General features: G+C 61.5%; 99 protein-coding genes and 1 pseudogene (1 of these 100 running past the window's edge). 38 read left to right on the forward strand and 62 right to left on the reverse strand.

From position 1 onward, the window contains the following. The coding region (locus BLU15_RS23820) for an integrase core domain-containing protein (protein ID WP_143034220.1) at nucleotides 1-333 on the forward strand (333 nt) is incomplete at its 5' end. A 453-nt stretch (nucleotides 334-786) separates the two neighbouring features. On the opposite strand, the gene BLU15_RS23825 is transcribed toward BLU15_RS23820, so the two are convergent. After that, nucleotides 787-2,130, reverse strand: a complete 1,344-nt coding sequence (locus BLU15_RS23825) for an enoyl ACP reductase FabMG family protein (protein WP_090298560.1) — start codon at nucleotides 2,128-2,130, stop codon at nucleotides 787-789. A 298-nt stretch (nucleotides 2,131-2,428) separates the two neighbouring features. Further along, entirely contained in the window at nucleotides 2,429-4,207 is a 1,779-nt protein-coding gene (locus BLU15_RS23830) for a hypothetical protein (RefSeq protein WP_090298563.1), read from the reverse strand. Between the two features lie 415 nt (nucleotides 4,208-4,622). On the opposite strand from BLU15_RS23830, the gene BLU15_RS23835 reads away from it, so the two are divergent. The 3 genes and pseudogenes from BLU15_RS23835 to BLU15_RS40070 form a co-directional block, all read left to right on the forward strand. Beyond that, nucleotides 4,623-6,521: a potassium transporter Kup gene (locus BLU15_RS23835; protein ID WP_034796384.1), complete on the forward strand. Its 1,899-nt coding sequence runs from the start codon at nucleotides 4,623-4,625 to the stop codon at nucleotides 6,519-6,521. Between the two features lie 51 nt (nucleotides 6,522-6,572). Continuing rightward, on the forward strand, nucleotides 6,573-7,538 hold the full coding sequence (locus BLU15_RS23840; protein ID WP_060580704.1) for a magnesium and cobalt transport protein CorA: 966 nt from the start codon (nucleotides 6,573-6,575) through the stop codon (nucleotides 7,536-7,538). A gap of 246 nt (nucleotides 7,539-7,784) precedes the next feature. Next, nucleotides 7,785-7,865 (forward strand): annotated as a pseudogene (locus tag BLU15_RS40070) (transcriptional regulator); the annotation flags it as partial. A gap of 28 nt (nucleotides 7,866-7,893) precedes the next feature. Here BLU15_RS40070 and BLU15_RS23850 read toward each other — a convergent pair. From BLU15_RS23850 to BLU15_RS23885, 8 genes are all read right to left on the reverse strand, one after another. Next, the gene (locus tag BLU15_RS23850) at nucleotides 7,894-8,514 is read right to left on the reverse strand and encodes a pentapeptide repeat-containing protein (RefSeq protein ID WP_034796525.1); all 621 of its coding nucleotides are present in this window, start codon (nucleotides 8,512-8,514) and stop codon (nucleotides 7,894-7,896) included. 151 nt (nucleotides 8,515-8,665) lie between these two features. Then, nucleotides 8,666-9,943, reverse strand: coding sequence for a pilus assembly protein TadG-related protein (locus BLU15_RS23855; RefSeq protein WP_090298567.1), 1,278 nt, complete (start codon nucleotides 9,941-9,943; stop codon nucleotides 8,666-8,668). Nucleotides 9,944-10,799: 856 nt separating this feature from the next. Next, on the reverse strand, nucleotides 10,800-11,432 hold the full coding sequence (locus BLU15_RS23860) for a dual specificity protein phosphatase family protein (protein WP_060580825.1): 633 nt from the start codon (nucleotides 11,430-11,432) through the stop codon (nucleotides 10,800-10,802). A gap of 17 nt (nucleotides 11,433-11,449) precedes the next feature. After that, nucleotides 11,450-12,292 (reverse strand): inositol monophosphatase family protein, encoded by an 843-nt coding sequence (locus BLU15_RS23865; RefSeq protein WP_371590025.1) that lies wholly within the window; start codon nucleotides 12,290-12,292, stop codon nucleotides 11,450-11,452. Between the two features lie 119 nt (nucleotides 12,293-12,411). Next, nucleotides 12,412-13,515 (reverse strand): ABC transporter substrate-binding protein, encoded by a 1,104-nt coding sequence (locus BLU15_RS23870; protein ID WP_090298570.1) that lies wholly within the window; start codon nucleotides 13,513-13,515, stop codon nucleotides 12,412-12,414. Between the two features lie 65 nt (nucleotides 13,516-13,580). Further along, nucleotides 13,581-14,717 carry an ABC transporter substrate-binding protein gene (locus tag BLU15_RS23875; RefSeq protein WP_034796395.1) on the reverse strand — a complete coding sequence of 379 codons (1,137 nt, stop codon included), beginning with the start codon at nucleotides 14,715-14,717 and terminating at the stop codon, nucleotides 13,581-13,583. Nucleotides 14,718-14,771: 54 nt separating this feature from the next. Further along, nucleotides 14,772-15,905 (reverse strand): ABC transporter ATP-binding protein, encoded by a 1,134-nt coding sequence (locus BLU15_RS23880; protein WP_090298573.1) that lies wholly within the window; start codon nucleotides 15,903-15,905, stop codon nucleotides 14,772-14,774. Further along, on the reverse strand, nucleotides 15,905-17,755 hold the full coding sequence (locus tag BLU15_RS23885; protein WP_029742781.1) for an ABC transporter permease: 1,851 nt from the start codon (nucleotides 17,753-17,755) through the stop codon (nucleotides 15,905-15,907). Before BLU15_RS23885 ends, BLU15_RS23880 begins: the two co-directional genes overlap by 1 nt. 585 nt (nucleotides 17,756-18,340) lie before the next feature. Between BLU15_RS23885 and BLU15_RS23890 the strand changes: the two genes are divergently transcribed. Next, a complete protein-coding gene (locus tag BLU15_RS23890; protein WP_089045101.1) occupies nucleotides 18,341-19,330 on the forward strand; it encodes a LacI family DNA-binding transcriptional regulator in 990 nt (329 codons plus the stop codon). Between the two features lie 10 nt (nucleotides 19,331-19,340). On the opposite strand, the gene BLU15_RS23895 is transcribed toward BLU15_RS23890, so the two are convergent. The 5 genes from BLU15_RS23895 to BLU15_RS23915 are packed head-to-tail and all read right to left on the reverse strand — an operon-like array spanning nucleotide 19,341 to nucleotide 24,510. Beyond that, the gene (locus BLU15_RS23895; protein ID WP_090298577.1) at nucleotides 19,341-20,987 is read right to left on the reverse strand and encodes a Na/Pi cotransporter family protein; all 1,647 of its coding nucleotides are present in this window, start codon (nucleotides 20,985-20,987) and stop codon (nucleotides 19,341-19,343) included. A 20-nt stretch (nucleotides 20,988-21,007) separates the two neighbouring features. Beyond that, nucleotides 21,008-21,298 carry a MurR/RpiR family transcriptional regulator gene (locus tag BLU15_RS23900; RefSeq protein ID WP_049810991.1) on the reverse strand — a complete coding sequence of 97 codons (291 nt, stop codon included), beginning with the start codon at nucleotides 21,296-21,298 and terminating at the stop codon, nucleotides 21,008-21,010. 2 nt (nucleotides 21,299-21,300) lie between these two features. Beyond that, a complete protein-coding gene (locus tag BLU15_RS23905; protein WP_090298579.1) occupies nucleotides 21,301-23,001 on the reverse strand; it encodes a metallophosphoesterase family protein in 1,701 nt (566 codons plus the stop codon). After that, entirely contained in the window at nucleotides 22,994-23,614 is a 621-nt protein-coding gene (locus BLU15_RS23910; protein ID WP_090298581.1) for a dual specificity protein phosphatase family protein, read from the reverse strand. Before BLU15_RS23910 ends, BLU15_RS23905 begins: the two co-directional genes overlap by 8 nt. A gap of 56 nt (nucleotides 23,615-23,670) precedes the next feature. Further along, a complete protein-coding gene (locus BLU15_RS23915) occupies nucleotides 23,671-24,510 on the reverse strand; it encodes an inositol monophosphatase family protein (RefSeq protein ID WP_090298586.1) in 840 nt (279 codons plus the stop codon). A gap of 202 nt (nucleotides 24,511-24,712) precedes the next feature. On the opposite strand from BLU15_RS23915, the gene BLU15_RS23920 reads away from it, so the two are divergent. From BLU15_RS23920 to BLU15_RS23930, 3 genes are all read left to right on the forward strand, one after another. Then, complete coding sequence (locus tag BLU15_RS23920; RefSeq protein ID WP_060603774.1) at nucleotides 24,713-26,026, forward strand: MFS transporter; 1,314 nt, start codon at nucleotides 24,713-24,715, stop codon at nucleotides 26,024-26,026. Between the two features lie 640 nt (nucleotides 26,027-26,666). Continuing rightward, nucleotides 26,667-28,250: a Na+/H+ antiporter gene (locus tag BLU15_RS23925; RefSeq protein WP_034796410.1), complete on the forward strand. Its 1,584-nt coding sequence runs from the start codon at nucleotides 26,667-26,669 to the stop codon at nucleotides 28,248-28,250. Nucleotides 28,251-28,310: 60 nt separating this feature from the next. Continuing rightward, on the forward strand, nucleotides 28,311-28,850 hold the full coding sequence (locus tag BLU15_RS23930) for an NUDIX hydrolase (protein ID WP_370689566.1): 540 nt from the start codon (nucleotides 28,311-28,313) through the stop codon (nucleotides 28,848-28,850). Nucleotides 28,851-28,869: 19 nt separating this feature from the next. Here BLU15_RS23930 and BLU15_RS23935 read toward each other — a convergent pair whose 3' ends face one another. From BLU15_RS23935 to BLU15_RS24005, 15 genes are all read right to left on the reverse strand, one after another. Beyond that, a complete protein-coding gene (locus tag BLU15_RS23935; RefSeq protein WP_060580826.1) occupies nucleotides 28,870-29,118 on the reverse strand; it encodes a WGR domain-containing protein in 249 nt (82 codons plus the stop codon). Nucleotides 29,119-29,283: 165 nt separating this feature from the next. After that, on the reverse strand, nucleotides 29,284-30,597 hold the full coding sequence (locus tag BLU15_RS23940) for a TRAP transporter large permease (RefSeq protein ID WP_060517912.1): 1,314 nt from the start codon (nucleotides 30,595-30,597) through the stop codon (nucleotides 29,284-29,286). Then, complete coding sequence (locus tag BLU15_RS23945; RefSeq protein WP_090298737.1) at nucleotides 30,594-31,106, reverse strand: TRAP transporter small permease; 513 nt, start codon at nucleotides 31,104-31,106, stop codon at nucleotides 30,594-30,596. The genes BLU15_RS23940 and BLU15_RS23945 overlap by 4 nt, the downstream gene beginning before the upstream one ends. Nucleotides 31,107-31,243: 137 nt before the next feature. After that, entirely contained in the window at nucleotides 31,244-32,221 is a 978-nt protein-coding gene (locus BLU15_RS23950; RefSeq protein ID WP_060517914.1) for a C4-dicarboxylate TRAP transporter substrate-binding protein, read from the reverse strand. A 195-nt stretch (nucleotides 32,222-32,416) separates the two neighbouring features. After that, complete coding sequence (locus BLU15_RS23955) at nucleotides 32,417-33,694, reverse strand: L-fuconate dehydratase (RefSeq protein WP_060530122.1); 1,278 nt, start codon at nucleotides 33,692-33,694, stop codon at nucleotides 32,417-32,419. A gap of 19 nt (nucleotides 33,695-33,713) precedes the next feature. Then, nucleotides 33,714-34,559, reverse strand: a complete 846-nt coding sequence (locus BLU15_RS23960) for a fumarylacetoacetate hydrolase family protein (protein WP_034796416.1) — start codon at nucleotides 34,557-34,559, stop codon at nucleotides 33,714-33,716. 25 nt (nucleotides 34,560-34,584) lie between these two features. Further along, entirely contained in the window at nucleotides 34,585-35,319 is a 735-nt protein-coding gene (locus BLU15_RS23965) for an SDR family oxidoreductase (RefSeq protein ID WP_090298592.1), read from the reverse strand. Between the two features lie 10 nt (nucleotides 35,320-35,329). Next, nucleotides 35,330-35,776: a MaoC/PaaZ C-terminal domain-containing protein gene (locus tag BLU15_RS23970; protein WP_034796420.1), complete on the reverse strand. Its 447-nt coding sequence runs from the start codon at nucleotides 35,774-35,776 to the stop codon at nucleotides 35,330-35,332. Between the two features lies 1 nt (nucleotide 35,777). Next, nucleotides 35,778-36,857, reverse strand: coding sequence for a Gfo/Idh/MocA family protein (locus BLU15_RS23975; protein WP_090298594.1), 1,080 nt, complete (start codon nucleotides 36,855-36,857; stop codon nucleotides 35,778-35,780). After that, nucleotides 36,850-37,200 (reverse strand): L-rhamnose mutarotase, encoded by a 351-nt coding sequence (locus BLU15_RS23980; RefSeq protein WP_089045106.1) that lies wholly within the window; start codon nucleotides 37,198-37,200, stop codon nucleotides 36,850-36,852. Before BLU15_RS23980 ends, BLU15_RS23975 begins: the two co-directional genes overlap by 8 nt. Before the next feature lie 15 nt (nucleotides 37,201-37,215). Further along, nucleotides 37,216-38,328, reverse strand: a complete 1,113-nt coding sequence (locus tag BLU15_RS23985; RefSeq protein ID WP_060530125.1) for a mandelate racemase/muconate lactonizing enzyme family protein — start codon at nucleotides 38,326-38,328, stop codon at nucleotides 37,216-37,218. A gap of 1 nt (nucleotide 38,329) precedes the next feature. Continuing rightward, nucleotides 38,330-39,427 (reverse strand): ABC transporter ATP-binding protein, encoded by a 1,098-nt coding sequence (locus BLU15_RS23990; protein WP_090298597.1) that lies wholly within the window; start codon nucleotides 39,425-39,427, stop codon nucleotides 38,330-38,332. A gap of 6 nt (nucleotides 39,428-39,433) precedes the next feature. Beyond that, complete coding sequence (locus tag BLU15_RS23995; protein WP_034796430.1) at nucleotides 39,434-40,300, reverse strand: carbohydrate ABC transporter permease; 867 nt, start codon at nucleotides 40,298-40,300, stop codon at nucleotides 39,434-39,436. Beyond that, a complete protein-coding gene (locus BLU15_RS24000; RefSeq protein WP_034796432.1) occupies nucleotides 40,300-41,196 on the reverse strand; it encodes a carbohydrate ABC transporter permease in 897 nt (298 codons plus the stop codon). Before BLU15_RS24000 ends, BLU15_RS23995 begins: the two co-directional genes overlap by 1 nt. Before the next feature lie 81 nt (nucleotides 41,197-41,277). Beyond that, on the reverse strand, nucleotides 41,278-42,597 hold the full coding sequence (locus BLU15_RS24005) for a type 2 periplasmic-binding domain-containing protein (protein WP_034796434.1): 1,320 nt from the start codon (nucleotides 42,595-42,597) through the stop codon (nucleotides 41,278-41,280). A gap of 164 nt (nucleotides 42,598-42,761) precedes the next feature. Between BLU15_RS24005 and BLU15_RS24010 the strand changes: the two genes are divergently transcribed. After that, a complete protein-coding gene (locus tag BLU15_RS24010) occupies nucleotides 42,762-43,550 on the forward strand; it encodes an IclR family transcriptional regulator (RefSeq protein ID WP_034796531.1) in 789 nt (262 codons plus the stop codon). A gap of 76 nt (nucleotides 43,551-43,626) precedes the next feature. Further along, complete coding sequence (locus BLU15_RS24015; RefSeq protein WP_060643830.1) at nucleotides 43,627-44,463, forward strand: amidohydrolase family protein; 837 nt, start codon at nucleotides 43,627-43,629, stop codon at nucleotides 44,461-44,463. 54 nt (nucleotides 44,464-44,517) lie between these two features. Here BLU15_RS24015 and BLU15_RS24020 read toward each other — a convergent pair whose 3' ends face one another. From BLU15_RS24020 to BLU15_RS24030, 3 genes are read right to left on the reverse strand one after another with little or no spacing between them, the layout of a single operon-like run. Further along, the gene (locus BLU15_RS24020) at nucleotides 44,518-45,654 is read right to left on the reverse strand and encodes an ABC transporter substrate-binding protein (protein ID WP_090298599.1); all 1,137 of its coding nucleotides are present in this window, start codon (nucleotides 45,652-45,654) and stop codon (nucleotides 44,518-44,520) included. After that, nucleotides 45,651-46,811: a CaiB/BaiF CoA transferase family protein gene (locus BLU15_RS24025; RefSeq protein WP_060517933.1), complete on the reverse strand. Its 1,161-nt coding sequence runs from the start codon at nucleotides 46,809-46,811 to the stop codon at nucleotides 45,651-45,653. The genes BLU15_RS24020 and BLU15_RS24025 overlap by 4 nt, the downstream gene beginning before the upstream one ends. A gap of 7 nt (nucleotides 46,812-46,818) precedes the next feature. After that, on the reverse strand, nucleotides 46,819-47,370 hold the full coding sequence (locus BLU15_RS24030; RefSeq protein WP_060517935.1) for a MaoC family dehydratase: 552 nt from the start codon (nucleotides 47,368-47,370) through the stop codon (nucleotides 46,819-46,821). Between the two features lie 298 nt (nucleotides 47,371-47,668). Between BLU15_RS24030 and BLU15_RS24035 the strand changes: the two genes are divergently transcribed. From BLU15_RS24035 to BLU15_RS24045, 3 genes are all read left to right on the forward strand, one after another. Continuing rightward, nucleotides 47,669-48,649, forward strand: a complete 981-nt coding sequence (locus BLU15_RS24035) for a sugar-binding transcriptional regulator (protein ID WP_034796445.1) — start codon at nucleotides 47,669-47,671, stop codon at nucleotides 48,647-48,649. Nucleotides 48,650-48,706: 57 nt separating this feature from the next. After that, nucleotides 48,707-50,761 carry a bifunctional aldolase/short-chain dehydrogenase gene (locus BLU15_RS24040; protein ID WP_060643833.1) on the forward strand — a complete coding sequence of 685 codons (2,055 nt, stop codon included), beginning with the start codon at nucleotides 48,707-48,709 and terminating at the stop codon, nucleotides 50,759-50,761. Between the two features lie 70 nt (nucleotides 50,762-50,831). Continuing rightward, nucleotides 50,832-51,056: a hypothetical protein gene (locus BLU15_RS24045; protein WP_034796449.1), complete on the forward strand. Its 225-nt coding sequence runs from the start codon at nucleotides 50,832-50,834 to the stop codon at nucleotides 51,054-51,056. 57 nt (nucleotides 51,057-51,113) lie between these two features. Here the strand turns inward: BLU15_RS24045 and BLU15_RS24050 are convergent, their stop codons facing one another. From BLU15_RS24050 to BLU15_RS24060, 3 genes are read right to left on the reverse strand one after another with little or no spacing between them, the layout of a single operon-like run. Next, on the reverse strand, nucleotides 51,114-52,157 hold the full coding sequence (locus BLU15_RS24050; protein ID WP_060517939.1) for a substrate-binding domain-containing protein: 1,044 nt from the start codon (nucleotides 52,155-52,157) through the stop codon (nucleotides 51,114-51,116). 51 nt (nucleotides 52,158-52,208) lie between these two features. Next, on the reverse strand, nucleotides 52,209-53,258 hold the full coding sequence (locus BLU15_RS24055) for an ABC transporter permease (protein ID WP_051659349.1): 1,050 nt from the start codon (nucleotides 53,256-53,258) through the stop codon (nucleotides 52,209-52,211). After that, nucleotides 53,255-54,772: a sugar ABC transporter ATP-binding protein gene (locus BLU15_RS24060; protein WP_060517943.1), complete on the reverse strand. Its 1,518-nt coding sequence runs from the start codon at nucleotides 54,770-54,772 to the stop codon at nucleotides 53,255-53,257. Before BLU15_RS24060 ends, BLU15_RS24055 begins: the two co-directional genes overlap by 4 nt. A gap of 147 nt (nucleotides 54,773-54,919) precedes the next feature. Between BLU15_RS24060 and mtnK the strand changes: the two genes are divergently transcribed. From mtnK to BLU15_RS24085, 5 genes are read left to right on the forward strand one after another with little or no spacing between them, the layout of a single operon-like run. Further along, entirely contained in the window at nucleotides 54,920-56,191 is a 1,272-nt protein-coding gene (gene mtnK, locus BLU15_RS24065; protein WP_090298601.1) for an S-methyl-5-thioribose kinase, read from the forward strand. Continuing rightward, nucleotides 56,188-57,282, forward strand: a complete 1,095-nt coding sequence (gene mtnA / locus BLU15_RS24070; RefSeq protein WP_090298603.1) for an S-methyl-5-thioribose-1-phosphate isomerase — start codon at nucleotides 56,188-56,190, stop codon at nucleotides 57,280-57,282. Before mtnK ends, mtnA begins: the two co-directional genes overlap by 4 nt. A gap of 4 nt (nucleotides 57,283-57,286) precedes the next feature. Next, complete coding sequence (locus tag BLU15_RS24075; protein WP_090298604.1) at nucleotides 57,287-58,222, forward strand: transketolase; 936 nt, start codon at nucleotides 57,287-57,289, stop codon at nucleotides 58,220-58,222. Between the two features lie 2 nt (nucleotides 58,223-58,224). Next, nucleotides 58,225-59,226, forward strand: a complete 1,002-nt coding sequence (locus BLU15_RS24080) for a transketolase family protein (RefSeq protein ID WP_090298606.1) — start codon at nucleotides 58,225-58,227, stop codon at nucleotides 59,224-59,226. Further along, complete coding sequence (locus tag BLU15_RS24085; protein ID WP_090298608.1) at nucleotides 59,226-60,344, forward strand: RuBisCO large subunit C-terminal-like domain-containing protein; 1,119 nt, start codon at nucleotides 59,226-59,228, stop codon at nucleotides 60,342-60,344. The genes BLU15_RS24080 and BLU15_RS24085 overlap by 1 nt, the downstream gene beginning before the upstream one ends. 353 nt (nucleotides 60,345-60,697) lie before the next feature. On the opposite strand, the gene BLU15_RS24090 is transcribed toward BLU15_RS24085, so the two are convergent. The 6 genes from BLU15_RS24090 to BLU15_RS24110 all read right to left on the reverse strand — a co-directional run bounded on the left by BLU15_RS24090 (nucleotide 60,698) and on the right by BLU15_RS24110 (nucleotide 66,726). After that, entirely contained in the window at nucleotides 60,698-61,000 is a 303-nt protein-coding gene (locus tag BLU15_RS24090; RefSeq protein ID WP_090298610.1) for an alkylphosphonate utilization protein, read from the reverse strand. A gap of 398 nt (nucleotides 61,001-61,398) precedes the next feature. Beyond that, nucleotides 61,399-63,306: a sensor domain-containing diguanylate cyclase gene (locus BLU15_RS24095; protein WP_371590010.1), complete on the reverse strand. Its 1,908-nt coding sequence runs from the start codon at nucleotides 63,304-63,306 to the stop codon at nucleotides 61,399-61,401. Nucleotides 63,307-63,408: 102 nt separating this feature from the next. Beyond that, a complete protein-coding gene (locus BLU15_RS39580; protein WP_176960333.1) occupies nucleotides 63,409-63,585 on the reverse strand; it encodes a hypothetical protein in 177 nt (58 codons plus the stop codon). Nucleotides 63,586-64,369: 784 nt separating this feature from the next. Next, on the reverse strand, nucleotides 64,370-65,176 hold the full coding sequence (locus BLU15_RS24100) for an aspartate dehydrogenase (RefSeq protein WP_090298612.1): 807 nt from the start codon (nucleotides 65,174-65,176) through the stop codon (nucleotides 64,370-64,372). Between the two features lie 29 nt (nucleotides 65,177-65,205). Next, a complete protein-coding gene (locus BLU15_RS24105; protein WP_060530138.1) occupies nucleotides 65,206-65,748 on the reverse strand; it encodes a 3-hydroxyanthranilate 3,4-dioxygenase in 543 nt (180 codons plus the stop codon). 21 nt (nucleotides 65,749-65,769) lie between these two features. Beyond that, nucleotides 65,770-66,726, reverse strand: coding sequence for a dihydrodipicolinate synthase family protein (locus BLU15_RS24110; protein WP_090298614.1), 957 nt, complete (start codon nucleotides 66,724-66,726; stop codon nucleotides 65,770-65,772). 141 nt (nucleotides 66,727-66,867) lie between these two features. Between BLU15_RS24110 and BLU15_RS24115 the strand changes: the two genes are divergently transcribed. Further along, the gene (locus BLU15_RS24115; RefSeq protein ID WP_090298744.1) at nucleotides 66,868-67,773 is read left to right on the forward strand and encodes a LysR family transcriptional regulator; all 906 of its coding nucleotides are present in this window, start codon (nucleotides 66,868-66,870) and stop codon (nucleotides 67,771-67,773) included. A 76-nt stretch (nucleotides 67,774-67,849) separates the two neighbouring features. On the opposite strand, the gene BLU15_RS24120 is transcribed toward BLU15_RS24115, so the two are convergent. The 5 genes from BLU15_RS24120 to BLU15_RS24140 form a co-directional block, all read right to left on the reverse strand. After that, on the reverse strand, nucleotides 67,850-69,280 hold the full coding sequence (locus tag BLU15_RS24120) for an NAD-dependent succinate-semialdehyde dehydrogenase (protein ID WP_090298616.1): 1,431 nt from the start codon (nucleotides 69,278-69,280) through the stop codon (nucleotides 67,850-67,852). A gap of 199 nt (nucleotides 69,281-69,479) precedes the next feature. Continuing rightward, a complete protein-coding gene (gene kynU, locus BLU15_RS24125) occupies nucleotides 69,480-70,721 on the reverse strand; it encodes a kynureninase (protein ID WP_089045116.1) in 1,242 nt (413 codons plus the stop codon). A 12-nt stretch (nucleotides 70,722-70,733) separates the two neighbouring features. Further along, nucleotides 70,734-71,657, reverse strand: a complete 924-nt coding sequence (locus tag BLU15_RS24130; RefSeq protein WP_090298617.1) for an ABC transporter permease — start codon at nucleotides 71,655-71,657, stop codon at nucleotides 70,734-70,736. A 7-nt stretch (nucleotides 71,658-71,664) separates the two neighbouring features. Then, entirely contained in the window at nucleotides 71,665-72,444 is a 780-nt protein-coding gene (locus tag BLU15_RS24135; protein ID WP_060580731.1) for an ABC transporter ATP-binding protein, read from the reverse strand. Between the two features lie 139 nt (nucleotides 72,445-72,583). Next, the gene (locus tag BLU15_RS24140; protein WP_090298620.1) at nucleotides 72,584-73,570 is read right to left on the reverse strand and encodes an ABC transporter substrate-binding protein; all 987 of its coding nucleotides are present in this window, start codon (nucleotides 73,568-73,570) and stop codon (nucleotides 72,584-72,586) included. Nucleotides 73,571-73,735: 165 nt separating this feature from the next. Between BLU15_RS24140 and BLU15_RS24145 the strand changes: the two genes are divergently transcribed. The 3 genes from BLU15_RS24145 to BLU15_RS24155 all read left to right on the forward strand — a co-directional run bounded on the left by BLU15_RS24145 (nucleotide 73,736) and on the right by BLU15_RS24155 (nucleotide 77,715). Further along, nucleotides 73,736-74,521, forward strand: coding sequence for a GntR family transcriptional regulator (locus BLU15_RS24145; RefSeq protein ID WP_090298621.1), 786 nt, complete (start codon nucleotides 73,736-73,738; stop codon nucleotides 74,519-74,521). Nucleotides 74,522-74,755: 234 nt separating this feature from the next. Then, entirely contained in the window at nucleotides 74,756-76,492 is a 1,737-nt protein-coding gene (locus tag BLU15_RS24150) for an LVIVD repeat-containing protein (RefSeq protein ID WP_090298624.1), read from the forward strand. A gap of 149 nt (nucleotides 76,493-76,641) precedes the next feature. Beyond that, the gene (locus BLU15_RS24155) at nucleotides 76,642-77,715 is read left to right on the forward strand and encodes a porin (RefSeq protein ID WP_090298627.1); all 1,074 of its coding nucleotides are present in this window, start codon (nucleotides 76,642-76,644) and stop codon (nucleotides 77,713-77,715) included. A 219-nt stretch (nucleotides 77,716-77,934) separates the two neighbouring features. Here the strand turns inward: BLU15_RS24155 and BLU15_RS24160 are convergent, their stop codons facing one another. The 5 genes from BLU15_RS24160 to BLU15_RS24180 form a co-directional block, all read right to left on the reverse strand. After that, a complete protein-coding gene (locus tag BLU15_RS24160) occupies nucleotides 77,935-79,824 on the reverse strand; it encodes a bifunctional sugar phosphate isomerase/epimerase/4-hydroxyphenylpyruvate dioxygenase family protein (protein WP_090298630.1) in 1,890 nt (629 codons plus the stop codon). Between the two features lie 29 nt (nucleotides 79,825-79,853). Further along, nucleotides 79,854-80,714 (reverse strand): shikimate dehydrogenase, encoded by an 861-nt coding sequence (locus BLU15_RS24165; RefSeq protein WP_176960334.1) that lies wholly within the window; start codon nucleotides 80,712-80,714, stop codon nucleotides 79,854-79,856. A 91-nt stretch (nucleotides 80,715-80,805) separates the two neighbouring features. Beyond that, on the reverse strand, nucleotides 80,806-81,822 hold the full coding sequence (locus BLU15_RS24170; protein WP_090298636.1) for a TRAP transporter substrate-binding protein: 1,017 nt from the start codon (nucleotides 81,820-81,822) through the stop codon (nucleotides 80,806-80,808). Between the two features lie 63 nt (nucleotides 81,823-81,885). Further along, entirely contained in the window at nucleotides 81,886-83,166 is a 1,281-nt protein-coding gene (locus BLU15_RS24175; RefSeq protein ID WP_090298638.1) for a TRAP transporter large permease subunit, read from the reverse strand. 10 nt (nucleotides 83,167-83,176) lie between these two features. Then, nucleotides 83,177-83,740 (reverse strand): TRAP transporter small permease, encoded by a 564-nt coding sequence (locus BLU15_RS24180; RefSeq protein ID WP_034796497.1) that lies wholly within the window; start codon nucleotides 83,738-83,740, stop codon nucleotides 83,177-83,179. Nucleotides 83,741-84,018: 278 nt separating this feature from the next. On the opposite strand from BLU15_RS24180, the gene BLU15_RS24185 reads away from it, so the two are divergent. The 7 genes from BLU15_RS24185 (at nucleotide 84,019) to BLU15_RS24215 (ending at nucleotide 92,331) form a co-directional block, all read left to right on the forward strand. Next, on the forward strand, nucleotides 84,019-84,684 hold the full coding sequence (locus BLU15_RS24185; protein WP_090298641.1) for a TetR/AcrR family transcriptional regulator: 666 nt from the start codon (nucleotides 84,019-84,021) through the stop codon (nucleotides 84,682-84,684). A gap of 193 nt (nucleotides 84,685-84,877) precedes the next feature. Then, a complete protein-coding gene (locus tag BLU15_RS24190; protein WP_060530147.1) occupies nucleotides 84,878-86,749 on the forward strand; it encodes a sigma-54-dependent Fis family transcriptional regulator in 1,872 nt (623 codons plus the stop codon). Between the two features lie 163 nt (nucleotides 86,750-86,912). Further along, nucleotides 86,913-87,986, forward strand: a complete 1,074-nt coding sequence (locus BLU15_RS24195; RefSeq protein ID WP_029742884.1) for a 2,3-butanediol dehydrogenase — start codon at nucleotides 86,913-86,915, stop codon at nucleotides 87,984-87,986. A gap of 67 nt (nucleotides 87,987-88,053) precedes the next feature. Beyond that, on the forward strand, nucleotides 88,054-89,853 hold the full coding sequence (locus BLU15_RS24200) for an NAD(P)/FAD-dependent oxidoreductase (protein ID WP_029742885.1): 1,800 nt from the start codon (nucleotides 88,054-88,056) through the stop codon (nucleotides 89,851-89,853). 396 nt (nucleotides 89,854-90,249) lie between these two features. Beyond that, nucleotides 90,250-91,296 (forward strand): glutathione synthetase, encoded by a 1,047-nt coding sequence (locus tag BLU15_RS24205; protein WP_029742886.1) that lies wholly within the window; start codon nucleotides 90,250-90,252, stop codon nucleotides 91,294-91,296. A gap of 129 nt (nucleotides 91,297-91,425) precedes the next feature. After that, on the forward strand, nucleotides 91,426-91,674 hold the full coding sequence (locus BLU15_RS24210; RefSeq protein ID WP_034796515.1) for a hypothetical protein: 249 nt from the start codon (nucleotides 91,426-91,428) through the stop codon (nucleotides 91,672-91,674). 159 nt (nucleotides 91,675-91,833) lie between these two features. Then, entirely contained in the window at nucleotides 91,834-92,331 is a 498-nt protein-coding gene (locus BLU15_RS24215; RefSeq protein ID WP_034796517.1) for a hypothetical protein, read from the forward strand. Between the two features lie 82 nt (nucleotides 92,332-92,413). On the opposite strand, the gene BLU15_RS24220 is transcribed toward BLU15_RS24215, so the two are convergent. Beyond that, nucleotides 92,414-93,706 carry a DUF763 domain-containing protein gene (locus tag BLU15_RS24220; RefSeq protein WP_090298644.1) on the reverse strand — a complete coding sequence of 431 codons (1,293 nt, stop codon included), beginning with the start codon at nucleotides 93,704-93,706 and terminating at the stop codon, nucleotides 92,414-92,416. A gap of 163 nt (nucleotides 93,707-93,869) precedes the next feature. On the opposite strand from BLU15_RS24220, the gene BLU15_RS24225 reads away from it, so the two are divergent. Beyond that, nucleotides 93,870-95,204 carry a PQQ-dependent sugar dehydrogenase gene (locus BLU15_RS24225; protein WP_090298647.1) on the forward strand — a complete coding sequence of 445 codons (1,335 nt, stop codon included), beginning with the start codon at nucleotides 93,870-93,872 and terminating at the stop codon, nucleotides 95,202-95,204. Between the two features lie 13 nt (nucleotides 95,205-95,217). Here BLU15_RS24225 and BLU15_RS24230 read toward each other — a convergent pair whose 3' ends face one another. The 4 genes from BLU15_RS24230 to BLU15_RS24245 form a co-directional block, all read right to left on the reverse strand. Next, nucleotides 95,218-95,940, reverse strand: coding sequence for a hypothetical protein (locus BLU15_RS24230; protein WP_371590014.1), 723 nt, complete (start codon nucleotides 95,938-95,940; stop codon nucleotides 95,218-95,220). A 394-nt stretch (nucleotides 95,941-96,334) separates the two neighbouring features. Beyond that, nucleotides 96,335-97,252, reverse strand: a complete 918-nt coding sequence (locus BLU15_RS24235) for a phosphotransferase family protein (protein ID WP_090298651.1) — start codon at nucleotides 97,250-97,252, stop codon at nucleotides 96,335-96,337. 387 nt (nucleotides 97,253-97,639) lie between these two features. After that, nucleotides 97,640-98,887, reverse strand: coding sequence for an MFS transporter (locus BLU15_RS24240; RefSeq protein WP_090298654.1), 1,248 nt, complete (start codon nucleotides 98,885-98,887; stop codon nucleotides 97,640-97,642). A gap of 15 nt (nucleotides 98,888-98,902) precedes the next feature. Continuing rightward, nucleotides 98,903-100,312 (reverse strand): amidase, encoded by a 1,410-nt coding sequence (locus BLU15_RS24245; RefSeq protein WP_090298657.1) that lies wholly within the window; start codon nucleotides 100,310-100,312, stop codon nucleotides 98,903-98,905. Nucleotides 100,313-100,484: 172 nt separating this feature from the next. On the opposite strand from BLU15_RS24245, the gene gcvA reads away from it, so the two are divergent. After that, nucleotides 100,485-101,414, forward strand: a complete 930-nt coding sequence (gene gcvA / locus BLU15_RS24250) for a transcriptional regulator GcvA (RefSeq protein ID WP_090298659.1) — start codon at nucleotides 100,485-100,487, stop codon at nucleotides 101,412-101,414. Nucleotides 101,415-101,592: 178 nt separating this feature from the next. On the opposite strand, the gene BLU15_RS24255 is transcribed toward gcvA, so the two are convergent. The 3 genes from BLU15_RS24255 to BLU15_RS24265 all read right to left on the reverse strand — a co-directional run bounded on the left by BLU15_RS24255 (nucleotide 101,593) and on the right by BLU15_RS24265 (nucleotide 104,356). Further along, on the reverse strand, nucleotides 101,593-102,798 hold the full coding sequence (locus BLU15_RS24255) for an MFS transporter (protein WP_090298662.1): 1,206 nt from the start codon (nucleotides 102,796-102,798) through the stop codon (nucleotides 101,593-101,595). A 74-nt stretch (nucleotides 102,799-102,872) separates the two neighbouring features. After that, complete coding sequence (locus BLU15_RS24260) at nucleotides 102,873-103,745, reverse strand: pyridoxamine 5'-phosphate oxidase family protein (RefSeq protein WP_090298665.1); 873 nt, start codon at nucleotides 103,743-103,745, stop codon at nucleotides 102,873-102,875. Next, the gene (locus BLU15_RS24265) at nucleotides 103,745-104,356 is read right to left on the reverse strand and encodes a TetR/AcrR family transcriptional regulator (protein ID WP_090298668.1); all 612 of its coding nucleotides are present in this window, start codon (nucleotides 104,354-104,356) and stop codon (nucleotides 103,745-103,747) included. The genes BLU15_RS24260 and BLU15_RS24265 overlap by 1 nt, the downstream gene beginning before the upstream one ends. Nucleotides 104,357-104,425: 69 nt before the next feature. Between BLU15_RS24265 and BLU15_RS24270 the strand changes: the two genes are divergently transcribed. Beyond that, the gene (locus BLU15_RS24270) at nucleotides 104,426-104,926 is read left to right on the forward strand and encodes a sugar ABC transporter substrate-binding protein (RefSeq protein ID WP_371590017.1); all 501 of its coding nucleotides are present in this window, start codon (nucleotides 104,426-104,428) and stop codon (nucleotides 104,924-104,926) included. Between the two features lie 119 nt (nucleotides 104,927-105,045). On the opposite strand, the gene BLU15_RS24275 is transcribed toward BLU15_RS24270, so the two are convergent. After that, nucleotides 105,046-105,942, reverse strand: a complete 897-nt coding sequence (locus tag BLU15_RS24275; RefSeq protein ID WP_034796315.1) for a LysR family transcriptional regulator — start codon at nucleotides 105,940-105,942, stop codon at nucleotides 105,046-105,048. A 161-nt stretch (nucleotides 105,943-106,103) separates the two neighbouring features. Here BLU15_RS24275 and BLU15_RS24280 point away from each other — a divergent pair, with 161 nt between their 5' ends. The 6 genes from BLU15_RS24280 (at nucleotide 106,104) to BLU15_RS24305 (ending at nucleotide 112,399) form a co-directional block, all read left to right on the forward strand. Further along, the gene (locus tag BLU15_RS24280; RefSeq protein WP_090298674.1) at nucleotides 106,104-107,093 is read left to right on the forward strand and encodes an aldo/keto reductase; all 990 of its coding nucleotides are present in this window, start codon (nucleotides 106,104-106,106) and stop codon (nucleotides 107,091-107,093) included. Between the two features lie 163 nt (nucleotides 107,094-107,256). Then, the gene (locus tag BLU15_RS24285) at nucleotides 107,257-108,201 is read left to right on the forward strand and encodes a hypothetical protein (RefSeq protein WP_090298676.1); all 945 of its coding nucleotides are present in this window, start codon (nucleotides 107,257-107,259) and stop codon (nucleotides 108,199-108,201) included. Then, nucleotides 108,198-109,085 carry a ThiF family adenylyltransferase gene (locus BLU15_RS24290; protein ID WP_060580748.1) on the forward strand — a complete coding sequence of 296 codons (888 nt, stop codon included), beginning with the start codon at nucleotides 108,198-108,200 and terminating at the stop codon, nucleotides 109,083-109,085. The genes BLU15_RS24285 and BLU15_RS24290 overlap by 4 nt, the downstream gene beginning before the upstream one ends. Continuing rightward, nucleotides 109,082-110,281 (forward strand): hypothetical protein, encoded by a 1,200-nt coding sequence (locus BLU15_RS24295; protein WP_090298679.1) that lies wholly within the window; start codon nucleotides 109,082-109,084, stop codon nucleotides 110,279-110,281. Before BLU15_RS24290 ends, BLU15_RS24295 begins: the two co-directional genes overlap by 4 nt. After that, nucleotides 110,274-111,380 (forward strand): GNAT family N-acetyltransferase, encoded by a 1,107-nt coding sequence (locus tag BLU15_RS24300; protein ID WP_060580750.1) that lies wholly within the window; start codon nucleotides 110,274-110,276, stop codon nucleotides 111,378-111,380. Before BLU15_RS24295 ends, BLU15_RS24300 begins: the two co-directional genes overlap by 8 nt. Further along, complete coding sequence (locus tag BLU15_RS24305; RefSeq protein ID WP_060580751.1) at nucleotides 111,377-112,399, forward strand: nitroreductase family protein; 1,023 nt, start codon at nucleotides 111,377-111,379, stop codon at nucleotides 112,397-112,399. The genes BLU15_RS24300 and BLU15_RS24305 overlap by 4 nt, the downstream gene beginning before the upstream one ends. Nucleotides 112,400-112,424: 25 nt before the next feature. Here the strand turns inward: BLU15_RS24305 and BLU15_RS24310 are convergent, their stop codons facing one another. Next, nucleotides 112,425-115,343 carry the 3' portion of an acyl-[ACP]--phospholipid O-acyltransferase gene (locus BLU15_RS24310; protein WP_090298682.1) on the reverse strand. It continues 480 nt past the right edge of the window, so 2,919 of the gene's 3,399 nt are visible here — the last part of the coding sequence; its start codon lies off the right edge, out of view — the gene reads right to left on this strand; the stop codon is at nucleotides 112,425-112,427.

Here is a 115,343-nt window from a genome sequence, read left to right on the forward strand (position 1 = left end):
CGCTTCGGCCGCATCAATATGTTGTCCGAACCCATCGAATGGCTCACCGACAACGGCTCCTGCTTCATCGCCAAGGACACCGCATCCTTGCTCCGCGAGATCGGCATGGAACCGTGCACGACACCGGTGCGAAGCCCACAGTCGAACGGCATGGCCGAGGCGTTCGTCAAAACATTCAAGCGCGATTACGTCTCGGTGAACCCCACCCCGGATGCTGAAACAGTCATCGCTCAACTGCCGTTCTGGTTCGAGCATTACAACAATCTTCACCCGCATAGTGCTTTAGGATATCAATCACCGCGCGAGTTCATCAACTCGCAATCTCAAACCTGAGCATGTCCGGTCTTTTGGGGGCAACTCCACATAGTCACAGGCAAACGCCCAGACAACCCGGCGACGACACGACTTTCAACCAAACCCTGTATCCGAACGATCACGATACTGAAACAAAGGCGCACATCCTCTCTCTCGGCGCGCCCTACGCCGGCAAACTTCTTGAGCTACAAGATTTAAGAGAGAAACGATCGCAGCCGACACCACGATCGCCGAAGCGCTCGCGCAAATGGATTGGCTGGCACGCAAGACGCTGTTTGCCGAGGACGCCGAGGGCCACCCCAAAAGGTCGGCCGAGCGGGTGCAATCGTCACGCGTCGTCTGGTTCAACTAACGACCAGTACCGCCAAGACTGCTTGACGTCACGGTCATCGACCTCGCGTGCGCGTCTGATCAGACGCGCAATCGGAGGCGACTCAAGGAGACAGGCAGTAGCCGCCTGCGTCGTCGCGCTTAGGCCGCTTCGAGAGCGTTGCGGGCTGACCCTTTCGTCTCGATCAGCGTGCGCGCGACGATGTCGTGGTTGAGCCACAGGACAGGGCCCGATGGCGCCGAGCTCTCACCAAAGATGAGCTGCCCAACTGCTTCGACCACCAGCCGGCTCAAGAGATCGGAGATCAGCGCCTTGCCGTCCCGGTGCATCGCCGTGATTTCGCTCGACGTACCGATCGTCAGGTCGGACTGTCCCGGATTATTCGGCATTGGCCAGGACGAAAAGTCGTAGAACGGCCGCATCACTTCGCTCGTCTGCATATCGGAAATCTTCCGCAAGACGTCATCGACGGTGAAGCCATTTGCCAACAAATCCTGGCAGGCCTGCCATTGCTGCGCGACCCATTCGCCACCGCCCTCTTTTTTCAGCGCGAGCAGAAGCGGAATGAGGGGCAGCTCGATGCCGGCGAACACGTCGGAAGAATTGGTGCGGATCTCAGGGCAATTGTAGACCGTCGCCTTAATGCCCTTGTTCCAGGCTTCCTCAGCGATGCGCTCCAGGCGCATCTTGGCGTAGCCCTGCGTGTAATTGGTATAGGTCTGCCAGCGGTACTCGTTAGCAACGAGAATGCCCGTACCGTGGTAGCCAAACGCCGAATAACGAACCTGGCCACCGGAAGCTTCGATGCGCGCCCGGATGGCTGTGCTCAGATCGATCAGGTGTCGGAACGTGTTGGCCGAAACCTCGTCGAAATTCTGAAGAATGAGCTTGCCCAAATCGCTGTCGAGCAGCGTTTGCGACGACATGTGGCGCGCGCCACGTCCCTTGTAGACGCGATTGGCGATGACCATGAACACCTTGGCCTTCGGGATGCCACCGGCCATGGTGTGCGCGAAGAAGACATTCCTGCCATCAGCGATCATGCCATCGAGGATCCCCATGACTTCAGAAAGGGCATTCTTGAACCGTTCGACGCCGACGTTTCGGCATTTCTCGATGTGCGACCAGTCGAGCTTCTCGTCTTGCCACGTCTCGAGCGTCATCTTCGCGAGAAGGTCGGTCGGAGTGGGCTCGCCTTCAGGCGCGTCAAGATCGAAACCGGCCATGATCGGCACGTTGATGATCTTGCCTCCGAGCCGGGCTTCAGCCGCCGCAAGTTCCTCGTCGTTCAGTGGCCGCAGAACATTGGCTTCGTCTCGTCTGCCAACCGTGATCCCGACAATTTCCATGCCGGCCTTCTTGGCTTGGTCGACCAGATGGGTGGCATAACCCCGATCGAACAGCTCACCAAACAGAACGAAAACATCGCCTGGACGGAAAATGTTCGTCCGCGGGAAGTGCGTCAGAGGGTTCGGTTTCTTCATACTGCCGGTTCTCTCAAAGCTGGTCGCGGAGCAACCAAACAAACTACGTGATGAACCACTGCACTGATTGGCGGCAAGTGGGAAGTGACAATAAGTATCGTTACAATTCAAACCGTGAGCGGAACGGAACGGCAGTGGCGTCCATTCCAGCCCCGCAGCGATCCGGAATGGTGAACTTTCCGCGTGACCGTTCACCGCTTCGACTCACCGCTTCGACGTGATTTCTGCCGGCCCCGGATCCTGTCGTGGCCCGGCTGAACGTGGCCTGCGAAACCAAACATATACTCCTGGGCGCACGCTACTTTTCAATCCGCAGTACGATGAGGTCAGACTGTTTGACTGATGATACGGGATGAAGGCCCGGCCCAGCACTGCCTGTCATGATGGCATCGAACAACGGCATCTTCTCGCTTCCCACGAGCCCTAACGGCGCCCGACAAACGGCCAGATAGTCGAACCCGGCTAAAAGAGCATTCCGCTCATTGTTGCTACTCGACATAAAGGCCCGAAGAACCCGTCCGATGGCTGGCGCGGCCCGGTGAAAGGGAACGCTCGACACCGTAAGGCTGTCCTGCGACCTACGGGCGATCTCAAGCCCCAGTGCCGGCGGCGTCATCACTTGTCCAGGTGGAAGGGTAGCAAGCAGCGAGAAATCCGCCCCCTTGCAATCATTCCAGAGCAGGTGGTCAAAAGCATCCGTAGTCTTACGCTCAAAAGGCACGACGAAGTAGAATGAGGTGGCCATCACAACAGCCATCCCGCCAAACGCAGCCAACCGCCTAACCGCCACCTGGCTGTCTTCGCGAATTACCGACGCCGCAGCCGGCAGCAACAACGGAACGACGGCAGCAGAGAAGCGCAAATACCGGTTGGAGACCAACGCGGTCAGGAGGAGCGCTACGGCGACAGCATGGATGATAGCGAATTGCGGATTTGCCGTTCGGGGGGCGTTCAACGCGCGCTGCAAGCTAACAGCCAGGACGCAGCTGAAAATACCCAGTAGAGCAAGTGAGCCGTAGTCCCCTGTTCGGAAAAACTCCAGGGCACTCTTTTCCTGGTCGATGCGATCAAACCAATATATCCGGGCCAGATCGTCGATGGCTGCATATGGGCCGGCCAAAAGCTGTGGATAGGCGAACAACAGCACAGCCGATAGCATCGAACCGGCGGTAGCCAAAAGTCCAAACTTGAACGCCGCGCTCGAAGCCTCCGGCACCAGCCATAAGGTCACGGTTGCGATCGCTCCAAAGCCAAGCAGTGCGAATGCAAATGGTGCGGAGAAAGCATCGTTCTCCACACGCCAGAACCCGGAAGGACCGATTACCAAAAAGGTCAGGATGGGTACCGCAACCAGGCATGTGATGGCGGTTGAGGCAAGCATCGTTCGGGTGCCGTCCAAACCCGCGGCCCACGCTAGTGCCAAGGCTCCCAACACCAGCGCGATAACAGGCAACGTCTCCAGGCCTACCAAGAGCGAGATCGTCGCTGAAATCGCGACGACCGCCCCGCCCATGCGATCGAACCTGCCAACCCCGTATATCAACGTAAGCAACAGCACCATCTGCAAGTTATGGTGGTCAATGCGGCCAGGGCTAAATTCCCAGATCGCGAAGGCCATAAGGACGAGGACGGCGCATAGCATTCCGGGCGAAAGCTCACCTTCTCGTGGCGCTATCCGGCTCAAAACCCCAACAACCCCAATGGTGAAAAAGACTGCCATTACGGCTGGCCAAACCTGGAAGGCCACCGCGAGCGCGTCTTCCGCTCCCAAGGCGGACTGAAGAGAGAAAGCTATGAGCATGTAGGGAAGGTCAACTATTCGCGACCAAGGCGAAATATACGGCTCGGGCATCAGGATCCGCGGTATTGCCGGCCTAAGCCACCCGCCATCCTCAAGGAATGCCTTGATTTGCAGACCCCGCAAACTGTCGTCGATGTCAGCGTTGTGAATACGCTCACCGGACAAATCGAACCCGATGAGTAGGCCGACGATAAAGATGCAGATCAGCCAATACCCCGTTGCCGACCAGCGTTCATCAACTCGCGCGACACTTGTCTCGCCGACAACTAAACTCATGGCAGATGAAACTCGTGTGAAGCGCCCAAACTCACCCGAGATTGCCTACACCTACTCTCTTAATAAGTGTGTAATTCTAGGTTGCGTGCGAAACTCTGCCTCAAGGGCAACCTTGCTTAACTCGGTCTGCGATGCGGGCCCAGAGACTTCACAATCGACATTCACTGCGTCGGTCATCGTTCGGTATTCTCGAGAGAAAAGCGCAACTGGTTCGCCTCAGCAATGCGGAACACTGATCTCAGCCGATGCGGGTGGGAACGCAAACCATTCCCTGATGTTTTCGCGAGTTAGGTTTGTCCAACGGCCGATTATTCACACTCGACATTCTCGAGCGGTTCCTGTGAGAATTGCCTGGACTTTCGCAATGCAGCATATATCTGCCATCGCTAATGCCGACGGTGTTTCAGGAGACCTTATGCCCAATGCTCACAGCGAAGCTGTCGGACCTCGATCGGGAACGCAGAGCTTTCTCGTTCTACTGCTTGGATGCATCGGCGTTGTGTATGGCGATATCGGAACAAGTCCGCTCTACGCTTTTCGGGAGGCCCTTCGCCCCTTCTTGAACGACGGGGCGCAGCCTGACGAAGTCATCGGTCTCATTTCCCTGATGGTTTGGACGTTGACGTGTATCGTGACGTTCAAATACGTGCTTTTCCTCCTACGCGCCGACAATGACGGTGAAGGTGGAACATTGTCGCTTCTCGCGCTCTTGATGAAGAAGACCGGCAGTTTCATGCCCGTGTTGTTTTTCGCGGGCCTAATCGGGGCGGCCCTGTTTATCGGGGATGCCATGATCACCCCTGCCCTCTCGGTCATGTCGGCGCTCGAAGGCATGAAACTCGTCACACCAGCCTTTTCGGACTACGTGCTTCCCCTTGCTGCGGTCATTATGGTTGCATTGTTTGCCGTGCAGTCCAAGGGTACGGAAGCGGTCGCAAGGTTTTTCGGGCCAATCACGGTTGTGTGGTTCCTCGCGATGGCGTGGGGCGGTCTCATCCACATCGGCGACGACTGGACCATCCTGCAGGCTCTGAACCCGATCAACGCCCTGTGGTTCATCACGCATGCAGGCTGGGCAGGTCTGATCGTGCTTGGCGCCGTCTTCCTGACGGTCACGGGAGCCGAGGCCCTTTATGCAGATCTCGGCCACTTCGGGAGGAAACCGATCAGCACGGCATGGTTTATCCTTGTATTCCCCGCATTGGCGCTGAACTACCTCGGCCAAGGCGCGCTCGTGCTGAGCCACCCAGACGCGGTCAACAACCCATTCTATCTTCTCTATCCAGACTGGGCGCTGCTGCCGATGGTCATTCTCGCGACCATGGCGACAATCATCGCTAGCCAAGCTGTCATCACGGGAGCGTTTTCTCTCGCTCGCCAGGCGGTCCATTTGGGCTTTCTTCCTCGACTGCTGATCAAATTTACGTCCGAGACCAACACCGGCCAGATCTATGTCCCTGCCGTAAATGCGCTGCTGTTCGTCGGGGTCATCGTGCTGATTTTCTCGTTCGGGGACTCAGAGTCTCTCGCGACCGCGTATGGAATCTCGGTCACAGGCGCGATGGTTGTGACAACAGTGATGGCGTTCCAGTTTCTCCGCTCCGTCTGGGGATACTCAACCGTTCTGGCTGCACTGCTTCTAGCGCCATTGCTCGTCATCGAGAGCGTCTTCTTGCTTGCCAATCTGTTCAAGATTCATGATGGCGGCTGGGTGCCGGTGGCATTGGCACTGACAATCATGGTGGTGATGTGGACTTGGACGCGGGGATCCGCAATGCTGCGCGAAAAGACCGCGCGCAACGATATCCCGCTGGAAACATTCATCCGCTCGATAGAGAAGTCCACCCATGCGCCCCAGACCGTTCGAGGGACGGCAATCTTTCTAACCAGCGTCGGCGATAAGACACCCGCCGTTCTCCTCCACAACATCAAACACAATCATGTCCTGCACGAACGCAATGTTATTTTGACGGTTCGCACATCCGAGCATCCGTATGTCGCGCAGGAAGACCGCGTCTCAATGACTGAACTGTCAGACAGGTTTACAAGGCTCGAGCTTTGCTTCGGCTTCATGGACGAACCGAACGTCTCGAAGGCGCTGTCACTGTGCAAGAAGGCAGGTTTCAAGTTCGAAATCATGCAGACCTCTTTCTACCTCGGGCGCAGGACCCTTATTGGTGACCCGAACTCAGGTCTGCCCGGCTGGCAAGACAAGCTCTACATTGCACTTGCAGGTCTCGGCATCGATCCATCGTCCTATTTCAAGCTGCCAGCCAATCGCGTGGTCGAGATTGGCGAGCAAGTCACGATCTAACCTTAGGTCAGATGCTTCACGCTGCGATATCAACTCCCGGAACTTCAAAAAATGCCAGTCGTCGCCTCCTACATGTATCGTTCGGGCAAGCGCGCCGAAGAAATCCCGCTTGCCGCCAAACCATTCGAAGCATCAGGTGGCGACTTCGCCTGGATCGGTTTGACTGAACCGACAAAGCAGGAAATGGCCGACCTTCAGGCCATGTTCGCTCTTCACCCACTTGCCGTCGAAGACGCCCTCAACGGCAATCAGGTGCCGAAGGTGGACATCTACGGCGACCAGTTGTTCGTGATCGTCAAGACGGCCCACCTTGAGGGTGACAAGATCACCTACGGCGAAACCTGCATTTTCGTGGGGAAGCACCACCTGATTTCTGTTCGCCACGGCTCTGCCCGCTCCCACAAGGAACTGCGCCAACACCTGGAACAGTCGCCCCAGCTTCTTGAGCACGGACCGGACTATGTCCTGCACGGCATCATCGACTTCGTTGTCGACGGCTATTTGCCGGTGGTCGAAACGCTTGAGGACAAAGTTCTGGAGCTCGAGAAACACGTACTTGTGTCCTTCCTGCAACCCGAGCAGATCAGGCGTATCTTCCGGATGCGCCGTCACGTCATTCGCTTCCAGCGGGTGCTCGGACCGATGGGAGAGGTGGCGGGTAAGCTAACTCATCTCGAGCTGCCCTGTATCGACGACAATGCCAAGCCATTCTTCAAAGACGTTCTTGACCATGTCAGACGTGTGGAAGGCCTGGTGGGCGGCCTTCGCGAGATAATGACGTCCGTGTTCGAGGCCTCCAATCTCCTGGAGCAGCAACGACAGGGCACCATCACACGGCAGCTTGCAGCCTGGGCCGCAATTCTTGCCGTACCGACAGCCATTGCCGGAATCTACGGGATGAACTTCGAACACATGCCTGAACTGGCAACCCGTTACGGCTACTTTGCCGTCCTCGGTGTCATTGCGACGCTCTGCTCTATTCTCTACTGGCGGTTCAAAAGGTCCGGATGGCTGTAGCCAGCGGAAATATCTTTCCGCGGGTTTCGTTTGGTGTCGACACCGCGGCATTGCAGCATGCTATCGGGTAAAAGCTCTGTGTGATGGTATCTCTTGGTGCTCTCGGGCAATCCGGCCTTACCTCCGGCCCGCCTCCCCCATCTTCCGGCAAGTGACCTCCCGGCCTTCCGGAAGTTCGCCGAACTCTATCGGCGCAGGCCGAGCTTGACGCGGAAATCGGGACCGGTGCCCTCTAGGAGATTTGCAATGGCGACCAAGCGCAAGTTCAAGAGCGATGCCTTTGAGGCGATCCATAGCGCCGTCGAAGACATGTCCGCGGCAGGCACCCGTTGGGTCCTATACGTCGCCGGCAGCGTCACTTTCGCCTGACGTCGAGACCCAGAGCCTCGGCGATGATGATCGACTGGTCGATCGTGATGATCGCGTCCTTGAGGCGAAGGTTCTCCGGATCGAAGGCGGTGAGGTCGCTGCCCCTGAGGTCGCAGGTGGTAAAATCTGCCCCATGCAGCCAGGCACCTGAAAGATCGACGTCCCTGAGCGAGCCGCCTTTGCAGGAGGCGCCGGTCAGATCCGCTTCCCGCATTCGCGTTTCCTTGAAGGATGCGCGGCCGAGAGCAGCGCCTGGCAATCCGGTGAAGGACCAGTCGCCGCCCGTCACCTGCATCTGGTCGAACTCGCAAGCGTCGAACATGCTTCCGACGAACTTGCACTCCTTGAAGCGGCTATCGAAGAACTTACAGGAGACGAACGTACAGTTGACGAAGGCGCTGGCCTGATGTGACGATGCATTGAACCGGGCTCGCCGGAAGGTGCATTCGTGAAAGACCACGCCGACGGTCTGCGCCTCGGTCAGGTCGAGATCGACGAACAGCGTGTTGTCGTATCGCTCGCGCTCGATCTGGCGACCGTACCAGTCGGCGCTTGCAATCGTGCTGTCGGTCTTGGGCGGCGCTTCGCCGTATCGTCGTTCAGCCATATCCATCCATCTGCGGCCCCGCACCAAGCGCAATGCCTTTTGTTGCTTCGCCGCTGAGCATTTCCATCTTCGCGATGATTGGCAATGCCGAAAAGTCGAGCGCACGAGCGAAGCCACCGGGGCACGCAATTACGACGGGCTGGTTTCGACGCTATTCCACCAGCCGCACGCCGCCTCCCCTGCCGAAGCCGTTGGGCACGAAATCTTTGCCCTCTTCCCCCGGCTTCTTGAAGAAGGCCGTTCCGGACACGTAGAGGTTCAAAACCCTGGTAATCAGTGCGGTAAACTTCGATTCCGAATTGAGGCTTCCGCTGACGTTCCAGTCGACCACCGCATAGGGCAAGTAGATCGCCCCATTGTAGAAGCTTCCAGCAGACGTGTTGATGCGGAACTGGACGCTGCTGTCCTTCGCCTGCCGGCCCTGGAACATCAGGATGCCGGCATGCGCGCCGCTGGTGGGCGCCGATACCTGCAGGATTGCCGCACCGTTCAAAAACAGCGGCGATTGCGCGTCCTCGAAATAGAAAAGCACGTCCTTGCCTATGACCTTGGCCGATGTGTTCAAGGTCAACGCGCCGCGGCGGAACGCGTAGATTCCGGGCTTCAGCGTTAACTCGTCCGTGGCATTCACGGTCAGCCCACCGCAATAGATCCCGGGCTCGAGCGACGACTTGCCCTGGCTGTTGATCGTCTTCAGGCTTTGGGAGGTACAGGCGTCGTTCGGCGACACCGGTTCGGGCATGCCGGCCATGGGGTCGGGCACGACAGGAGATCCGTCGACCGGCGGCGGCGAAATCAGGCGGCCGGAAAGCTTCGACTGGCCGGTGACGGCGATCAGCGGTGCTGCGAACTTCCCCTGGTTTTCAGCGTAGAACGCACGTTGCGAATGGGACGAGTTCACCTGGAAGCCGCATTCGCTGGTGACCGAGTTCGAATTGATGATCTTCAGCGCATCGGCCCTGCCCGGATCAAGGATCAGGATGCAGGCCGAGCTGCCGGACCCTCGGGCGGCTTTCGCGATGACTGAGATCGGAACCGTCCTGAAGCCGAACATATGCATGATGGCGGTTTCGTAGTCCTCATTGACGGCCACCGCTACCGTATCCCGCTCGACCGTGACCTGATGGTTCCAGCTGGGGGGCTCTTTCAGATCTTGCGTGTCGTTGCTGCCAAGATGGGCGCCGAGAAAACCCACGGCGATCTTCTGCGCCGAACCGACACCTGCTGCAGCTCCCGCCAGTGCCGCAGCATCGGCCGCGCTTTGCATAGCGGCCTTTCGGTTGACCGCGGCTGCGAAATCGATCGCAACGCCAAGAGCGGCAATGAGGGGGATCGCGACAAGCGCTGCCAAGAGGCCGAAGTTCCCGGACCGGCATTTCAGCAGGGCCAAGGCGCAATGCCTGATCAGTGGCAGGTTCAGTATATTCATGGCAGTTTCTTTGCAACCAGATGGAGAGTAGTCGCCTCTTCGTGCAGGGAGCCTTGCCAATCCTTTAATTTCGGGCCGAGTTAACGGTATGCACTCTCTCAGACGCTCTTCAGAGCTCTGACACAGGCGCGAAACGAGGTTATTTGAAGATATTTTGCGCTAAACGCGCGTCACTTCGGCACAACCGGCCAGCTGCCACGCTCGCCGGTTGGAAGCGATTTTGGCGTGCCCGAGAGGCGGATTCTGGGTCTTCTTCACTCAGAGGTTGCCGGACTGCTGAGGCAGTGCGGCGACTAACCCCTTTTGCTCATTGCCTAATCCTTGACTGCTCCGTGCGCTGTGCGACGCTTTCGACTTCATGGTTGTACTGCGTAAGGGGCGGACGATGAAATTCACAAAGGCAAAGAGGAAACATCCCGGTAAGGCATTCAAAATAGGCGGGGCCGATAGAAGCGCATATGACGGCTTCGTCGGGACGGCGCGCGCAGCACCCGGCTTTTCCTATCGGGGACGATGGACCAGCGAAGGGTGCCCCGGCACCTTCGAAACATGGCTCGTAAATAAGGGCATATTGCCCAAACAATAGGGCCTTTCATACTACTCAATCACGATCTGCCGGCGTCAAGGGTGGCGCCGGCCGCGCGCGTCAAGGCGCTCCGCCTAATAAAGCGATTTCGATTCCGCTTGGGCGTTCGAACGCGTTGGCATGCGCGAAAGAACCGGCTTGTCGCGACCGGAGGGGCGGCCGAGAATGCGTCGACGGCTGGCTGACGTCGAGACGTCGGCATCCCTGGCGGTACTGAGAGCAGGTTTCCGTGGCCCATACTGCAGACGGTCTCTGAACTGCGTTCTCGGGTCAGGCCTTCCCGCTCTCAATCGCACGTGCCCATCCCGCGGCTCGCTCGGCCGAGGCCGCCAGAACCGGTTTGGGCGCCTTGTACCACTCGTCCTTTGGGATCTCGCGCTTCTCGCGGACGAAGTCGATGGCGCGCTCCAATGTTTCGAATTGATCAGGCAGCGTCAAATGCAGGAACAGCGACACGACGACGACTGAGCGCGATCGGCCACCGCGGCAGTTGACGAGCACACCGCCACGTTCGCGCCTGGGATAGGACGGCTTTTCGGGCAGGACCTGCTCCAGGGCCGCTCGCAGGATGTAGTGGGCGGCCAGCATTTGCGTGTCCGGGTTCCCATCCCCGTCGATAAGCCCGATCTTGTAGTAGCGGATTTCGCCCGGTCCATGGATGCTGTTGCGGTGATCCGAGACGAGCTTCGGCTGGTCGACGAAATTGAAGTCCAGATTGACCGCGCAATTGACGACCGTCGTGATCCCGCACTTGCGCAGGAGTTCGAGGTCGCTCGCACCTTCCTTCCCGGAAATGAAGATGTCGACGCCATAGGTCGGATGCTTCGGATAGACGAGACTGAGCCTTGGCAATTCGCTGCTGGTCGTTTCCGTGGCGGAGGCATCGCTAAGATTGTCGAGCATGGTTTCCTCGTGGGCTTTCATGGCGACGGCGCCTTCGCGCTGCGCCCGGCAGAGATTGCGGCGGCGACACGGTTCAGGGTTGGATAGTCGCCACCGCGGCCATAGGCGAGATACCCCGGGCAAAGGTAGTCGACGGATCCTTCCGGCACTTTGCCAAGCGACAACGGCGCATAACGGCCGCCTGCGTTCTTCAGGATCAGCGTCGCTGCGGCCACATCCCAGGCGTTGACGCCAAAGCCCGCGGCCGCATCGACAAAACCCGCCGCCACATGGGCGATGCTCAAAGCTGCACTTCCAGGGCGACGCACGGTCGAGAAGGTTTCGACCAGATCACCGAGGCGGGCAAGTGCCTCGTTGCGGCCATCCAGGCGAAAGTCGCGCGAGACCGGGTAGCCGGTGATCAGCGTTGCCCGGCTTTCGTCACCGATGGCTTTGGAGGCAATGACCTTTCCATTGAGATAGGCACGCTCGACGTCGCTCGAAAACAGGAGATCGGCCACCGGGTCATAGACGACCCCGGCCACAACCGATCCGCCTTCGACCGCCGCAATCGATATGCACCAGAAGGCAAGTCCTCGTGCGAAGTTCGCGGTCCCGTCGATCGGATCGACATACCATTGGATGTCGCCCTCACCGACCTGCCCGCCCTCTTCGCCAAGCATCGCCGAATTCGGCTCGTGCGCGAAGATGTAGTCGCGGATGGATGCCTCGGCTTGCCTGTCGTAGACCGTCACGACGTCGTGGAGATCGCGCTTGTAGTCGACGGCCATTTCCGAGCGAAAGGCAGCGAGCAAGGGGCCGGCGGCCGAGCGGGCCGCACCTTCGGCGATCGTCATCAGTCGCCGCGAGTAGTCGCGCATGGCGTCTCTATCGGATTGGCTACGGCTCGTGGCGGGATTGACGTCGGTCATGCTCTCTTCCTGTTCATACTGGAACGGCCGGCGCGACCTGTCCTCGTGAGGCCGCGCCGGCCGGGATTTTACTTGCTGTAGTTCACGCGCCAGAAATCCTGCCACTCCTCGCGCCGGTCGAAATCGTCAAGCCCAGTGGCCGCGTCATAGGGAAAGAGGCGGTCCGCTACCTCCATGATCCCCGACGGTTCGTCCTCAGGCATCTTGATGTCGACATTGGTCGGCAGCTTGCCGTCCTTCATCTGGGGCGCGATGCCCTCTTCCGTCAGCACGTAGTGGATGAAGAGCTTCGCGGCATTCGGGCTCGCGGATTTCGAGGCGATCAGGCCGAGCTTGGTGTAGGTCCAGCCGACCCAGGGGGTCAGCTCCGTGCAGAGCCCGAGTTTGTAGCCTTTGCCTTCGTTATCACGGAACTTGGCGGAGCTCAGGAGCCCGAAAAAGGGCTCCTTCTGGCCGGCGGCGCCGACGGCTTCGGCAACCGGATCGTCGCCGTCCGTTACCAGCGGGCCGTTTTGTGCCAGGGCCTTGATCCAGGCGGCCGCTGCACTTTTTTCAGCGGTTTCGAGATCCTTGCCGAAGTGGACCTTGTAGGCCTCCTTCACGGCGTTGTCGGCATGCTTTTCCAACTGGTTGAACCAGTCGGTATAGGTGCTCTTGGTCAGGGGATCGACCAGCGCGATCTTGCCTTTCCATTTTGCCTCGGTCAGCTCCCAGATATTGCCGACCGGGCATTTGTCATAGGCCTCGGTGTTATAGGCCCAGACATTGGCATTGGTCGAAATCGCCAGCGGGTTCTGGAAGGCCGCCGGTATCTTCTCCTTCATGTCGCCGGGCAGATAGCTTTCGACGAAGCCCTGCGGCAGAAGCTGGGCGAGCGCTGCCGGCGCGTCGGTGATCAGGGCGACATCGCCCTGGACGTTGCCGGCCTGGGCTTCGCGGATGATCATCTCCAGCTGGCTGTTGGCCGAGACTTTGACGCCGGTCGCCTTCACCCCGTATTTGGCGGTGAAGGCCTCGGCCATCTCGACGATCTTGCCGGTGCTGTCATAGACATTGATCGGCTTTTCTTTCTTCGCCGCCTCCACCAGCGCATTGAGATCAAACGCCTCCTCGGCGTTTGCCTCGACGGCCAATGCGGCCGCAAGGGCGGCAAATGCCGCCCCCATGATCATAACCCTGTTCTTACCTTTGCTCATGGTTTCCCCTCCCAAGGAGACCGTTTCACATGTTCAGGCGATTACTTCTGGTAGCTGAGCCGCCACAGGTCCTGCCAGGTCTCGCGCGCGTCCCAGTCGTCGAGGCTCGTTGCCATCTGGTAGGGCATGACCTGATCAAGAACGGCGCCGATGCCCGACGGCTCGTCTGCGGGCAGCGAAACGTCCTTGTTGGTCGACATTTTTCCGTCTTCTGCCTGCGGCGCGATGCCTTCGGCGGTCATCACGTAATGGATGAAGAGCTTTGAGGCGTTCGGGCTGTTGGTGCCCTTGGTGATCAGCCCGACGCCCGGATACATCCAGCCGAGCCAGGGTTTCAGGTCCTTGCAAAGGCCGAGCTTCATGCCCTTTTCGGCATTGTCGCGAAACTTCGCCGAGCTCATCAGCCCCATGAAGGGTTGCGACTGACCCGGCGCGCCGACGGCATCAGCAGCGGCCGCATCGGCGTCCGTCAGCAAGGGAGCGTTGGCAGCGAGCGCCTTGACCCAGGCGGCCGTCGCACTGCCGTCGTCGGTTTCGAGATCCTTCCCGTAAAGCTCTTTATAGGCGGCCGCCACTTTGTCGTCGCCGTGCTTGGCCATCTGGTTGAACCAGTCGACATAGGATGGCTTGCCGAGCGGATCCTGCATGGCGACCTTGCCTTTCCACTCAGGTCCCGTCAGCTGCCAGATGTTGCTGACCGGGCACTTGTCGAAGAGCTCGGTGTTGTAGGCCCAGACATTGGCGCTGGTAACGACGGTCAGCGGGTCCTGATACTCAGTGGGGATGTTGGCTGCGAGATCCGGCGGCAGCCAGCTTTCGGCAAAGCCCTGCGGGATGAGTTGCGCCATCGCGGCCGGTGCGTCGCTGATGATCGAGACATCGCCCTGGATGTTGTTGGCACGGGCCTCGCGAATGATCATCTCAAGCTGGGCCGTCGCCTTGACCTTGGAGCCCTCGGCGCCGACGCCATATTTCTCGGCAAAGGCCTTGGCCATTTCGACGATTTTGCCGGTGCTGTCATAAACCGTAATCGGCGGCTCCTTGCGCGCGGCCTCGATCAGCGCGTTCAGGTCGAACGGCTCTTGTGCCAGCGCCGGTCCGGCGAAGGCGACGATGGTCGTTGCCAGCAGCGCGCGCCTGATTGCACGGTGCGTCCTTTCAGTCCTTAGAAATTGCATCGTCTGTTCCTCCCTCAGATTATGTTTCGATTTGTCGTTCGGCACTGAAGCGCCTTAGTTCAGCGTGGACTTGCGCAGCAGCGCGTCCGCTTCGGCGATCCGCTGGCCGTCCTTGTTAAAAACGTGCAGTGCCTCAGGCGGCGCAAAGAACGAAACCCTCGTTCCGGTCTCGACGCGCGGCAGGGCATTGGTCGTCAAGAACAGCGTGTCGCTGCCGTTCCTGAGCTCCAGGATCCAGCTGCCGCCGGTCGGCAGGACGCCTGTCACTGTCATTTCGCCGGAGAAGCTGCCGGCCGGCACATCGTTGGTTTTGACCGAATAGCCGATCGCTTCCGGTCGGATGCCGATCGAGCCAATGCCGCGCAACGACGGGTGGCGCATGCCAAGATAGGCCTCGGCTGCGCGCGACAGCTCAGAGGCGGCGGCCGATCCGAAGTTCAGGATGTTGATCGGCGGGCTACCGACGAATTCCGCGACGAAGCGATTGGCCGGGCGATCATAGATATCGTTGGGCGTGCCCATCTGCTGCAGCGTGCCCTCGTTCATGACGGCGATCGTCGTTGCCAGCGTCATTGCCTCCCACTGGTCGTGGGTGACGAAGACGATGGTCGTCTTGAACTCCTTGTGGATGCGTTTGAGCTCGGCGCGCATCTCGAGCCGGAGCCGGGCGTCGAGGTTCGACAGCGGTTCGTCGAGCAACAGAACGCCTGGATTGACCGCCAGCATGCGGGCGAGCGCCACGCGCTGCTGCTGGCCGCCCGAGAGCTGCGACGGGTAGCGGTCGCGGTACTTGGCGATGTCGAGCGCCTGCATCACTTTCTCGACGCGCATTTCACGCTCTTCCTTCGGCAGTTTGCGCAGCCTCAGACCGAAGTCGGTGTTGCGTTCGATTGTCAGGTGCGGCCAGAGCGCGTAACTCTGGAATACCAACCCCATCTCACGCTTTTCCGGCGGGATGAACACGCCTGCCCTGACCGAGTCGACCACCCGCTCTCCGATGCGGATCTCGCCGTCCGAGAGGTTTTCGAGGCCGGCGATCATGCGCAGCGTCGTGGTCTTGCCGCAGCCAGAGGGTCCAAGAAGGCACATGAACTCGCCGTCGCGGATTTCGAGATCGAGGTTCGAGACGGCATTGGCGGAATTGACGCCGTAGTTCTTCTGGGCGCCGCTGAGATTGATGGTGGGCATCAGCTTCCGAGTCCTTCTGCGAGATTGGTCTTGGTCAGCTTCTGGGCTGCCAGGGTTCCGAGATAGGCGATCGCCGCGATGATCAGCACGACGGCATTGGCGGCTTGCGTGTAGTGGTAGTCGACGAGCCGGAGCGAATAGGTGGTCAGAACATCGGTGCTCGGCACGGCGAGGATGACGAAGAGGCTCAGGCCCTTGATGCCCGAGATGAAGGGCAGCAGCACGCCTGTTACCAGCGAGCCCTTCTGGATCGGAATGACGATCAACATCATCCGCCGGAACCAGCCTGCGCCGGAAATCTGGGCTGCCTCTTCCGGATCCTTGCCAAGCTGGGTCATGGCCGAGATACCGGCGCGCGAGGCGTAAGGCATCTGGTCGGCGATCAGCGCCAGGACCAGGATGGTGACGGTACCATAGAGGGCTGGCATCGGTCCGCGTGGCACGGCGAAGAGCGACAGATAGGCGGCGGCAAAGGCGATACCCGGCACCAGATAGGGCAAGAAGGTGACCTGCCGCAGATAGACCGACAGGACCTTCACCGGCGTGCGGATGACCACATAGCCGACAAGAAGTCCGAGAATGCCCGAGGTCAAGGACGCAAGGCCGACGATGACGAGCGTGTTTTTTGCAGCCGCCCATAGATCGGGGCTTAAGAGGACCCCAGTCTGCAGTGCCACCGTGTGGAGATCACGGCCGATCCAGTAGTCGAGCGTGAAATTGTCGAGCGTGAACTGCGCCGGCAGCTTCATAATGGTGGAGAGGAACAGGGTCAGAAGCGGCAGTCCGACGCTCAAGAGAAAGATAAGTGCGGCAAAACCGGTCGCCGGCAGACGGTACTTGCCGAGCCGGCTCTGGCGGTTCATCGAACCCTTCGAGCCAACAGTAACGAAGCGCCGGGCTTCACGAACAAGACGCGCATCGATCATCAGGGTGACGATGCCGATCAGCATGATCGAGGCCGCGACGACACCGGCAACGCCGGTCTGGCGCGACGCGATGCTGCGAAAGAGCGAGGTGGAAAGCACTTCGAACTTGACCGGCAGGCCGAGCACATAGGGCACGCCAAACTCGCCGAGGCACTTGGCGAAGATCAGCACCATCGAGGACAAAAGTGCGGGACGCATCAGCGGCAGGATGATCTGCATCGCCACCTGGTAGCGCTTGGCTCCAAGGATACGGGCGGAATCTTCGAGCTGGGAATCGAATCGACGAAGGGCAGAGCCAAACAGCAGGATGACAAAAGGCGTATAATGTAGCGCCAGGATCACGATGATCGGGAAGCGCCCATAGGCGACCCAGTCGGGCGGCGTTAGCCCCATGGCCTCGAACCAGCCCGGCTGGCCGCCGACCGTGCGGTTCTTGAAGAGCGTTGTCCAGGCAAGCGCAAAGGTCCAGGCCGGCAGCATGTAGGGCACGATCAGCGCTGTTGCGAACCAGCGCCGTCCGAACATGTCTGTCCGGCTGATCAACCAGGCGAGCACCGTACCGATCAACAAAGACAGGCTGATCGCTCCGAGCGCAACCGATAGCGTGTTGAAGAGCGGCCGCCAGAAAAGATCGACCGAGACCGGCGACAGGAAGGCTCGATCAAGGTAGTAGAGCGTAAGCTCACCAAAGTCCTTGCCGAGCCGCCGCTCGTGGCCGAATTGGACGCGCACGGAATCGAGCACGATCGAGATGATCGGCACGACGATGAGATAGGTAAAGAGAAGTGCCGTCAGGACGCCGATCAGCGTCGTCGGCTCCCGCGACGCGACCTTCATCCGATAGCGCCAGCGCTGCCATGCCGTCGGCGCCATTGCGCTGCCGGGCAATGTAGCCGCTTTGGCTGTCTCACTCAATAAGGCCATGCTCTTCCCCTTGGAACTCAACATGCGCTGCCTGCCCCGGCGATCGATGCCGGGCGGAACTTTCAAAGTGCCAACGGGGAATAGAAATCAGCCGCCAGGGCGTGGCGCTGACCTACGCAAGAAGCCGCTCAATGACGCAAAAGGCGCGGCTGTCGGTTATTCAATCCTCCCCGTTCGCAGGGCAGGCGCAAGCGCTTGCCAGATGTCGGCGCAAGCTCCTCAACCGCGCCGCCGTCACCACGAACATAGACAGAACAAAAATTCCAATCCAGCTCTGTCTATGGAACGTATGATCCAATGGTGAGGCGCCATTGTCAACAAAAAAATGCACACGTGCGCAATGATATAAGCCGTTGTTTTTGATGACTCTTTTGTGACAATGATGTATTGTTTTTGGAACACGTGATCATTGAGGTTGGGCGAATGACTTCAGCGGGGAGAAATAGCCGATATAGACGGAGCGATGGCGACCGTTCACCGGCATCATCTGCTGGTTCACCGAGCGGGTAGGCTCGAACTTTTTCGTTGGAATGGGGCTGCTTTTGTGGCCCTGATGAAAAGCATCTGATTCTGCAGGAGAAAGGCATGGCGAGGGGCTTTGTGACGGCCGAAGAGGTTGCAAAACGCGCGGGCGTCTCACGCTCGGCGGTCTCGCGAACCTTTACGCCCGGAGCCAGCGTATCCCAGGCTGTGCGGCGCAAGGTTCTCAAAGCCGCCCGGGAGCTCGGTTACCGGGTCAACCGGCTGGCGCAAGGACTGAACAACGACCGCTCCAATCTCATCGGGGTCGTCGGTGCCAATCTCAGCGCACCCTTCCATGCAAAACAGCTCGATCTCTTGAGCATCGGCCTGTTGCGTCGCGGTCTGCAATGCCTGTTGCTCAATGCCGCGGATGCGCGAAAGGATATCGCGCCGCTGATCGAGCTACTGTTCGAATTCCGGGCGCAAGCGATCATCGTTCTTTCCGGAGAGCCGCCGGAATCGATCGTCGACCAGTGCATTGCCAACGGCGTGCGCCTGATCCTGATCAACCAGAAAATCGATCGCACCGATACCAGCATGGTGCTGAGCGACGATTCCCGCGGTGCGGACCTTGCAGCACTGCGCCTGATCGAGGCGGGCTGCAAGAAGGTTGCGGTGATCTCGAGTGGCAGCCAAACCCCTGCTCAGGTGCGCCGCACCACTGCGTTCAAAAAGAAAATGGCGACCGCCGGGGTCGAGGTGGTCGCCTGGTCGGGCGGTACCACGAGTTATGAAAGCGGTTACCAGGCTGGCTGCGAGGTGCTCGGCGACGAGGCGATCGACGGCGCGTTTTGCGTTACCGATCTCTTGGCTCTCGGCTTTCTCGACGCTGCCCGCACCGAAATGCACCGCCGCGTGCCGGCCGATCTTTCCGTCGTCGGCTTCGACGATATTCCGCAGGCAGGGTGGAAGAGCTACGAACTCACCACCGTTGCGCAGTCCTTCTCCGCTCTGACGGAGCATGTTCTCGAAGCGCTGGAAGCCGACGAGATGGAAACGCGACTTCAGGTCGTTCCCGTCACGATGGTCGAGCGCAAGACCGCCCGACGCTAGACCGGAATGCTCAAGTGGCCGCCGGCCGGATACGGCTGTCGATCAACAACCCGCTCTGATCAAGGATGGGGTGCGCGACGGTTGCGATGTGTGCATTGATGCGTTTGAGATCGCGCAGCATGTCGAGATGGAGCGAGCTGGTTTCGATGCTTTCGGCGCGACCATCGCGCAGGCGCTGCAGATGCCGCTCAGCCGACTGCCGCTCCAGCCTGCGGACATCTTCCTTGGCTTCTACCAGGCGCCGCGCCATCGCGTTGTCACGCGTGGCAAACACGGCCTGGGCCATGCGCAGATTGTCGATCGTGATGGCGAAGAGACGCGACAGTTCCTCCTGGCCATCGGAGGAGAAAGCCAGGCCGCGGGCGATCTTCTTTGCAAGTTCGGCAAGGAGCCCCTTCTCGATGATGTCGCCGATATGCTCGAGGTTGATGGCATAGTCGACGATATCCATGGCGTGGCGGCGCTGTTCCTCGGCGATTTCGGACTGGCCGACGCGCGAGACGTAAACCTTGATCTCGTGTTGCACGCGATCCACGCGCCCTTCAAGCGTGCTGATCGCAGCAAGCCTGGAAGGGTCCGTCTGCTGCAGGGCGTCGTTTGCTTCGACCAGCATGCGCTCGACCAGGTCGCCGACGCCGAGCACTTCCCGACTTGCGCCGGCAAGCGCTGCGACCGGCGTGCCGAGATCGTTCTGTTCAAGGAAAAGCGGGCCGTCCGTCGCCTTTGGCTCGTCCGGCAACAGGCGCATGGTCAGGCGGGATAGAGGCCGAGCGAGGGGAGCCGCCAGAAGCGCCAGTGCGAGATTGAAGGCGAGATGCACATCAACCGGCAGATTGCCGCGTGAGACAGGCGACCAGTCGATATGCGGGGCGATGTACCCGGCGAGCGCCAGAGCGGCCAGGCAGCCGACGGCACGCACGATCAGGTTGCCAAGGGCAACCCGCCTGGCGCTCGCCGCAGCCTTGAATGTGGCTAGAACCGGGGGCACAGCACCGCCGAGATTGGCTCCCAGAACGAGGGCGATGAGCGGGCCGGTCGAAAGGCTGGCGGATGTTGCAAGAGACAGGATCAGCACCACGACTGTCAGGCTCGATGACGCGAGCGCTGCGAGTCCTGCCGAGATGACGAGCGCCACCGGCCAGGCATTGTCGAGCATCCCGAAGAAAGCCGAAAGGGCGGCAGAGGTCCGCAGCGGTTCGGTCGCACCGCCAATCAGATGCAGCGATAGCAACATCAGCCCGATGCCGACGAGCGCTGCGCCTGATCCCTTGCGCGTGCTCGAGCTGCCGCGCCCGACAACGAAACCGCAAAGCAGCAAGAGCGGTGAGAGCCAGCCGAGCCCCAAAGCCACGATCCAGGCCGTCATCGCCGTGCCGACGTTGGCGCCGAGCAGCACGATCTGCGCCATGCGCGGCACGATGAGATCACGCTCGACGAAGGACGCGACCATGAGAGCGGTGGCGGTGGAGCTCTGGAGGGCGATGGTTGCGACGAGGCCACTGAAAAACGAACGAAGACCGTCACGCGTCCCGGCCGCCAGTCCGGCTTTCAGACGGGCACCAAAAGCGCGTTGCATGCCGTCGCGCACCTGACCAAGGCCGAACAGGAGGAGCGCCACCGCGCCGAAGAGGTTGATGCTGACGATCGCAGTGCTCATGGCCCCCTCCCCAATGCTGCTTATTGCCGGCCGCGCAGCAACTCCGCTCGAAAGAGTTGCTGAAAGGATGCATAGGTCTCAAAGCCGAGGTCGCTGACGAGCCGCATGACTGTCGTCGTCGAGACACCGCTGCGCACGGCCACTTCCCGTGCGCTCGCAAAGGCGACGTCGTACGGATGGGCAAGCACGAACTTGGCCACTTCCAGGCGCCCACCCTTCAGATGACGTCGGCCCAGACGGCAAGATTCCCGCAGCTCGATGAAAGTCGCCGGCGGCGCGGAGGAAGAGGCCGTGGAGAGCAACTGGTCCATGGTCAGGCAGCCTCTTCCGTGTCGGAGGTGCTCTCGATGCGGATGTGCAGGCTTCCCGCTTCGGCACGATCGAGGAAGGCGTCGAAGGCCCCGAAGAAGATCGCCAGGAAGCCTGATGTCGATCCGTCCCAGCCGGTCCCGGGCGGACGGCCGAAGTGTTTGGCGAGCAGGCGATAAAGCGCGCGGCGCCGCTCAGGTATCTTGTCAAGAGCAAGGACGCCGGCCTGGCGCAGGCAATACCAATCGGCGATCACCTCGATCATGTCGAGGCTGGCGGCGTCCTCAGAGATGGCGATCGCTCCTTGCCCGGAAGCGCTCGTCATGGCGCCGGCGTCGGGCATCAACTTGCAGACCGCAGCGATCGAAAGCCCGGATATTTCGTTGACGATATCTCCGGGCCATTCCTTCGGAAAATAGCGATGCTGGACCAGGGCACGCTTGTGTGCCTTCAGGAAGGAACCGTAATCCGCCGCGGCAAAGGCTGGGTCCGGATATTCGCCGGCTCGCACCGCTTCGCGACGATAGGCGCGCAGCACGCGTGGATCGACGGCCATCGCGGACAGTTCGACGGTTTCGATGGACGACGCCGATTGAGACGGTTCGACGATCTTGAAGGCCGGCGGAAAGGCCACGAGCGACGGCACGGCGACATTGATCAGCGAGCGGCAGCCGCGCGCGCGGCGCGTAACGCCTTCGACATGCAGGTGCCCGCTAAAATGCAGCGTCATGCCGGCGGTCATCAGTGCATCTGCGACCGCCTGCTGTGGTGTCCTGCGGGCAATATTGGTCTCGCCGAAGAGAACGCTTTCGGCTCCCGTTGCGCCATCGAAGGGATCGAGCACCGGATAATGCGAGAATGCGAGCAGCGTTTTTCCGAGTTTTGTTGCGCGCGCGGACACGTCGGCAATCCAGTCGACGATGAACGGTTTCAGCCTGATAAGCGCGTTCCAGCCCGCGCCGGTGCTGTCGACGAAAGCGGCTTCATCGCCCTCCTCAAACAGGCCGTCGCGTGGTTCGAAGACGTTGGCGTCGATCATCAGCAGCCAGAGACCCGGCTCGGGCTCGACCAGATAGGAGGCATCCATCAGCCGGTAGCCATTCCGGCCGTCCGGAGACGAGACCGGGTAGAGCCGATCCTCGACGCGGTCAGACGCCCCGAACGGGGTTTCCCAATGAAGATAGTCCGGCCGTCGGAAGTACCCATGGGTAGCCACAGGGGCAAGGCCCGTCGGATATCCCTCGCAATACATGCGCGGCGTTGCGTGGCTGCCGGGGGCTGCCTTTCCTACGTCGCTCGTGACGAGGACCCTCACGTCGTTCCGATCAAGAAATTGTTTGGTGTGGTGTCGCCCCTTGGGCCCGAAGATGTCGTGGTTGCCCGGAAGCGCATAAAAGCGCGTGCCATGAGTGCTCTCGTGCCCATCAAGAATGGTGCGCAGGCGCGCCGTTGTCTGTCTTTGCCCGTCGTCCGTGTAGTCGCCCAAAAGGACGACGTGACGGATGCCGCGGCGCGCGACCTCCGCCAAGGCCTCGTCCAGCGCCTTGGCACTTTCGTTGAAGACGCGGGTAGATTCGCGCGTGTCGGTCCAGCTTCTGACGGCCAGTTTTTCGCCGTCGATCTCTATCCGCGGGAACTCGAAATCGCCTTCAAGATCATGGAAATGGGCGTCGGCGATGATGGCGATCCGAGGCAAATCAGACATCGGCCTTCACCTCCAGACGGGAGGCCTCGACGAGGTCGATCCAGGCCGAAGCGCGGCGCGCTGCCTCATAGAGCATGGGCTTCGGCGTCTCGAACCATTCATCCGGCCGCAGTTCGCGATGTTCGCGGATGCGGGCGACGGCCGCGTCGAGTGTGGGAAACAGATGCGGCTGCTGCTTGTGCAGGAACAGCGCCACCAGCGACACCGAGCGGCTGCGTCCGCCGCGGCAATTGACGAGGATGTTGCCGCCATCGGCGAAGGGGTAGGTTGCGCGCTTCGGCATCGTCTGGCGTAGCGCGCCGTCGAGAATGTAGTAGGCACCGAGCATCATCGTGTCGGGGCTGCCATCACCGTCGATCATGCCGAGCTTGCAATAGCGGACGGCCGCATAGCCGCTTGCACAAAGATCATCATTGATGCTGACTTCTTCTTCGCGCACGAGGTTGATGTCCAGGTTGATCGCGCAATTGACGACAATGGAGATCCCGTGACGCTTGAGCAGGTCCAGGTCACGCGCGCCGTCACTGCCGCCGATATAGAGATCGGCGCTGTGGGGCCCGAGTTCTCTGGCGATCAGACTGATAGCGGGCCGGGTATAGACCGGTGCGTCCATTGGATTTCCCCTTGTTTATGCGAACGGGTGGCATGCGTGTTCAGGCTACCGCGGTTTCAGGCCAGCTGGAGCTTGGCGGCTTGCTCCCTTTTTTGGACCGGGATGCCTGAAGCCACACTTACGCCGCCGGCAATCGCCGGCGTCGATGCGAGCACCGGCCCGCCGTCGAGCAGGCTGCCTATTTCCATGAAGGGACACACGGCGCCGCCCGCCTCGGCAACGAGCAACAGTCCGGCAAGGCAATCCCACGAGTTCATGTGCAGCTCGACATAGGCGTCCGAGCGCCCATCGGCGACATAAGCGAGCGCAAGTGCTCCCGAAGCGCCGCGCCGCACATTGGCGCCCTTCTCCAGCATCTGCCGCATCGTCTCCAGATAGGTCTCGTCCGGCACCCGCCGCGACCAGCCCATTTCGACCGACGCGGCATCGAAGGTCGCCGTCGACGAGACCGTGATGACCTTGCCGTTGAGCGTTGCACCTTCTCCCCGGCGGCAGAAATAAAGTTCGTCGTGGGCCGGATTGTAGATTGCGCCGATCTCTGCGCGTCCGTGTTCGACATAAGTTATGGAGATGCAGAAGTGCGGGATTCCGCGCGCGAAGTTTGCCGTGCCGTCGACGGGATCGACTACCCAGACGCGATCGGCAACGGTCCCGCCGCCCTCCTCGCCCAGGAACGCATCGGCCGGAAAATGGGTGGCAATTGCGTCGCGAATATGGGCCTCGGAGGCCGCATCGGTTTCCGTCAGAAAATCCTGCGGGCCCTTTAGGGAAAAGCCACGCTCGGCACTTGCCTTGAAGCCGTCGAGCACCAGAGCGCCGGCAGAGCGAATGACATCCCGACACAACAGGGCCCGCCCCGAAAGGTCGCTCGAATAGCGCGGCTTGTGATCGTTCATCGGCGAAACTCCATTGCACACGCGTGCATATTTGCACGCGTGTGCATGTCGCGCAAGTCGAAATTGCCGGTCCGTGCAAGGTGCCTGGAAGATTGGTCGATCGTCGCGGCCGCACTCAGCCGGACATCTGCGGCATTTCTGCAATATTCAAGCAGGCGCGGTCGACGTAGTGTCCACATGTCGAATCTCAAGGCAGGGTCGAATGACGACGATCACGATACAGGAAGCGCTCGACCGGGCGGGCACGGGCCCCTATCAGCGGCGCCTGATGGGCATATTCGGCCTGGTTTGGACGGCCGATGCCATGCAGGTGCTCGCCGTCGGGTTCACCGCCGCCTCCATTGCCGCAACATTCGGGCTGACGGTTCCCCAAGCGTTGCAGACGGGCACGCTGTTTTTCCTGGGCATGCTGATCGGCGCCGTCGGCTTCGGCAGGCTTGCCGATCGGATCGGCCGGCGCCGGGTCCTGATCGTAACCGTTGCCTGCGACGCGGTCTTCGGCATTCTGTCGATCTTCGCTCCGAATTTCGTGGTCCTGCTTGTCCTGCGCTTCCTCACCGGCGCTGCGGTCGGCGGCACACTTCCCGTCGATTATGCGATGATGTCGGAATTCCTGCCGGCGCGCAGCCGCGGGCGATGGCTGGTCATGCTCGAAGGCTTCTGGGCCGTGGGCACGCTGATCGTGGCACTGGCGGCATGGCTCATCGCTCTTGCCGGCCTTACGGACGGATGGCGCTACATCTTTGCCGTCACGGCCATTCCGGCAGTCATTGGCGTCGGACTACGCTTTCTCGTGCCGGAATCGCCGCTTTACCTGTTGCGCGCGGGCAAGGCGGAGGCGGCCAAGGCGATCGTCGATCGAATGCTGGCAGCCAACGCTCGACCGCAACTCGAGCCGACCGTATCGATCGCCCTGCCCGTACCGACCGCCGATCTCAGTATCTTTTCGAAGGACTTGCGTCGCCGCAGCCTTCTGATCCTTTCGGTCTGGTTCCTCGTCTCGGTCTCCTACTATGGCGTCTTTACCTGGATGCCGCCGCGGCTTGCGGGAGAAGGCTTCGGCTTCGTGCGTGGCTATGGGTTCCTCGTTCTCATCGCTCTGGCGCAGATCCCGGGCTATGCGCTTGCCGCCTACGGCGTCGAGAAGTGGGGACGGCGCCCGACGCTGGTCGGTTTCTGCCTGCTCTCCGCCCTCAGTTGCCTGTTGTTCGTCGTGGCGGATGCGGCCTTGGTCGTTGCCGCTGCGCTCCTGATCATGAGCTTTGCACTGCTCGGCACATGGGGCGCACTCTATGCCTATACGCCGGAACTCTATCCGACCGCCTCGCGCGCGACCGGCATGGGGGCGGCCGGCGGCATGGCTCGGCTCGGTGGCCTGCTTGCGCCTTCGCTCATCGGATTGCTGGTGGCGAAGGGCTTCGGCCTGGCGATCGGCACCTTTGCAGGCTTGCTGCTTGTGGCGGCGATCGCCGCTGCGTTGATTGATGCGGAAACCCGCAAGGTATCGCTGACCTGATACGGTGCATTCTTTTCAGGGGCAGTAGCTCACAGTTTGGAAAACTGAACTGCGTTTCAACGCGTTAGCGCCTCCTTTCACTGTGAACAACCTGTGGACCGGCTGCGGACAAGGCCGGAAGTCGGGTCGCCGGCTGTTCGATCGTAAAAGCGGTCGTAAAATGGCTGTGCGGTCAAGCTCACGACCGTTAGTGTAGCAACTATCTCATCGGGGCCGGCACGTGTGCCGGTCCCGATTGTCTGCCGGGGCGACTGTCCTTGGCGACGTCCCCCTCCTCCCGACGAACGCTCATTTTGGCACCGTTTGGCAGTTCCGGCCGACGACCGCGGTGCACGTCTTGCGTTTATGCATAGCTGCATTGCACAATAAATGTTTTCCAGCTGATCAAAAATCAGGCATAAAGCACACAGCTGATGCACATGGCGGGTCTCCTCCCAGTCCGCCGCAGCAGCTGTTCCCCTCTGGAGGTTTTTGACCTTCACACCTTTATGGGCCGCGGTCTTCCGCTGGCCCTTTTTTCTTTTCTGCGATCCTTCACTTTCGGCAAGGCTCCACGCCACTGTTGCTGCACGCGCAATTGCGTTTCGAAAAAACGTGTTCTGTAATGGGCCGCGTCATTGAGCGATGGAGGCGGAGACCGGTGGAGCCGATACATCTGTTCGAACTGGTGATCGGCATGTTTGTCGCGATCATCGCGCTGCACTACGTCGCGCATCGGCTCGGCCTGCCGCCGTCGGTGGCGCTTCTTAGCGGTGGCGCGATGCTCGCCTTCATGCCGGGGCTGCCGGCCATCGCGGTCGACCCGGAGCTGGTGCTCGTCATCTTCTTGCCGCCGCTGCTCCTCGACGGCGCCTGGACGATCGCGGTCGGCCGCCTGCGCCGTCACCTGATCGGCATCGCCTCGCTTGCGATCGGCGCAGTGTTTTTTACCGCGGCCGTCGTTGCCGTCGTGACGCACCTCATCTTCCCGTCCCTGCCTTGGGCCGCATGCGCCGCACTCGGGGCGATCGTCTCGCCGCCCGACGCCGTCTCGGCACGGGCCGTGCTGCAGCGCGTGCAGTTGCCGCGACGGCTGCAGATCCTGCTCGAAGGCGAAAGCCTGCTCAACGACGCAAGCGGCCTGGTATTGTTCCGCTTCGCGATCGCCGCCGGCGTCACCGGGGCATTTAGCGCCGGCGAGGCGGTCGGCAACTTCTTCCTGCTGGCGATCGGCGGTGCCCTTGTCGGCCTCGCCATCGGTACGGCGTGGGTGCTGCTTGCCCGCCGCCTCGGAGATGAGTACCTGATCATCGCCGCGACGGCCCTTTTGTCCTGGACGTCCTACCTGCTCGGCGAGTTCCTGCATGTTTCCGGCGTGATCGCGACAGTTACCACCGGCCTCGTCGCCAGTTGGCACCAGCACACCGTGCTCTCGGCCGCCACCCGTATGCGCGGCTCCGCCTTCTGGACCGTCATCGTCTTCCTGATGGAGGCCGCGGTTTTCATCCTGATCGGCCTGTCGCTTCGCGGCGTGGTCGAGCGCGGCGGCGGGTTCGAGACCGTTGCAGCGACCTTGGGGTGGCCGATCCTCATGGTGCTCTTCGCGCTCACTGTCGCCCGCTTCTTCTGGGTGTTCGGTTCCGACTTCGCAATCTGGCTTGGCAACAGGCTGGGGCTCAAGCGCTACACGCCGGTCGGCGCGCGCGGTGCGACCGTGCTTTCCTGGGCCGGCGTTCGCGGCGTGGTAACGCTCGCGCTTGCGCTGAGCGTGCCCGAAGGCTTCCCCGGCCGGGACTTCATCCTGGTGACCTCCTTTGCCGTGATCCTTGGAACGGTGCTGATCCAGGGAACGACTCTCGGGCGGGTGATCGCCTGGGCGAGGCTCGTCGAGCCTTCGTCTGAAAAGGCGCCCCTCACCCTAAGCCAGGCCGAGGCGGCGATGGCCCAGGCGCAGCTCATCACCATTCAAAGCCGCGCCTATGACACGGCGGGCAATCTCATCCATCCGCAATTGCTGGACCGCTATCAGCGCCGAGCGGTTTCGATCGTCGACTATGCCGCGCGTACGGAGCATTACACGCCGATCCTCCACGCCCATTTCGACGTCGTGCTCGAAGCGGTCGCGACCGGGCGGCGCGAACTCATCCGGCTTCATCGCGCCGGCGAAATCGACGATGAAACGCTGCACGAACTGGAGCGCGATCTCGACCTTGAGGAATTGAGCGCAATATCTGCCAAGGCGTGAGCCTCTTGCCCGAACGTTTCTTTCCATTTTCTCCTTTGACATGAGGGGCGGATGTCCTAGATGTCCGCAAATTGGCGCCAAGTATCGAGGAGCTTGAGAGCGATCAGGAAGTCAAAGGCGCCGAAACCACCAAAACCGAAGACGCTGTTGCAGAAGCTGGCTGCCTCGCCCGAGAAACTGTTTTCGGGTTCGTTTCGCCAGCAATGTGCAGCACTTTGCTATCGTTACGTGCCTGACGGCGCGATCGAGATCCTTCTTGTGACGTCGCGCGACAGCGGCCGCTGGCTCATTCCAAAAGGCTGGCCGATGAAACAGAAGGAACCGCACGAGGCCGCGGCGATCGAAGCCTTGCAGGAGGCCGGTGTTCGCGGGAAAGTTCGCAAGAAGCCGATTGGCAGCTACACCTACTTAAAGATGCTCGATGACGGCGACGTGGTGCCCTGTATCGTTGACATCTTCCAGATCGAAGTCACCAAGCTGGCGGAGAAATACAAGGAGAAAGGCGAGCGTTTGGTCGCCTGGGTCAGCCCCGATGAAGCGGCGCGGCGCGTCCGCGAAATCGAGCTCAAATCGCTTCTGGTCGACTTCAAGCCGCGGTGAGGTCGCGCACCTTTCCGGATCACATCCTCGGACGATAGCCGCGCTGACGCTTGCTACGCGTTAGGTCGAGGAAGAGTTTGACCGCCTCCTCCTCCCGCGCGAAGTGGTGCACCATCATCTGGCCGTGACTTCCGATCCGTCCCCAGCGCCGCGTCAGGCACGCCTCGCCCAATAGGGACATGGAGATCTGCATGGAGTAGTAGCGCGCCATGTTTCTGGCCGCGTCCCTTCGCTCGACATAGATCTGGTAGGGTTGAACGATCGTCATGCGCGAAGATTCGGCGATCGGCGCGCATAGGTCCAACGAGAGTTTTGAATCGATCCGGGGTGATCGATTCATTTTCGTGATCTGTCGCAACGGTGGGTCGGAGCGACGTGCCAGGGCTTAGTCTGGCGCCCAAGTCAAAGGCCGCCGGAGCCGCTCTGGATCCCGCTACTGAACCGCCGCGGTTCCGTAGACGAGGTTCGGCAACCACAGCGAGAGCTGCGGAAACATGCTGAGCATCACCAGCAGCACCATCATCATTGCGAGATAAGGCAGGACCTCCCGCGCATAGGCCATCATCGGTACCTTCAACACCATCGACGAGATGTACATCAGGCCGCCGACCGGCGGCGTGATGCCGGCGATCGTCAGGTTGGTGATGAAGACGACGCCGAAATGCACCCGGTCGATACCGACGCCGTCGATGATCGGGATCAGCATCGGGGTGAGGATGATGAGCGCCGCCGAGCCTTCGATCGCCGTGCCGATGACGATGAGGAGAACGTTGATCAGGAGCAGCATGAGGAGCGGGTTGTCTGTCGCGCCACCTAGCCAGCCGGACATGGCCTGCGGCACCTGTTCCCAGGCGAGATAAAAGCCGAAGGAGGCGGCCGCGCAGATCATGATCATCACCACGGCGGAATCGCGCACCGCTTCTGCCAGGACCTCCGGGATTTGCCGGAAGGTGAACTCGCGGTATCCGAAGATGGCGACGAAGAGCACGTAGACGACGACAACCGCCCCGGCCTCGGTGGTGGTGAAGATGCCGTAGCGCGTGCCGGCGAAGATGACGACCGGGATCGACAGCGCCCAAAGGCCGTCGATCAGCGCCCGGCTCGCCTCCGCCCTGCTGGCGCGTTCCTTGCGGAGCGGCTTGTAGCCACGCTTGCGGGCGATGAAATAGGTGGTGACCATCAGACCTGCCGCAAGCACGAGGCCGGGAACGACGCCTGCAGCAAACAGTCGGCCGATCGAGGTTTCGGCGAGGAAGCCGTAGACGATGAGACCGATCGAAGGCGGGATCAGGCTGGTAATGATCGCCGCCGACGAGGTGATGACCGCGGCGAAGGCACGGCTATAGCCCCGTTCCGACATCTCGACGCCGAGCGTCTTTGCGAGCATCGCAGCGTCGGCGTTGGCAGACGCTGTCAGGCCGCCGAGAAGCGTGCCGAGCACCGTACACATCTGCGCCAGTGCGCCGGTCATGTGGCCGACCAGCACGTCGGCGAGCGTCAGCAGGCGCCGGGTGATGCCCGATGCATTCATGATGCAGCCGGCAAGCACGAAGAGCGGCAATGCCAGCAGTGACACGGACTGGCTGCCCTCGGCCATCTCCTGTGCGAAGTTGGCAAGCGGGATCATGTCCATGTTGATGAAGAAGAAGGCAAGCGCCCCGATCGCCATCGCCCAGGTGATCGGCGTCGACAGGAGGAAGAGGACGACGACCAGCAGCGAGGGGCCGGCAAGATGAAAAAGGGTCATATCAGCGATTCCACATTGCGGTGCAGGCGAACGGTCCATGGCCTTTCGACGATCAGGTGCTGGACGAACATGCCGGCCGAAGCCAGCGCCAGCGGCCCGTAGGAAAGGCTGCGAGACAGATCCATCGCGATCGTGTGCACGTTCCGCGAAGTCCAGGCCTGCCAGCCGAAGAGAACGGTCATGACGATGAAGAATAGCGCCAGCAGCAGGTAGTTGAACCAGGCGATCGCCTGCTGCCAGCCGTTGGGTAGCGCCGCGACGAGGACATCGATCGCCGCATGCGTGCCGAGACGAACACCGGCGACGGCGCCGAAGAACACGAGGTAGGCAAAAGCCATGATCGCCAGCTCGTAGGTCCAGGCAGCCGGCTGCGGGAAGATGTAGCGGCTGACGACACCCCAGAGGATCGAAAAGACGATGACGAGAAGGGCGGCAACGCCGACCGCTTCATCGGCGCGCCGCAGGCTGAAGAGAGGAGCGGTCTCTTCCGGCGAAGGTGAGGTTTCCATGATGGCCCCAATCATTTTGAAAGGCGGAACAGGGCCGGCGCTTGGGCCGACCTGATGGTTTTCTGTCGCGGCATCCTGAACACGCCCGACGCCAGCACGACGCGGCGTCTCTATCGCCGCGTCGTGCAATTGCCTGCTTACTGCGCCATCGCCCTTTGCACCTGGTCGTACACGCCAGGCGTGATGTTTGGCACTTTCTCGTAGGCAGCGCGCGAGGCTTCGATAAAGGCCGGGATGTCGATGTCGGTGACGATCTCGACGCCGGAAGCCGCAAGCTGCTTGGCGTAGGCGTCATCCGTTTCGAGCGTCATTTCGGTCAGCTCCTTGGCGATCGTCTGGCCTTCCTCGAGCAGGATTTTCTGCAGGTCTTCCGGCAGGCCGTTGAAGAATTGGCTTGATGCCACCCAGGCGGTGAACATGATCTGGTGGCCGGTTTTGGAGATGACCTTGCGGGTTTCGTTCAGCTTGGCGCCGGCGATCGAACCGAAGGGGCCTTCGGCCGCATCGACGACGCCGGTCTGAAGCGCGTTGTAGACGTCGCCCCAGGGCAGTTCGGTCGGCCGTGCGCCATAATTGCCGAAGGTCGCCATCATGATCGGCGACGAAGGCACGCGGATGGTGACGCCGGCGAGATCGGCCGGCGAGCGAACCGGCTTGTTGGCGATGATGTGGCGATAACCGAAGAGGCCGTTCGGCATGATGATTTTGATGCCCTGCGCCTCAAGCTTGCCCGAGAGCTCCTTGTAGAGGTCCGACGCGAAGAGACGGTCGGTCGCCGCCAGATCGGGGTAGACATAGGGGCCGGCCAGAATGGAGAGATCCGGGACGAACTGGCCGAGCTGGCCATAGTCGGTGGCGCTGAGCAGACTTGCGCCGCTCATGACCATCTCGTTGACCTTCTTCTGCGCGCCGAGCTGGTCGCCGGTCATGACCGTGATGGCGATGCGGCCACCCGAACGTTCGCCGACACGCTCGGCATAGGTCTTCATGGCTTTGACGATTGGCTCGTTCGGATTCACCTGCGAGGTCGAGAACCTCAGGCTGTATTCCTGCGCGTTGGCGACGGCGCAAAAGGACAGCGCAGCCACGGCTGCAGCCAGAACAAAGGTCTTCATCAATTTCCTCCTCTTCCCGGACTCCCCTCCGGAATTCACAATGAATGAATAGATCATTCATAAATGAACGCATGACGTCAAGGGCTGGGCGCCGAAATTGACCGAGGATCGGACGAAACAACAAAGCCGGAGCGGCTTTATATCGCTCCGGCTTTTGAATCTTGAAGACGTTATTCTTATATAAAACCTACTGCGTTAACCGCCGAACCTGTAGTCGGCGATCGACTGCGGCTTCATCTCGATCGAGAACCCGGGCCGCTGTGGCGGCATATAGGCGGCGTTCGCGATCACGCAGGGGTCGAGGAAGTGTTCGTGCAGATGGTCGACATATTCGATGACGCGACCATCCTTCGTTCCGGATACGGCAATATAATCGATCATCGACAGGTGTTGGACATATTCGCAAAGGCCGACGCCGCCGGCATGCGGCCAGACCGGCAGTCCGTATTTGGCGGCAACGAGCAGCACCGCCAGCACCTCGTTGAGGCCGCCCATGCGGCAACTGTCGATCTGGACGATATCGATCGCGCCTTCGGCGATGAACTGCTTGAACATGATGCGGTTCTGGCACATCTCCCCGGTCGCGACCTTCACCGGACCGATCGCCTCGCGGATCTTGCGATGGCCGGCAACATCGTCGGGGCTCGTCGGCTCTTCGATGAAGAACGGCTTGGCAAAGGCAAGCTGCTTGACCCAGTCGATCGCCTCGCCAACCTCCCAGACCTGGTTGGCGTCGATCATCAAGTAGCGGTCCGGGCCGATCACCTCGCGCGCGATTGTCAGTCGCCTGATGTCGTCGGCAAGGTCGCGGCCGACCTTCATCTTGATATGGTTGAAACCTTCGTCGATCGCCTCCTGGGCGAGACGCCGGAGTTTATCGTCGTCATAACCGAGCCAGCCGGCCGATGTCGTGTAGCAGGCATAACCTTCATTCTCGAGCGTCGCGATGCGCTGAGCCTTGCCGGGTTCGGCCTTCTTGAGGATTGCGACCGCCTCGTCACGCGTCAGCACGTCCGTCATGTAGCGGTAGTCGACGATGTCGGCGATCTCTTCCGGCGACATGTCGGCGACCAGCCGCCAGACGGGCTTGCCCGCCTCCTTGGCAAGCAGGTCCCAGACGGCGTTGACGACGGCGCCGGTCGCCAGATGCATCGCACCTTTCTCCGGACCGATCCAGCGCAGCTGGCTGTCGCTGGTCAGGTGCCGCCAGAACCGGCCGGGATGGGCGAGAATGTCTGATGTCTCCTGGCCGACGATCAGATGCCGCATGGCCTTGATCGCCATGCAGCAAATGTCGTTGCCGCGGCCGATGGTGAAGGTGAGACCATGGCCCGCAAGTCCCTCCCGATCGGTGTCGAGGATGACATAGGCCGCGGAATAGTCCGGGTCCGGGTTCATCGCGTCGGAACCGTCGAGGCTCTGCGAGGTCGGAAAGCGCAGGTCGAAGACGCGCAGATCAGTGATGCGGGTCATGGTCACTCCAGTCTTATGATCAATCGTCCGCGCGCACGGACTGCTTCTGGCTGCCGAGGCCCTCGATGCCGAGTTCGACGACGTCGCCGGCCTTAAGGTAACGCGGCGGCTTCATGCCCATGCCGACGCCGGGCGGCGTGCCGGTCGAGATGATGTCGCCCGGCTGCAGCGACATGAACTGCGACAGGTAGGAGACGAGGTAGGCAACGCCATAGACCATGGTCTTCGACGAGCCGTTCTGCATGGTTTCGCCGTTGACCTTCAGCCACATCGGCAGGTTCTGCGGGTCCGCCACTTCGTCCTTGGTCACCAGCCACGGGCCTGTCGGACCAAAGGTGTCGCAGGACTTGCCCTTGGTCCACTGTCCCTGGCGCTCGATCTGGAAGGCGCGTTCGGAGACGTCATGCACGGTGCAGTAGCCGGCGACATAGTCGAGTGCTTCCGCCTCGGTGACGTACTTGGCCTTGCGGCCGATGACGACGCCGAGTTCCACTTCCCAGTCGGTCTTCTCCGAGCCGCGCGGAATGATCAGGTCGTCATTCGGGCCAACGATCGCCGACGTCGCCTTCATGAAGATGATCGGTTCGGAGGGAACCGTGGCGCCCGTCTCGGCGGCATGGTCGGAGTAGTTGAGGCCGATGCAGATGAACTTGCCGGTACCGGCCACGCAAGGGCCGAGCCGCTGGTTGCCGTCGACAGCCGGAAGGCCGGCGAGATCGAGTGCCTCGAGTTCGGCGAGTTTGTCCGGGTCGAGCGCCGCACCTGAGAAATCGGCGACGTGGCCGGAAAGATCACGCAAGGTGCCGTTCGCATCGAGGATGCCCGGCTTTTCCTGGCCCGGGAGGCCGTAACGAAGAAGTTTCATATCTCTGCTTCCTGCTTGTCTGTTGTCAGATGGTCCAGCCGCCATCGATGGCATAGGCCTGGCCGGTCGTATAGGTGGCGCCCGCGAGATGGACGGCAAGGTCGGCGATCTCTTCCGGGGTGCCGAGCCGTCCCATTGGCTGGCGGGCGATAAAGGTGGCACGCGCAGTTTCATAGTCTCCCTGGGCGCGCATGCGGTCCTGCAGCGACGGGCTTTCGACTGTGCCCGGGCAAATGGCGTTGCAGCGAACGCCCTCAGACACGTAATCGGCTGCGACGGCCTTTGTGAGACCGATGACGGCGGCCTTGGTGACGCCGTAGGCAAACCGGTTGGGTACGCCCTTGATGCTGGAAGCGACCGAAGCCATGTTGATGATCGCGCCGTCCTTGCGGACAAGCATGCCCGGAAGGACCGCACGAATGGTGCGGATCATCGCCTTGACGTTGAGGTCGAGCGCGAACTCCAGATCGCTATCCTTCATCTCCAGGATCGAACCGGCATGCACGAAACCGGCGCAGTTGAAGAGGACGTCGACGGCGCCGATCTCTGCCACGAGCGCTTCGACCGCTTGCGTGTCGAGAACGTCGAGCCGGTGCGTTTCGACGTCGGCTTCCTTTGCAAGTGCCGCAAGCGCATCGGTATTGATATCGGTCGCGTGCACCTTTGCGCCGGCCTTCACAAAGGCCAAAGCCGAAGCGCGGCCGATGCCTTGAGCCGCAGCCGTAATCAGGACGACCTTGCCTTTAAGATCCGCTGTCATTCTCGATCCCTCATGCTTTGCGTTCAACGACCAGGATATGGTCGGCGGCGAGAACGACCTCGCCACGCTGGTTGATGACTTCTAACCGTTCGACGATGCGTCCCGCCTTCGGCCGCTTCGGATCGTCCTCTTTGGCGGCGATCGTCACGCGGGTACGGATCGTATCGCCGATATGAACCGGGCGCACGAAGCGCAGACGATCATAGCCGTAGGAAAAGGCAACCGGATTGATCAGCGATGCCGTAAGGCCGACGCCGATCGAGAAGATCATGGTGCCGTGGGCGATGCGCTGGCCGCCCGGCAGGGTCTTGGCGAACTCCGCATCCATGTGGTGCGGAAAGAAATCGCCGGTGTGGCCGGCATGGACGACGAAATCGGTCTCGGTAATCGTCCGGCCCGTCGTCAGGCGCTCATGGCCGAGCTCGTAGTCTTCGAAATGGATGATCTGTTCCGACATCTCAGCGTCCCGGAAGTGGCGCGATCGCCGTTGCCGGCGACGCACTCGATTGATAGGCGGCCTCGACCAGGGCCATTGTCTGCCAGGCGTCTTCCACCGAGCCGATCAGCTCCGGGTCTTCGCCGGAGGCGAAACGCTGCAGATTGGCCATTCGGTTGGCGAAGGCGCCGGGGAACCAGGCGCCTTCAAGCGGAACCGACACCCACTCGACAGCCCCGGTTGGCCGGATCCAGAGCTCGTCGGGCTCGCCCTTGGGATAGTCGAGGTTGACACCGAGTTTCACATAAGCAGCACCCGACGTGCCCGAGATGCGGAACTCGCAGGCCTGGAACTTACGGCCGAAATCATGGTCGTGATTGATCGAGAGCACGCAGCGCACTCGATCACCATAGTCGAGGATCGCAGCCGTCCGCGTCTGGGCAACCTCATGGTTCGGATGGCCGATCGTCTTCGCATGGACGCCCAAGGGGTTGCCGAGCAGGCCGCGCACGAGATCCAGATAATGGATCGAGTGCATGGCGATCTCGATGCGCGGCAAGCCTTTCAAGAACGGCCAAAAGCCCCAGGGGGTAGCAAGTGCAAGCCAGGCGTCGAAATCGACGACCTCGCCGAGGTATCCCTTCGCGATCGCGTCTTTCAGCGCCAGCATGATCGGCGCGAAGCGGAGCTGGAAATTGACCGCCGCCTTCAGTTTGCGCGTCCGGCAGAGCTCGAGAATGGCGGTCGCGGCTTCAAGGTCCGAGCCCATCGGCTTCTGGATGAGGGCAGCGGCGCCGATCGGAAGCTTCGCCAGGATGGCGGCATGGGCCGCCGGCGGGGTCGCCAGATCAAAGATTGCATCAGCGACCGCAAGCGCATCCTCTTCCCGTTCGAAGGCGGGAATGCGCCAGGCGCCGGCAAGCTTCGCGGCCTTCTCCCGGTCTGGATCATAAAGGCCCGCGACTGGGAAGCCGGCCTGGCGATAAGCCGGCAGATGTGCGTCGCCGACGATGCTGCCGGCGCCGAAGATCACGATCGGCCGGGGCTTTGCCGGTTTCGGCCACCACTGCCTGAGCGCGCCCGGATCGAAATTTTCAGCCATTGTGGGAGACCTTGCCGTCGTGATGGAAGACCTCTTCCATCATCGCCCACCACTCGCCTTCCTGGCGCGTCTCAAGCGGCTTCTGGCAGGGCATACAGACCGACCACCATTCCTGGTTCTTCGGATGTGCGGCCATCTTGGCCATGTCCGCCTCAAAATCAGAGCCGACATACTCCCAGTAGCCGAAGAGCAGGTTTTCCGGCTCCTTGAGGAAGATCGAGTAGTTGGTGACGTTGCACTGCGAAATCAGCGCGAGGATCTCCGGCCAGACGGCGGCGTGCAACGCCTTGTATTCGGCGACCTTGGACGCCTCCAGACCGATCACCATTCCCATTCGCTGCATGATGACCTCCCTATCCTAGCCCCGAAACTCGCGGGTAAACTCGTCGATCGAGCGGGCGCGCACGGCATCCCAATCCCAGGAAATCCCGATGCCTGGCTCGGACGGCGCCAATGCGCGACCGTTCCGGATCTCCATGCCCTTGGTCGTGAGATCATCGAGCTGCGGAATGTACTCAACATATTTGCCATTCGGCACGGCGCAGACGAGACTGACATGCAGCTCCATCAGGAAGTGCGGGCAGACCGGAATGTCGAAGGCTTCCGCCGCATGCGCGACTTTCAACCACGGCGTGATGCCGCCGATACGGGCAACGTCGACCTGGACGATCGAGCAGGCGCCCTTCTGCATGTATTCGCGGAAATGACGGATCGAGTACATGGATTCACCAACCGCAATCGGCGTGGGCGTCGAGCGCGTCAACCGGATATGACCGTCGAGATCGTCGGCCGGCAGCGGCTCCTCGATCCAGGCAAGGTCGAGCTCCTTCAGCCTGGACGCGCGGCGGATCGCCTCGTCGACGGTGAAACCCTGGTTGCAGTCGGTCATGATCTCGAAGCCGTCGCCGAGCGCCTTGCGCATTGCCGACAGGCGATCGTAATCCTCCGAGCCGTGCGGCTTGCCGATCTTCACCTTCGAACCTGAAAAGCCCTTGGCCTTGGCGGCAAGCGCGTCCTCGATCAGCGCTTCCTTTTCGATGTGCAGCCAGCCGCCCTCGGTGGTATAGAGGGGGCAGCTTTCCTTGGCGCCGCCGGCAAGCTTCCAGAGCGGCAGCTTCTGCTTTTTGGCGCGCAGGTCCCAAAGTGCTGTGTCAACTGCCGCCAGCGCCAGCGCCGTTATCGGGCCGATCGTCGTCGCGTGGGTCGCAAATTCTAGTCTGTGCCAGATCGCCTCGATGCAATCGGCATCCTCGCCGATCAGGATCGGCACCAGGTGGTCGGAGAGAAGCCGCATCACCGACGAACCGCCGGTACCGATCGTGTAGCTGTAGCCGGTGCCCGTCGCACCATCGCTGTCGGTGATGGTGACGATCGGGGTTTCCTGGCTGACGAAGCTCTGGATCGCATCGGTCCGCTTCACCTTCGGCGGCAGGTCGACCATGCGCAGTTCAATTTTCTCGATTCTTGCCATGTCAACCTTCCAGAGCCTTGCCGGTATCGATGTCGAAGAGATGGGCGCGCGAGAGGTCGAAGCTCATGCGCACCTTCTCGCCCGGGCCAAGCGGGCGCGGATTGAGCATGCGCGAAACCCAGTCTCGACCGTTGAACTGGATGAAGACCAGCGTTTCGTTACCCAGCGGTTCGGTGATCGACACCGGTAGCTCGACCTCGTGCACGGCGGCCGGGTCGCCGGCATGCAGACCATGGCCGCTCGGATAGATGTCGTCAGGCCTCAGACCGAAGGTGACCTTCTGTCCCGGACGGAGCGCGTTCACAAACCGCGGCGGGATAGGCAGCCGCATGCCGCTTACAAAGACGAGCGTACCGTTGTCGACGATCGCCTCGTCCATGTTCATCGGCGGCGAGCCGATGAAGCCGGCCACGAACTTTGTGGCCGGGCGCTGGAACACTTCTTCCGGCGTGCCCACTTGTTCGATATAGCCGTCACGCATGATGACGATGCGGTCTGACAAGGTCATCGCCTCGACCTGGTCGTGGGTGACGTAGATCATCGTCGCCTGCATGCGGGCATGCAGCTTCTTGATCTCGGTTCGCACCTGGGTGCGCAGCTTCGCATCCAGGTTCGACAGAGGTTCGTCGAACAGGAAGACATCCGGCTGGCGCACGATCGCGCGGCCCATGGCGACGCGCTGGCGCTGGCCGCCGGAAAGCTGCGACGGGCGGCGCTCCAGGAGATGGCTAAGATCGAGGATGGCAGCGGCTTCATCGACCCGCGTCTTGATCTCGTCTGCCGAGCGTCCGGCGATCTTTAGCGAAAAACCCATGTTTTCGGCGACCGTCATATGCGGATAGAGCGCATAGGACTGGAAGACCATGGAGATATTGCGCGCCCGAGGCGGCAGGTCGTTGACCTTCTTTCCGCCGATTTCGATCGCGCCATCGCTAACCTCTTCGAGGCCTGCGATCATGCGCAGCGTTGTCGACTTGCCGCAGCCCGACGGGCCGACGAGCGCGATGAACTCGCGGTCCTTCACTTCGAGGTCGATGCCGTGGACGACCTCGAGCGCGCCGTAGCGCTTGACCAGTTTCCTGAGGGTGACAGGAGCCATGAACGATTATCCTTTCACCGCGCCGAAGGTGAGGCCCGAAACGAGGTGCTTCTGAATGATGAAGGTAAGGGTCAGCGCCGGGATGATCATCACGACGGCGAGCGCACACATGCCGCGCCAGTCGATGGTGAATTCGGCGGTGTAGTCGAGAAGCCCGACCGGCAAGGTCTTGGAATTGACCGAGCGGGTGATCTGCGAGGCAAGCGCATACTCGTTCCAGGACGTCAGGAACGCAAAGATGCCGGCGGATGCGATGCCGGGACCGGCAAGCGGAAACTCCACCTGCCAGAAGGCCTGCCACGGCGTGCAGCCGTCTATCTGGGCGGCCTCGGCGAGATCCTTCGGCACCTGGCGGAAGAAGCCGTCGATCAGCCAGATGGTGAAGGGCACGTTGAGCGCGACATAGGTCAGGATCAGCGAAAAATGCGTGTCGATGATACCGGTGCGGGCGTAGAGCATGAAGAGCGGCAGCGAGAGCGCGATGCCAGGCACGGCGCGCGTCAGCATGAAGCCGAGAAAGATCGCCGACTTCGCCTTGAAACGATAGCGGGCAAAGGCGTAGCCGCCGGCCATGCCGATCGCCAGTGCAATCACCGTCGAGGTCACCGAGATGATCAGCGAATTGCGAAAATAGTCCCAGACGGGAACGCCACCCTGCCCGGCGCCCGCAAACATGGCGCGATAGGCATCGAGCGAAATGCTCTCGGGGATCCAAACCGGTGGTTTCGCCATGATTTCGACGGTCGGGCGCAGCGACGACAGCACGATCCAGAGGCCGGGAAGGCAGATCACGGCCATTGCGAGAAACAGGCCGATCAGGTGCACCGTCTTCAACAGGCGGCGGCGCAGGCGGTGCGAAGCGTTGATATCCATTACCACTCGGCTCCGATCTGCTGGCGCGCCGCGGCGAGCTTGCGGAAGAAATAGACGGTGAAGACGATCGACAGGAGGATCGCGACATAGGCCATGGCGTTGGCGAGCCCCATGCGGGCATCGGCATAGGCTGTGCGGCCGACGAGCGTCCAGAGTAGCTCCGTGCGCTTGGCCGGGCCGCCATCGGTCATGATCTTGACGATGTCATAGGCGCGCGCGACGTCGAGAGAGCGGATCGTCATGGCGATGAAGGCGAACGGCATCAGATAGGGCCAGGTGACATAGCGGAAGGTCTGCCAGGGTGTGCAGCCGTCGACATGGGCAGCCTCGACCGGATCCTTCGGCATGGCGAGCAGGCCGGCCAGAATCAGGATCGCAAAGACTGCGGTCGAGGACCAGACTTCGGCGATGATGATCGAGAGCAGTGCGAGATTGCCGTCGATCAACCAGGGAATTGCCTGATCCGTCAGTCCCAGCGACTGCAGCGCATTGTTGACGAAGCCGATATTGTCGTTGAAGAGGAACTTGAACTGGAAGCCGACGAGCACCGGCGAAAACATCATCGGAAACATCATCATGGTGCGCAGCAGGCGCTGGCCGTGGGTCGCCTTGTTGACAAGCAAAGCCAGGCCGAGACCGAGGAGCATCTCGGCGTTCAGAGCCACAGTCAGCAACAGCACGGTGCGGCCAAACGCGACCCAGAATTCGGCGTTGCCAAGTACGGTCGCGTAGTTGCGCAGGCCGACAAAGACCCACAGCGTCTCCGGTTTGGTCAAGCGGAACGGCGTGAAGCTCGAATAGAAGGAAAAAAGGAGCGGCAACACGATCACCGCCGCGAGCACGACAAAGGCCGGAAGCAGAAGCAGGGCCGGTGCTGACAATTTCTTGAGCTTCATCGGGCAGTCCTGAGGATTGCATGAAATGGCTGAGGCGGCGCCGGCGCCTTCAAGGCATCGGCGCCGCCTCATGGGTAACGATCAGAGCTTGCCCGCGTCTTCGAGAATGCCGGTCGCTTTCTGAGCGGCGGCATCAAGCGCTTCCTTCGACGTCTTGTCGCCGAGGATGGCGGCCTGGAGTTCCGGATAGACGGCGTTGGAGATTTCGATCCACTCGGCCGTCTTCGGAACCGGGAAGGCATGCTTTGCGGCTTCCTGGAAAGCCTGCAGCACTTCCGTCTTGTAGGCGTCGCCCTCGGCTTGCTTGATGTTGTATTCCCAGACGGCAGTCCGGGTCGGCAAGGGGCCGGCAGCCGATTCCAGCTTCTGGCTGTCCTCGTTGGTCAGCCACCAGACGAGCGAAGCGGCCGCTTCCTTGTTGGCGCAATCTTCGGTGACCGAGAAGCCATGATGGCCCGACCAGCCGGTGCGCTTGCCGGAAGAACCGGCCGGCTGCACCTTCACGCCGACATTGCCGGCGACCTTGGAGGACTTCGGGTCGTTGAAGAAGCTCGCCCAGCCAGGCCAGTCGAGATTGAGGGCGATCGAACCCGAGGCAAAGCCCTGGCCGAGGTCGTCCCAAAGATAGTTGGTCGTGCCCGGCGGTACGGCCTTGTCCTTGTAGAGCTTGACGAACCAGTCAAGCGCATGGACACCGGCTTCCGAGTTGAAGGCCGGGCGCCCGTCCTTGTCGAGATATTCGCCACCTTCGGCGACCAGCATTTCATAGAAGCGACCGTTGATTGCCTCTTCCTTACCGGCAAACTGCGTGCCGTAGAAATTCGGCGGGGCGGCGAAGAACTCGGCCTGATCGCTGACCTGGGCCCAGGTGTCCGGCGGCGCGAGGTCGTAACCGTATTTCGCCTTGAAGGCGGTCTTCTTGGCTTCGTCCTGGTAGAGGCTCTTCTGGTAGTAGAGCGCCGACACGTCGAACTGGGCGCGCGGCAACATCACCAGCTTGCCGTCGAGCGTCGAAGCGTCGATCAGCGCCGGCACGAATTTGGCGATCTCCTCCGGCGGCAGGAGCGCCAGGAGATCAGTGTAGATGTCGGGGTATTGCGGCGCGAAGGAGGAATGGTTCGAGCCGACGCACCAGCTGACGCCGCCAGTCGCGATGTCCGACTTGATCTCCTTGTCGAGTTCGAAGTGGTTCTTCTTCGACAGGATGTTGACCTTGGCGCCGGTCGCCTTCTCCCATTCGCCGATCCGCTCGTAGAGCTTTTCGTATTGCTGTCCGCCGATCAGCTTGGCGTCGATCGTGACGCCCTCGAACTTGCCGGGCAGTTCTGCGGCATTCGCCGCTCCCCCTGCACAGGCAAGCATAACGACGCCGGCGGAGACGCCGGCAAGCAGCCTTTTCATATCCACTCCTCCCATGTGCACGCCCTCTTCCTGACGCGACGTTCTCATTTGTGAGAAACTAATTCATATACAAACAACATTTTTATGAGGCGTCAAGGGAGAAGTTTCCTTTGTGGGCGCCTTCGTCTGCGTATATGGATATGAATATTCACCAAGGAGGCTTCATGGACACCGAAGAGTCAGATCGCTACCGCGCACCGGCCCTTGATAAGGGGCTCGACATTCTCGAGCTGCTCGCCAGCGTCGACGGCGGACTGACGCAGGCCGAGATTTCCAAGCGCCTGAACCGGAGTCCGAACGAGTTCTACCGCATGCTCGATCGGCTGGTGCGGCGCGGCTATGTCACGCGCATCGACGGAGATCGCTATTCGCTGACATTGAAGCTCTTCGGGTTGTCGCAACTGCATGCGCCGGTCCGCAGGCTTGCCTCCTACGCCACGCCCTTGATGCGGGATCTTGCCCAGCGCTCGAAGCAGGCAAACCACCTCGCCGTCTTCGATCGTGGCTCCGCCGTCGTCATCGCCCAGCAGGAAGCGCCTGATTATTGGGGCATTTCGATCCGGGTCGGGTCGCATATCAGCCTCTTCGACACGGGTTCCGGCCATATCCTGCTTGCCTTCCGCTCGGCCGAAGAGCGCGAAATGATGATCGCGGAACATGCCAGGAGCAAAGACGAGGTCCCGCGCGGGCCTGAGTTCTACGCGCGCCTCGATCAGATCCGCGAGCGCGGCTATGAAATGATGGCGAGCGCGCAGACAGCCGGCGTCTATAACCTCTCGGCGCCGATCCTGGGGCCTGATGGCCGCGGCATCGCGGCGCTGACCGTTCCCTATATCGCGCTCGTTAACGCGCCCTCGGCGCCAGACATCACTGAAAGCATCGCCCTTTTGCTGAAAACCGCCGAGCAACTGTCGACGTTGGCCGGTTCGGACGTGGCCTCCACAACAGATTGACGGCACTTGGGAACGGTCGTACTTCTTATCTGAATAGATCATTCTTATGTGAGAAGCCGTTCGGAGGAGGCGCGCCTTGATCATCGACACCCATCTTCACCTCATCGACAGGTCGAGGCTCGCCTATCCCTGGCTCGCCGGTGTGCCTGCCCTCAACCAGGACTTTCTCTACGCCACCTACGAGCGCGAAGCGCGGCGGCTCGGCATTACGGCCAGCCTGCACATGGAGGTCGATGTCGATCCTTTAGAGATGGAGAAGGAGACATCCGAGGTCGCGCGGCTCGCAGGCCAGGCGGATAGCCTGCTGAAGGGCGCTATTGCCGCCTGCAGACCTGAAGAGGATGGCTTTTCGGCCTATCTGGAACGCCAGGAAGCAAACGGCCTCGTCAAGGGCTTCCGCCGCGTGCTGCATGTGATGCCGGATGATCTCTCCGAAGGAGCGACTTTTCGCGACAATATCCGCCGGCTCGGCGGCCGTCGCTTCACCTTCGACCTCTGCGTCCTGCCGCACCAGATCGAAAAGGCGATTGCGCTTGCCGATCTGGCGCCCGACGTTCCGTTTATCCTCGACCATTGCGGCGTGCCCGACATTCGCGCCGGCGCCGAGCATCCCTGGCGCGAGCACATGAGCGAGATCGCCCAGCGTGCGAACGTCACGGCAAAAATCTCCGGCGTCGTCGCCTATGCGGACGAGGCCTGGCAGGTCGAGACGCTGCGCCCGTATGTCGAGCACACGATCGACGTCTTTGGTTGGGATCGGGTGGTCTGGGGAAGCGATTGGCCGGTCTGCACACTCGGCGGCAATCTTTCGACCTGGGTCGGCGCCACCCACGCGCTTCTGGAAGGCTGCAGCGCGGAGGAAAAGCGCAAGCTGCTTGCCGACAACGCGCGCCGGATCTGGAATCTCGCCTAGCAAGCCCTGCCCTAAGTCCGTTCCGGGACGCCTGGGCATCCCGGAACTCAGAAATCAGGCTGTAGCAAAACTCTCTGCAAACAGCCGATTGAGATCGTCGACGACCTTTCCCGCCGCCTCTTTGCCCGTGAGGCCGTCGTTGATGCGATCGGATGCCGCCTGCTGGAACGCCATGTAGCCGTCGTGCCGTGGGCGAACCCAGGCGCTCTCCAGCGTCTTGCGCGTCGCACGATAGAAATCGGATGTCGCGGCATTGACGGCGTCGTCATCCCAGGCGGCCGCGTGGCCGGGCTGCCCGCCTCCTGAGGCATAAGGACCGCGCTGGACGGCGCCGCTCGCAACGAAATAGGCGAAATCGATCGCCGCTTCCCGCGCCTGTGAGAAAGCCGAGACCGCAATCCCCGTTCCGCCGAGGGCCGAGCCTGCCGGACCATTGGTTCCGGCAACCGGAACATCGCCAAACGTCACGAGCGACGGCCGGAAGCCCGGCATCGCGTAGCTGACATAGCCGTAGATCAGAGGTGCACAGACAACTTTCGACGCCGGATCGCTCATTGCCTCCAGCAAGGCGATCGGGTCCATGGAAAAGCAGGAGGGATCGATCAGGTCTGTCAGTTCACGCAGGCGCTCGAAGGCGTTGATGCCCGCATCCGGATCGATCAGCGGCCCGGTAGCGTCACTGCGGCAGGGGGAACCGAGATTGCCGGCGAGCGTGTAGAAGCTCATCAGGGAATGCGGTGGGCGCATCGGCAGCGCCACCCTTGCCTGTCGCGCGAGCGCCAGCATGTCGGTCCAGCTTTCCATACGGTCCGTCAGGTCCGGGCGCCACGCCTGGACCTGGGTCGCCGCATCGATCGGAAAGGCCCATTGCCGGCCCTGCCAGGTATAGCTCGGATAGGAGCGCCCGACGCTCGCATCCTCAAGCGCCTTCCTCTCGGCTTGGCGGCCTTCCACATCAAGCGGCGCCAGGCACTTCTCCTTGGTGATTTGGCCGACATGCGGATGATCGATGACGATAAGATCATAGGCCCGCGCCAATTCCTCGACCGGATAGGTCTCAAAATCCTGCAGCGAGCGCTTGTCCCATTCTACCGTTATGCCGGTGCGTTCCTGCCAAAACCGCGAACAGGCGATCATCGGATCGTAGCCGCGCGGGTGGCTCCAGGTCATGCCCTTCAATGTGACGCTCACAGGCCGAACTCCTCTCGGATCGAGGTGCTATGCTCGCCGATCCGTGGTGCTGCGCGGTCCACCTGCGCACGCTTACCGTTGACCCTGAGCGGCGAACGCGTCGTCAGGATCGAAACGTCGTCCTCGCGCACCACCGTCTGCAGCATGTCGAGCACGCGGAAGCCTTCGCTTTCGAGCAGTTCGTTCCAGTTTAGAACCCGGGCGCACCAGATGTCCGCAGGCTCAAGCACGCCAAGCCAATGGTCGATGGTGTTTTCGGCGATCCGCTTGGCGATCAGCGCCTTGATTTCGTCCCGTTCGGAGAACCAGGAAGCCGGATCGTCGCGATAGGCGTCGAGTTGTGGCATTTGCAAGAGATCGGCAAGCTTCGGGATGGGCGTCATGGCGATGGCGAGATAGCCGTCCTTGGCCGGATAGACCCCATAGGGCGCCGACAGATAGGCATGGGCGCTGCGAAAACCCGACCGGGTCGGCAGCCGGCGGCCGTCATTCAAGTGCGTCGTCAGGACTTCGAACTGGAAGTCGACGAGGGCCTCGAGCAGGCTCGTCTCGATCAGGCTGCCCTTGCCGGAAATGCCGCGACGGACGAGGGCTGCAAGGATACCTTGCGCTGCTGCGGCGCCCGCAAGCATGTCGCCGATCGCCAGACCAAAGGGCACCGGCCCTTGGCCCTCATCGCCGTTCAGCCACATGACGCCGGAGCGCGATTGCGCGAGCAGATCCTGCCCCGGCCGCTTCACCCAGGGGCCTTCCTCGCCATAGCCGCTGATCGAGGCATAAACGATCTTCGGGTTGATCGCCTTGACCGCCTCGTAGTCGAGCCCGAGCCGCTGGATGACGCCGGGACGGAAATTCTGGATCAGCACGTCGGCCTTGGCGAGCAACGTCTGCAAGGCTTTAAGATCCGCCTCGTTCTTGAGGTCGATCGCGAGGCTTTCCTTGGCGCGGTTGATGGCATGAAAGATCGTCGAATCGCCGCCGATCTCGGTGTCGCTCAGATAAAGCCGGCGCGACAGGTCGCCACCGTCGGGGCGCTCGATCTTGATGACGCGCGCCCCGAGATCCATGAGGCGCAAGGAGCAGTAGGGGCCTGAGAGAAACTGGCTCATGTCGACGACGACAAGGCCAGAGAGCGGCAGTTCGTTGGTTTCGGTCATCGGTATCTTACTTCTCGGTCTTGCCGACGAAGTCGGCGGGGTTTTTGTATTTCACGGTCTGCAGGTGCTCACAGTAGAGCACCAGCTCCCCCTCGCCCTTGAAGACCTGGTAGCTGGCCCGGATAAGCCCGAGCTCCCTGTAGCGGGGCGTTTTGTCCATGTTGGTACGGATCGTGTAGATCGTTTCGCCGATGAAGACCGGCTTGATGAAGCGCAGCTTGTCATAACCGTAGGAAAAGGCGTTGACGCAGTTGGTGGCGACCAGCCCGAGGCCTGCGGAAAAGACGAAGGCGCCGGCAACGAGACGCCTGCCGAAGATGCCCTCGCGCTCGGCAAACATCTGATCCTGCACGTAAGGATGGATGTCGACGACGAGCGTATTGAAGAGGTGGCTGTCGCTCTCGGCGATCGTGCGACGCAATGACCTTATACGCTGGCCGACTGGCCAGTCCTCATAGAACCAGTTTTCCGCGTTCCACACGGGAAGCGCGGCGTGCTCCTCCGGCATGTCCCCGGGATGGGTCGAGGACACCCCGACAGTGGGCATGAAGTCATCCATTGGTCAGTCCCTGATGCAATAGGTCGGCAACTGCGGGTCCGTTCGACGGTTCCCGAGGGCAATGCCGCTCGATCTCCATTCGGATCCTTATATGAATAGTATGTTCACATATGGATTCCGTTTGCAACCGGCTGTGGGCTGCAAGCGCGTTCGCGGCGAGAAGCGACGCCGTAAAGACCATCACTCAAATAGAGGTTCAGCTGCTGCAGTGCGCGCGACGTGGCGACATTCGTCAACGACGTTGACTTTTGTCAGTATAGATGAAATATGTCAGATCCATCTTGCGAAGGTTCCGCCAATGCCCATCCGAGCCACAGACCAAATCATTCACAAGGCCGCCTGGCTCTATTATACGCACGGCCTGCGCCAGGACGAAGTGGCGCAGCGGCTGGAGATATCCCGCGCCTCGATCGCCATGTATCTGCGCAAGGCCCGCGAGATGGGCATCGTCACGATCACCACGTCGACAGAACTGTTTTCGCAGGACGTGCTTGCCCGCGAGCTCGAAGACGCCACCGGGCTTACGACTGCATGGCTCGTGCCGGAAGATCGGCAGGCGATGGACCCGGCCGCCGAAATGCCCGTCGTCGCGGCCTCCGTTTTTCTCGAACTGATCAACAAGGGCGACCGGATCGGTGTTGCCTGGGGCCGCACCGTCTATCATATCGCCGACGTCATGCCCTTTGCGGACCTGCGCGGCGTCACGGTCGTGCAACTTTGCGGCAACCTCGGCGCGCCCTATTCCTACCGCCCGGATCAATGCACGACGGAAATCGCCCGCCGCCTCAATGCCGAAGGGATTAATTTTTATGCGCCGCTCGTGCTTTCCTCCGAGCGGCTCGCCGAAGAACTGCGCGGCGAACCCGTCATCAAGGAGCAGCTCGCGACCATCTCCGACTGCGGTCTGGCGCTCTATTCGGTCGGCGGCATCGAGGATGACAGCCACCTCGTCAAATGCGGCGCGCTCTCGGCTGCAGACATGCATGCGATGGGCGAAAAGGGCGCGGCCGGCGTCATTGCCGGACAGCTCATCGATCGCGACGGCCAATGGATGGATTGCGAGCACAATCGCCGCTGCATTTCGGCCGATCTGGGCTCCATCCGCACGATCAAGAAGCGCATGCTGGTCGTGCAGGAGGACAGCAAGTTCGAACCGCTGATGGCGGCCTTGAAGGGCGGCTTCGCCTCGCATCTCGTCATCACCGAGTCGATGGCACGCAAAGTCCTCGATCGCTGGAACCGCGAAGGGCTTGGCAGAAGCGGCTCAGGCGCCCCCTGAGCCTCGAATTTGGGTCCGCCGATACCGGCCGGGCCGGTTTATCGGGAGGCTGAACTTATGGATAATCTCTGGCGCGACGACGAGGCGGAGAAGGTCGTTGCGGGCTATCAGGCCAAGGGCACCGGCCGCGATCTGGCGCTGCGGACCTATACGACGCGACTGCTTGGCGGCGAGCCGCGGCTCGTGCTGCATGGCGGCGGCAACACCTCGGTGAAAACCGAAATCACAGACCTCGTCGGGGACACGCATGCCGTGCTCTGCGTCAAGGGCAGTGGCTGGGACATGGGCACGATCGAGCCCCCCGGCCTGCCAGCCGTCAAGATCGCCCCCCTGCTCAAGAGCCGCAAGCTCGAAAGGCTTTCGGACGAGGACATGGTGACGCTGTTGCGCGCCAACCTCATCGACCCGGCCTCGCCGAACCCGTCCGTGGAGGCGCTGCTGCACGCCTTCCTGCCACACAAGTTCGTCGACCACACCCATTCGACCGCCATTCTTGCCATCGCCGATCAGGCCAAGAGCCGGGAGATGTGCGCCGAGCTTTTCGGCAGGAAGATGGGCTTCGTGCCCTACATCATGCCGGGCTTCGCGCTGGCGAAGGCTGCGGCGGACGTGTTCGATCAGGATCCGACAGTCGAGGGGCTGATCCTCGACAAGCACGGGATCTTCACCTTCGCCGACACGGCGAAGGAAGCCTATGATCGGATGATCCACTATGTCACGCTTGCCGAAGAGCATGTGAAAGCGAAGGGGCACAATCCGTTTACGCCCGCCGCCCTGCCCGCAGTGCTTGCAAGCCCTGCCGATATCGCGCCAATGCTGCGCGGCGCCGTTGCCGTCGACAAGGGCGAAGGCCGTTTTGACCGCATGGTCAGTGTGTTCCGCACCTCGCCCGATATCCTCGACTTCGTCAATGCGCAGCAGGTTGAGGAGATGGCAGCCAGGGGCGTTTCGACGCCCGATCTTTCCATCCGCATCAAGACCGGCCCGATGGTGCTTCCGGCGCCGGCTAAAGATGATCTCTTGGGCTACCGGGCCGTGATCGACGCGCGGGTCACCGCCTTTGCCGCCGACTACACCGGGTATTTCCACAGCAACGACGCACGAGACGACGTCAAGCGCATCATGCTCGATCCCATGCCGCGCCTGACGCTGGTGCCCGGGCTCGGCATGTTCGGCCATGGCCGCACCTACAAGGACGCGATGATCGCCGTCGACGTCGGCGAGATGTGGATCGAGGCTGCGCGCGACGCAGAATCCGTTGGCCGCTTCGAGCCGGTCAGCCGGCCGGATCTCTTCGATCTCGAATACTGGTCGCTGGAACAGGCGAAACTCGCAGGCGCCAAGCCGAAGCCGTTTACCGGCCAGGTCGCGCTCGTCACCGGCGGCGCCGGCGCCATCGGCGCTGCCATCGTCAAGGCTTTCGTCGCCGAGGGCGCGCATGCCGTCGTGCTCGATCTCGACGGCGACAAGGCTGCGGTCGTGGCAAAGGCGGCCGGCAACAACTCGATTGGCATCGCCTGCGACATCACGGATCCCGCTTCGGTGCGCGCCGCCTTCGACCGGGTGGTCGCGACCTTCGGCGGCGTCGATATCGTCGTCTCCAATGCGGGCGCCGCCTGGGAAAGCCCGATTGCGACGATGGACGACGCCCTGCTGCGCCGTAGCTTCGAGCTGAATTTCTTCGCGCATCAGACGGTCGCGCAGAATGCCGTGCGCATCATGAAGGAACAAAAGACCGGCGGCGTGCTGCTCTTCAACGCCTCCAAGCAGGCAGTCAACCCGGGCGCGAAGTTCGGCGCCTACGGATTGCCGAAAGCGGCGACGCTGTTTCTGTCGCGGCAATATGCGCTTGAGCATGGTGCCGACCATATCCGCGTCAATGCCGTCAACGCCGATCGCATCCGCTCGGGTCTGCTCAATGACGAGATGATCGCCAATCGTGCAGCCGCTCGCGGCCTTTCGGTCAAGGACTACATGGGCGGAAACCTGCTCGGTCTCGAAGTGACGGCCGAGGACGTAGCGCGCGCCTTCGTGCACCACGCGCTCGCAGAACGAACCACCGCGGATGTGACGACTGTGGATGGCGGCAATATCGCAGCGGCGATGCGCTGAGCGCTTCCGTCTAAGCGTAAAAACGTGCCACACTGCAGTCTCCCGCCAGAGTTGTTCGGATGGAGACGAAATGGTCGATCGATGGCCCGCAGATGCCGCGTTTCAAATGGGTGACTATGCCGCCAAGAAAGGCCGCGCCTCATGGCGCGGCAAGATCGTCGGCTGGTATCGCACAGACCTGACCAGCCTCGGCTACGCGATCGAAAGCCATTTCGAGCCGGGCTCCGTGCAGATCTATCCCGAGACGGCGATCGAAGCCTGGGTGCCGCCAAAGGCGGAAAGCGAATTAGAGTAACCAGGACAAAAAAAGGGGCGGTCTGATCGACCGCCCCTTTCGTTTCGCCTTGGGAGATTAAGGCTTCGGCATCCATGCGGGCATGGCAACATCTGCATGGGCGAACTGCGGCAGCTTCACGCCGAGCTCTTCCATGTTCTTGATGTCCTGATCGTTCAGGTCCTTCTGGGTGATCAGCGTCGGCGGTACGACCACCTGGCGGCCCGGGTCTTCGCCGGCAAGCAGCATGGCGAGCGAGCGGACCGAGACCTGGCCGACGACGGCGGGGTTGGTGGCGGCCGTCGCCGTCCAGGCCGAGCCCGTTTCGCGCATGGCGGCGATGTCGGACGTCGAAATGTCGGCCGAGTAGATCTTGACGCTGGAAGACAGGCCCGCTTCGTCGACGGCGATCTTCACGCCCTTGGCGAACTCGTCATAGGGCGCGAACATCACGGTGATGTCGGGCTTGGCCGAAATCACCGCGCGGGCCTGGTTGGCTACCGAGTTGGCGATCGGGTTGTCCATCGTTCCGAATTGTGCGGCTTCCTCGATGCCGGAATACTTCGCCTTGAATTCCTTCCAGGTCTCGTCGCGGCGGTCGAGCGGCGCGATGCCGGCGACATAGACGTAGCCTGCCTTGAAGCTTTCGCCATTGTCCTTGACGGCCTGCTCGAGCGCGAGGCGGGCGAGGTCGCGATCGGACTGCTCGATCTGCGGGATCTTCTCGTTCTCGACGTTTACGTCGAAGGCGACGACCTTGATGCCGGCGTCAACCGCGCGCTGGGCAGCTTCCTTCATCGATTCGGTCAGGCCGTGCTGGATGATGATGCCCTGCACGCCAAGCGCGATCGCCTGGTCGACCATGTCGGCCTGGAGCGCTGCATCCTGGCGGCTGTCGAAGACCTGAAGCTGCACGCCGAGCGCCTTGGACTGCGCCTCGACGCCTGCGAGATAGGACTGGAAGAAGTCGCCGGTCGAAAGGTAGCGCACAAGCGCGATCTTGACATCGCCGGCCTTGTCGAACGGCTTTGGCATGTCGGCTGCAAAGGACGGCACGCCGAAGGCGGCTGCCCCCATCAACCCAAGCGTCAAGCGGCCCAGGCTTCTGCGAGTCATGTTCATGTCAGTCTCCTCCACTGGTGAACTTTTTGTTTTCCGCTGAAGGGCACCCCTTCAGCGTTTGCCTCTTTTCGAGAGCGCAAAGGTGAAGATCAGGGCAGCGACGAGCACGGCGCCCTTGATGAAATCCTGGGTGTAATAGGGCGCGTTCATCATCGTCAGGCCCTGCAGCAGGATGCCGACGAAGAGCGCGCCGATCGCCGTGCCGAAAGCATTCGGCTTGGCGGCGCCGAGCACGGCAAAACCGATGAGCGCTGCGGCAACCGCATCGAGCAGCAGGTTGTTGCCCGACGCGATGTCTCCGCGACCAAGACGGGCGGCAAGCAGGATGCCGCCGATCGAGGCGAAGACGCCGGAAATGATATAGGCCGAAATCTTGTAGGCATTGACCGGCGCACCGGCGAGGCCGGCTGCCCGCTCGTTGGAGCCGACGGCATACATCATGCGGCCGAAGCGGGTGTATTCGAGGAAGAACCAGATGACGATCGCCAGCACGATCAGCACCACGACCGAAACCGGCACGAGGTTGGGCAGGACGAAATCGAAGCGGTGGCGGCCGAGTGCCAGGAAGGCCGGGCTGAAAGTGCCGCCGGCGACCGAGCCGTCGGGAAGCGTCATGCCTGTGGCAATCGACCGACCCTCCGTCGGGATGCGCTGGAGGCCGAGCAAGAGGAACATCATGCCGAGTGTCGCCAGCAGGTCAGGCACGCGCATGTAGACGATAATGACGCCGTTGACGAAACCGACCAGGACACCGATGGCAAGGCACACGAGCGTCGCCGTCAGTGCGTCGCCGCCCATCACCACCATCACATAGGACGAGGCCATCATCGCCGTCGTCGCGACCGAGCCGATCGAAAGATCGAAGCCGCCGACGACAAGCGTGGCCGTCACGCCCAGCGCCAGGATGCCGGTAATCGACACCGACTGCAGGATGAAGACCGCACTCTGCGGTGAGGCGAAGCCGCCGGTCACGAGCGAGAAATAGAGGACCATCCCGGCGAGAAGCACGAGGAAGCCGTATTTGATGGCCGCCTCGCGAATTCCCGATGCGCTCGAAGGGACCGCAACCGGTGCTGCGGAATTGCTCTGTTCACTGCTCATGACGCATGGACCTGTTGATAGAATTGACCGGCGATTTCCGACAGGAGCCGCTCGACATCGATGTCGGCATTGCGGTGCTCGCCGACGATGGTCTGTTCCGACATCACGAGGATGCGGTCGGCGACTTCGAAGGCTTCGTCGAGTTCGGTCACGAAGAGGATCGTGGCGCGGCCCGCGGCCGAGGCGCGCAGCTTCTCGCCGATGTCGCGGCGTGCGGCGATGTCGACGCCCTGGAACGGTTCGTCGAGGATGAGCAGGCGCGACGGCTCGGAAAGCCAGCGCCCGACCATCACCTTCTGCTGGTTCCCGCCCGAAAGCGTCTGCAACTCGTCGCGCTCGCTGCGGCAGACGACACCGAGGGCGGCGATCTGCTGGCGTGCCTTGGTCTTTTCCGCCCGCCGGCTCGATATGCCGAAGCGCGAGAGCCGGCTCAGGAACGGCAGGCTGATATTTTCGTAGATGTTGAAGTCGGGCACGATGCCGCTTTCGGCGCGGTCCTTGGCGACGAGGAAGACGCCGCGGGCGATAGCCCTTCCGGTGCTTGCCGGCGCGTAACGCGCGCCGTCGAGCGTCATCTCACCCGCAAACGGAGCGCGCGCGCCAAACAGGGTTTCGGCAAGCGCGGTCTTGCCGACGCCGACGAGCCCGGTGACGGCGACGATTTCCCCGTCACGGAGCGTGAAATCGAAGGGGCGCGCCTGTTCCGACAACTTCAGGCCGCTGACCGCAAAGACCGGAGCGCCGCCGTCGCGCAGATCAACGGCGCCAGCCAAGACCTTGCGACCGAGCATGGCGTTGACCGCACCCTCATAGTCCAGTTCCGGCCCTTCGAAGCGGCCACTGATGCGGCCATCACGCAGCGCCACGATGCTATCGGCCAGCCGGCGAATATCCGACATGCGATGCGAGATATAGAGAATGGCGACGCCGCGCGCCTTCAGCCGATCGACGAGATCGAAAAGCCGGTCGGCCTCCGCGCTCGACAGCGACGAGGTCGGTTCGTCAAGGATCAGCACCTTCGGCTCATGCGCCATGGCACGGGCGATCGCCACCATCTGCCGGTCGGCAAGCGTCAGGTCGTTGATATTGGCGGCAAGATCGATCGCAAGCCCCATGCGCGAGGCGACCGCGGCGGCCTCTCGGCGCACCCGACGCGGGTTGAAGAACAGCCGCGCACCGCGCCCGTTCAAGCGGTCGAGCGTTAGATTGGTGGCGACGTCGAGATCGGCGACCACCCCGTCATTGATGTTCTGATGCACGGTGACAACGCCGGCGCGGATCGCCTCGGCCGGGGCCGTCGGCTCGAAGGGCATGCCGGCGAGCGTGATCGTGCCGGCGTCGCGCGTGTAAACGCCGCTCAGGATCCGCACGAGCGTGGATTTGCCGGCGCCATTGGCGCCCATCAGAACGGTAACCGCCCCAGCCTTGAGATCGAGATCCACCCCTCGAAGAACCGGTACCGGCCCGAAGGATTTGCGCACGCCCTCAATGCGAAACACTGCCTGTTCGCTCATTCTCTCCTCCCGATGAAGGCAGGTTAGGATAGGCTTCCGTCAAATGTCAAGGCCATTGACATTTGCTAGCATGCCGCCTTAGTTGTGACCACACACGGCATGGCTGCGAGCGGTGGAGGCCCGCGCCATGCGTTGGAGGAGAACGATATGGACAAGCAGGTCTTCGAGGCGTTGAGCGCTGCGACGTTGCCGGAAAAACTCGGCGGCAACACCGTCCTGAGAGAAAAAATCGGGCCGGACTTTTCGCGCTGGAGCGTTAAGGAAGTCGGCGACGGCAACCTCAATCTGGTCTTCATCGTCTCCGGCGACAGGGGCGCTGCTATCGTCAAGCAGGCGCTGCCCTATGTGCGCCTTGTCGGCGAAAGCTGGCCGCTGCCGCTGAAGCGCTCCTATTTCGAATATCATGCCCTGAAGCGCCAGGCAGCGCGTGACCCCGGTCTCGTGCCGGAGATCTATTTCTTCGACGAATCCCAGGCGCTCATCGTCATGGAGTTCCTGACGCCGCACGTCATTTTGAGGCGCGCGCTGATCGACGGGCGGCAACTGCCGAAAATCGGGCGTGACCTCGGCCTCTTCGTCGCCCGCACGCTCTTTCGCGGCTCCGACCTCTCCATGGCCACGCGAGAAAAGAAGACGGACCTTGCGCTTTTCGCCGACAATATCGAGCTTTGCGACATCACCGAAAACCTGGTGTTTTCCGATCCCTACGTCGAGGCCGAGCTCAATCGTCACACCACGCCCCAGCTCGATCCGATCGTGGCCGAGCTTCGCGCCGACCGCGACCTCAAGGTCGAAGCACAGCGGCTGAAACATCTGTTCTCGGCAAAAGCCGAAACGCTCTGCCATGGCGATCTGCATACCGGTTCTGTTATGGTGACCGACGACGAGACCCGCGTCATCGACCCGGAGTTCGCGTTCTACGGACCGATCAGCTTCGACGTCGGCATGCTGCTTGCCAATTTCTGGATGAGCTATTTTTCGCAGAGCGGACACGAAAACGCGCCCAGTGCCCGAGATGGCATGCGCACCTATCTGCTCGATACGGTCGAAGTCATCTGGGAAACCTTCCGCACCGAATTCGCCCATCTCTGGCGCACGGAGCGTAACGGCATTCTCTATCAGGCAAGCCTCTTTGAGGCGCGCAACGATCCGTTCGGTGCCGAACAGGCGCTCGATATCGTCATCGACGAGATCTGGCGCGAGATGTTGGGCTTTGCCGGTGTCGAGATACACCGCCGCATCCTGGGGCTCGCCCACAACGCCGACTTCGAAACCATCATCGACCCCGATCGCCGTGCTGCCTGCGAAACCAGGGCGCTGAAGCTCGGGCGTCACCTCGCCGTCAACCGGCATCATATCCACAGCCTCAAGGACATCCGCGCACTCGCGGAGCGCCTTCAGAAGGAGACATCAGCGTGAAAGTCGGAGAACGCCACTACCATACGATCTGGCTCAACGAGGACGGACGCTCCGTCGATATCATCGACCAACGCTGGTTGCCACACGAGTTCCGCGTCGTGACGCTGAAAACGGTCGCCGATGTCGCCGTCGCCATCCGCGACATGTGGGTGCGCGGCGCACCGCTGATCGGCGTCACGGCCGCCTACGGTGTTGCGATTGCGATGGCCAAGGACCCGTCGAACGCCCATCTCGACGCCGTCTGGGAGGAACTCAACGAAACACGCCCGACCGCCATCAATCTGCGCTGGGCGCTGACCGCCATGCGCGACCATCTGCGCCCCTTGCCGGAAGGCGGGCGTGCCAAGGCGGCCTATGATCGTGCCGCCGAGATCGCGGCCGAAGATGTCGAACTCAATCGCGCCATTGGCGCAAACGGCCTGAAGGTCATCCGCGAGATTGCTGCGAAGAAGGCGCCGGGTGAACCCGTGCGCATCCTCACCCATTGCAACGCCGGCTGGCTTGCGACCGTCGACTATGGCACTGCGACTGCACCCATCTACATGGCTGTCGAGGAAGGCATTCCGGTGCATGTCTATGTCGACGAAACACGCCCGCGCAATCAGGGCGCCTATCTCACCGCCTGGGAAATGAACGGCCACGGTGTGCCGCACACGCTGATCGTCGACAATGCTGGCGGGCACCTGATGCAGCACGGCGATGTCGATATGGTCATTGTCGGCACGGACCGGACGACGGCCAATGGCGATGTCTGCAACAAGATCGGCACCTATCTGAAGGCGCTAGCTGCGCGCGACAATGGCGTCCCCTTCTATGTCGCCCTCCCCTCGCCGACGATCGACTGGACGGTCCGCGACGGGATCAAGGAGATCCCGATCGAGGAGCGAACCGCCGACGAAGTGAGCTTCGTCCAGGGGCGCGCCAGCGACGGCTCGATTGCCAGCGTGCGCATTTCGCCGGAGGGCAGCCCTGCCGCCAATCCGGCCTTCGACGTCACGCCCGCCCGACTCATCACCGGCCTGATCACCGAGCGCGGCATCGCAACACCATCGCCCGAAGGCCTCAAGGCGCTTTTCCCAGAACGGAGCTGAGACGATGACACTCACGAACCGGGTTTCAACGGAAGAGATCGCGCTCGGCATCCGCCGACGGGTGTTCTTCCACACGATGAAGAACAATGGCGGTTACCTCAGCCAGGCCTGCTCGGCTGCCGAAAGCCTTGCGCTGCTCTATAACGAGCTTCTGACGCTCGGCGAGCCGACGTTGCCGAAGGTGCCGCTGCCGTTTCGCGGTGTTCCTTCGGCGCACAATCCGGACGCCTTTACCGGCGCCGGCTATCACGGACCGGTTGGGCCGGCGTTCGACCGTTTCTTCATCTCGCCCGCCCACTATGCGCTCGTCATCTATTCGGCGCTGATCGAGATGGGGCGCATGGACGAGCACGCGCTCGATCACTTCAACAAGGACGGCGGTTCGGTCGAGATGATCGGCGCCGAGCACAGCCCCGGCATGGAAGTGACCACGGGCTCGCTGGCGCAGGGTCTCTCCATGGCCTCGGGCGTCGCCTGGGCGCGGCTGCAGAAGAAGGAGCCGGGCAAGGTCTGGGTCTACATGTCGGACGGCGAGTTCCAGGAAGGCCAGACCTGGGAATGCCTTTCCGCGATGAGCTACCACGGCATCGACAACATCCGCGTCGTCGTCGACGTGAACCGCCAGCAATGCGACGGCGCCATGTCGTCGGTGCTCGACCTTGGCAATCTCGCCGCCCGGGTAAGCGCCTTCGGCGTCACCTGCCGGTCGGTCGACGGCCACGACCTGGAAGCGCTCAGGGCCGCGGCCGGAAGCGCCGAGCCCGGCAAGCCGCTGGTCATCCTCGCCAACACCTCGCCCTACCAGGGCATGGACTTCCTTAAGAAACGTTTCCCGCGGCTTCATTACGTTCGCTTCAAGAGCCAGGAAGAGCGGCTTGAAATGCAGGCGGCACTTGCGGCCGAACTCGGCGTCGACGCCGACGCAATGAAAGGGGCCTGAACATGGTCGAGATCGTCAATCGTCCCTACGCCAAGGCATTCGAAACCTTCGCGACCGCGCGACCCGAAGTCCTCTGCCTTTCCGCCGACCTGACCTCTTCCTGTGAGGTCGACGGCTTCCGCGACCGGCATCCGCAGCAGTTCCTCTCGCTCGGCATGGCCGAGCAGAATATGTTGTCCTTTGCCGGCGGGCTGGCGATGGAAGGCTACCGGCCGTTCATTCACACCTTCTCGGTTTTCCTCTATCGCCGCCCCTATGATCAGCTGATCAACTCCATCGCCTATTCCAATCGCAAGGTGCGACTGATGGGCTTCCTGCCCGGTATCACCACGCCCGGCGGCATCACCCACCAGGCGATCGAGGACATTGCCGTTCTGCGCGCTGTACCGAACATGACGATCCTCGAGACCGGTGACGCGACCGAGGTGGAGACCGTACTCGAAGTGGCCGACAGCATCGATGGCCCCGTCTATGTGCGCGTGCTTCGCGGCGAGGTCCCGCGTCTCTTCTCCACGCCTTTCGCGTTCAACAAGCTGCGGGTTCTGTCCGAGGGCGACGACATTCTCGTCGTTTCCTCAGGCGTCTGCACCGAGGAAGCACTGCGCGCCACCCAACCGCTTCAGGCACGCGGCATCGGCATCACCCATCTGCACGCCTCGACCTTGAAACCCTTCGATCGCGAAGGCCTTTTGAAGGCCGCGCGGGGCAAGAAGGGGATCGTCACGCTGGAAAACCACACCATCGTTGGTGGCCTCGGCTCGCTCGTGGCGGAAATTCTGGCCGAAGAAGGTCTTGGCATCCGCCTGAAGCGGCTGGGCCTCAATGACACCTTCGCCCATGGTGCGTCCAAGCCCTACCTCATGAAAAAGTATGGCCTGGACGCCGGCGCGCTCGTTGGCGCCATCAGCGAGTTGGTCGGCAAGCCGCTGGAGATCGGCGAGGACGAATTGACGGAGGTCCGCATCGACCACGTGCATTCGGCTCAGAAGGCGGAGGCGCTCTAGTGGCTCCGCGTTTCACCGTCACCTACTACGTGCAGGCCGCTGACGCCGACGAGGCTAAGGCGCGCGCACTCGATATCGCTCTGGAGCAGACCGTCGAAATTCCGCGCAGCGCCGTTCCCAAGGGCTACGTCGAGGATGAAATCCTCGGCAAGCTGGAAGACCTGAAGCCGGATCCGGTCGGCCGGCCGGGTTTTCTCGCCTCGATCTCCTATTCCGACGACGATGTCGGCGGCGACTTTCTGCAGCTCTTGAACGTCATCTTCGGCAACAGCTCCATCAAGCCCGGCCTGAAGGTCGAGGATATCGGTCTTTCGCCGGGTATCCTTGGGCTTTGCACAGGACCCCGCCACGGCATTGCCGGGCTTCGCGCCCGCGCCGGCGTGGGCGAAAGCCCTCTTTTGATGTCGGCGATCAAGCCCGTCGGGCTTTCGACATCCGAACTTGCGAGCCGCGCCCATGATTTCGCGCTTGGCGGCATGCACTTCGTCAAGGACGACCATGGTCTCGTCGATCAGGTGACGTCGCCTTTTAATGAACGCCTGAAGGCCTGCATCGAGGCCGTCGGCGAGGCCAATGCCAAAACCGGCGGCAGGACAAGCTTCGTGCCGAATGTCACCGGGCCGGCTTCGGCCGTGCTTGACCGGGCGAAGGAAGCGCAGGCCGCCGGTGCGGGCGCCGTGATGCTGGCCCCGGCATTGACCGGCTATGATGTCGTGCGCACACTTGCGGCCGATCCCGACTTCAGCTTGCCGATCGTTTCGCACCCGGCCTTCTCCGGCGCAAATGTGGTTTCTGCCGATTGCGGCTTCTCGCACCGTTCGTTCTTCGGCACGCTGCATCGCCTGATGGGCGCGGATGCGGTGATCTACCCGAACTTCGGAGGCCGCTTCGGTTTCACGCGAGAGGAATGCCTGTCGATTGCTCGGGCCTGCGCGGCCGACATGAGGGGGCCGAAGGCGATCGTCGCTGCACCCGGTGGCGGCATGACCTTCGAGCGCGTTCCCGAGATGCGTGAGGCCTACGGCAACGACGTCATGTATCTGATCGGCGGCGCCCTGCTTCAGCAACCGAACCTCGTGGAGGCCTGCCGCCGCCTGGTCGCCGCGGTCCATAGCTAGACGCACTCGCCATGGGTCGAGCCGGAAGGGTCGAGCCGGGATGGTGCAGCCCTCGTATTCCCGTAGGCGAAAGGGCGGCCCTCCCGTTGCGCGGCAAGAGAAGCAGCTAGCGGATGGCCGCAGCCTGGGACCAGGCTGCCATCCAGCGCGACTGCGAGCTCATGGGCCGCAATCCGCTTAGTCGCGCTCCGTTGTCGCTATGCGTTGGAAGTGCGGGTCGGCACTACAACGGCCGAGAACGCCGACCAAACCGCTGGGCTAAGCGGCGACAACTCCTCGGCCCTCAAGCTGAGCGCTTCCGAAGACGTCGGCGCCGCTTCAGGACTACCGATCACCTGTTACGCTTCGAACGTCTAGCGTTTGCGAACAAACTCAGTGCGTAGAACAAGACCTTTGATCGCCTCATGGCGGCAATCGATTTCTTGAGGATTATCAGTTAGCCGGATCGACTTGATCACCGTTCCCTGCTTCAGCGTTTGCCCGGCACCCTTTACCTTGAGATCCTTGATCAAAACGACTGAGTCGCCATCTGCAAGGACGGTCCCTGACGCATCGCGAACCTCGGCGGCTCTTGCTTTCTCGGCAGCAAGTTCGGAGGCTGGCCGCCACTCACCCGTTACATCGTCGTACACGTAGTCGTCGTTCTGGTCGCTCATGGTCTGCCTTGCATGGTTTTTCGGATCTTGCAGTGGTCGCGGCCGCGATCGCTGCAATAGGGGTGCACCCCTACCTTCTCTGCGGTGCTGACGCAAATGTCACGGCTCGTCCTTCGGTTTTGCTGCGATCTAAAACGTCGGTCGTCCGCTATAAGGCCGCATTTGCGCCGCGTGGCGGCCGGCATCCGTCGCCGCGCGGAGCGGACCCGCTTGCCTTTCGCAGGGCACTGCCTCGTATGCCTGCAGATCGTCTCCGCCTGTCCGGCCGAGCCCGAACATTGAAGCGGCCGTCTTCCGCCGGTTCGGCACTGGGCCGGAACCACTTCGGCCCGAAAGAAAGAGACATGGCCAAGCCCGCAACCAACCTCCGCCCCCGTTCATTCAGCACTGTGAGTGCTCTAGTTGGCGAAGGCCTGTTCTTTCACAATGATTTCCAGATCCGTCTCTGCCTTGATGGTGCTCCGAGTTCGATTTCGGCCCGCGCTCTTTGCTTCGTAGAGGAGCTTGTCGGCCCGTTCATAGAGTTTCTCAAAACCTTCATCGCCGAAGGTATCCGCCACTCCCATGCTGGCGGTTACAGGTCGCTCGAGACCCGGAACGGTACTGGCGACAATTACCGGAATTGCCTGTCGCCGGCGTTCGGCCAGGGTGGCGGCATCATTGCCGCGCAAGAGAAGTACAAATTCTTCACCGCCAAGACGGTATGCCCGCACGTCCGGCCCTGTCTGGAAAGCATTGGCTACAGCTTTGAGCACGGCATCTCCAACGGCATGTCCGTTTACGTCATTGATTGACTTGAAATGATCAAGGTCAATGACCGCCAGTGTTGCAAAGCCATCAGCTCGAAGCTGCGCGAACTGTCCCTCAATAGCTCGACGATTGAGCAATCCCGTCAATGGGTCCGTTTCGGAAAGCCGTTCAAGCAGATCGGCTTCGATGCGTGCGCGATCTCGCTCCCGCTTCATGGTCACGAAGCGATCAGCTACGCCGAGCGTGGTGAAGAGGGCTTCGAATAGACAGCCAGCATAAAACGCGAGCGTGGCGTCGATGCTGTCGAACCAGGGTACGACGCCCGTCACCAGACGGATCAAGCCGACCGCGATCATTGGCGTGTATCCGACTGCCTGAAATTTTGCCGCGCGGCTCCCGCGGCGCAATGCGTCGACCATCGACAGTATGAAAATGATGAGGATCGGTGCAAACGCACCCGTGTACGCGGTCGATTGTATTGGCCGCGCAACGAACGGGAATGCCGCGTGAAACGCACTCAGGAACAATGCCGATGCCGCACAATAGGGTAGCAGACGCCGTAGTCCAGGATGCATCAGTCCAGGTTCGATGAAGCTGTACGTAAACATCGCTCCTGATGCGACCGTCATCCCGAAGAGCAAGGTGGTCATCCAGCTCAAAGTCATGGCCGGCGGGTCGAAAAATACGACTGACAAACTTGATGAGGTCATAATGGTCATCAGCAACGACAGCGTCAAAGCCGAGTGCCAGAGAACAAAAGGTTCGCGCAGGATCCGATAGAACGCCGCATTGAAGATCAGAAGCATGGCGAGCATGCCAGCTAGGCCTGCGACGAACGTCAGGAGTTGCATATCGTCGATGCTATCGACTGCGACATCCACTGGTGCAAGATATGCTCGCTCCAGTGTCATCCGATGGCTGGGCAAATCGATTGCGACGACGACTTGCCGCGTCGCATCTGTCACTACAGGCAGGGGAGCCTTGAAATACCCACCGGCCATTGAGCTGGGCAACGCTGCTGCAGAAACGGAGGCTTGCCGCACCGCGCCGTCCTGGTCGATTGCAAGGAGATGCACCGCCTCAAGTGCGCTCCGCCTGGAGAGAAAGTATCGAGGAGGGCTATCGCCCGGCCTGAGATCGAAGCGAAGCAGCACTCGTTCGGAATCAATCGAGAATTTCCGGTCATCACAGGACCACCGCTCGGCTGCCAAAGCTATGGTGATCACGTTCTCTGAGATGCGGCCGGATGCCCAGCAGGAATTGCGAATGTTGCTGGAATCACCAGCGTGGGTCGATCCAACGCCCAGGTGCGTCAGCATCAACAAAAGCAGAAATACTGCCAAAGCACGACTTCGAAACCCACCCCCAAGCATAGGGCTTCGATACAGCCAGAAGCTTTCGATACCATTAAGCGCCGCAAAAACGCGCCTGTTATCGGCTCGGCGAAAGGCGCCGACCTTGCTATAGCGCCTGAACGCGAACCGCGGCCCGCTCACACTTCCTGTCTTCAATTCTGGCGCAAGGCGCTGGACGACGACAAGCGGGCAATCATCCATGCGGCCGCTCCAGAAGAGCGCGCGACCGCCTCTCTTCATGAACTGCAACCGGACACGACGGATGTTTGAGATGGCTCTTTGAGGGTTTGCGCCGATCGCGCGCTAGAGCCGGTCGCCGCTTTCGATGGCGGCCGGTGCCTCTACTGAGTTCTCGGATGCCACGTGCTCTTCGGCAACGCTCAAATCCAGTTTCCCCCAGATCGATAGTTTTTCGCCGTTGGGTTTAAGCTTTCGGGACTGCTTGATCTCAACGATAAACGGCTTTGTCTGCTGACGCATCTTTCCTCCAGGCGACGAATCGCAGAGCAACTCTATCGCAACGCATTCGTCTCGCAAGCGGACCTTGCCCGAAGGTCGTGCGAGAAACGGGCGTATTTTCACTGTGGGTGTGGCAGTGTGCTGCAGCGGCGCTGCGTCCCTTCGGGTAGGGGCGCGATTGCGCTGACGCCACTGTCAGATCTCTTCCCTTCGGCCGTTGCTCCAAGTGCGGGCTCGATGAGGCAGGTCTGACCGTAGAACGGCTGCGCTTCGCTCTTGTTCCCGAAACGAGCTTCACAAAGACAGGCATCGAGCCACTCGCAGGCTTACGTCGCTCGCCGGCCATCGTTACTTCGTCTGCGGCATCAACCCGCGTTCTAGACGTTTTGCCGGGGTTCGAACTTCGCGGTGACCATCTCGCTCTCCTTCGAGACGAGCCTGGCGGGCAAGAAGTTGATCCAGCCTTCGTTCGGCAGCAGGCACATTGGCGCGCATCACTGTATCGCGGAGCTTTCGCGCAATGCGATTCTGTCCCGCTTATCCCCCGTTGACAGCAGGAAAAACCACCTCCTACCTCTCCTGGATCGGCCGACGGCTTGCTAGGAAGAGCGTGAAAACCCGCGTCGGAGCGACTGCCCCCGCAACGTCTGGGCGTTCAAGCACCACCGCACGCGTGATGCCTTTCACCGACGATGCCAAAGGTGGTTTCGATAGAGCCAACGGATAAAGCGGCGCATGCGGTTGCCGGCAGCACAAAGATCTGCCCGGAACGGCAATGGCCGAGCAGTCGAGCGGCAGCTACCGACTAAAGGACAAGCGCGCTTGTCCTGTTCTCGATCAGGCGAACGAGGTTCAGTGCCGTCATCTCCGAGGATTTCGGATTGGTTGCGAGCGGGCGGTTCTGAAGGCGGATTTCGAGTGTGCCGAAGGCGCCGCGGGCGATAATGCTGTGCGTGTTTTCCACTGCTTTGGGATCGGCGACGAGCTGCACACGCGTATGTTCCATACCGATGCCGGCAAGGGAGATGGTCGCCGCCACATTGGCATTTTGCGGAAAGGCCGTCGCCGCCTCAGCGGCCGATCCTGCAAAGAAAGCTTCCGCTTCCTGAAGTTCGCCTAGGCGACAGCACTCTTCGGCGGGCGTCCCAAACCAGGCCCTCGCGGGCTTGGTGATGGTGTGCTCCACGCTGTCCAGACCCAACCGTGAGGCCGCCGAGAGCGCATCGATGCCGCCGAGCGCGCCCGGCGGTATGATAAGCTTGCAACCGTTCCGCCGCGCAAGTTCCACGAGTTCGTCGAGCACGGTGGCATCCACCAGGGCCGAGGTCGAGGACACCGCGAAATCCATGCCCGCCGCCAATGCCGCCCGGGCGAAGGGCTGGACGCTTTCGCGGCTCGCCGCCTCGACGACCAACGTCGCGCCGGTCGCCGTCAGCGCTTCTGGACCGGCAACATGAACCGCCCCGTCCGGCATGGTCGCTTCGATTTCCCTGGGATCGCGCACGGCGATCCCGACAATCCGGGCGTTCGCGCCCCGCGCCTTAAGAAGTGCTGCCACCCGCTGTCCGATGGCGCCCCAGCCCACGAGGCAGATGGCTTCGACTTTCGACATGACGATCCTTTGCTGGTCTGCTGCCGGGTTCAGAGCGTCACCCAGCCCTCGGGCGGGGTCTTGCCGGGGTGCACGGTTCCGCATTTCGGGCACGTGCGCAGCTTTTCGTCCGCGTAGAAGGCCTGATAGATCGGCGGCAGATCGTCGACGATGGATTCGAGGTCTACCTCCGCGCGGTGCACAAGTTCCGTGCATTCGAAGCAGTACCATTCGACAGCGTCGAGCAGGCCTTCAGGCCGCGTGGGCTCGATCACAAGGCCGATCGATCCCTCCATCGGCCGCTGCGGCGAGTGGCGCACATGCGGCGGCAGCAGGAAGATGTCGCCCTCGCGGATCGGCACGTCGTAGAATTCCTTGCCGTCATAGAGCTTCAGCACCATGTCGCCCTTTAGCTGGTAGAAGAACTCCTCGACGGGATCGTCGTGATAGTCGGTGCGCTTGTTGGGGCCACCGACTATCGTCACCATGAGGTCGGCGTCTTTCCAGATCTGTTGGTTGCCGACCGGCGGCTTCAGCAGGTGCTTGTGCTCGTCGATCCACTTTTGCAGATTGAACGCCTTGAGCTTCGTCATCGATATTCCTCCCTGTCCCGTTCAGCGCAGTTTCAGGCCGCATTCCTCGAAGGCGGCTCTGGTCAGTCTCTTTTCCGCATCCGTCAGCTCCAGCAGTGGCTGGCGGACGGCTCCCCCCACTTGGCCAAGCAGTTCCTGCCAGTACTTCTGGTGCGCATGGGGCTTTTCCGCGGGCTTGGACTTGCGGAAGGCGTCACGCACCCCTTGCAGGCTCGCGCTGACGGCGCGGCTCTCCTCGGCCTTTCCGGCAAAGGCGAGTGCTGTGTACTCGGCCATGCGCCGGTCGGCCTTGGTCTGGAGCGTGTAGGGTGGCGACGAGCAGAGATAAAGCTGCCAACCGAGTTCCAAGACGTTATCCAGCCATTCCTCTTCCGAAGCGGTCGAGACGAGGATGCGGTCGCCGGCGAGCGCCGTCAGCGCCTTGTACATGGCGCGCGGCACCGAATACTTGATCGCTACCACCGTCTCGATGTCGGCAAGCCGGTTGCACAGTTCCGGGCTCATCAGATAGCCGCTGTCGGGATGCGACCACAGCGCCATGCCGATATCCACCTTTGAGGCGATGGCCTCATAGTAGCGCAGCAGCGTTTCGTCCTGCTGCTTGAAGAAATGCAGGATCGGCGCATGCACGACGATGTAGTCGGCGCCGCAGGCCTGCGCATGACGGGCAAGATCGATCACCACATCCATGTTCTGGTCGGAGCAGGACATGATCGTCTGCGCCCGCCCTCCGGCCGCTTCCACCGATAGATCGAACATCCGCTTGCGCTCGTCGACCGACATGGAGAAGAACTCACCCTGCTTGCCGGCAATGAAGAGGCCGTCGATACCGAGATCGGAAATCCAATGCTCGACATTGCGGCGGTAGCCCTCTTCGTCGATGGCGCCATCGACTGTGAACGGCGTGTTCGCCGCCGCCCAGATGCCGCGCATCGTGGCACGGGAATGGGCCTTTGCATCTTTACGCTGGTATTTCATGACGCTCCCTGTCGCATGTCCGTCCGGTGGCGCGTGAAGCAACCGCTCCGGTCTCTCTCGGCGCATTTAGCGCAGGATTTTTTTATTCATTAAGACACATAGTCTGTATATATTCATGCCGAAATCAGTATGGATCCCGCGATGCTCAATCTCCGTCAGATCAAGTGTTTTCAGGCCGTGGTCGAACTCGGCAACTTCTCCCGCGCCGCCGAACGCTTGCGCACCAGCCAGGCCGGCATCTCGCATGCGATCCGCGACCTCGAGGCGCTGCTCGGCGCGCGGCTCTTCGACCGCACGACCCGACGCGTCGAACTGACCGAGGCCGGTCGGGTCTTTGCGGCGGCCGCGCTGCCCGGCCTTGCGGAAATCGAGCGCGCCGTCGATGCGGTGCACGATCTCGGGCAACTGAGAACGGGCCTGGTGCGCATCGCCGCCCCGCCCTTCCTTGGCGCAACCGTGCTGCCGCGCCTGCTGCAGGAAGCCGCTCAAAGCCATCCGAACCTCAAACTCAGGATCGAGGACGTCGTGACGGACATGATCGCGCCCCGGGTGCGCAGTGGCCTCTGCGACCTCGGCGTCGGCACCTTTGCCAGCGACGAGGACGGCCTTGAGATCCAACGCGTGCTGCGCGACCAGCTGATGGTTTTTGCGCCCGAGGGCCACGCCATCTGCACGAAGGCCGAAGTGGCCTGGTCCGCGCTTTCCGACCAGCCGATCATCACGCTGACGCGCGAAAGCAATATCCGTCTTCTGACCGAGGTCGGCTTCGAAAGCGCCGGCGTGCCACTGCGCCCTTCTCTCGAAGTGCACCAGATCAACACGGCCCTTTCGCTCGTCGAGCGGGAGGCGGGGGTTGCCATCCTCCCGACCTATGCCTTTACCGGCCTCAACGGTCGGAAGATCTCAGCCCGCCCGTTGGTCGAGCCGTCGATTGCCCGCGATGTCTCTGTCATCACGGCGCGCGAACGCACGCCCTCCCCCGCGACGCTCGCGGTGCGCACACTGCTGCGCAAGGTGCTGCGCGACATGGTCCCGGTTGTCGGCTGATGGAACGCAAGAAGGCCGAAACCACCCAGACAGCGGTTTCGGCCTGATCATCCATTCATTGCTGCGCGCGATGCCGTCAGGCGGTGCGCAGCGAGACGTTCTTGACGACGGTGTAGTGATGCAGGCCCTCCGCGCCACCCTCGCGGCCAAGGCCGCTTTCCTTGACGCCACCGAACGGCGTTTCGGCGACGGAGGCCTCGAGCGTGTTGATCGAAAGATTGCCGGCCTCGATGCCCTGCATCAGGCGGTCGATGTTGGCGGCCGAGTTGGTGAAGCCGTAGGCGGCAAGACCAAACGGAAGCGCATTCGCTTTCGTAAGCGCTTCGTCGATCGAGGCAACCGGATTGATCAGCGCGAGCGGGCCGAAGGGCTCTTCGCTGAGCGCGCGGGCATCATCCGGCAGATCGGCAATCGCGGTCGGCGCGAAGAAGTAGCCCTTGCCATCCAGACGTCCGCCGCCGCACAGGATGCGGGCGCCCTTTGCGCGCGCATCGTCGACAAGCTCCTGGAGGGCAGCGATGCGGCGATCGTTGGCCACCGGGCCCATCTGCGTCCCTGCGTCGAGGCCGTCACCGACCTTGATCGAACGCGCCTTCTCCACGAAGGCGTCGGTGAAGCGCCTGTAGAGCGTTTCGTGCACGAAGAAGCGCGTCGGCGACGTGCAGACCTGGCCGGAATTGCGATACTTGCGGGTGGCGCAGGCAATGCCGGCCGCAACCGGATCGGCATCCTCGCAGACGATGACGGGCGCGTGGCCGCCAAGTTCCATCAGTGCAGGTTTCATCACTTGCGAAGCGAGCGTCGTCAGGTGCTTTCCGACGACGGTCGAGCCGGTGAAGGCGACCATGCGGATCCGGTCCTGAGGGATGAGATAGCCTGAGATTTCGGCGGGGTGGCCGAAGACGAGGTTGAGCACACCGGCAGGAAGGCCTGCATCGTGGAACGCCCGCGCTATGTGCACGACGCCGGTTGGCGTCTCCTCGGACGCCTTCATAATGATGGAGCAGCCGGCCGCAAGTGCGCCGCCGATCTTGCGGGCGGGCTGGCTCATCGGGAAGTTCCAGGGCGAAAACGCCGCGACCGGGCCGATCGGTTCCTGCAGCACGATGTAGCGGATGCCCGGCGCGCTCGGGATAACCCGGCCGTAGAGACGCACGCATTCGCCGGCGTCCCATTCGAAGAATTCGCAACCGCGAATGACCTCGGACCGCGCCTCGGAAAGCGGCTTGCCGTTTTCGAGCGTGATCGAACGCGCGATCTCCTCTGAGCGCTCGCGCATAAGCTGGGCCGCCTTCAGGATGATCGCCGCGCGGGCAGCCGGCGATGTCCGGCTCCAGACCTGAAAGCCCTGCCAGGCAGCGTCCGTTGCATCGGCGAGATCCGTCTCGCGGGCGACCGCCACCTTGCCGATGACATCCTCATTGGCGGGGTTGATGACGGCGAGCGCCTCAGAGGTCGCCCTCCATTTGCCGCCGATATAGAGGTGAGCATGCGTATCCTGAGCCATGAGATTGCCTTTTCGCCATTCCTTCAGAGGCTGCGCCTTCCTGTTCTGGTAATGGATGCAATCAGCGGTCTAATATAACAATCCACATAGGTTGAATGAATTGATATCGAGATGTGATAAGTCTCGAGCCAGCACAAACGAAAAAAAGCGCCTTCCCGGACAGGGAAAGCGCTTTTCCATTTTTCACAAGCGATCGCGATCAGGTCACGGCGCTACGGACAGCAAAGCGGGCGTCGCGCCAAGCGCCAGTCTCCATCACGTCATGCAGCACGTCCACGGCGTTCCACACATCCTTAAAACTCGTATAGAGCGGTGTGAAACCAAAACGGATGGTGGCCGGGGCGCGGAAGTCACCGATGACGCCCCGCTCGATCAGAGCCTGCATGATTTCATAGGCCCCCTCGTGCTCGAAGGAGACCTGGCTGCCGCGCACCGTGCCGTCGCTTGGACCGACCAGCTTCAGGCCATGCGCGCCGCAACGCGCTTCGACGAGCTTTATGAAGAGGTCGGTGAGTGCGATGCTCTTCCGGCGGATGGCCGTCATGTCCACTTCATCCCAAAGATCGAGCGCGGCCGAAAGCGTGCGCAGCGACAGGATTGGCTGCGTGCCGGAGAGGAAGCGCAAGATGCCCGCGCCGCCGTCGTAATTGCGCTCGAAAGCGAATGGACGGGCGTGGCCCCACCAGCCACTGAGCGGTTGGCTGGCCTTTTCCTGATGGCGCCTGGCGACATAGATAAAGGCTGGCGCACCGGGGCCACCATTCAGATACTTGTAGGTGCAACCGACGGCGAAATCGACGTTGCAGCGATCGAGTTCCACCGGCAGCGCACCGGCCGAATGGCAGAGATCCCAGACGACGAGCGCACCCACATCGTGCGCGCGCTTGGTCAGCGCCGCCATATCGCGCAGAGCGCCGGTCTTGTAGTTGACGTGATTGACGAGCACCACGGCGACGCTCTCGTCGATCAGGTCTTCGATCCGCGGGCCATCGACGCCCTCAAGCCGCAGGACGGTACCGGGCCGCGTCGCAATCACGCCCTCAGCCATGTAAAGATCGGTCGGGAAGCTCTCGCTTTCCGCGACAATGACCTTGCGCTCCGCATTGAGGCCGAGTGCGGCGTGCAGCGCCTTGTAGACATTGGCCGAGGTGTGGTCGGTCACGGCCGTCTGGCCGGGTGCTGCGCCAATGAGGCGGCCGACGCGGTCGCCGAGCGTTAGCGGCAGGGCGAACCAGCCAGCCGTGTTCCAGCTGCGAATGAGGTCGCGGCCCCATTCGAGTTTCGCGGCCTTCTCGATTTCGGCATAGGAGGCAAAGAGCGCCGCGCCGAGCGAATTGCCGTCGAGATAGGTGACGCCTTCGGGCAAATCAAAGCGCTTCTTGAAGGCCGCGAGCGGGTCGTCGCGGTCGAGCGCCTCGACAGCATGGATATCGATGTTCATGGGGCAGTCCTTCTATTCACGGACGGTTTCGCGGGCCGGCATGGGGCCGCGGGCGCGCTTGAGGGTTGGGAGCGCCAGCATGGCGAGCACGAAGAGGCCGGTGGCAAGTTTCAGGTCGGTCGGCGGCATGCCGGCGGCAAGGCAGAGCGAGACAAGCTGGTAGTAGACGATGGCTCCGACGAAGGGTGCCGCAAGCTGGCGCCGGATCGTCTGCTTGCCGACAATGGCTTCGCCGATCATCAGCGCCGCAAGACCGTTGATCAGCGTACCGATGCCCATGTTGACGTCCGCAAACCCCTGCGACTGCACCATGAGCGCGCCGCTGGTGGCCGAGAAGGCACCGGCTAGACCGACCCCGCCGATGGTGAAGGCCCAGATGCTGATCCCCTGCGCTTCCGCCATATCCGGGTTGGAGCCGACGGCGCGCATGGCCGTTCCGCGTTCGGTCCGGAAATAGAGGTTCAAAAGGCAATAGACGGCAATGCCGAGCAGTCCTGCAACGACGATCTTCGCGACCGGGGAACCCGGCTCGGCAAAGGGTACGCCATCGAAAATGGTTGGCGTGCCGTACACCGAGAGGTTGGACTTGCCCATCAGCCGCAGATTGATCGAGTAGAGCATCGTCATCATCAGAATGCCGGCAAGCAGCGTGTGGATGCGGAAGCGCAGATGCACGAAGGCCGTGCAGCTACCCGCCAGGAAGCCTGCGGCCATCGCAACGAGGATCGCCAGCCAACCGGGTGCGCCACCGGCGAGCGACAGCGCGCAGACGCAGCCGCCGAGCGGGAATGCGCCCTCGCTCGTCAGGTCCGGAAAATTCAGTGTGCGGAACGGCAGCATGATGCCGAGAACGATGAAGGAAAGGATGAGGCTCTGCGCCAGCGTGACCGGGACGAGCGTGATGAAGTTCGAAAATATCGTAGAAACCGTTTCCATGTCCGTCTCAGCTTGCGAGCAGCATCCGGTCGGTCTTCATGCCGAAGTGACCGATGAGTTTCGGGATCGTGACCTCGGCCTTTTCCGCGCCGGTGATCTCGAGCCGGATCTGGCCGGCATCGAGCATCACCACGCTATGGCCGAAATCGACAGCGTGCTGCATGTTGTGCGTCACCATCAGGGTGGTGAGATTGAAGGCTTCGACCGCGCGTACCGTCGCCTGCATGACGATGTCAGCCGTGCGGGGATCGAGGGCTGCGGTGTGCTCGTCGAGGAGCAGCAGATCCGGCTGGTCGCAGGTCGCCATGATCAGCGAAAGCGATTGGCGCTGGCCGCCGGAGAGCAGTTCGACGCGCGTGTCCAGCCGATTTTCCAGCCCAAGGTTCAGCGCCGCGAGGCGTTCGCGGTAGCTCGCGAGCCGCCTGGCATTGAGGCCTCGGCTAAGGCCGAGTTTCTTGCCGCGCAATTCGGCGAGCAGCATGTTTTCCGCAACCGTCATCGAGGCGGCGGTGCCTTTCATCGGATCCTGGAAGACCCGGGCCACCCGTGTCGCACGTTTGTGCACGGGCAGTGCCGTCACATCGTCGCCGTTGATGAGGATCTTGCCTGAATCGAGCATGAGCGCGCCGGAAATGGCATTGAGCATGCTGCTCTTGCCGGCGCCGTTCGATCCGATGACGATGGCGAAGTTGCCGGTCGGAAGCGTCAGGCTGAGATCGTTGAGGGCGATCTTCTCGTCGGGCTGCCCCTTGTAGAAGACCTTTCGTGCAGATCGGATTTCGAGCATCCGTTCCTCCTCTGAGCAATTCCGTAGAGGCCGCCTCCGCAGCCTTGCTTCCGGAATTCATGTAAATACGAATGGACAGGGCGCGCGGGGCGCGCTCATGGACGGCGGCGTCGTGGCCGCCGCCGTTGCTGGCGTCGGATTACTCGACGATGCAGTTGCAGTCGGCGAGCGAAGCCGGGATCTCGACGCCGAAGGCGGCCATCGCCTTCTTCGAGATCAGTGCCTGGTGGTCCTCATAGGCAGGGAAAACAGGAGCAATGGACTTCGGGTCCTTGCCCTTCAAGACTTCAGCCGCAATCTTGCCGGCATTCTTGCCGACCTGCTCGTAGTTGACGGCAAAGCTTGCCGGCACGAAACCCTCCTGTACGGCAGTATCGACGGCATTGACGACCGGGATACCCGCCTGGCGCGCGGCCGACGCGACCGCCGCGATCGCCGGCTGGATCATGTTGGAGGTCGGGCCATAGATGACGTCGACCTTGCCGGAGAGCGAGGTGATGCGCTGCTGGATGTCGTTGAGATTGTCGACGCCGACTTCGACGACTTCAAAGCCCTGCTCAGGCGCAATTTTGCGCACAGCTTCGAGCAGCGCGACGTCGTTGGCCTCGCCCGGATTGTAAGGCAGACCGAGGCGCTTGGCGTTCGGCAGAAGCTTCTTGGTAAACGCGAGCACGGCCGCCATGTCCTGCCTGTCGGTCGCCCCAGTGATGCCGTCGTCGCCGCTTTCCTTGGACGGGACGAGCTTGGCGGCGACCGGATCGGTCACGGCCGTGAAGATCACCGGGATGCCGGAGCCTGCGAGCGCCTTCTTGGCGATCTGCGAAACCGGGGTGGTGACGGTGTAGACGAGCTTTGGCTGTTCGGCCTGCAGCTTGGCTATCATCTGCGGCACCAGCGAGGCGTCGAAATTGGTGTGGCTCTCCGTGTAGACGACGTCCTTGCCCTCGACGAAGCCGTTTTCGGCGAGCGCCGCCTTGAAGCCGGCAATGGCGGCGTTGAGCGGTGGGTGTTCGCCGAAATTGGCGATGCCGATGCGGATCGGATCGGCAGCCGCCGAACCGATGCCGGCAAGCACCAGGCCCGCCGCCATCAGGCCTGTGATGAGTTTCGATTTTGTCGTGGCCATGTGTTCCTCCTCCAGCTGTTGCAGTGACAGCACGAGGGATGAGGAAGCGCAGCCCAACGGCAAAGTCAACGATATAGTATACAATTATAGCAATTGGCGATTATCATATATTATTCTCGCATATATGATCACCGAACATTCGGGCGGTAAATTTTGGAGGTGCCTTTGGCCGACGAGCGGGAAAACAGCACAAAAACAGAGGCCGCCTACAGGATTTTGCGGACCGAGATCCTCATGGCCCGCCTGCAACCGGGGGCGCCGTTGCGGCCCGACCTTCTGAGCAAGACCTATGATGTCGGGCGGACACCTCTTCGAGAGGCGCTGTCGCGGCTGGAGGCCGAGCGGCTGGTGGTGGCTATCTCCAACCGCGGTTTCACCGTCGCACCCGTGTCGCGCAAGGGGCTGGAGGATCTGACAAAAGCCCGCGCGGTTGTCGAAATCCCTCTGTTGCTGGAAGCCATGGAGCGCGGCGGCTCGGAATGGGAATCGGCGATCGTCACGGCGCACTACCGTCTGTCGCGCTGCAAGACGATCGTCGAGGATTCTTCCGACCTTGCTGTGGATACCTGGATGGAACGGCACGAGGCATTTCACGCCGCCCTCTTGAGCGCTGCGCAATCGAGTTGGCTGATGCACTTCCGCTCGACCATCTCCGACCAGCTCCAACGCCACTACCGGTTCCTCGCCTTCGCCCCTGTTCTGCGCGCGGCGCACGGAGAGACGGCCGGCTATGCGGAGGCCATGGCCGCGCTGCATAAGGCGCAATCAATCGGTCCGCACACCGAGCTGATGGAGGCCGTACTCGACCGCAACGCCGAACGCGCTCGGATCCTGATGGACGAGCATTTCGGCTATCCGCTCGAAGTCTACGCCGTCGAGGAAGGGGAAGTTGCGTCATCTGCATCCCGCAAACCATCAACACGCCCGGGAACTCATAAGAAATCCGCATGAATTAATGCTGATTAAGGCGATTGTTATGGGGAAAGCGACCCTGTTTCATGGCGCCTAAGCAAACGGAAGCGGCGTGATTTGCGCGGGCATGAGGAGGCCTGCGCGATCAACTGACACGACGAAAGAAGAATTCGGAACGCGACACAGGGGTGTGTCGCCGCCGAGCTGTCGTTTGCTTGCGCCGCTGCCAGCCTTGGACGCGTCCGTTCACCGATATTCCAGGAGGAGACCAACATGCCGAGAAGGCTGATCATCACGTGCTCAATTTTGTGTCTGGCCGCGGGCACTGCGCTTGCCGCGGGTTGGGAAAAGGAAGTACCGACGGAGATCAACATCCAGGATCCCCACCTCAAGCGCTGGTCGGAACTGACCTACGACAAGCAGCCGCCGGCGCTGACGCCGGGCAAGGACTACGGCATGGATCCGGCGACGGGCAAGTTCAACGCGCCGCGCGCCACAGCACTCGGCGCATCGCCGAACTTCCCCGGCCAGCTCACCCATTGGGACGACAAAACCTACAAGAGCAACGTCGAGGAAATCGCCTTCTACCCGCACATCACGTCGCCCTGGCATGCCTGGCCCGACGTCGCGGATTTTGACGGCAAGCGCTACATGTACCTGCATGACCGCGACTACATGCGCGTGCTCGACATCACCGACCCGGCCAAGGCCAAGGTCGTCTATTCCAAGGGCGGCGTCTGGGGACAGGACGGTTCAAGCGAAGACTGGGACGCCAAGACGGTCCAGGACTATTTCGGCGGTATGACGATTGCCTGGAGTGAAAAGCTCCAGAAAAACGTCGTCGTAGCCTCCTACGAGATCGGCCGCTTCGGCATTCTCGACAACAAGCGCACCCAGCCCGACATCGTCGAGACGCTACGCCACTACAATTCGCTCAAGGGCTTCAAGGTCTACGAGATGAACGGGCCGCTGCCGAGTGACTGGACGCTGATCGCCACCCGCACGACTGACATCAACAACCCGGACGCGCCCATCGGCAAGCAGCAGGGCTCCGGTTCGCTCGACGCGCCCGCCTGGTTTGGCGGCAAGTACATGTACCTCTCGTCGGCGCCCGACGACAGCTACGCATTGACCGAGTATCCGGACTACCTGCATTCGCCGGGCTACCAGGCTTGGGACATGACGGACCCGGCCAATCCTCTTTTCGTCAGCCAGGTCACCGTTCCCGGACAGGTCGTCGGCGACAAGGCAAGCGAGGACGTCTACCTGATGAACCCGCGCGCCGGCAACCGCACGTCATGGATGGGCTCGCGCATGCCGCTGTTCCTGCCGAAGCCGGTGGAAAAAGGTGGCAAGATCGGCTTCGGCGCGATGGGCGGCCTCGGCTTCTACACCTTCGATCTCACCAATCCCGGCACGCCGGAAATGATGGGCCATCTGAGCATCCCGCCAAGCTTTGCCGGTACCGAATTCGACAATGCCGATACCAGCCAGTACGAGCGCACCGGCTATGTCTTTGCCAACGGCTACCCGATGAACTCCAACTGCTACGAGCCCTACAAGGACGTGCTGGTCATCGACGCCAAGGATCCGAAGGACCCGAAGGTCGTCGCCACCTTCCCGCGTCCGACACCCCCGGCAGAGGCCGAATTCACCGACTATTGCCAGCGGCGCGGCAGCTTCGGTCCGAAGCGTTCCGGCACGACCCACCAGCCGGGTCACAGCCGCGACGGCATCCTGCCCTATGCCTTCTACAATGCCGGCCTGCAGATCTTCGACGTCAAGGACCCGAAGGATCCGAAGATCGCCGGCTACTACGTGCCGCGCTTCCCCAAGCCTGAGGAAATGCCCGAATACACCTATGAAAACGCCAGCTTCGCGGTCTTTACCGAATACGACCGCAATATCATCTGGCTGATCAGCATCGACGGCATCCGCGCCCTGAAGACGCCGCTTCTCGGTGAACCGAAAACCGGCCTTGCCGGCGAAGTCTGGCCGCCGCGCGGGTAACCCCCGACTGGCCGGTATCGCAAACGATACCGGCCCTTTTTCCTCTCATTCCATACAGACCGGCTCAGCACCCGCTTGTCCCGCACGCCACGGACGGAGCCGGCGAAGCTTTGCCAATTTTCAAGAACCGACAAGGGAACGAACTCGATATGTACAAACCAACCAGTGCTACGGCACTTCTCCTCCTGAAGGGTGCCGCAGCGGCGCTCTGCCTGATGGCCGCCACCCAAGCGGCAACGGCTGCAGACGCGGAACCGGTCGAATATGTCCGCGTCTGCGATGCCTATGGCAACGGTTTCTTCTATGTTCCGGGCACCGAAACCTGCCTGAAGATCAGCGGCTACCTGCGCCACGAGGTTGCGGCCGGCGACGATGTCTACTGGGGCGGCTCGCTCGATGGCTTGCCCGGCAAGGCGCGGGCGACACTGCGCTTCGACGCTCGCAATGAAACCGAGTTCGGTACGCTGCGCTCCTATCTGGAGACGCGCTTCGAGCACAAGGCATCTGGCGAGCGCATCTACATTTCGGAAGCGCTTATCGAGCTTGCCGGCTTCTCGGTCGGCATCGCCGATTCGCTCTTTGCCAACTGGACCTGGGGTGCCGGCAACGTCATCTACGACGACGTCATTTACTACTCGGGCGACCGCACGATGCAGGCGAGCTATACCCACGACTTCGGCAACGGCTTTTCCGCCATGGTGGGCGCAGAGGAAGGCAATGGCTCCTGGGAACTGGAGGCGGTCGACGCGTCCGGCGTGGCAAGCCGCGAGTGGTTTGACCTACGGGCCGACAGCATTCCCCACCTCCTCGGCGGGGTGAAATACGAAGCGGACCGGATGACGCTTTTCGGCATGGCGGCCTATGACACGCGCTATGATGCCTGGGCCTTCAAGGCGCGCGTCAACCTCGACGTCACCGACGCGTTCTCCCTGTTCGTCATGGCTGCCTACCAATCCGACCCGAGCCGGCCGAATTATTATGGAAGCTGGTACGGCGACTGGGCGATGTGGGGCGGCTTCTCCGCCAAGATCAGCGAGAAGGCGACGATAAACGCGCAGATCGATTTCGAAGAGGACGGTACCTGGAACGCGGCGCTCAACGTTGCATACGAGGTCGTGCCGGGCTTCAAGATCACGCCGGAACTCGACTACACCGCTTTTCGCGGGTTTCGCGGACACGAGGACGCCTTCGGTGGTGTCGTGCGCTTCCAGAGAAACTTTTAAGCTTCGCGTTGAGGAACCGGCGGCGACCTTGCTGCCGGTTTCTATCCGGCTGCAATAACGGTGCGGGCTGCCCTTGCCAGAGAAGCCTTCGCGACTGGGCAACTCCCTGAACGGAATCGAACGCTGCCGCCAGCTCTTTCAAAGCTCCCGAGTACTCACCACTCCCAAATGAGCCTACCAGGCGGCGACGGCTCGCGGCCAGAGCCCGTCGCTAGGCCGTCAGCCTTTTGGCAATCCCTCTGGCCTCAGGTACTTCCGTAGCGCTGCAATGCGGAAAATCGCGTTGGCGGCTCCGTAGCCGCGATAGCCCCGTCTTTCGACGATCTCGAAGAAGAAACCTTCGCCAAAGGTCGGGCTGTAGAGCTGGAAATACTCGCCGTCCTCGTCGCGGTCATAGAGGATGTTTTCGGACCTCAGCCTTTCGATGAGTTGAACGTCGAGACCGAAGCGCGCTTCGACGTCATCGTAGTAGTTCGGCGAAATCGGTAGCGCCTTGAAACCATTGGCGCGCAACGCCTGCGCGGTCGAAAAAATGTCATCGGTGGCAAAGGCCAGATGCTGGACGCCGGAACCGAAGGTTTCGGCGATGAACCGGCCGGCCAGCGTGTTGCGATTTTCCGCGCCGTTCAGTGTCAGGCGCAACGTGCCGGCGTCATTTTCCACGACCTGACTGCGAACGATACCTGCCGGATCGACGATGTCGATCATCGGCGTCTTATGAGCATCGAGCAGCGATGTGTAGAAGAGCAGCCAGGTCAGCATTTCCTCATATTTTACGGTCTGAGCGATGTGATCGATGGAGCATAATCCGGCCGCGATGACCGAGCCGCCGTCGCGCACTGGCTCAAACTCGATCTCCCAGATCTTGGAGAGCTCGGATTTGTCGTCCAGAAAATAGATGAGCCCTCCGCCCACGCCGTGGATCGCCGGAACCGCGAGCTCGCCTGGACCAACCGGCTGCTCGAACGGTTCTGCTCCAAGCACCCGTGCCCTTTCTACAGTCGCCGCAGCATCATCCACCATGAGGCCGAAGGCATAGGCGGACGTGCCGTGGACGAGATAGGAAGCGCTGGCAAAGCCTTCGCGCTCGGTGTTGACCACCAAGTTGATGGCGCCCTGGCGATAAACCCCCACTTGTTTCGTCCGATGTTGTGCTGTTTTCGTGAATCCGATTGAAATGAGCAACGCTTCGAGTTCGCTTGCTTCCTCTTCCGAGGCACTGAACTCCACGAACGCTACACCTCTCACGTCGACGCGGGGGGGCATTATGGGGACCGGCAAACGAGTATCCGGTTCGGCGCGCCTAACCTGATCCCCGAGATAGATCAGCGAGCGATATCCGTCGACAGCGATCGCATTGGCATTGCCGCCACGAAATTGGTCGTTGAAGATTTCGAGCGATAGATAGCCGTCATATCCAGTTGCCGCCACCGCGCGGGTAAAGTCTGTCACCGGGAGATCGCCCTCGCCCGGCATATTGCGGAAGTGCCGGCTCCAATACAGCAGATCCATGTCGATCAGCGGGGCGTCGGCCAACTGGACTATGAAGATCTTCTCCTTCGGGATGGAGCGGATCGAGTTGATCTCGATTTTGCGCGACAGCGTATGAAAGCTGTCGAGAATCAGCCCGATACTCGGGTGATCGGCGCGTCGGACGATTTCCCAGGCGTCTCGATGATCGCTGATATGACGTCCCCAGGCGAGCGCTTCGTAACCGACGCGCAAGCCCCGCTTTGCAGCCCTTTCGCCGAGTTCGCTAAAGTCCGCGGCCGCCCTGTCAATGCCACCAACGGCAGCCGGCGAGACATTGGAACAGACAAGGACGAGGTCGGTGCCGAGCTCCTCCATCAAGTCGAACTTGCGCTCGGCACGGTCGAACGTTCGGGCTCTCAACGGCTCCGGCATGCCCTCAAAATCCCGGAACGGCTGAAACAGACTGATCTCCAAACCGAAATCTCGCACCATGCGGCCAACCTGACGCGGGCTCTCGTCAAAGGCGAGGAAATCGTTCTCGAAGATTTCGACACCGGCAAAGCCCGCCTTGGCGATGGCACGCAGCTTGTCCTTGAGGTCGCCGCTGAGCGAAACCGTTGCTATCGAGGTCTTCATCACTTGCTCCTCGGTGGAATTTTCGGGAATCAGCCGGTCATTGCCTTGAAATGGGCAAGCATCCGCGTTGTGTCGGGCTCAAGACCTGTAAACAGGCGAAAAGCGCCAACTGCCTGGAATACCGCCATTCCCCCACCGTCGAGCGTGCGGCATCCGCGTCGCCTCGCTTCTGAAAGCAGCGGCGTTTCGAGCGGGAAATAGACGATCTCGGCGACCCAGTGCCGCGGATCGAGAAGTTCGGCGTCAAGCGGCATGCCGGGATAGTTCGCCATGCCGGTCGGCGTGGCGTGAATCAACCCGGATGCCGATCGCATCGCAACAGAAAGGTCCGTACCGGCGGTGATATCCGCTTCTGGAAACAAGGCGGTCAGCATCGCGGCAAGCAATCGCGCCCGTTCCGGCTCGCGATCGAAAACGATGAGACGCTTCAGGCCAAACGAAAGCGCGGCATAGGCTGTTGCGACACCCGCACCTCCTGCTCCCAGCTGCACGCCCGAGGAAAGATCTGCATCGGGCAATCCGCGCCTGAAGCCTTCCGCAAAGCCCCACCAATCGGTGTTGTGGCCATATCGTCGCCCTCCCGTGAGCACGACCGTGTTGACGGCACCAAGCCTGTGTGCGTCTGGCGAGAGTTCATCGAGATGGGCAATGACCGCCTGCTTGCACGGATGGGTTATGTTGAGGCCGGCAAACCCCTGCCTCTCAGCGTCGGCGAGCAGCCGCGGCAGATCATTTTCCGTCGCACCAATTTCGGAAAGATCGATAAGCTCATAAGCATAGGGGAGTCCCTGAGCTGCACCTTCGGCCATGTGCATGGCGGGCGTCAACGAGGCCTGGATGCCTGCACCGATCAGGCCCGCCTTCAAGGGTCTTACAAGCGTTTCGGACATTGTTTCCGTTTCCATCTTCTGAGCCCGTTGCAAAGGGCAGCCAGCCTGCGGCCCGCCGCGACTTTGCGGGCGGGCCGAAGTATTCGCGCGGTTACTGGCCCCGCGCGGCACCTATCTCCTTGAACAACAACTGCACCGTGTCAGCGCCGATCTCGGCGCTAAACTTCTCGATCACCGGCTTGACGGCGTCGCGCAGCTTCTGCGTCTCCTCGGGACTGAATTCGCTGACCTCCATGCCTGTCTTGCGGATTTCCTCAAGGGCTGCGGTATCCGCCTCGCGCGAGACCTTGCGCTGATAGTCGCGGGCCTCGGTCGCGGCCGCCTGCAGGACGGTCTTTTCCTCGTCGTTCAGGCCGTCCCAGAACTTCTTGCTGACGAGCACGATCTGCGGATTGTACTGGTGACGGGTCAGCGTCATGTATTTCTGCACTTCGTAGAACTTGGCGTTCAGGATGTTTGCGGCGGGGTTTTCCTGGCCATCAACCGTCCCAGTCTCAAGCGCGGTGTAGAGTTCCGTATAAGGCAGCGGCACGGCATTCGCGCCGAGCGTGTTGAAGAGTTCGATCGGGATCGGAGATTGGATGGTGCGGATCTTCAGACCTTTGATGTCTTCAAGCTTGGTCACTGCATGGCGATTGTTCGTGAGATTGCGGAAGCCGAGTTCCCAGTATCCAAGTCCGACTAGGCCGGTATCGGGCAAAAGCTTGCTGAGGCTCTCGCCAAAGGGGCCATCCATCACCTTGTCCGCCTCCTCGCCACTATTGAAGAGGAAAGGAAGGTCGACGGCACCGAATTGCTTGACGTTGTTGGCAAGAATACCGGCGTTCAACACGGTCATCTCGATAACGCCGCCCTGGAGAGCGGAGACGGTCTGCACGTCACCACCAAGCGTGCCGCCGGGGAACAGCTTCACCTCGATCTTGCCGCCACTCTTTTCATTCACGAGCTCGGCGAACTTCTCCATGCCCGTCACTTGGGGGTGACCCTTGTTGTTGGCTGACGCGAACTTGATGGTCTGGTCGCGTATCTCTGCAAGCGTTGGCGCTGCTGCAAACAAAACGATCGGCAGGGCGACGCCCAGTGCCATTTTTGTCAATCGGTTCAACATGTTATCCTCCCAGATTGAGCCGGTAATCCCGCCGGCCTGTTGAAGCGCAATAAAAAGTTGCCGTCAGTGCCCGAACCAGGAGACCGGTACGGTCACCAGTTCTGGGAACAGGACGAGCAGGAATAGGACGATCAGTTCGGCAATGAGGAAGGGCCACACGCCCTTGATCAGGTCCTCCATTGTCAGTTTCGAGACGCCGCAGATAACGTTGAGAACGGTGCCCACTGGCGGGGTGATCAGGCCGATCGAATTGTTGATGATAAACAGCACGCCGAAATAGACCGGGTCGATCCCCGCTTGCTTGATGATCGGCATCATAACCGGCGTCATGACGAGGATCGTCGGTGTCATGTCCATCGCTGTCCCGACGACAACGATCAGGACCATGATTGCGATGAGCAGAAGGGTCTGGTTGTCCATCAGCGGTTCGACAAGCGCGGCAAGCGCACCGGGGACGTCTGCAACCGTAATCAGCCAGGCGGAAACGGCAGCGCAGGCAACCAGGAACATCACGACGGATGTAATTTTCGCGGCCGCTACGAAGACATGGAAAAGCTGGCCGGGCGTCAACTCGCGGTAGATGACCATCGAGACGAACAGGGCGTAGACCGCCGCAACAACGCCGGCTTCGGTTGGCGTGAAAACGCCAAACTTCAGACCAACGATGATGATCACCGGCAATAGGAGCGCCCAGACACTGTCGAGCAGCGCTCCAAGCCGCACGCGGGCGCTTTGTCTTGGCGGGAGTTCGAACTGCTCCTTGCGAGCGACGATAAGCCAAGTGATGCAAAGGGCCGCGGCGATCATCAAACCCGGGAAAATGCCCGCAAGAAAGAGCTTGGTGATCGAGACGCCGCCAACCACACCATAGAGGATGAAGCCGATCGACGGTGGAATGATAGGCCCGATGATCGATGCAGAGGCAAGCAGCCCTCCGGCGCGCGCCGGATCATGACCGCTCTTCAGCATCATCGGCAGAAGCAGCGCGCCGAGGGCCGCCGCGTCGGCGACAGCTGAACCAGAGAGGCTGGAAAGAATGCAGGCGGCAAAGATCGCCACGAAGCCGAGGCCGCCGCGGATGTGACCGACCATGGCCATCGCCAGGGCGACGATGCGGCGGGAAAGCCCGCCGGTGTTCATGACCTCGCCTGCAAGCAGGAAGAAGGGCACGGCCATCAACGGAAAGCTGTCGGCGCCGTTCAAGACATTTTGGGCGACGATCTGTGCATCGAAGAGCCCGAGAAAGAGCATCAGGGCGACGCCGCTGATGATCAGCGCAAATGCAATCGGCACGCCGAGCGCCATGGGGCCGAGAAGTGCGCCAAGGAAGATGGTGACCGTCATCGGCTCGTCCTCAGCGTTTGACGGGCAGCGGCCCGAGCGTGGCCGTGGGGTGTGGGTCAAGCGCCACTTCGTCTTCGCTGTCGCGCACCAGTTCCGCCGTCGTCACGTCGATGCGTCCGGTCGCGATGGCGAAAGCGTCGGCAAGCAGGATGAGGAATGCGGGTACCCCAAAGGCGAGACCGGCCCCGTAGAAGAAGCCCATGGAAAGCCCAGTCGCAGGCGCGCCGACATGCAGGTTGATGAGCGTCTGCGTCCAGCTGCCGCTGATCATCAGCCAGGTAGCGTAGAGCATCAACACATGGCCAAGAAGCACCGCGACCTTCGCGGCGGCCGGCGGCAGTCGTTTGATGAGCGTATCAACGCCGAGATGCCCGTGTTCGCGCAAGGCAACCACGGCGCCAAGAAACGTGAGCCAGACGAAGAAGATGCGTGATAGCTCCTCAGAGACCGTGATGCCCTGATTGAACGCATAGCGCAAAACGACGTTGCCGAAGACGAGGACGACCATGCCGGCAAGCAGCAAGGCAATCGCCACCTTCAGCGCGAAGAAATAGAAATCGATAATGCGGATCATGCGCTCCTCCCAAAGCGGAGTGCCGTCTTGGCGCCCGCGCATCACATTGGCGTCACGGGGCGGCGTTAGGGCACCGGTGCGAACACATCCTCCTCAAGTCGTCTTCGCCACTACAAAATGTACGAACTAGTACGTATGTCAAGCAGACTCTCTTGAAAGACCCCCGTAACCTCAATATGAATCTCACGGGAGGTGGTGTGGCGAGCGTCTGCGCTCGCCCGTTTCGATTTGGTTTCATTGGAAAATTTCGGCGAGTGCCGGGGGAGTGATCAAAAAGAATGGCGGGGCGGGCTGAGGCAAGTCGGAAGAACGATCCGGAACGCACCAAGGAAGACATCCTTGTCGTCGCCACGGAAGAGTTCTCCACACACGGCCTTGCGGGCGGACGCGTTGACGCGATCGCAGAACGGACCCGAACCTCCAAGCGCATGATCTATTACTATTTCGGGGGCAAGGAGGGACTTTACCTGTCCGTGCTTGAGCGCGCCTATCGCAAGATCCGCACGCTCGAGGAGGACCTGAAGCTTTCAAGCCTTGCCCCGGAAGAGGCGTTGCGTACGCTAATTTCCAGCACATTCGACCACGACGAGGCCAATCCCGACTTTGTGCGATTGGTCAGCATCGAAAACATCCACCACGCAGCGCATATGCTGCGGTCGGAAGCGATCCGTGATCTGAATGTCTCGGTCATCGAAACGATCGCGGGCATTCTGGAACGCGGTATCGCTGAGGGTGCGTTCAAGCGAAAGGCCGACCCGATAGATGTGCATATGCTGATCAGTGCCTTCTGCTTCTTCCGGGTTTCGAACCGATATACATTCGGAACTATCTTTCGCAGGGATCTTTCCGAATCGGCCACGATCGGCCGCCATCGCCGAATGATCGCCGACGCCGTGATCAGCTACCTCCAGACGGAGGAAGGGGCAGCGAACCCCATATCCTAGGGCTATCGCGCATGGGATGGGAAGCACTCAGGCAATGGGGTGTTAATGCCAGAACGCTGCCGATCTCAACGACGTGCAGCCCAGACCTCGATAGGCCTCGTCGGCAAGCGCTTAGCTCACGCACGTCACCGTCGACCGTTGGCTTGACGTTGTCGATGAGAGTGTGTCAGCTTTCCCGTCAGGAGGGCGCTCGATGTCGACGTCGCTGTCGCATATTCGTGAGATAGAACGAGTCGCCTCCGGGGCCGCGAGCCCACGCGACGAGCCCGTCGTCCAATCCTGGCTTCGCTGCCTCAATGATTACAAGCTGGATCCGACGATCGCGCAGGAAGCCTATATCGTTCCGGGATCGAAGCTGCGCGAGCATCGCGAACAGGCGGAAGAACTGATCCGCATCGGGCGTTCCGGGCTTGAAGGGCTGTTCAACCAAGTCGCCGAACAGAACTATGTCCTGTTGCTGTCCGATGCCCGCGGCGTCACCGTCGATTTCATGGGGGATCCGACCTTCGACAATCAGCTGCGTAAGGCGGGCCTCTATCTCGGCTCGGAGTGGTCTGAGAGCCGGGCGGGCACCTGTGCCGTCGGGGCGTGCATCGTCTCCGGCCAGCCGGTCATCATCCATCAGGACGATCATTTCGACGCGAGCCATATCGGTCTGACCTGTACGGCGGCGCCGGTCTTCGACACGCTTGGCGACCTGACCGCCGTGCTCGACATCTCCCAGCTCCGGTCGCCCACTGCCAAGGCAAGCCAGCAGCTGGCGCTGCATCTGGTATCCGCCACTGCGCGGCGGATCGAGCTTGCCAACCTCATGACCCGCACCCGCAACGACTGGGTTCTGCGGCTTGCCCGCTCCCCGGAATTCCTGGATGTCGACCCGGACGCCGCGATCGCGCTCGACGGCAGCGGCCGCATCACCGGTATGACCCATGGTGGCTTCGGCGCACTCGCCCGCTCGATGAACATCCGCGGCCTCCAGACACGCAATTTCCTCGGCCTTCCGCTCTCGGAGGTGTTCGATATCGACGTGGACGATTTGCCAAACTTCATGCGCGGACGTCCGAACGGCGAACGCTTGCTGAGAGCCAAGAGCGGCCTAGTCCTATTCGCCAGCGCCATCGCGCCCGTCGTCAGCCTGCGCACGCCCGCCGCGCCCGAAGCGCGCCTCCCCCGGGCCCTGCGCGATCTCAGCCAGGGCGACGCGACAATGGAACGGGTGCAGACCCGCGCGGCAAAATTGGCCACACGCCGCATCCCAATTCTCATTCAAGGGGAGACGGGCAGCGGCAAGGAGTATCTTGCTCGCGCGATCCATGACAGCTGCGGCGACAATGGCAATTTCGTCGCAGTCAATTGCGCAGCCATTCCCGAACATCTCATCGAATCCGAACTGTTCGGCTACGCACCCGGTGCCTTCACGGGCGCCAGCCAGAAAGGTAAGCGCGGCCTGATCGAGGATGCGGACGGTGGCACCCTGTTCCTCGACGAGATCGGCGACATGCCGTTCACGCTGCAAAGCCGGCTGTTGCGCGTGCTCTCGGAAAATGAGATCCAGCCGATTGGGGCGCTGAAGGCCCGGCCAATCCGCCTGCGCGTCGTCTCCGCCTCCCACCGCGATCTGGCGGAACTGGTTAAGCAGGGCCGTTTCCGGGAAGACCTCTATTACCGCCTGAACGCCGCCACGCTCTCGCTCCCCGCCTTGCGAGAGCGTCAGGATCTTAGCTGGCTGATCGATCAATTACGCGCTCGTGTCGAGAAGGAGAACCACGAGTCCTACCGCATCGACAAGACGGCTCGGGCGGCCTTGCTCGCGCATGAATGGCCCGGAAATCTGCGTGAGCTTTCCAATGTTCTGCGCGTGGCCGCGGCCCTTTCCGAAAATGGTCTCATCGATAGCGAGTGCCTGCCGGAACATCTCTTCTCCGAAGCCATCCACTCGTTGCCCGGCGAGGATGATGCGTTACGCCAGGCACTCAGGGACTGCGGCGACAACGTTTCGGCGCTTGCGAGAAAGCTCGGCGTCAACCGTTCCACGATCCACCGCCGTCTGAAGCGGCTCAACTGACGCAACGCCTGCAACACCTGTTGCACCCGGACTGTTGCATTTTCAGTGACTTTCGCTCCCGTCACGTTTCAAGCCTCTGATATCACAAACAAAATAGACGCAGTTGCGATCTGGCATGCTGCTTGCTGCCTCTCCTGTGCAAGAACAAACAGGAGGAAACACAATGAAAGCTCTGCGCTTTCACGCCGCCAAGGACCTACGCATTGACGATGTCGACGCTCCGCCTGCCCCTGGCCCCGGTGAGGTACTGGTGGAAAATCGTTTCTGCGGCATCTGCGGGACCGATCTGCACGAATACGCCTATGGCCCGATCTTCATCCCGAAGGAACCGCATCCCTTCACGGGTGCTCATGGACCGCAGATCCTCGGCCATGAATTCGGCGGCGTCGTGAAGGCGATCGGCGAAGGGGTTAGCCATGTGAAGCCGGGCGACAGGGTCTCCGTCCAGCCGCTGATCATGCCGCGCCGCGGAGACTATTATGCCGATCGTGGTCTGTTTCACCTGAGCGCCAACCTGGCACTGGCCGGCCTATCCTGGCACTCCGGCGGAATGGCGGAAGCGGCGCTGCTCAACGACTACAATGTCCAGCCCATTCCCGATGCGCTATCCGACGAAGAAGCCGCTCTGATAGAGCCGACCGCAGTCGCCGTATATGCGTGCGATCGCGGCAGCGTCACCGCCGGCAACAGCGTGCTGGTCACGGGCGCAGGACCGATCGGCATTCTCGTTGCCATGGCAGCGCGGGCAGCCGGCGCGTCGAAGATTTTTCTCTCCGATCTCAACGAGACGCGGCTTTCACTGGCGAAGGAAGCACTCCGCGAGGTCCGCACCATCAATCCCAAGATCGAAAAGGTCAGCGATGTTGTCCAGGCCGAAACCGAGGGCGGCGTTGGCTGCGATGTCGCCATCGAATGCGTCGGCAACGAACATGCGCTCAAGAACTGTGCGAGCGCAGTGCGCAAGCAGGGCGTCGTCGTGCAGACCGGCCTTCATCCAGGCGAGAACCCGCTGAACTGGTTTGACGTGACCTTCAAGGACATCGATATCCGCGGTTCCTGGGCCTATCCGACCCACTACTGGCCGCGCGTGGCGCGCCTGATCGCGAGCGGCCAAATACCGGCTCGCCGCATCGTCACCAAACATGTCTCACTGAGCGAAGCTGTTTCGGCAGGGTTCGACCAGTTGCTCGATCCCGCCGGTACGCACCTGAAAATACTGATCGACCTCAAGCGTTAGGCCGGTCCCCATTGCGGGACGGTTGAGGAGCCGTTCCGTTTGTCATCACAGAGCAGGAGGATAAAGGATGCTCGAGAAGACCCCCACCACCCGCGTTCAGGCACAGCTTGATGCCCTTGGCGCTGCACTCGAAACCGGCCGTATCGACGATGCGGTCAACCTCTTTGCAGAGGAATGCTACTGGCGCGACCTCGTCGCCTTCACCTGGAACCTCAAGACTGTCGAAGGCCGGGACGAGGTGCGCGACATGCTTCAGGCACAGCTTGCCTCTGCAAAACCCTCCAACTGGCGCGTCGCCGCCGGCGAAGAAGCAACCGAGGCGGATGGCGTGCTTGAAAGCTGGATCTCGTTCGAGACTGCGACGGGACGCGGCTACGGCCTCGTGCGCATCAAGAACGGCCTGATCTGGACGCTGCTGACGGCACTGGCCGAACTCAAGGGCCACGAGGAGAAATCCGGCTTTACCCGGCCACTTGGCGCCAAGCACGGCCAGAATGTCGGCACGAAAACCTGGAAGGAGGAGCGCGAGCACGAGGAGCGCACGCTCGGCTATGAGACGCAACCCTATGTCGTGATCATCGGCGGCGGACAGGGCGGCATTGCGCTCGGGGCCCGGCTTCGCCAACTTGGCGTGCCCACCATCATCCTCGAAAAGAACGACCGGCCAGGCGACAGCTGGCGCAAGCGCTACAAGTCGCTCTGCCTGCATGACCCCGTCTGGTACGACCACCTGCCCTACATCGATTTCCCGAAGAACTGGCCGGTCTTCGCACCGAAGGACAAGATTGGCGACTGGCTGGAATTCTATACCAAGGTGATGGAGCTGAACTACTGGACACGCTCCACCGCCAAATCGGCAAAATGGGACGAAGCCGCGAAGGAATGGACCATCGTCGTTGACCGCGACGGTGAGGAAGTGGTGTTGCGGCCAAAGCAGCTCGTCTTTGCGACCGGCATGTCCGGAAAGGCCAACATTCCGAATTTCAACGGCCGTGAGCGCTTTGTTGGTGACCAGCATCATTCCTCGCAGCACCCGGGGCCGGATGGCTACAAGGGCAAGAAGGTCGTTGTGATCGGTTCCAACAATTCGGCCCACGACATCTGTGCCGCGCTGTACGAGGCGGGCGTCGACGTCACGATGATCCAGCGCTCGACGACCCATATCGTCAAGTCCGACACGCTGATGGATATCGGCCTCGGCGGGCTTTATTCGGAACAGGCGCTGGCCAACGGCGTAACGACGGGCAAGGCGGATCTCATCTTCGCGTCGCTTCCCTACCGGATCATGCACGAGTTCCAGATCCCGCTTTACGACAAGATGCGCGAGCGCGACGCCGATTTCTACGCGGCGCTGGAAAAGGCGGGCTTCCAACTCGATTGGGGCGCGGATGGCTCAGGTCTCTTCATGAAGTACCTGCGCCGCGGGTCCGGATACTACATCGATATCGGCGCGTCGCAGCTGATCATCGACGGCAAGGTGAAGCTTGCCGCAGGACAGGTGGAAGAGATCACCGAAACCTCGATAAAACTGGCTGACGGCAAGGAGATCCCGGCCGACGTCATCGTCTATGCGACGGGCTACGGCTCGATGAATGGCTGGGTCGCCGATCTCATCGACCAGGAGACAGCCGACAGGGTCGGCAAGGTCTGGGGACTTGGCTCCGATACGCCGAAGGACCCCGGCCCCTGGGAGGGCGAGCAGCGCAACATGTGGAAGCCCACGCAACAGGATGCCCTGTGGTTCCATGGTGGTAACTTGCACCAATCGCGCCATTATTCGCAGTACCTGTCACTGCAACTGAAGGCACGATTGGAGGGTATTCAGACGCCGGTTTACGGTCTGCAAAGCGTCCATCACAAGCGCTGAACCATTTAAGAGGCAGAGGGAGCTTGAGCGCCCTCTGCCTGTCGGTGTGTCCGCGTGCAGGCACCCCAGTGCGGCTGTGTGCCATGCGGACATAGCCAGGAGATTGACGCTGAGCCCGCACTTAATCCTCGTCCGAGACTTGCCAGACCCTCCGGTCCGAACATTAGAGACATCACCTAGCTGGAACCCTGGCCATCGGGTTAGGGCGCATCTGCGGAGACAATCAAGACTGACAGGAACCAGTAGCAGCGAGGAGCGTTAATGCAACGGATCCTTCATGTCGTCTTCAGGTTGGGTCTAACGCGAGCCCCACACGCTTCGGGCCCCTAAAGTCGCCTTCGGGGCCATTGTACCGGATGTGGCCGGTTGCACCCTTGTCTTAAGCCAGGAGCCCCCATGCGCATCGCCTTCCTTGTCAACGCGATCGAAACCGAAAGGCCGTCCTATACGACAACATCCTTGGCGCTTGCTGCGCTTGCTCGTGGCCATGAGGTCCTCTACATCACGCCGGGTGACTTCATACTTGGGCCCGACGACGCATTGATGATCCGGGCGGCACATCTTGGCGACGCACGCCCCAAGAAGTCCGAAACTCTGCTACGCGCTTTGATCGCGCCCGAACAGCAAAGAGCCCTTGTCAATGTTGAAGAGGTGGATGTTCTGTTCTTACGGAACGATCCGTCGCTGGATGCCGATACTCGCCCCTGGGCCGCGCATGCGGGTGCAAATTTTGGTCGGCTTGCCGCAGAAAGAGGCACGATCGTCGTCAACGACCCATGTGGTCTGGCCTTGGCGCAAGACAAGCTTTACTTCCAGGATTTCCCGGCCATCGTTCGTCCGACCACTTTGATTTCCAAGGACATCGAGGAGATCAGGGCGTTTATCGACGATCATTCAGACGGCGTAATCATCAAACCGCTACAGGGATCTGGCGGCAAGAACGTTTTTCGGGTCGGAAGCAGCACCGAATCCAACCTCAATCAAATCATCGATGCCGTGGGTGAGGTCGGCTATCTCATTGCGCAATGTTACCTTCCGAAGGCGTCGGAAGGAGATACCAGATTGTTTCTCATGAACGGGCGACCTTTGCAGCGCGGCGACGTCTACGCTGCGTTCAGGCGCGTTCCCGCGAAGGGAGACGTGCGCTCCAATATTCACGCGCGTGGGACGCCAAAACGGGCGCATGTGACAAAGGAAATGCTGGCGATCGCCGAGACCTTACGCCCGAAGCTTGTCGAAGATGGCATGTTCCTGGTCGGCCTCGACATCGTCGGCGACAAGCTGCTTGAGATAAACGTGTTCACGCCCGGTGGTCTCCAGACCATTCGTGAACTCTACGACGTCGACTTCTGCGAGGACATCCTCGAGTCGCTGGAGAACAAAATTGCGACCAGGAAGACGTATCAAGGAGCGTTGAACAACCGGATCTTGTCGACCCACTAGGACTTTGCCGAAGAACTCTGGGCACAAGGTCGCTAGCAAATTGGTGCTTTAAAAAAGATCTTTCCAAGGATTCGGAACCGATGGCGCTGTCCTCGGTTTCTCCTGCATACGCGATAGGAGAAGAAGGCGATGGCCAAAGACGACGATCTAAAAGCCGGCTTTACCGGCACACCCGAAGAACCTCTCGCTGGCGTTCGCAAAGCTGCGCAGACAGCCACCGAAGCAGTGAAGAGAGAGACGAGCGCTGTCGCGACTGCCGCAGCAGATCATCCTCACACCGCGACCACTCTCGGATTGCTGATCGGCGCCCTCGCCTTTACCATCGGCTACGTCGTGGGACGGTCATCGGTCGATACCGGGCGGGGATACTGGCGATAGATCCGCCAGCCGGCGAAGCTGATGTTCGCCGGCGCCTCTCAAATCACGATAACTCCCTCGTTACCATGAATTTAGGCGCCGCTAATATCTATTGACTATAGCGTGCACTATGCAAGGCTGAAAGCTCTTGATTGTGTCGTGACGCTGTAGGGTTTCTTCATGTTCTTGGTCCGCACCGATCTCGATGTCGCCATCACACGATGGCGCGAGATCATCTTGACTTCCTTGCCGTGGGACCAACTTGGCGGCTACGTTGCGTTGCGCAAGCATGATTTGACAATCGAACTTCACAACCTCGATGAGGATAGCGATCTGCTCGTCTTTGCCACCGATGGCGAAGTTCTGGCCAGCCGGTTCCGTTCAGCTTATCCCTTTGTGGTGACATACGGGAGGAATCCCGGCTACCCGCTGGAATACCTGGTCTGGCTTTCATTCCACATGCAAGCGAACTTCGATCGGTTGGGTGTCCTGGAGATGAGCGCGACTTACGAGGACGAAGAGGGCGACATCGAAAGCATGTCTGCCATGGCGATGGGCTTCTCGCGTCAGGCCGACCTTGACGACTTTATAGCGCGGTTCGACGGCAAGGACCTGAGCCAGGATTTGTTGTTCGGCTATGACGCTTATCTATTGGAGGTGGGAGAGAAGATCGGCTAAGGCATCCTTCCCCAAGGAATATCTCGCTCCCGCCCCTCGACTGAAGCTCATCTCGCTGAACCAGCGCCGGCCACTCGATTTTCTAGCGTGCCTGACGGTGAGCGTTCGACGGCGTCGGTTCCAGCGACTTCTGCTCGGCCGATCCGCCAGTCTCCTCCCATCCAAACACACTGCGACCGCCCCATTCGGGCGAGTGGCGAAACTCTCCGGCAACAATTTCCTTGAGGTCCGGGCCGGTGGCGTATCTTTCGAGCTGCCGTGCCTGGTCGTCAAGACGCTTCAGCGCCTCCAGTTCCTCGCCAAGTCCGAGCCGCGCTTTCGTCACGGCCGATCGCATGACCGCGATCGTGTGGTCGTACACCTTGAGGGGCACGGGAAACGGATGGCGGTCCTTGCCACCGTGCGCAAGCGAAAACTGGGCCGGATCGGCGAAACGGCAAGGCGCGCCATGAACGACTTCAGCCACCATCGCGAGCGCGTTGACCGTGCGGGCACCGACGCCCGGAACCATCAAAAGCTGCTCGAAATCTTCCGGCCCGCGATCGGCAGCCGCAGAAAGTGTCGCATGCAGCCGTCGCATGTTGACGTTTTCCTCCCGTACGTCGTGATGTGCCGGCATCACGAGATGTGGGAGCAACGGCTGATCGGCCTCCTTCGGTTTAACCTTCGGATCCATAGCGACGACTTCCCGGACAATTCGGTCAGGCCCAAGCGATGCCAAAAGCTCAAGCTGCCCGTGGCGGGATGCGGCAGCCCGTCTGTCTGCGAGATTGACGATTTCCCCCTGACCTTTTCCCTCGATCGCGGCATGGGGAGAGTCGACGAAGCTGGAAACGCCCTCCGACAACCAATGATAGCGCCGGGCCTGGCGTTTATCGCCGTTCATGCCTTGCTGTACCACCACCCATTTACCATCGTCAGCGACGATGAAACCGTGCAGGTAGAGGTCGAAGCCGTCCTGGACCGCGGCACTATCGACCTTTGCAACAAGCCGGCTGGTGGCCGCAAGGCCGGCACCATCGATGCCGACGCGGTTGCCGATGGCGATCAGTTCGTCTGGCGTCTGCCGCGAATGTCGTCCGCGACCGCCGCAGACGCTTATCCCAAGATCCTGCGAACGAGGAGCGAGACCGCGCTTGAGAGCGCCGATGACGCTGGTGGTGATGCCGGATGAGTGCCAATCCATGCCCATGACGCAGCCGAAGGACTGGAACCAGAAAGGATGGGCCAGACGGCGCAGAAACTCGTCACGGCCGTATTCGATGACGATGGCTTCGGCGATGATCGTCCCGAGCTTCGTCATGCGATCGCCGAGCCACGGGGGAACCCTGCCGCCATGAAGAGGGAGATCTGCACTTCCAGCTCGCTGAACCATTCGTGTCTTATAGGCCGCTTACAGGCATTGTGACAGGGGAAAGTTCTTCAAACGTTCCTACCGCCGGGAACAAGTCGCAACCCTTGCTGTTTTGTGGTTGGAATGTTGCGAGGCGCCGTTGCGTCTCACGATGAGATGGGCCAATCCCTGCGGAGGCCTTCCAATGCAAAACCGTTTCCCGTGTGCGGCAGTCGTCATCCTCCTAACCGCAGCTTTACTGGCGGGTTGCGCCAACGTCTCAGCCAGGCAGACAGCGAGCAACACCGGCAAGGTTGGATACGGTTCGGATCCGGTTCTGCCAAAACCACGCCCAACCGTGATCCCGACGGTCAACATCGCCGATGCGACCGGGTGGCGGGGCGGAGAACATCCACTCGCTGCCAAAGGATTGAAGGTCAACGCCTTTGCGACGAATTTTGACCATCCGCGCTGGCTGCGCGTCCTTCCCAACGGTGACGTTCTGGTGGCCGAAAGCAATGCTCCGGCCAAACACGACGAGGGCTTCAGCCTGAAGAAGGTCTTCATGAGCGCGGCCATGAAGCGCGCTGGCGCCGCCACACCAAGCGCAAACAGGATCACGCTGCTTCGCGACACCGATGGCGACGGGGTGGCCGACGTGCGGACCACGTTCGCCGAAGGTCTCAACTCGCCGTTCGGCATGACGCTGTCGCGGGGCAAGCTCTATGTCGCCAACACCGACGCTCTCGTCGCCTTCCCCTATTCGAACGGACAGACCCGGATCACGGCGCCGCCGCAAAAGATCGCGGATCTACCGGCCGGCGATCTCAATCACCATTGGACCAAGGATGTGATCGCAAGCCCGGACGGCCGCAAGCTCTACGTTACGGTCGGCTCCAACAGCAATGTTGCCGAAAACGGCATGGCCGTCGAACGGCACCGTGCAGCCGTGCTCGAGATCGACAAGGCAAGCGGCCACATGCGCCCCTTCGCCTCGGGCCTGCGCAATCCCAACGGGCTCTCCTGGAACCCTCAGAATGGAAAGCTGTGGGTCGCGGTCAACGAACGCGACGAACTCGGTGACGATCTCGTCCCGGACTACATGACATCCGTGCGCGATGGCGCCTTCTATGGCTGGCCCTACAGCTACTTCGGCCAGAACGTCGACACCCGCGTCAGGCCGCAGCGTCCTGACCTCGTCGCAAGGGCCATCAAGCCCGACTACGCGCTGGGCGCCCACACGGCATCATTGGGACTGGTGTTCTCGAGGGGCTCGTCGCTCGGCCCCACCTATTCGAACGGCGCATTCGTTGGACAGCATGGCTCCTGGAACCGAAGCGTACCCAGCGGCTACAAGGTCATCTTCGTCCCGTTTTTGAATGGCAAGCCCAGCGGCCGGCCAAAAGATGTCCTCACCGGGTTCGTCGGCAAAGGCGGCAGCGCCATGGGGCGCCCGGCCGGCGTGGCAATCGATAAGACGGGTAGTTTGCTGGTTGCCGACGATGTCGGCAATGTCGTGTGGCGTGTCAGCAGAGAATGACCTTTTGCCTGTTTCAAAAGCGATCAATGTGCATTTGGTCGTCCCGCGTCGGCAATCGCCCGATGAGAACGGGATGCCGCGCGCCGGCGCTCTTGAGTTCGGGCTGTTTCCTGGAAACCCGCAATTCCTCCAGATCTGGAAGCCACCAGCCGCTGCAATGATCGGGACCGGTGCGTGCCGGCCATACAGAGATCAATTCCGGTAGTGTTGCGGGCCGCCAGGAGGCCCAGACAAACTCCATCAGGCTATTGTTCATGAATGGATACGAGCAGGAGAAAGTTCGAGGGACAATCTCCTGTGAAATCCCGATGAATATTATGACGCCGTAGGTTTCAGTGGAGACGGCACGCCCGAGCCGCGGTGGAAAAACCGCAGGAACAGGATATCGCCGTCTTCTCCGTTCGACGCTGCGACTTCTCGCTTCCAGTTCCTCGGCGGACCCCCGCGACGCAAGTCGGCGTTGCTTTCGTGCATCCGGTTCATTGCGGCGGGCGGCCGCTTCGATCACAGGCCACCGTTTCCGCAATTCCTCGTAGGAGCGGAACGGAACATGCCACGTCCTGGAATTGTCATCCCAACGCGCCCACGGCACCTGTCGCAATTCCTCAACGATGGTGCGGGAGAAAGGTGTCCGCAGGCAAAGGTCATCGCCTGCCTCCAGATACGGACTGCCGATGGGATCGAAGTCGTAAGCGTCCCTGCCCTTTGATTCACCGAACGGATCTCGTTCCGACAATTGGCCGTCCATCCATCTGGTAAACCGGCGGTCGGCAGTCTTGCCCGGAATAAACCAATTGCGCCTATCATCGCTCCATATGGCCCGGGGAAAAGCCCGTCGAAACTCTCCCAGCATGGTTCGGTCGTAGGGAAACGAAATATACGCACCGGGGCGATTTGATGGCTCACCCGACATTGCTTCGCGAACCCCTCCTCGTTCCGACACATTCTCCCGTCTCACTCAACGAATAGGCTTGGCCCGCTGTTCCCCGATTGCGCAAAAAAACGAGAGCCGAACGGCTTTTTCGATGCTGTAAACCGAGGCGCGAAGTCCACATCGCGCCCAATGGCGGACATCGAACCGCGTTCGGATGAGGTGGGCCGAAGCAAATCCCGGTGAGAGGATGAGCGGACTACGCCGCAAAGGCGTGCACGCCCGCGCGGACTGTCTCCGGGTCGCAGTTTTCGACGCCGTACAGAATGTCGAGAAGCGGAAAGGTCATTCGATAAAAACCCATACGATCCCTTGCCGCCGTGTCTGGGGAAAAGTGCGCGAGCACCAGGTCGACGAACGGGTCACCAAGCCCTGCCGCGAGGCTCGCAAAATCGTAAGCTGGGTCGCCGGGGCCGCAGCCGGAGAAATCGATGACGCCTGAAAGTCTGCCGCGATCGACGAGAATGTTTCCGGTCCCAAAATCCCCGTGAATAAGGCACTGCGGAAGCGCGTCGCAGGTCGCTAAAAAGTCGGAAAAGCGCTTCCGCAGACCGGTGACGACATCAGGCGAAAGCAGAGGAAAGGCCACTGCTTCGCATTGCGCCAAAAGGCCATTCCACTCGGATAAAGACGCCTCGGCAGGCTCGGCCTCCACGCTGTCGATGGGGAGCGAATGCAGAGCCTTTAGAAAGGCGGCAAGATCCGCGGCCAAAACCCTCTGTGCGCCTATCCTCAGGCCGGTCAGGTCCGAAAGCGGTTCGCCCAAGATCTTGGCGTGCAGCGAGACGAATTGGCCGTCGATGCGGCGCACCTCAAGATCAGGTACCGGCACCGGGAGAAGCGGCCGCACCGCGCGAAGCGCCGCGGCTTCGCGCACCAGGTCGCGTTCAGCGCCGCAATGACGCGGCAATCGAAGGATCCTGCCGTCAAGCTCGTAGGCCACCGAGTTCTGCCCCGAGCCGATCAGGACAGCCGGAGGTTCGGATGGCAAGCCAAGTTCCGCAACGATCCTCTGAAGGGGCATCGCATCGGTACCGCCACGAGTGGCGTCGACTTCCCTCTCAACGGAGGCGGTCGCGATTGGCTCTAGGGATAGATCCTTCACTGCGTTCGTCATTTGCAATCCCACCCGGCAGGCCCTGGCCGCACGTCTGAATTCTGTAGCCGCTATTCTTCGCGATGACGGCCGGAGACCGACACCGAGACGAAGTCCGTGGCCGACGGGCTGGCTGAAATACTACGCCCGCTAAAGGGGGGTGTTGGGCTCGTGCTCCTGGCACCTGCGCAACCGCCCCCTCACAAAGTATCGAGGCCCATTCTTCGGCCGGCTTCGATTGGGGCCATGCGTGACGGCAAGCGAAACGCTCAAGGGATGGAACGGCATTCGTTCCCTCACCCTCGACCATATCTCATTGGTTGTATCGTTAGCAATTTATCGCAAGCAATGCGAACGCATGGCAGCGATATCCAATTGCGAAACGGACGAAAAAACTGCACCGCCAGTTCAAAGCCCTTCCGCAGCCGTTCTTGATTTGAGACCGATGGTCACGATCGCCACAAGCGCGGCCACCGCGTTGGCGCCTCCGCTGATCGCAATGGCCGGGAAGTAACTGTGGCTGGCGTCGTAGATAAAGCCGGCGAGGCTCGGGCCGATCAGCGTGCCGATTGCGACGCTCGTGTAAAGAAGCCCGATGATCCCGCCCACATTGCGGCGGCCGAAATGATCGGCAACCACGGCCGGCAGCACCGCGACCCAGCCACCGTAGAACAATCCGAACAACAGAGCGAAGGCAACAAGGGCCAAAAGCCCGGTCGCAAAGGCCCAAACCGCAAGCGACACGGCGATGCCCGCGTACATTGCCGCCAGGAAAGTGTCGCGACCCAAACGATCGGCAAGCCCCCCAAGGCAGAAGCGCCCCGCAGTGCTCCCAACGCCGATCGCGCTCAGGAGGAGGACGCCGACCGTCGGAGCGATCTGGTGATCGACTGCAAACGGGACGAGATGAACAAAGGGAACGAACACGCCGACTGCACTCAACAGGCATGCGACATACATGCCGACAAATTGCCGAGTCCGTATCGCATCCTTGACCGAAACGCCCTCCTTTGCCGCCGAATTCACGACGCCCGGTTCGACGAAGACTCCGTCCGGCCGAAGACCACGTCGCCCCGGATCGTTTTCGAGCAGCAATGCGGCGCCTATGCCAAAGGCCGCGGCCGCTCCACCGAGCACCAGATAGGCCTCTCTCCAGCCCAAAGCGGCGATCAACCAAGTCGCCAGCGGCGGCATGACAAGCGTGCCCAAGCCGATACCGCTGACCGCAAGACCCGATGCCAGGCCACGTCGCGCGACGAACCAGCGCTGAACGGCCCCAAGGGCCGGCACATAGGCACATCCCACGCCCAGACCTATTCCGAGCCCATAGGCGGCATAGACCTCGGCGATGGTGCGCGCCTGGCCCGCCAAGGCAAGGCCGAAGCCGACAAGCACCATGCCGACAAGGCAAAGCGATCTTGCTCCGAACCGATCCGCAAGGGGACCGGAAATCACGCCCAGGGCGAAGTACAAAAACCCTGCCAAAGAAAAAACAAGCGAAACGGAGCCACGCGATGCCCCGAGATCCTGCTGCAATACCTCGATGAAGGCGCTGAAGGTATAGGCGCTACCAAAACCTACGAATGTCAGCGTAAACGTCGCGGCGACGACGACCCATCCGTAGAAGATGCCTTGGCGCTGGCGGTGAGCGTTCATGATCGTTCGTCTCCGTCACCCTTTTCCCGGGTGTCTCTGGTGCCAAGCCGTATGCCCCTGGAATGCCGCTCCGGCGCGCACAAGGGTCAGTTCCTGGAACTGACCAGCCAGCAATTGAAGGCCGATCGGCATCTCGTCCTTTGCGACACCTGCAGGGAAAGTCAGTGCCGGATGGCCGCTCATATCGAGGGGGCAGGTATAGCGCTGCAGCCTAGCGATCAGATCCGGCTGCTCACCAAGTGTCGCGATGGCAGCGAGTGTCAGGGGAGCGAACGGCTGAACCGGGGTCAGAATCAGGTCGACGGATGCAAACAAGGCTTCGACGTCACGGCGGAAAATCGCGCGTCGCAGAAGGATCTGCTGATACTCCGCCTCCGAGACGGCTTTGCCCTTTTCAATGACGCCGGCAAGGATAGGCCCGTACAAGTCTTTGTTCGCAGCAAAGTCTCGCGCGTGAACGGCTGCCGCCTCCACGGCGCAGTTCGGCACCCAATCGGCAACGGCCTGGCTCACGTCCGGGAACCTGATCTCGACCATGTGCGCGCCAAGATCGGAAAAAACGTCCGAGGCAGCGGCGAGTGCGGCCTGTGTCTGAGGCTCCACGTCCTCGCTGTTCCAACGTGGATCAAAGCCTATCCGCAGACCGCCGACCCCGCTTCGCGAAGCGGAAGCGAAATCCGGCACCGGTTGCGCTGCCGCCGTCGGGTCCTTCGGATCACTTCCCGCGATGGCGGCAAGAATGATCCCCGCATCCATGGCGTTTCGCGCAATCGTACCGATGTGGTCAAGGGAGGGAGCGAGATCGAAAACGCCGTGCCGGCTGACGCGCCCCCATGTCGGTTTGAGGCCCGTGACACCATTTGCGGCCGCCGGCCAGCGGATCGAGCCGCCGGTGTCGGACGCGATCGCACCGAAACAAAGGCCCGCTGCCGCCGCGACAGCTGAACCGCTCGAGGAAATCCCGGTCCAGTAGTCCGCGCTCCACGGATTGACAGACGGGGTTATTGCCGGATGGTAGTCCGAATACGCTCCCTCGGTCATTTGCGTCTTGCCGATAATGATCGCGCCTGCTTGCCTGAGGCGTCTGACGACAGTGGCGTCTTCGTCCGGAACAAAATTGCCATGGACGAGTGTGCCAGCCCTGGTTGGCACGCCTTCGATCCAGCACAGGTCTTTGACGGCGATCGGAACGCCGTGCAGCGGGCCGCGATGGCGTCCAGCGGCGATTTCCTCATCCGCCACCTTCGCCTGTTCCAGCGCGCTTGTGTCCATCACCTGCGCATAGGCGTGGAGGTCCGGTTCCAGTCGCGCGATGCGCCGAAGCTGCGCCTCGGTGATCGCCAGCGAGGAAATGATCCCTCTTTTGATTCTGTCTCCGATCTCCGTGAGGCTGAGCAAAGTGAAATCATCCGAAACTATCGTCATTCAATTTTTCCCGACTGCGGTGAGCGAAATACATTAGAAAATCTATCTACCTTCAATCGCGCCTCCTGTTCCTCGTGAGGAGCGAGACAAGCACAGTTTAATGTGATAAAGCACATCATACTCGGCCGACAAACCAGATTTAATCATCCTTATAACTTAGAAAATCTAAATCATGAGCCGCCACCTTCCCCCGCTCAATGCCCTGAAGGCTTTCGAGGCCGCCGCCCGCCATCTCTCGGTCAAGATGGCGGCCGACGAGCTTTGCGTCACTCCGGGCGCTGTCAGCCAGATGTTGAAATCGCTCGAGACACATCTTGGGGTGAAGCTGTTCGAACGAGTGACACGCGGCATCTATTTGACCGATGCGGGCCGGGACTATCTGCCAGCGGTCCGCAATGCCTTTCGCCAGATTGCCGAAGCCTCGCGACGCGTCATGGCCTCCAACGACAGCGGCATGCTGACAGTCAGCGTCACGCCATTCTTCGCATCGGCATGGCTCTTGCCGCGCATGCACTCCTTCCAGGAGATCAGCCCCGAAATCGATCTCCAAATCGTCGCAAGCAGCACCCTTGCCGATTTCTCTCGCGGCAGCGTCGATGTCGCGGTGCGTCATGGTGCCGGCCGTTATCCGGGCTTGCGCAGCGACCGCGTCGTAACCGTCGAGATGGTCGCCGTGGCAGCCCCTGATCTCGTCGATCGCCTCGGCGTCCCTCGATGCGCGGACGATCTCATCCGCTGGCCGCATGTCCATGATGCCAACCGCAAGGGATGGAGCCTTTGGTTCCAGGCAAATGGCGTGGAAGAGTTCCGTTCTCCCCGCGGTCCGTCGTTTGACGATAGCAGCCTTATTTTGAAGGCGATCCTGTCCGGCCATGGCGCAGGGTTGCTGCCCGCTGCAATGATTGCAGCGGAACTCGCCAGCGGTGAGTTGGTGAAGCTCCTGGACGCGGCTTTGATAGACGAGTTTGCCTATTACCTGGTGTGTCCCGAGCACGCCCAGGACAATCCAAAGATTGCGACCTTCCGGGATTGGATACTCAATGTGGAGAAGACGCCGTTGGCCAAAACGTCCACGGCTCAGAACAGCCTCCTTCCTGGCTGATGCGCTCCCGACCGTGGCACGGTCAGCGTCCGGATCGATGGCGATGCCTCGGCACCGGACGTCACCATGGCAGTTCTCTTGGTTGCCTGGCTCTATCCTGCACGGCGGCACGGCGGATAGTCTGGGAGGGCAAGCCGGGCACGAGGTGCCCGAACGCACCCGGCGGGTTGCCTGCCTGTCAGCTCCGATCGGCACTCGATCTCATCGACGCCGATAACAGCAATGCCGCCGCTGCCAGCGCTGCCGCCACCAAGCCGAGATTGCCAGCACCTGCCCACTCTATTCCAAGCCCACCGATCGAACCGGATAGCGAAATGGCAAGGTAGAGAATGGCCTGATTGAGCGAGACCAGCACGCCGGCGGCCTCCGGTTTCAGCGAGATCAGCCGGTGTTGCTGCGGCGTCGTGATCGCAAAGGCGGCGATCCCGTAGAATGCGATGATCGCGAAGGCCGATGCCAGCCTCTCGGTGGTCAGCGGCAGGATCAGCATGCTGACGATGAGCCAAAGCAAGGCGATTACCACAACCTTCTGACCGCCAACCCTATCGGCAAGCATGCCGGCACCCAGGTTGCCGATCGTGCCGATCACGCCGAGCGTCGCCATCAGGCCGGCCAGATAGACGCTGTTTCCTTGCGTGGCGGTCGCAAAGATGATGCCCATATACGTGTAGGGCAGATAGACCGCGGTGAAGGCGAGAAGCGTTACTCCGAGGACCGCCAGGATTTGCGGGTTACGCAGCAGCCGCAACTGCTGCAGCAAGCCCGTCGTCGTTGCGATCCTGATCGACTTCGGAATGACGACGGCGACGCCGACGACGCCGAGGGTTGCCAGCCCGGTTGCAAGCCACATGGTCGATCGCCAGCCGAACACGCCGCCGAAAGCCGTGCCCAGCGGCGCGCCAAGCGCAGTGGCCGCCGTAAAGCCGCTGACGACCAGGGCGATCGCCCTGCCCCGATGTGCCCGCAGGACCATGGCGGCGGCGGTGACAGTGGCGGTCGGCACGAACAGCCCGACGCCAAGAGCCGCCACGACCTGACCGATCAGAACCTGCGCATAGCTTGGCGCAAGCGCGGTCCAGACACTGCCGAAGAGATAGACAAGGGCTGCGACGAGGAGAACGGTTCGGCGTCCCCAGCCGCCAGTCACGCCCACGAGAACCGGACCCGCGATCGCGCACGTCAAAGCGAAAATCGTAATGACCTGCCCTGCAACGGATGGCGCGATGTCGAGCGAACTGCTGAGAAGCGGCAACAGGCCCGCCAGAACGAACTCACCTGTCCCGACAACGAAGACGCCGAAGGCGAGCATCGACACCGAAAGCCATGGATTGGTCGCCTGCGGCTGATCGGCCTCATGCGGGGTTTCGAGCGTGGCATTGACCATGACAAGACCTTTCCGGCACGGCCATGTTACGACCGGCGCCAAGATGCGAATGACAAAACTGGAATAGGATCGAACTACGGGCGCGCCAGCGCAGTGCGGCTCATCAGGAGGTCAGGCTTGAAGCGAACCAGCCCGTTGATCGGCATGCCCTCGTGCGAGCGCCTCAGGCGGCCGTCGAAGCCGTCAAGCACGGCGTGTCCAGTCATGACCACCATCTCGCCCGTGCCAAAATCAGGAAACAGCAGACAGCAGGCAGGATCGACGAGCAGGTTGCCGAGGGTGTTGAAATAGTAGTTGCCGCGATATTCCGGCCAGATCAGGCAGTCGCCGTCCCACCGAACGAAACCAGGCGGACCGCCGCGATGGGAAACATCCATATCGCCGCCGGCATCGGAGGCGGCGCGGGTCGCAACGAAAAACGTATCGGCACCAGCAACGACACGTCGAGCCAAACTTGTATCGGCCGAGATCAGAAGCGGCTCTCCACTTGCGCCGACCGCCTGTTCAACGTCCCTCGGACGAATGTATTGCGGACAGTTTCCAAAGGCCTGCTGCACGTCGACGACAAAATCGCTTTGTCCCACCCGACCTACGCTACCGTTGACGCGGATGCGCCGCCGGGTCGAAAGATCGATCGCAAGGATCGCGATCGGAGTTCCCTCGACAATGCCACGAGCCACTGGATCTGCTGTGTCAGGGCGTGCTGCGACACGCACACGCATGGCATCTGGTGCGCTCAGAAAGCCGGGCCGACCGAAGACCATTGTGACCCAGATCCGCCCCTCCCGGTCAGGCACGGCAAGAACGACATAGTGCAGTTCCGCAAGGAAACCCGCAAAGCCGGGTGGCAGGCTCGCCTGTATCGCGCGCGACCCGGCCAGTTGCTCACGGACGGCAAAGAGGCTCTGGAGTTGCTGCTCTCCGGCGTGAAAGGGGTCGTTGTCCATCACACACCCCGTGCCGCGGCAAGGCGCTCCCTGGACGCACGGCGTGCCAGCTCGAACTGCTCAGGCTCCCCCATGAGCGCTGCCACATTGGCCGATGCCTGGTAGGACGTCAGTTCGAAGGCCAGCACGCCGACATCAATGCCGCCTTGAAGTTCGCCTGCGTTGATCGCCGCGTTTGCCAGATCGACGATACGCTGTCTCGCCTCGGCCCGGTGATGCTCGACACGGTCGCGGATCTCTCCCGGCCGGGTGCGATACTCGCTGCTGAGCGCATGCACCAGGCAGCCGCCGGGCAGTGTTCGCTGCTCAACGAATGTGTACCATCCCTCAATCAGAGCGATCAGGCGCTCGACCGCTGTCGGGAGTGCCATCGCGGGGCCAACCACCGTTTCGGCATAAAGTGCCACGCCGTTCTCGATCGTCGCCAACTGCAAGGCTTCCCGGTCGCCAAAGAGAACCTGAACGTTGCCTCTCGCCACACCGGCATCAGCCGCGACCCGTCCGAACGTCAATCCCTCCAGCCCCTCCACCGACGCGATCTGCGTCGCGTGATGAAGAATGTTCGCCCGGGCGCGATCGCCGCGCTCCTTCCGCTTGTCGTTCGCCTTCATGCCGTCTCCTGGTCGTCGTTCCGCAATACTGACTAAAACTATACATACGTATGTATAATGTCAATTGGAATGACGGCACGAACGCAATCCCGGTCCGGACGAAATGTGGGCCAAGCTTCGGGTCAACGGGTTCAAGAGCACCATCGAAGCCGATTTCCCGAGATCAAGATCGTCGCCGAAAAGGCCGGCGGCACCAAGGATGCGGGCATCGCGGCGACCGACTGGACCAAGAGCCACCCGGACATTCACGGCATCTTCACCGCGGCCGACACCATGGCGGTAGAGTCGATCAAGTCGCTGACACAGGCTGGGGCGACCGACAAGATCAAGGTCTCGACCTCGAACCTCAACGACGACGCGCGCGCCGCCCTTGAAAGGGGCACGCTCACCTGCGCGTCGCTTCAGCCGGCAGTGTCGATGGGACGCGATGCGATGCGCGAGGCGGCCGCCGCGATCGAAGGCGGCAAGGTGCTGGGCCGCATTGAAGCCCCCGCTTTGCTGGTGACGCGCGAAAAGGTCGCCTCCTACGATTTCAGCAAGATCATCGCCCCTACCGACTACCAGCCCTGATATCGCTACGGACCAACGGGGAGCCGAGCCCTGCCCGGCTCCCTCGCCCCTTGGCGGTCGCTAAAACGAGCGCAGTCCCACATCATCGATAGTGCTCGTCCACGGCCCGGCGCGGCACGCTAGGCACCGCGAAAGCGCAATGCCTCGACCAGCAATGCAAACGCGGGCGACGCCAGCCGCCGGCTTGGATAGTAGAGATGGAATCCGGGAAAAGGCGGGCACCAATCTTCCAGCACGGGCACCAGCCGCCCCGATTTGACGAGCGGTCCCAAGTGATCGTCGGGAAGACAGGCAAGGCCCAGGCCGCCCAGAGCCGCGTCGATGATCATCGGCACATCATTAGAGACGAATTGCCCTTCGACGCGGACATTGAGCGGGCGACCGTCGCGTTCGAACTCCCACGCGTATAGTCCGCCAAGCGTGGGCAGGCGCAGATTGATGCAATTGTGCCCCGTCAGATCATGAGGTGTCTGAGGCCTGGGGTAGCGTGCAAAATAGTCCGGCGACCCCGCCACCACCATTCTGAGATCCGGACCTATGCGGACGGCGATCATGTCCTTTTCGATGCTTTCGCCCAGCCGCACACCCGCATCATAGCGCTCAGTGACCAAATCGACGAAGCGCTGGTCGATCGAGATCTCGACGCTGATCTCTCGATACTCGGCCATCAGCCTTTTCACGGCGGGCATGAGGATCGTCTCGGCCGCGTGGCGGCTGGAGGTTATGCGGATGGTGCCGCCCGGCTGCTGGCGCATCGCGCTCAGCGCGTCGAGCCGGCTGCGAATGTCGTTGAAGGCCGGGCGCAGCGTCTCCATCAGTTGTTCCCCTGCGTCCGTCGGCACGACATTACGCGTCGTCCGGGTCAAGAGGCGCACGCCCATGCGCTCCTCAAGCCGTCGCACCGTATGGCTGAGCGACGACTGGGACGTGCCGAGGCGGGCGGCCGCTCGGGTGAAGCTACGTTCCTCGCCAACCGTCAGGAACGCGACAAGATCACCCAGTTCATCTCGCTTCATTCATGAATCCACAATATAGGTTCATTCTTGATTTAGCATCTAATCGAATTTCTCCGCGAGATCTAGATTGGGGCCAGGACGCGTTGAACCGGCGTGCCCTCTTGAAGAGAGCGCCGGCTGGTCTCGTGCGCGCTCGCCGCTATCACGAACGGAGCAAAGACATGAAGAAGCGAATTCTCGGAAGAGCGGGTCTAGAAGTCTCAGCCCTCGGCTTTGGCTGCATGGGCCTGGATTTCGGCTATGCCAGCAAGGTCAGCAGGCAGGAGGGCGTTACGCTGATCCGCCAGGCGGTCGATCGCGGCGTGACCTTCTTCGATACCGCGGAGGTCTACGGCCCCTTCACCAACGAGGAGATGGTCGGCGAGGCCCTGAAGCCCGTACGCGACCGCGTGGTCATCGCCACCAAGTTCGGCTTCAACATCGTTGACGGCAAGCAGTCGGGCTTGAGCAGTCGGCCGGAGCACATCCGCTCGGTCTGCGACGCATCGCTGAAACGCCTCGGGGTCGATGTCATCGACCTCTTCTATCAGCATCGCGTCGATCCAAACGTGCCGATCGAGGACGTCGCAGGCGCTGTGAAGGATCTCATCGCTGCCGGCAAGGTTCGGCACTTCGGCCTGTCCGAGCCCGGGGCTCAAACCGTGCGGCGGGCGCATGCAGTCCAGCCGGTCACCACGCTCCAGAACGAGTATTCGCTCTGGACCCGCGTCCCAGAGACGAACGGCATCCTTGAAGCCTGCGAAGAGCTCGGCATTGGCCTTGTGCCCTATAGCCCGCTCGGAAAGGGCTTTCTTACCGGTGCGATGAGCAAGGATACCAGGCTCGGCGAGGGCGACTTCCGCAAGATCCTGCCGCGCTTCACGCCCGAGGCAATGGAAAAGAACCAGGCGCTCGTCGATCTCCTGAAGAGGATCGCGGACGACAGGGGCGCCACGCCTGCGCAAATCGCACTCGCCTGGTTGCTGGCACAAAAGCCATGGATCGTCCCGATCCCCGGCACGACCAAGCTTCATCGCCTGGAAGAGAACCTCGCCTCGGTCAATGTCGCGCTGACGGATGCCGATCTCGCAGAAATCGAAACAGCGGCCGCGGCAATCCCGATCGAGGGAGAGCGCTACCCAGAACAGTTGCTGAAGACGACCGGCCTCTAAGGCCGCGTCAGACATCCAGGCACAACCAGTGGGGCGGGAGCATGATTGCGCTCGCCCCGGCATCTCTTCCAGGAATTAAACCAAATGTTTGTCCTCTTCCGCAAGGATGCGACCGAAGCTTGCAGAAGCTCCACCCCAGAATTGAAGCTGCGGACGCGGGACATTGTACAATCTGATATCGGTCGTTCTGAAGAAGCGCCTCGATCTTTCATTCAAGACATCGCCAGACTTCCGCGCAAGGATCGTGGAAGCTCCCGGGCTATGGATGAACGAGCGCGAGGTCGCCAGGCTAAGGCAGGACCTGCGAAAAGTCGCGCAACGGTCGGTTCCCGATGGGGAGCTCGGCTACGGCATCTTCTCCGAGCGTGAAGATGCGCTCACCCGAACGATCGTCACGGTCGTCTACCGGGTTTCCGACGGTGAGCCGGTTGCCTTCAACGCGCTGCCTGTCCTCCAGGTCTCTCTTTCCGGCAAACCGGTCGAAGTCCTCCATCTGGGGCTCGTGATGATCGACCCGGCGGTTCGCAGCCAGGGGCTTTCCTGGATCCTCTACGGCCTCACCTGTTTCCTTCTCTTTTTGCGCAACCAGCTTCGCCCGCTCTGGATTTCGAATGTCACCCAGGTGCCGGCCGTTGCCGGCATGGTGGCCGAGACCTTCAGCGGCGTCTTTCCCGCACCCACCCGTGGCGCACGCAGATCGCTGCGCCAGCAACTGATCGCCACAGCCATCATGGAATCACATCGCCATGTCTTCGGGGTCGGCCCTGACGCCGGCTTCGATGCCGATCGTTTCGTCATCACCAATTCCTATACCGGCGGTTCCGACAACCTGAAGAAGACGTTCGAGGCGGCCCCGAAGCACCGCAAGGCGGAGTATAACGACTTCTGCGCCGCCGAACTCGACTACGATCGCGGTGACGACCTCCTGCAAATCGGACAGTTGGATCTCAATGCGGCTCAGCGCTACCTCATGGAAAGCGTGCCGCGCAACGCGCTTGGCCGCCTTGCCGTTGCAAGTATTGTCATCCTCGTACAAAGGCTCGTGCTGCCCGCGTTGCATTGGGCCGACAGCCGCCGGCAGTGGGGCGTGTTGAGGCCCAGCCGATGAGCAGCCAATTTTCCTACGAGACCTTCACCACACGCAACATCGGCTTCGTCACCGAAGCGGAACAACGGCGCCTGAGCCAGGCGACCGTTTTCGTCTGTGGAACCGGCGGCATGGGTGGCGCCTGTGTCCAGTCGCTCGCGCGCGCCGGGATTGGTCGCCTGGTTCTTGCCGATATCGATAATTTCGAGCTTTCGAACCTCAACCGGCAGGTCTTCTGCTTCGCCGACACGATCGGCATGCCGAAGGCGCAGGCAACCCGCGAGCTTTGCCTCAAGATCAATCCCGGCCTGGACGTGACCGTCTACGGGCCCGAATGGACCGACCATGCCGATGCGATCATTGCCGCAGCGGATGTCGTCATCAACGGAACCGACGATCTCGGCGCCAGCCTGCTGCTCTATCGCACGTCGCGAGATCACGGCCAGACGGTGATCGACGCCTACGCCTCGCCGCTGCCCTCCGTCTATGTGACACGCCCGCAGGATCCGATGCCCGAGGAGCGGCTCGGCTATCCGACTGTCGGCACCGCCTGGAACGCGTTGACGCCGGACCAGCGGGCCGAGGCGTTCCTGCGCGAGGCGGAATATGTGATGGTGCATTCGTCGTCCCGTCACCATGTCGACCTGTCGCTCGCCGGTGAAGTGATCGCCGGCACCCGCAGCCGCATGTCTTTCGCGCCGATGGTGATCTCCACGGGCACATTGATGGCCTATGAGGCGATCCATGCAATCCTCGGCCGCCCACAGTCCGCCGATTGCCGCGGCTGGTTCTTCAACCCGCATGCCGGACGCGTCGAGCGACCCCGCAATGCGCTCGTTGCGGCACTGCTGCGACCGCTGGTAAGGCGCTACCTGACCCGACTTGCAGCTCCGGCGACGTCATGAACACCTCGCTTATTGCCGATAGTTTCGTTTCGCTGGCGGCACTGGGTGGTCTGCTCGTGCTCATCGGGGTGATCCGCAGTTTCGACGCCAAGAGCCCGTTGAACCGTCGGTTCCTCTTCGGTCTGCAGGTGCTGGCGGCCTTGATGGCGAGCCGGGTGCTCGCCTGGTGGACGGACCTTTTCATCTTCAAGGCCGCGACGATCATAACCGCGGGGCTCGTCCCGCTCTCGACCGTTCTGCTTGCCGAGGGCCTGTTGCGGCGACACGCGCCGAGAACCACGAAGTGGATCGCGGCCGGCGGCGCGGCCACCTTCTTCGTCCTCGCATTCCTGCCGGTATCGCTCGCCGAACCCTGGCGGGTCGCACTGCTGTTCCTCTACCAACTGGTCACCTTCGCCCTTGCCGGTCACATGACAGTGACGCGCGATCGGACGAGCCTGTCGAAGGCGGAAAACCAGGCCGTCGACCGCATTGCTCTCTCGCTGCTTTTGATCCTTCCGCTGCTCGTGACGGACTTTCGCTCCGTCTACATCGACCAGCCAGTGCGGCTCGGCGGGGTCGCCATCCTGTTCCTGTGCTGGCTGCTGATCAGCCTTGGCCAGCGCGCCGTCGGGCACCGTGACACGGTGGTCTCCTTCGTCATCCTGCTTTCCGTTGCGCTCCTTGCAGCCCTCGTCATCGGCGTCGAAAACAGCCTCGAACCAGCCGCGCTGGTGCGAGCGGCAAGCGTCATCCTCAGTGCCGCCCTGCTCGGCGTGATCTGGAAGGACAGCATCAGCCTGCGCATGGAGCAACGGCGGCAAAGCCTGATCCGGCATCTGGCGGAGGACAGCATCGACGACACGCTGGGCTTTCTCGAGGAGCTGCAGAACCATCCATTGGTCGACGGCGCACTTCTGCTTGGCGAGGACGAACTCTCCGACCTCGACTTGCCCACGGTCAAGGCGCTGTTTGCGACCCGCCCACTGCTGCGCATTGCCGAGACGGGAGGCCTTCCTCAAGAGGATGCGGAGCAGATGTCCTGGCTGCTTGAAAAATACGAGGCAACCCACGTCATGCTTGTGTCCAACCGGCCGTTCCGACTGATTGCGCTCAACATGCCTTCCGTCTCCGCCACGCCGGGTGCAGAAACCGAATTGAAGGTCGTCCAACGCATGGCCATGCTGATCTCCCAAAGAGACCCGCTTCATGATTGATATCCGTACCGGCGATATCGACGCCTTCTTCTCAGCGCCCTTTCAGATCTACGGTGCGCGGAAACCCTATGTCTCGCCGATGCTGAGCGACCTCAAGCGCTTCCTTTCCGCCGAGACGAATCCACTCTTCGACACGGCTGCCGACTATGCCTGCTTCACGGCCCATGAGGGTGGTGCCGTGCGCGGGCGCATAACGGCGCATGTGCATCGCGCATCGAACGCGCAGTTCGCACTTGATCGCGGCTATTTCGGTTACTTCGACTGTGCCGACGATGAACGGGTCGCAGCAGCCCTCCTGGAGCGAGCAGAGGATTGGGCGCGCGCGAAGGGCTTTCGGGAGATCCTTGGAAACTTCAACCTGACGGCCATGCAGCAGGTGGGCGTCATGACCGGTGGTTTCGAGAACGCGCCCTATACCGACCAGATCTGGGGACCGCCTTATCTGCCTCGCTTGTTGGAAAACCGGGGCTATGCGCCCTGTTTCCCGATGACCACTTTCGAAATCGACATTCGCACCGTGGAGATCGACGGATTGCTTGCCAGCGCGCAGATGCGCGCTCTTTTCGACGACGGTTTCCGCTTTTCGCCAATCCGGCGATCGACGCTCGAACAAAGGCTGGAAGACTCCCGATTGATCCTCAACGAGAGCTTCGCAGACAATCCGATGTTCGTGCCCGTCAGCCGTGCGGAGTTCGAGTTTCAGGCCAAGGAGATGAAGTGGATCATGGATCCACGCATTTCGGCGGTCGCGGAAAAGGACGGCACGCCTGCCGGCGCGGTGATCGCCATTCCTGATGTCAATCCGATGCTGAAGGCGATGGGCTCACGGCTGGGACTGACTGCGCCCTGGTACCTGCTCAAGCATCGCCTGAAGCGCCGCCGCGCCGTGATCATATTCCAGGGTGTGAAGCCGGAACACCAGGGACGCGGGCTCAACCCGCTGCTGCTTGCCCATGTGCTGGGCGAGATGCGCCGTGCCGGCTATGACACCGCCGGTGGCACCTGGATTGCAGACGTCAACGCGGCGAGCCTGAGACAGGCGGAGAAGGCGGGCGCAAGGCCGCTTCATCGCCTGCATCTCTTCGGAAAGACGCTATGAAGCGCGTTGATGCCGCCATGCTCGCCGTTCTCGCGGCGGAGGCCAACCTCGCCCCTTCCGTCCACAACACCCAGCCCGCGCGCTGGGCGCTCGACGAGGAGGGACGCGTCCTGCTTGCCGCCGACCTCTCCCGGCATCTGAGCGTCGGCGATCCGACCAGCCGCGATATGGGGCTTTCCTGTGGGGCGGCACTTGAGGGCATGGCGATGGCGCTCGCAGCCCGCGGGATCGGTGTGACGATCGATGATCTCTGGACGCACAATCTACTCGATTGGAGACCCGGCTATCGGTTGGCCGCACGGCTACAGCTTACCGGCGAGGACGCGGTGCCGCCGGCGCTTTCTGAGTGGACCGCCAGGCGCTTCACATGGCGGGCGCGTTTCTCGCCAACCTCCCCTGAGCAGATTAAGAGGCTCGAACACTGGGCCGTTCAGGCGGTCGATGTGAGGCTTGCGTACGGTCGCGAGGACCTTGCCTTCGTTGCGTCGCTCAACGACCGGTCAAGCCTCACAATCATGCGAGAACGCGCATTCCGCGATGAACTCGTAAGATGGATGCGACTGTCACCCCGGCATCCGGCCTATTCCACTGACGGCCTCAACCTCGCAGCCTTGCAGATGGGACGACTGGAAGGTGCACTGGCGGGACATCTTCTGGCCTCACCGCTTTTCGACATTGCCGACCGCCTGGGGCTTGGCCAAGCTCTCGTCGCGGAGTTGGAAAAGACGATGACGGCAGCCGCCTGTCTCCTGTTTCACCGGCCGGAGAATGAGAGCCCGATCGTCTCCGGACAAGCCTTCTACCGTTTCTGGCTGAGCTTCACCCGCTTTGGTTTTGCCGGCTGGCCGATGGCGGTGCTTGCCGACCTGCCATCCGCTGCGCAGGCGTTGCGAGAGCGCTTCGCGCTGCCACCCGGACACCGGCTGATCAACGTGCTGCGCGTTGGGCCGGCACCGTCGACGGTTCCGAAGTATCGCCTTCCGGCAGGCGATCTCGTGCTGGACGGGAAGCCGGCCTGAAGGGCCGGCTTCCTTTTCGACATCCTCAGGCGGCGTTCTCGGCCTTTGCCGTCTCGGCGAGAAGCCTCTGGGCGTTGACGAAGTCCACCTTGCCGGTACCGAGCACCGGTACGGCACCTACCCTCACCTCCGAGGGAACCATCATGTCCATGGCGCCCTTGTCTTTGGCGAAGCGGAGGAAGGCGGCGCGTGTCGCACCCGGAGCGTCGGTGAGCATGACCAGGCGCTCACCTTTCTTGGGATCAGGCAGCGACACGACGACCGTCAACTGGCCGGGCCACATCTCGCCCGCCAGCGCCTCCACGGCGCCGAGCGAAACCATCTCGCCGCCGACCTTGGCGAACCGTTTGGCCCGCCCGCGGATGACGATGAAGCCCTCTTCATCAACCGTGACGATGTCGCCGGTGTCATGCCAGCCATCGGGTGTCGGTTCGATCACGCCGGGCGCTTCCACGCGAAGATATCCGGCCATGACGTTGGCGCCGCGGATGAAGAGCCGTCCGCCCTCGGTGACACCCGGCACGGCATCGAGCCTGTACTCCATGCCCGGCATGATCTTGCCGACGCTGCCGGCCTTGTTGAACATCGGTGTGTTCAGCGCGATCACCGGCGCGGCCTCGGTCACACCATAGCCTTCGAGGATGCGGACGCCGAACTTTTCCATGTAGAGCGCACGGGTGGCTGCCCGGACCGGCTCGGCGCCGGCGAAGCAGTATCGGATCGAGCGGAAGTCATAGGGGTGCGCCGTTCGTGCATAGCCGTTCAGGAAGGTGTCGGTCCCAAAGATGATCGTCGCGTTGGACGCATAGATCAACTCCGGGATGATCCGGTAGTGCAGCGGTGACGGATAGAAATAGACCGGCACGCCGGAGATGAGCGGCAGGACCGTTCCGGCCGTGAGACCGAAGGAATGGAACACCGGCAGGATGTTGAACACCTTGTCGCCCGAGTGGAAATCGATGCGCGAAGCAGCCTGGGCCGCGTTGGAGAGGATGTTGCGGTGTGTCAGCACCACGCCCTTCGGCGTACCCTCGGATCCCGAAGTGTAGAGAATGACCGCCGGCTCGTCGGCCGTGCGCCGGACGAGCGGCCGCCCCTTTCGCAAAAGACCACGCAGCTTGTCGGCAAGACCGATCGTCTGGCGCAGATCATCGAGCCAGACGATCTCCACCGTCTTCGCCAATTCCTCGACGACGGGCCCGAGTTTCGCCTGGGCGACGAAGGCACGCGACGTCAGCACATGACGGACCTCGGCTGCCTTGCAGGCCGAGATGATGTTGGCTGCACCGGCGGTGAAGTTGAGCATGGCCGGTACCTTACCGGCGGACATCACGCCGAGGATGGTGGCAACCGCACCGTTGGCGTTGGGCAGGAGAACGCCAAGCGCCTTTTCGTTCGGGAAGAGCGACTGGAACTTCGCGCCGAGCACGGCCGCACCGGTCAATAGCTTGCCATAGGTGAGCGAACCGGTGACCGGGTCCTGCACGGCGAGCCTGTTGAACCCGCGCTCCCTGGCCGTCTTGATTACCTTCTCGATCACGGTGGTGTCCGTGTCGGTGGTGCGGAACATCAGCATCGACATGACCTGGTAGAGCGCAGCACCCGCGGCCATGCGGCGCTTGCGGCCCTTCAGTTCTTCCGGCACGGACAGGCGAACCGGCTCCAGAATGGTGACCTTCACCTTCGGGAACAGGCGACGGCGAACGTGCATGGAACTGAGGCGTGAGAAGTAGCTCTTCTCCAGCCCATCGATACGCACCGGCACGACCATGGAGCCGGTCTTGTCGGCCACCATCGCGGCGCCGTCATAGACCTTCATCAGCGCACCGGTCACCGTGATGCGGCCCTCAGGGAAGATCACCAACGGCTCACCATTGTTGACGGTCTTGATGAGCGTGCGCGTTGCCATTGGCTTTGACGGATCCAGAGGCAGGAAGTTGCACATCTTCAGGAACGGCTTGACCCACCAGGCCTTGGCGATCGTGTAGTCGACCGCGAAAGTCGGTTCCTCCTCGGTGAGTGCCAGCGCCAGCGCACCATCGAGGAAGGACACGTGGTTGAGCGCAATGATCGGTGCGCGACCGGCCTTCTTCAGATTGTCGAGGCCTTCGACTTCCAGCCGCAGGAAGGCGCGGAAGAGGATGGAGACGAAATCGCGGAATGCGTTGGTCGGCAGCGTGCGCAGCATAACCCAGGCAGCAACGGCATTGGCAAGGGCAAGGCCAGCAAAGAGCACCGGTGTCGACATGCCCAATGCCTGCAGGATCGCGACAAGGCCGCCGCCAACGGTGATGAAGGCTGCAGACAGCACGTTCGACGCACCGATGACGCGCGAACGCTGGTCCTCTTGCGCCCAGGCCTGAAGCGCTGCGAGCGTCGGTACGGCGAGGAATGCCCCAGCAATCGCCATGCCGGCAAGATCGATGGCGATCCGTACCGTGTAGGGACCGGCGAAGAAGGCAGGGAGCGTCTCCGTCGGGGCGACCGCACCGGCATGCCCGACGCACCAGGCGAGATCGAGGCCGAAGAGCGCCATGATCAGCGTGCCGGCTGGTGCCGGCAGCAGCACGATACGGCCCGCAGACATCCAGGCCGCGATTGCGGAGCCGACACCGATGGCCACGGCAAAGACAGCGAGATAGGCGGTAATTGCGGTTTCGTCGCCGCCGAGATGGTTCTTCACCATCGGCGGCAGCAGCGACAGCACGATAGCGCCTGCCAGCCAGAACCAGGCGGCCATCAGCGCGGTGCGCCAAAGCCGCCTGTCGCCGCGCAGCGAAGCAACGAGCCGGCCGGTGGAGCGCAAGACGTTGCGATCGACGACAAGGTCCGGCGCCTTGGCGCCAAGACGCGGAATGTAGCGGCTCGAAAGCCAGCAGGCGAGCGCCAGGCCGAGCATCATGGGACCAAACAGCCAGGGATTGACGCCGTCGGCTGCGGCAAT

Origin of the sequence: Ensifer sp. YR511 (assembly GCF_900103045.1) — a bacterium.
Lineage (GTDB): Bacteria > Pseudomonadota > Alphaproteobacteria > Rhizobiales > Rhizobiaceae > Ensifer > Ensifer adhaerens.

Bases quoted from the DNA above. Each gene is read 5' to 3' on its own strand.
- BLU15_RS23825 (WP_090298560.1), bottom strand. From the start codon at position 2,130: ATGAAGAAACCGAACCCTCTGACGCACTTCCCGCGGACGAACATTTTC.
- BLU15_RS23830 (WP_090298563.1), bottom strand. From the start codon at position 4,207: ATGAGTTTAGTTGTCGGCGAGACAAGTGTCGCGCGAGTTGATGAACGC.
- BLU15_RS23835 (WP_034796384.1), top strand. From the start codon at position 4,623: ATGCCCAATGCTCACAGCGAAGCTGTCGGACCTCGATCGGGAACGCAG.
- BLU15_RS23840 (WP_060580704.1), top strand. From the start codon at position 6,573: ATGCCAGTCGTCGCCTCCTACATGTATCGTTCGGGCAAGCGCGCCGAA.
- BLU15_RS23850 (WP_034796525.1), bottom strand. From the start codon at position 8,514: ATGGCTGAACGACGATACGGCGAAGCGCCGCCCAAGACCGACAGCACG.
- BLU15_RS23855 (WP_090298567.1), bottom strand. From the start codon at position 9,943: ATGAATATACTGAACCTGCCACTGATCAGGCATTGCGCCTTGGCCCTG.
- BLU15_RS23860 (WP_060580825.1), bottom strand. From the start codon at position 11,432: ATGCTCGACAATCTTAGCGATGCCTCCGCCACGGAAACGACCAGCAGC.
- BLU15_RS23865 (WP_371590025.1), bottom strand. From the start codon at position 12,292: ATGCGCGACTACTCGCGGCGACTGATGACGATCGCCGAAGGTGCGGCC.
- BLU15_RS23870 (WP_090298570.1), bottom strand. From the start codon at position 13,515: ATGATCATGGGGGCGGCATTTGCCGCCCTTGCGGCCGCATTGGCCGTC.
- BLU15_RS23875 (WP_034796395.1), bottom strand. From the start codon at position 14,717: ATGCAATTTCTAAGGACTGAAAGGACGCACCGTGCAATCAGGCGCGCG.
- BLU15_RS23880 (WP_090298573.1), bottom strand. From the start codon at position 15,905: ATGCCCACCATCAATCTCAGCGGCGCCCAGAAGAACTACGGCGTCAAT.
- BLU15_RS23885 (WP_029742781.1), bottom strand. From the start codon at position 17,755: ATGGCCTTATTGAGTGAGACAGCCAAAGCGGCTACATTGCCCGGCAGC.
- BLU15_RS23890 (WP_089045101.1), top strand. From the start codon at position 18,341: ATGGCGAGGGGCTTTGTGACGGCCGAAGAGGTTGCAAAACGCGCGGGC.
- BLU15_RS23895 (WP_090298577.1), bottom strand. From the start codon at position 20,987: ATGAGCACTGCGATCGTCAGCATCAACCTCTTCGGCGCGGTGGCGCTC.
- BLU15_RS23900 (WP_049810991.1), bottom strand. From the start codon at position 21,298: ATGGACCAGTTGCTCTCCACGGCCTCTTCCTCCGCGCCGCCGGCGACT.
- BLU15_RS23905 (WP_090298579.1), bottom strand. From the start codon at position 23,001: ATGTCTGATTTGCCTCGGATCGCCATCATCGCCGACGCCCATTTCCAT.
- BLU15_RS23910 (WP_090298581.1), bottom strand. From the start codon at position 23,614: ATGGACGCACCGGTCTATACCCGGCCCGCTATCAGTCTGATCGCCAGA.
- BLU15_RS23915 (WP_090298586.1), bottom strand. From the start codon at position 24,510: ATGAACGATCACAAGCCGCGCTATTCGAGCGACCTTTCGGGGCGGGCC.
- BLU15_RS23920 (WP_060603774.1), top strand. From the start codon at position 24,713: ATGACGACGATCACGATACAGGAAGCGCTCGACCGGGCGGGCACGGGC.
- BLU15_RS23930 (WP_370689566.1), top strand. From the start codon at position 28,311: ATGTCCGCAAATTGGCGCCAAGTATCGAGGAGCTTGAGAGCGATCAGG.
- BLU15_RS23935 (WP_060580826.1), bottom strand. From the start codon at position 29,118: ATGACGATCGTTCAACCCTACCAGATCTATGTCGAGCGAAGGGACGCG.
- BLU15_RS23940 (WP_060517912.1), bottom strand. From the start codon at position 30,597: ATGACCCTTTTTCATCTTGCCGGCCCCTCGCTGCTGGTCGTCGTCCTC.
- BLU15_RS23945 (WP_090298737.1), bottom strand. From the start codon at position 31,106: ATGGAAACCTCACCTTCGCCGGAAGAGACCGCTCCTCTCTTCAGCCTG.
- BLU15_RS23950 (WP_060517914.1), bottom strand. From the start codon at position 32,221: ATGAAGACCTTTGTTCTGGCTGCAGCCGTGGCTGCGCTGTCCTTTTGC.
- BLU15_RS23955 (WP_060530122.1), bottom strand. From the start codon at position 33,694: ATGACCCGCATCACTGATCTGCGCGTCTTCGACCTGCGCTTTCCGACC.
- BLU15_RS23960 (WP_034796416.1), bottom strand. From the start codon at position 34,559: ATGAAACTTCTTCGTTACGGCCTCCCGGGCCAGGAAAAGCCGGGCATC.
- BLU15_RS23965 (WP_090298592.1), bottom strand. From the start codon at position 35,319: ATGACAGCGGATCTTAAAGGCAAGGTCGTCCTGATTACGGCTGCGGCT.
- BLU15_RS23970 (WP_034796420.1), bottom strand. From the start codon at position 35,776: ATGTCGGAACAGATCATCCATTTCGAAGACTACGAGCTCGGCCATGAG.
- BLU15_RS23975 (WP_090298594.1), bottom strand. From the start codon at position 36,857: ATGGCTGAAAATTTCGATCCGGGCGCGCTCAGGCAGTGGTGGCCGAAA.
- BLU15_RS23980 (WP_089045106.1), bottom strand. From the start codon at position 37,200: ATGCAGCGAATGGGAATGGTGATCGGTCTGGAGGCGTCCAAGGTCGCC.
- BLU15_RS23985 (WP_060530125.1), bottom strand. From the start codon at position 38,328: ATGGCAAGAATCGAGAAAATTGAACTGCGCATGGTCGACCTGCCGCCG.
- BLU15_RS23990 (WP_090298597.1), bottom strand. From the start codon at position 39,427: ATGGCTCCTGTCACCCTCAGGAAACTGGTCAAGCGCTACGGCGCGCTC.
- BLU15_RS23995 (WP_034796430.1), bottom strand. From the start codon at position 40,300: ATGGATATCAACGCTTCGCACCGCCTGCGCCGCCGCCTGTTGAAGACG.
- BLU15_RS24000 (WP_034796432.1), bottom strand. From the start codon at position 41,196: ATGAAGCTCAAGAAATTGTCAGCACCGGCCCTGCTTCTGCTTCCGGCC.
- BLU15_RS24005 (WP_034796434.1), bottom strand. From the start codon at position 42,597: ATGAAAAGGCTGCTTGCCGGCGTCTCCGCCGGCGTCGTTATGCTTGCC.
- BLU15_RS24010 (WP_034796531.1), top strand. From the start codon at position 42,762: ATGGACACCGAAGAGTCAGATCGCTACCGCGCACCGGCCCTTGATAAG.
- BLU15_RS24025 (WP_060517933.1), bottom strand. From the start codon at position 46,811: ATGACCGAAACCAACGAACTGCCGCTCTCTGGCCTTGTCGTCGTCGAC.
- BLU15_RS24030 (WP_060517935.1), bottom strand. From the start codon at position 47,370: ATGGATGACTTCATGCCCACTGTCGGGGTGTCCTCGACCCATCCCGGG.
- BLU15_RS24035 (WP_034796445.1), top strand. From the start codon at position 47,669: ATGCCCATCCGAGCCACAGACCAAATCATTCACAAGGCCGCCTGGCTC.
- BLU15_RS24040 (WP_060643833.1), top strand. From the start codon at position 48,707: ATGGATAATCTCTGGCGCGACGACGAGGCGGAGAAGGTCGTTGCGGGC.
- BLU15_RS24045 (WP_034796449.1), top strand. From the start codon at position 50,832: ATGGTCGATCGATGGCCCGCAGATGCCGCGTTTCAAATGGGTGACTAT.
- BLU15_RS24050 (WP_060517939.1), bottom strand. From the start codon at position 52,157: ATGAACATGACTCGCAGAAGCCTGGGCCGCTTGACGCTTGGGTTGATG.
- BLU15_RS24055 (WP_051659349.1), bottom strand. From the start codon at position 53,258: ATGAGCAGTGAACAGAGCAATTCCGCAGCACCGGTTGCGGTCCCTTCG.
- BLU15_RS24060 (WP_060517943.1), bottom strand. From the start codon at position 54,772: ATGAGCGAACAGGCAGTGTTTCGCATTGAGGGCGTGCGCAAATCCTTC.
- mtnK (WP_090298601.1), top strand. From the start codon at position 54,920: ATGGACAAGCAGGTCTTCGAGGCGTTGAGCGCTGCGACGTTGCCGGAA.
- BLU15_RS24075 (WP_090298604.1), top strand. From the start codon at position 57,287: ATGACACTCACGAACCGGGTTTCAACGGAAGAGATCGCGCTCGGCATC.
- BLU15_RS24080 (WP_090298606.1), top strand. From the start codon at position 58,225: ATGGTCGAGATCGTCAATCGTCCCTACGCCAAGGCATTCGAAACCTTC.
- BLU15_RS24090 (WP_090298610.1), bottom strand. From the start codon at position 61,000: ATGAGCGACCAGAACGACGACTACGTGTACGACGATGTAACGGGTGAG.
- BLU15_RS24095 (WP_371590010.1), bottom strand. From the start codon at position 63,306: ATGGATGATTGCCCGCTTGTCGTCGTCCAGCGCCTTGCGCCAGAATTG.
- BLU15_RS39580 (WP_176960333.1), bottom strand. From the start codon at position 63,585: ATGCGTCAGCAGACAAAGCCGTTTATCGTTGAGATCAAGCAGTCCCGA.
- BLU15_RS24100 (WP_090298612.1), bottom strand. From the start codon at position 65,176: ATGTCGAAAGTCGAAGCCATCTGCCTCGTGGGCTGGGGCGCCATCGGA.
- BLU15_RS24105 (WP_060530138.1), bottom strand. From the start codon at position 65,748: ATGACGAAGCTCAAGGCGTTCAATCTGCAAAAGTGGATCGACGAGCAC.
- BLU15_RS24110 (WP_090298614.1), bottom strand. From the start codon at position 66,726: ATGAAATACCAGCGTAAAGATGCAAAGGCCCATTCCCGTGCCACGATG.
- BLU15_RS24115 (WP_090298744.1), top strand. From the start codon at position 66,868: ATGCTCAATCTCCGTCAGATCAAGTGTTTTCAGGCCGTGGTCGAACTC.
- BLU15_RS24120 (WP_090298616.1), bottom strand. From the start codon at position 69,280: ATGGCTCAGGATACGCATGCTCACCTCTATATCGGCGGCAAATGGAGG.
- kynU (WP_089045116.1), bottom strand. From the start codon at position 70,721: ATGAACATCGATATCCATGCTGTCGAGGCGCTCGACCGCGACGACCCG.
- BLU15_RS24130 (WP_090298617.1), bottom strand. From the start codon at position 71,657: ATGGAAACGGTTTCTACGATATTTTCGAACTTCATCACGCTCGTCCCG.
- BLU15_RS24135 (WP_060580731.1), bottom strand. From the start codon at position 72,444: ATGCTCGAAATCCGATCTGCACGAAAGGTCTTCTACAAGGGGCAGCCC.
- BLU15_RS24140 (WP_090298620.1), bottom strand. From the start codon at position 73,570: ATGGCCACGACAAAATCGAAACTCATCACAGGCCTGATGGCGGCGGGC.
- BLU15_RS24150 (WP_090298624.1), top strand. From the start codon at position 74,756: ATGCCGAGAAGGCTGATCATCACGTGCTCAATTTTGTGTCTGGCCGCG.
- BLU15_RS24155 (WP_090298627.1), top strand. From the start codon at position 76,642: ATGTACAAACCAACCAGTGCTACGGCACTTCTCCTCCTGAAGGGTGCC.
- BLU15_RS24160 (WP_090298630.1), bottom strand. From the start codon at position 79,824: ATGAAGACCTCGATAGCAACGGTTTCGCTCAGCGGCGACCTCAAGGAC.
- BLU15_RS24165 (WP_176960334.1), bottom strand. From the start codon at position 80,714: ATGTCCGAAACGCTTGTAAGACCCTTGAAGGCGGGCCTGATCGGTGCA.
- BLU15_RS24170 (WP_090298636.1), bottom strand. From the start codon at position 81,822: ATGTTGAACCGATTGACAAAAATGGCACTGGGCGTCGCCCTGCCGATC.
- BLU15_RS24175 (WP_090298638.1), bottom strand. From the start codon at position 83,166: ATGACGGTCACCATCTTCCTTGGCGCACTTCTCGGCCCCATGGCGCTC.
- BLU15_RS24180 (WP_034796497.1), bottom strand. From the start codon at position 83,740: ATGATCCGCATTATCGATTTCTATTTCTTCGCGCTGAAGGTGGCGATT.
- BLU15_RS24185 (WP_090298641.1), top strand. From the start codon at position 84,019: ATGGCGGGGCGGGCTGAGGCAAGTCGGAAGAACGATCCGGAACGCACC.
- BLU15_RS24190 (WP_060530147.1), top strand. From the start codon at position 84,878: ATGTCGACGTCGCTGTCGCATATTCGTGAGATAGAACGAGTCGCCTCC.
- BLU15_RS24195 (WP_029742884.1), top strand. From the start codon at position 86,913: ATGAAAGCTCTGCGCTTTCACGCCGCCAAGGACCTACGCATTGACGAT.
- BLU15_RS24200 (WP_029742885.1), top strand. From the start codon at position 88,054: ATGCTCGAGAAGACCCCCACCACCCGCGTTCAGGCACAGCTTGATGCC.
- BLU15_RS24205 (WP_029742886.1), top strand. From the start codon at position 90,250: ATGCGCATCGCCTTCCTTGTCAACGCGATCGAAACCGAAAGGCCGTCC.
- BLU15_RS24210 (WP_034796515.1), top strand. From the start codon at position 91,426: ATGGCCAAAGACGACGATCTAAAAGCCGGCTTTACCGGCACACCCGAA.
- BLU15_RS24215 (WP_034796517.1), top strand. From the start codon at position 91,834: ATGTTCTTGGTCCGCACCGATCTCGATGTCGCCATCACACGATGGCGC.
- BLU15_RS24220 (WP_090298644.1), bottom strand. From the start codon at position 93,706: ATGGTTCAGCGAGCTGGAAGTGCAGATCTCCCTCTTCATGGCGGCAGG.
- BLU15_RS24225 (WP_090298647.1), top strand. From the start codon at position 93,870: ATGCAAAACCGTTTCCCGTGTGCGGCAGTCGTCATCCTCCTAACCGCA.
- BLU15_RS24235 (WP_090298651.1), bottom strand. From the start codon at position 97,252: ATGACGAACGCAGTGAAGGATCTATCCCTAGAGCCAATCGCGACCGCC.
- BLU15_RS24240 (WP_090298654.1), bottom strand. From the start codon at position 98,887: ATGAACGCTCACCGCCAGCGCCAAGGCATCTTCTACGGATGGGTCGTC.
- BLU15_RS24245 (WP_090298657.1), bottom strand. From the start codon at position 100,312: ATGACGATAGTTTCGGATGATTTCACTTTGCTCAGCCTCACGGAGATC.
- gcvA (WP_090298659.1), top strand. From the start codon at position 100,485: ATGAGCCGCCACCTTCCCCCGCTCAATGCCCTGAAGGCTTTCGAGGCC.
- BLU15_RS24255 (WP_090298662.1), bottom strand. From the start codon at position 102,798: ATGGTCAATGCCACGCTCGAAACCCCGCATGAGGCCGATCAGCCGCAG.
- BLU15_RS24260 (WP_090298665.1), bottom strand. From the start codon at position 103,745: ATGGACAACGACCCCTTTCACGCCGGAGAGCAGCAACTCCAGAGCCTC.
- BLU15_RS24265 (WP_090298668.1), bottom strand. From the start codon at position 104,356: ATGAAGGCGAACGACAAGCGGAAGGAGCGCGGCGATCGCGCCCGGGCG.
- BLU15_RS24270 (WP_371590017.1), top strand. From the start codon at position 104,426: ATGACGGCACGAACGCAATCCCGGTCCGGACGAAATGTGGGCCAAGCT.
- BLU15_RS24275 (WP_034796315.1), bottom strand. From the start codon at position 105,942: ATGAAGCGAGATGAACTGGGTGATCTTGTCGCGTTCCTGACGGTTGGC.
- BLU15_RS24280 (WP_090298674.1), top strand. From the start codon at position 106,104: ATGAAGAAGCGAATTCTCGGAAGAGCGGGTCTAGAAGTCTCAGCCCTC.
- BLU15_RS24290 (WP_060580748.1), top strand. From the start codon at position 108,198: ATGAGCAGCCAATTTTCCTACGAGACCTTCACCACACGCAACATCGGC.
- BLU15_RS24295 (WP_090298679.1), top strand. From the start codon at position 109,082: ATGAACACCTCGCTTATTGCCGATAGTTTCGTTTCGCTGGCGGCACTG.
- BLU15_RS24300 (WP_060580750.1), top strand. From the start codon at position 110,274: ATGATTGATATCCGTACCGGCGATATCGACGCCTTCTTCTCAGCGCCC.
- BLU15_RS24305 (WP_060580751.1), top strand. From the start codon at position 111,377: ATGAAGCGCGTTGATGCCGCCATGCTCGCCGTTCTCGCGGCGGAGGCC.